Origin of the sequence: Rothia terrae, from assembly GCF_012396615.1 — a bacterium.
Lineage (GTDB): Bacteria > Actinomycetota > Actinomycetes > Actinomycetales > Micrococcaceae > Rothia > Rothia terrae.
In genome coordinates, this window is the sequence record NZ_JAAXPV010000009.1 from 1 (window position 1) to 108025 (window position 108025).

Genomic DNA, 108025 nt, shown 5'->3' on the forward strand with positions numbered 1-108025 from the left:
GGAGCAACGGTTCTTCCGGTATGGCTTGAGGTTATTTGTAGTGATTTAATCCTCTTATTTTTGCCGCTGGTGGGGCCGTTGTCTAGTTGGTGGGGTGTGGGTGTGTTCCTACTTTTGAATAAGCCTCTTTGTATCAACCAGTTTATTATATCTTCAAATTCTTCATCATTTTGAATATATTCCCGCAGCTCATTTTCAGTATTTGTAGAGGGGATGCTAATAAGGGACACAAACACTTCCTCTAAATCAAAATTTTGAGATACACTTTCAACGAGCAAAGCATCAATTGCAAAAGTAGAGTAATATTCTTTTTCCGCATACTCAATATCAGCCGCTGTAACCATTGAATGATTTCTGTTAATTGCAGTTGTCAACGCAGAATTACCAAGAAAAATAATATCTCTAGGACGCGGTAACGAACGCCACAAGAAATAATCTCTAGTTTTTAATCCATGGACTTCTTCCGTAAAAAGTTCCGTCCACATACTCGCCGCAGATACCTTACCCCCACGGTTCGCGACATATCGTTCTTCCAATACTCGAATTAAAAGGTGTTCATCTCTCCACTGGACCATTTGATAATTTATCTTATCTGGTTCACGAGCATACTCTTTCAAAACATTATAAATATCTGCTCTAACAAAAATTCCTAAGGTTACATTAACTGCAGGAAAATTAGTACGTTGTTTTTCGAATTCTTGTTCAATCTTATTTGAAGCACCAATTAAAGCTAAAATGAAATATGATAATTTAGAAAAATCAGCGCCGCTCTCCCAGGTTTTATCTAAGTTATCGACCAATACGGCTATTCGACCAAAATCTTTTGCAGACTTTCTAAGTCTCTCGTCATGGATGCCCCTCCACGCAGTATTTAACGCTATAGCTGCATCCTTTATCTTATCCTTTGACTGTACATCCAGAATAATGTCATCTATTCTGGTTGACATATCAGATTCAACATCTATCCTTAGCAGATCAAGTGATTTTTTCAATTCTTCGTATGCTGGATTACCACCACTCTTTGCTGGCAGGCTATCCAGATACTTAAATAGAGATATTGCAATCTCAGTTTTAAGCAAATACCCCCACAAAGCTTTCAGAAAAAATTCTCTTTCAGCCGTATCAGCAAAATTATTAAGCAGATTAACTAAAGCTGCCAGATCATAAGAGCTTGGTTTAACTGGAACTGTCAGTACTCTTTTATCTTTCTTAAGTTCGTTAAGAGTTTGGAACATAGTTGCAGTCTTCCCAGTTCCTTTACGTCCAACGAATATTTTAGCCCGCCCGGAATAAACAGCTTCAAATTCATTTGTCCTTACGAAATAATTTTCGAGGTTATTCGCTTCATTCTCAGCTACATAATCACCAAAAGATCTAAATGGAAGTTCTATTTTTAAATCAAGACTACCCAACCGACGATTCGTTCCAGGTTGAAGCGGAAGATCATTCAGCCATTGCTCAGTATAATCGACTAGCTCAGAGGCCTTAGTGTATTCGTAAAATAGTTCTCTATAATCCAGTGCGGAAACAACACCTTTTTCACCAACCATCAATGTTGGGATACCTAGCCCAACGGCAAACCCCGCCAGCAAACTTGCTTTAGCATTATAAATTTTTGCTCCAGTTCGGCTCTCTTTTAATATATGGAATATACATGCAGAAGACCGATAAATATTTCTAGTGTAATAACGGAGATCTCCCTCCAAACGATCAGTTAAAACTAGATGGTTTAGGTTAGTCTTAGTTTCTAGTAGAGACTGCAACCTTTCTGGACCTGAATAACTCATTGGAACGCTTGGTGCAAAGACAGCATTTTCTTCACGAGCTTTTGCACTCGCAATAAAAACATCATACAAAGAATTAGTCTCAGAATATAGAAATTCATTAACTAAAGAATGTAATTTTGAATTATTTCCCTGATACCTAGACTGGCCTATTGTATCGAGAAATTTAAATTCCTCGATATTTGATTTTACTTCATCATCAGAATCGTCAACAGCAATTAATACAGGTTTATTTTTAGTAATCGAGTACCCGACTTCAAACAATACATTAAAATTTAAATCACTGATTTCGGCAACCACATACTCAGATTTATCTATCTCTTCTTTTATTACATCGATGATAATTTTTCCGTCAACGGTCATATCTTCCCAGTGTCTTGCATCTATTTTTTGCTTATTTAAACTGGAGACTACCTCACGGCAAGTTTCAGCCCTGAGCTGGTGCTGACCTGCATACGCAAAAAATGTTCTTTTATTCATTATTTGGTTGTTTCCTTTTCATTCATATTAATATATCCATCAATCAATACTGTACGCCGCTGTAAGTTAGAGTTACAGGACTTTGGAACACCAAACGCCTTATCTACCAGACGGTCCAGCTTCTTGTGGGCGTCTATAAGTCCTTTATCCATCGCCAACGGGTTATACATATCCGCCAACGAACGCGTACCACCCGCACGCTCAGCAATAGCCTCACGAGCAGACAGCACACCCCTACCAGCCTCAATAATCTGCTGACGCAACTTAGGCTCCACAGCCGGTAAGGGAAGATTATTCCAAACAATAGTGTTAGAGAAACTTAAATCGGACTTCAACCTGCCGCCAATAGCTCGTTGCCAGGTCATAAACATAGAAGAGCTAATGACTGCAAAAAGGAAACCGTCAGGATCGATAGCTGTATAGACCTTATCGCCAGCAATTACATCAGGTGACAAAAGAGAAACCGTATAAAATAAACGATTTTCAGAAACTACACGCGGAATACCTATGTAGTTAGTCATAGGACGGTTCTTATTGGGGCGCATGAGGTGAGGTATATCCCGCAATTTATAGGCATCACCACCGGGAGTCTGTTGACTTCTCCAGCTTCGGTTTTGCTCAATACGCTTCTTAAGAAAAGAGCTATTTTCGATATCCGAAGGATCTACGTCTTCTAACCACAGACACCAGCGATCAAGACCTCGTACAAGCTCTCGTCCCATGCGAAAAGGACGAAGATACTTACTTGCCACTGGATCGGCAGAAACTTCATCGTATTCATCAGCTTCGACGATAAGATTGCCACCATCGGTCGGCTGACTACCTTTGTTGACTGGCGGCAACTCAGGACTCAGCGGCTTCGACCTCTTCGTAATCAGCACATTCGCGGCGTCCGATAGGTACGCATTGATGCCGGTCTTTACCTTGAGCTCGTTGGTCTCTCGAGTAGACCAATCGTATTCAAAGAGTCTCTGGCGTACAGTCTCATCGCGTGTATAACCAGTAATCACACAGTGCACCGCAGCCTTGCCGGGCGCGTCCGAACTCCACGGGAAAGTACGGTAAGCAAACTTGATGCGCCACCCATCACGGAACAAAGGACCAAAAAGCGCCGGGACAGCCTGACCCTGAGAAATTGAATTAGTAGACACAAACGCGAACTCGCCCTCACGGTCGTGCGAGCGGTCAGCCCCTGTCTTGAAGAAATCAGCCGCTTTCTTAAACCACGCCGTCACAAAGTCCAAGTAACCGTCGTAGTCCTTGCCCCAGACAGCCTTCATCGCAGCCGTCTGCTCTTTAGTCTTAGTGAACTGCCCAATGAAAGGCGGGTTACCAAAGATAAAAGTCTTACCGGAAGTTTCAGGAACCTCCTTACGCCAATCCAACGCGAGCGCATCCGCATGCACAATACGCGCCGTGGTTTTAATAGGCAGACGTACAGGGGCATCACCCAGCTGCTTTTCGAGATAACGATCAGCCTGGAACTCGGTTAAGAACATAGCAACCTCAGCGATACGCGACGGCCACCAGTTAATCTCAAACCCGTAGAACTGCTCAATAGACAAACGGGTGCCCAAAGTGCCGAGCAACTGAGTCTCGCCACCTTCTCGGCGGTTCATCTCAGCCAACACATCAGTCTCAATCTCCCGCAACTTGGCATAGGCAACCTGCAAGAAATTACCTGAACCGCAAGCAGGGTCAACAAAGCGCATCTCCGTCAAAGAGTCCAAGAACTCTGCGAAAGCCTTACGCGAGGTGGATTTAGAAGCAATTAGACGGTCAGCCTCAGAACGCAACTCGTCGAGAAAGAGAGGACCAATCGTACGCAGAATATCCGCTTCGGTGGTGTAATGCTCACCGGCGGCACGACGTGCTTCACGGGATTTCACCAGCTGGAACATAGACCCAAAAATCGCTGTTGAAATACGAGTCCAACGGAAACGACACGCATCCAACAAGGCTTCGCGCATTTCAGCGTCAAAATACTCAACGCGAGTGCGCTCAGCGAATAGCCCACCATTCACGTAAGGGAATTTCTGAATAAGCTCCGGCACATTGTCGCTCATACGCCGACGCTCAGAGTCAGGAGTATTCAAATAATCAAAGAGAGCTGAAATCTGCGTGCCCAAATCAGAACCATCAGGCTGTGTGCGTCCCTCAATAAAACGGTAGAAAAGATCGTTCTCCCAGAGTCCGGCATCATCACCGAAAAGCAGAAAGAGAACACGCGTCAGAAAGATAGATGCACGCTCAACAGCCGCTTCTTCTTCACCACGGTTATCTGCGGCGTCCTCCCCTACCGGGTTATCAGCGTCATCCCCCACCAAAGACTGATACAGGCGAGCCATAATCTTAGACGCCTGAATAGTCGCCTCTACCTCTTCACGCTTTTCAACCGTCTCCTGACCAGCAATGAACTTGAGCTGATCAACATAATCTGGCAATTCTTCGAGAGTAAATTCCCACGTTTCATTAGTTGCCGAATTAGTCAGAATAAAAGACCAAAAATTACAAGTAATAATAAATTTGGGCCACTCGTGTTCAGCAATAGTGCCACCGGCAAGGTAATCATCAGCCTGAGCAGCGGCTTTAGCCAAATCTTTATTGACAGACTTCTGTTCAACCAACAGCATGCCCGGCCAGAAAACATCTACCCACCCGCGATTATTGGTGGACGCACGTTTAGCTTCACGTTCAAAGAGCAACGTGCGTTCATCCGAAATACCAAAGCATTTAAGCAAGCCAATCCAGAACTGCTGAGTGAATTGCTTTTCAGTGGCTCCTCCCCCACTTGTTGCTACCTCATCGAGCCTCGCCACCCACGAATTTGCAAACTTCTGCAACTCGCTTTTCGCGTAGGAACGGTTAAACAAATGGGTAATCACAGGTGGAAGCCTCTCACAAGAATTGGAATAGCAAGCATAAGTTTAGTTATACGCGTCATACTTATTATGTTTATGACGAGAGTCTTTAAAACATTTCGTGTAATTTATGGGGCTTTCTCCCCATTGTTCTGTTGATGACTTCAAAGTTATACACTGTGCATAGAACCAAACACTTCCCAGCAGGTGGTAACTATGGACTCCGCAATCAACAACCAAACAGGCCAGCTAGAACTAGCGTCCACATACACTGAACAGTCTCGGCCAACATCGGGCATGCATACATGTCGAAACAATAGCTGTACGGCCGTGGCGCGCTGGGTAAAAGGCAGCGGTCGAGGAACCAACGAACCATTTTTTCGAGCTAAACATGATGAGGGTTGCGATGAAGCCACCAAGATTCACGAACAAGTTGGAGAACTCTCAGAAAATGGGCAACGATACACCGAACAGCCCGACGTCATTGAGCCAAATTTCTATGACTATCTTATGAGCGCCAGTCGGATATCTACCCTCATCTCAGCAGACGAAGAGAGGGTAGATAGTGCTTCAGCCACCGGCGGTAAAAAATATCAAGAGATTGAGGGCGCTAAAAAATACAGTTCTCGTCGTATGAGTGTTGTGCTCAAAAATCTAATCCGTGCCGAAGATATCTACGACAACCAGAAGTTTCAGATGACTCGCGCGAACGGCGACCCCATTACTCTGCCAGGACATACAGCCATCAAGTCGTTTGATGAATTAGACCCTGCTGATGTGCGGAAAACTTTCATCGTGTGGGGAGCATTGCAAAAGTGTTCTTTTAATAACGGGATACTTTACTTCAATAGTGGCGACAGGCAAGATCCTACAATCTGCCTCAAGGCGGGAGACGAAAAGCTTTCGAGACGAATACTAGAGCACTTCAAAATTAGTCGAGGTAAGACATTGTCTGACTTTTATGTCATTGGTATGGGCGTACTTCGTTACACCGCTGCGGGTGGGTTCACCGTTTGGGTGGATGACTACACGAAGCTATGGGTATCTCGCTCATAACTACCTGTCATCACGCCCTCGGTTAACACGCCCTTGTTCCCCCGCTTAAACTAAAACCATGGACTTCTCAACGCTCACTCCCACACCTGCCCCGCGCGCTGTTCCCAGTACCGCCGTGGTTGTGGGTGAGAATCTGCCCGCCGATGCGGATACCATGTACGACGCGTTCACCCGCGCCTTTGCCGCAGACACACTCGACGAGCCTGCCCTCGTGGTCACCACCTCCGGGTCTACCGGCAAACCCAAGCAGACCGTGCTCACCGCAGGCGCCCTGCAAGCGTCCGCGCAGGCAACCGCCGACACCACCAGTTCCCAGGGCGCGCAGTGGATGCTCGCGCTCCCCCTGCACTACGTAGCGGGCGCTCAGGTGGTAGCGCGCAGTGCTTTCGCCGGCGTCCGCCCTGTTATAACGCGCTCCATCACGCGCCACACACCGTTCACACCCGAAGACTTTCTAGCCACTGCCCAGCGCATGCACCCCGGCGCGCGGATGCTCTCGCTCGTGCCCGCGCAACTACATACGCTCCTTGACTCTCACAACGAACAGGTGCTGTCAGAACTCCAATCCTTCACCGCTCTTCTGCTCGGCGGGGCACCGGCGTCCGCGCGCCTGCTCAAACAGTGCAAAGACCTCAACGTCAACGTAGTCACCACATACGGCAGCGCCGAAACCGCTGGCGGATGCGTCTACAACTCCCGCCCGCTCACCGGCGTCCGTATCGAAATTCAAGAGCCTGATGAGCAGGGAGTAGGACGCGTGTGGTTAGGCGGCGATACCCTCGCCAGCGGCTACCTCAATGACGCCGAGAAAACCTCAGCCAGTTTCTTTCAAGATACCCACGGCAACCGCTGGTACCGCACCGATGACCGCGGCTCTCTCACCAACAGCGTACTGACCATTGAAGGACGCGCCGACGATGTGCTGATTACCGGCGGCATCAAGGTTTCTGCCCGAAAAATCACCGAGCGACTCGAAGAGCATGCTGCCATCCGTGAGGCAATCGTGACGGGTATCCCCCACCCTAAATGGGGTCAGATGGTGGCGGCGATGGTGACTCTAACTCCCGGCGCATCAGCCCCGCAGAGCCAAGAGTTCACCGATTTTGTGGCGTCCGCCCTCGGCAAGCCAGCGGCACCAAAGGTCATTGAGGTCTGCGAGCGCTTTCCGGTAGCGTCCACAGGCAAGCCTGATCGGCGCGCGATTCACCAGATGCTGGCGCAGGCTGCCGCAGCAAAAGATCAGCTCTAAGAGCACCGAAACTAGCGCGATATCACGCTCCTCGATACCCTGCACGCTATCCCGTTCAAAGTAGCAACGGTGTAAGCTAAAAGTTTGGTATACCCGTAAAGTTTTTACTCAGGAAGGACGCGCTTAGTGGCAACACCGGCTCAATGGATTGAGGGGGCGCGACTGCGCACTTTGCCCCTTGCAGTTGCCCCTATTATCGCGGGATCTGCTGCCGCGTACGAGATCGGCAGATTCGATTTTGCGCGTGCTTTTCTTGCTTTTTTGGTGGCATTCTTCTTGCAGGTGGGCGTCAATTACGCCAACGATTATTCGGACGGCATCAAGGGCACTGATGAGGTTCGTGTTGGCCCGTTGCGCCTGGTGGGTTCGGGAGTTGCCTCTCCTAAGTCCGTTAAGATGGCTGCTTTTCTCTGCTTTGGTTTGGCGATGCTGGCTGGCCTGTGGCTGGTAGTGCTCTCGAATCAGTGGTGGTTCTTAGCTATTGGTGCCTCCAGTGTTTTTGCGGCGTGGGGTTATACCGGCGGCAAGCGTCCTTACGGCTACATGGGCTTGGGCGATGTTTTTGTCTTTATCTACTTTGGTCTTGTGGCAACCCTAGGTACGCTGTACACGCAGGCTGCGCATCTGACGCTGAGCGGCATTATCTTTGCGATTTCGCTGGGTCTAATTTCTTGTGCCCTGCTGATGGCTAACAATGTGCGCGATATTCCCACCGACATTGATGCGAACAAGTTGACGCTAGCGGTACGCTTAGGAGATCGAAATTCCCGCCTCACCTACGCAGCCGAAGTTATTGTTGCGCTTGCTCTCGTGTTCTTCTTGGTGCCGCAGAATCCCTGGTACATGCTGGTGTTTATCTTGGTTGCGCCCATTGTGCACTCTTGCATCGTGGTGCTCTCAGGTTCCACCGGTCCGGCGCTGATTCCGGTTCTCAAACAGGCTGGTTTCATTGCTCTTATCTTCAGCCTCCTTGTAGCTGTTGCTGTCTATTTAGGAACCTTTGATCTTTTCGCTGATCCCGTCGTAGATCCCTACTCCATCGGCTAAGGCACCTCATATATATAAAAAGGTCGCTCCGGCAAGTGCTCCGGGAGCGACCTTTTTGTATCTGCGTCAGAACGCTACATCTTATTCCTGAGAGAACTTTGAATCCACGTAGGCGTCTTCAATCTCTCGGTTGGTTTCTTCTTCAGAGCGCTTGGTTGAGCTCTTCTTACGCTTGAACAAACGAGCCATGTCTTCGCCCGCCGCCACGTGCAGACGCGGGAACCCCAAGTAGCACGCCGCCAACGCGATAATGACAGCAAAAATAGCTGAGAAGACCAGACCGATTTTCAGGAACATGCACAGGATAAAGACCAGTAGCATGATTCCAAAACGTAGCAAAGTGTATTTGAGAAGATTCACGCTTATCAGTTTAGCGGTTTTGCAGTTTTCAGGGCGTGCCGTCTATGCCACACTTGAGACTATGGGTAGAGCTATTTTGATTATTGGTGCAGGCGCCGCGCTGATCGGCATTATTATTTACGCGCTCATTGACTGCGCTCGAACACCTGCACCGCACGCGCGTTCACTGCCAAAACCTGCCTGGCTTGCGATTATTCTGCTTTTTCCTGTTATTGGTGCTCTTCTTTGGCTCTTGATAGGACGCCCGCGCACCGCTGGCGGCGCAACCTTGGGTTCTCGCACCGCGTCTTCGCAGACCTTCAAAGCACCCGATGATGACGAAGAATACCTGCGCTTTTTAGACGCCAAAACTAAACGACAGCGCGCCTCGCAAGAGAATCAGCGTTCTGCACAGCAAAATCCCCAAGAACGCAAAAAACCGCGTCAAAAACCCACCGACGAGAACCCAACAGACACTACCGATACCGAGATTCCGGAATCCTAAATATGCAAAGAACCCGCTCAGGAGCGGGTTCTTTTTGTATTTAGCGTTTGGCCAAAAATACGCCCTGGCCGTGGCTCTGAGCTTCTTGGATTTCGCGTCGTTTTTCTTCAGTCTTCTCTCTTTGCATCAGCTTAATACGGCTCACCAGCAGACCTGATAACACGGTAATTAAAATGCCTATAACGATCGTTGGTGTCTGTGTTGAAGAAAAGAAAAGAGAAACCCAGACACCATAGCCAATGAGCAGCACATTTGCAATCGCGATAGAGAAGACTTGGCGTCCGATAGCTCGAGAAGTATTGTGGCTCAATGAACGAGCGTATGAGACAGGGTTCCCCCACATTCTCATGGGTGTCTCTTCTGAGACTTCAATGATATCTAGCGTCATATTCACGATTGCTTTGGTTTTCTTATCTGAAAACAAGGCCCGTTCATACAGCGTAGCGATAAACCGGTCTTCCCATTGTTCTACTGTCAGTTGCTTGCCCGTCGAAAAATTCCATAATTTATTTTCTTCATAGTGTCTATAAGCCCAGAAACAGACAACTCCGCACACAAAAATAGATATGGAATGAGCAACAGTGGGAATACCTATATCGAAGATTCCAGCATCATGGTCAATAGCTTTATCTAAGAGGTAGACAGCCAAAATCATAGGCAGAAAAACTATCAACGCAGGCTTGAATCCAAACCGTCGCAAAATGGCAATATAGGCGATATAGACGCTGGTAACCACGCTTCCGGCGTAAAGGGGAATAATTGCCCAGGTGATAACCGAGGCATCGTATTTTTCGATAATGTCCAATAACACGAAAAGAGCACTGAGCGCTGCTGTAGCTGCCGTTCCTATCGTCAGCGGCAGGTAGAGTCCGTCAGAGAGTTTATCGAAAGCGCGGCGCCCGTATATCTGAAGGTCGAGTACAGCATTACGCGTCCACACGTGCGGATCGCCGTGCAAATCCTCTAGGCTCTTGCCTGTTGTCTGAATTTCGTACAGTAAATTACGTAATTCATTTTCAATATAAATATTTTTGACTTGGCTACTGAACATATCGTAGGCAACGACTTGAATCCAGTGAACATCCGATTCAGGATGCGTACTGGCATCTTCCAGTTCATGTAAAAGAGTACTAAAAAATTTGGTATGCATTGGGGGCTTTGCAGGGTTAGATCCAGAGGTGGGGCTTCTCTAGATAGGGCTTGTTTTCTAAAAGAAGTATTCGATTCCATCGAGAGTATGAGCACGCGGGCTCTTTCTCGCTCTCCACCAGATAACCGCTCTATAAGCTGTCACAATGACGAGCGCGCTGAGGAGAAGAAACGCTATTGTCTCCGGCCCGGAGGCAACTTTCTCGAGCTGTCCTTTGTTGAAATCGTGAACAATCCAGGCGAATACTGCGCAGTGTAGGGTGAGGATGCCCAGCAAAATAACCTGACGGAGAATAGGTAAGGACGGGTTACGGTCAAGTGCGCGCGCATACGAAACTGGGTTGCCCCACAGGTCGATGGGACTCTCACCGGTGCGCTCAATTTTTTGATGCACCTGGTTAATTTGTTCTTTAGCGCCGCGGTCGCCGAGTGAGCCTCGTTCGTACAGAGTGGAAACAAATTCTTCTTCCCACTCTTCTGGGGAAATAACAAAGTCCAGGTCGGCTTCTTGCTCGCGTAATTCGTTGCGTCGCCAATACACCAGGGCAGCTAACGCGAAGTAGATGAAGATGGCGATAGCGTGCCAGCTGGTAGAGACCGAGGTGGCAAGAACACCGCTGGGGTTGATGCTCATCCACCAAGCAACATAGATCACCAGCATGGAGGGGATGATAGTCACACATGCTCTTGCGAAGCCTGCCCGTCGCAGCACGGCTATATACGCCATATAGGTTGTGGTTGCGACGGTTCCTAAGAAAAGAGGCGACAGCATCCACCAGAGGTAATCAGTAGCGTACTCGCGTATGGTGTCTCTCAGCGCAATGCACAGAGTAAACGTTGCCGTTATCAGAAGACCCCAAAAGATGGGGGTGTAGTGGTTATCCGGCTGACGGTCGAAGGCTCTGTTGCCGTTTTGTTTGAGACGGATGGCAGTGCTGTCTGCCCAGTCCTCGGGATCGCCGTAAAGATCGTACGGAGCCGTATTTTTGGTACGGATTTCATCGATAGTGCCGCGAAGCGTATGACCGATGTTGATGTTTTTGACGTTACGAGATACCAGGCGTAAATAGGCGTTGTGCAACCACTCCGTGGAGCGTTCGTCGTCGCGGACATCGTGCAAAGCAGCTTGCAAAGTATCATGAAAATAGATAGGCATAGCGCTAGCTCGCTGCTCCTTGGACGATAGTCAGAAGTATTTTCAGGGGAAAACTTCCGATGTGGTTACTACAAAGTAATATCCTATACCGGCACTATATATTATGAAGTATAAGCCTACTTATTGCCCACTTAAAAGTGGGCAAATTGACACATCGTTCCTCACAACGCCCCACAGGCTGGGCATCTACGCTATTTTCGCAGGTAGCTCACTGCCCGCCATGCACTCAGCACCACTAGCACGAGGTAAAGATAAAGTTCAGGCGTTGACCAGTCCCACGCTCTCCTCATGCCGCCATACACCAGTAAGGACGCCCACAGCGCACAAATCACGGTAAAGAAAATGCCGGTACGCTTACTCTTTAGCTGGGGATTAACATACAAGGAGCGCGCATACGCCACCGGATGCCCGAAAAGCTCGTACGGATGCCGGTGCGCTTCTTCGCTTTGCTCACACGTACGCGTTACTTCTTGCTGAACTCTGGTCTCCGAGAAATGCCCTGAACTGCGCAACTCCCCCGTAAATAGGGTTTCCTAGGCGCGGGCGTCGTTGGAATCAAAAGCAGAAGACTTTTCTACAGGTACCGCTGTCTTGGTGATGCCTTCAGCAGAGGTATTTATCAGCGCGAGCTCCCGTTGATGCTGCTGATCAGGCAGGACGCGGTCGAGCACCCATGCCAGGGCGACGCACGCTATCGCTACAGGCACTAGCCACCACACTGAGACAGTAGTTGCGGTGAGCTTTTGTAGTTGAAAGAGCATCAAAGCGGTCAGCACAGCGCCCACCACAATGATGCCCACTGCGGCTGCCACGCCTATTCCAAAGCCGCGGGTTGCGTTAAGACGCTGGAAGATTAATGAAAACCCAACGGTAATAAACCCCATCATCACCGGGGTTATCAAAAACGAAATATGGGTATTTGCGCTTCCATTCAGCCAGGTTCCCGGAATAAAAAGCAAGGCGATAATGCACGATGCCACCGCGCCGTAAATCAAGAAATGACGCAGGTTAGCATCTGCTGCCGGACTCACGAAAGCGTCCGCGCCGGTCTCTTGCCACTGTTGCACCTGCGTCTGCGCCCACGCTGTGGCATCACCGTGCAACTCTTGCGCACTACGCCCGGTTTCACCCACCTCATGCGCAACATGAGTCAGAGCATTCACCCCGGCACTAAACCGCACTCCGTCAGTCAAAAAGAACTGCGCCATGGCAGTATCTGCCCACGCGCGATCGCTACTGTCTGCTCCATGCCGATTAAATTCTCGGTGAACAATCTGTGCCGGTGCGACTGTGCGGCTTATGGTGACTCCTTTGTAACCTGCTGCCAGCTGAATCTTGTACGTTCAGCCAAGAAACAGCTCTGTGTTTTAAGTACAACAGGAATTTACCCAGGTCGCAAGCATAAAAGGTGGGAGCCGGCATCGCCGACTCCCACCAAGAGAATATATCAAAAGTAGCTATTTACAGACCCGAGTATGAGTGCAAACCCGAGAAAAATACGTTGACCACTGAGAAGTTGAAAATCACGCAGAGATAACCCACAATCGACAACCAAGCGGATCGAGTGCCCGTCCAGCCGCGAGTAGCGCGCGCGTGCAAATAGGCAGCGTACACAACCCAAATGATAAAGGTCCACACCTCTTTGGTGTCCCAGCCCCAGTAGCGTCCCCACGCCACCTCAGCCCAAATAGCGCCAGCGGCTAGGGTAAAAGTCCACATCACAAAGGCAACAGCGTTCAGACGGAAAGCGAAGTTCTCAAGAGTCTGAGCACTGGGTACCAGACGCATAAAAGCCCAACCGGTCTTACCCTCTTCAAGGATCATACGTTCACGGCGATCCTGAATGAGCTGCAGAACCGCCATCGAGAACGTAATGGTGAAAATAGCCGAAGCCAGCACCGCAATAGAAACGTGAATAACCAGCCAGTACGACTGCAAGGCGGGCACCAAGTGACCAACAGGCGTCGGGTACACGACGGAGGCTACCGTCATCATCAACGTTGCAAGACCAGAGACGATAGTTCCCACAAAACGAATGTCGCGGAAAACCAGAACCAGCAAGAAGATGATGGCCACCAAAAATGCGCCGGTAGTCAAGAACTCATACATGTTGCCCCAAGGCACACGGTGAGCTGCGAAACCGCGTGAGAACACACCACCTGCGTGAATAATAGCCGCAACAGCCATCAGGGCTACACCGATGCGAGCTGCCGGGCGACGCGGCCCGTCATAGCGCATATCGGCATCGGCTACGTGCTCGTTGATTTTAGCCATAGCCGACGCCTTATAGCCGGCACCGCGGGCACCGGTTCCCTGCTCTACACCGGCCATGCGAGCGGAGCTAGCGGTACGAGTGCGCGCACCGGCTCCCACGAGCTCACGATCCTGAACAGTGTTTTCTTCAGCCTGCACTGTAGCGCGAGAATTTACCGCCAGGTCCCAGGTGAACGCGATAAAAGCAAAGGTGTAGGCAAAGCCTGCAACCACCATGAGAATCTCGCTCCACTGGGCGAGAGTTTCATTAATTTCCACTGCTACTCATTTCAGATTGTTACTCGAATTATTGTTCTACGAATTCTAGATCCCACCGGCGAGCAAAGAGCTCGGTGAGCTTATCGGCCTCATCCATCAGGCGGGGGTCCTCACCGCGGGCAAGAAGAGCGTATTCGATTTTGAGACCGTCAGCGTCTTCGTGCGCACGCACCCACACGCGTCGGCGGGGTACGTACAGCGAGATGATCAGGCCGAGGAAAGCGAGAATAGCTGAGATCAGAACAATTGGTTTGCCCGGATCGTAGTGAATGTCCATACCAACATAACGCTTGAGGCCCTCAAATGTAATAGTGCCTTTGCCATCGGGCAATTTTGCCTGGGTGTTTTGGGTATCCAAAATAATACCGTTGCCCATTGCCATGGTGTTCAGCGGAGTCATTTTTTCGGTGTCTACCACGTACACGTTCTGCGGCACGCCGTTATCTAACCCAAGATCACCGGTGTAGCTTTGCAATACCAGCATGGGGTTAGCAGGTGCAGGGTCCGCTGAATACGGCGGCGCGCCTTCCTGCTCGACGCCGGTGGGCAAGAACATTCCCACAAACGCCAGCTGGTCGGGCTCAGAATCAGGCACTTTGAGAATGACCGAGGATGTGTAGTTTGGGTCGCCAGCAAAGAGAGAGACAACCGGACCTTCGTAGGCGATGTTTCCTTCGCCGTCTTCTACTTTGATAATCGGTGCGTAACCGTTACCGATTAAGTACAGGCTCGCTCCGTTTACGCGAATCGGCTTGTTGACCTTCAGCTCCTGAGTGTAGGGAGCCTCACCGTTTTGAGGGTCCACCTTCACCTGAGCTGCGTAGTCAATGTCTTTACCGTAGGTGGGGCTACTCTTTTGACGGTCGTAGGTGACGTCCATTTTTTCTAAAGTAGCTGAGTACGGCTTCAGCCAATCCTGATTGTAGTTAGTACCGGGTGAGAACATGTCATAGCTAATCAGCGAGTTCACAAAGGTATCGCCTTCAACCATGATTTTCTGGCCGGAGTAACCAAACAGCGAGCCGATAGCTACGCCAATCAGCACACCAATCATCGCGGTGTGAAAGAGAATATTGCCCACTTCGCGCAGGTAGCCGCGTTCGGCACCTACCGATGAGCTCTTGCCTTCATCTCGAATTTCTACGCGGTAGCCGCGTTTCTTCAGAATCTCCGCAGCGTCCTCAATGGCCTGTGACATCGGCAGTTTCTGAGTGCTCGCCGATAGCGTGATGCTACGGTATTGCGGCAAACGAGAAAGAGTTTTAGGGGTACGCGCTGGCGCTGCCTTCATCGCTTTAAAATGCTTTGTGGCGCGCGGCAACACGCATCCAATGAGCGAAATAAACAGCAACAGATAAATCGCAGAGAACCACACCGATGAAAACACATCGAAGAGCTGCAGCTTATCTGCGATAGGCCCCCAGGTAGGATGCGCATTAATATAGTCGGTGACTTTCGCGGTGTCTTGGATGCGCTGAGGGTAGATTGAACCCGGCACCGCAGCAATTGCAACCATAAGAAGCAAGAACATTGCGGTGTTCATTTTGGTGAGCTGAGTCCACGCCCAGCGAAGCATTCCCACAAAACCAAGTGCGGGAGCAGACTGCTTTTCAGATGACATGCTTTGCCTTACTAAAGGTTAGATGGGAAGTTCATAAACCGGCATGACTGCCTGGGTCCACGAGATGAATTGAGTCCAGATGCCGGTGGCGATGAGAAAACCAATCACCATGAGCATGACACCGCCGGCTCGTTGCAATGCCAACCGGTGACGCTTTGCCCAGCCCATAGTATTGACGCCTCGACTCAGACCCAATGCCACCAGCATAAAAGGAATGCCAAGCCCTAAGCAGTAGGCAAGAGTCAACGCCATCGCTTTGGTATTGCCAGCACCTGAGGTGTAAACGAGAGTCTGGACCGCCGCGAACGTGGGGCCAATACAGGGCGCCCAGCCCAAGCCAAATGTAATGCCCAGAAAAGGTGCACCCCACAGACCGGCAGGAGGTTTACGGTGAATTTTGCGTTCGGTCTGAAAGAACGAAAAACGCCCCATGAACACCAGGCCCATGAGAATCACCAAAATACCGAGCACCACGTTGATCCAGCTTTGACCGCGCAACCAAGCAGCGGTGCCAAGCTGAGCCAAGACCGCTGACATCAGCACAAAAATCAGCGAGAACCCCAGAATGAACAGACCGATACCGGTGAATACTCGCCAGGTGCGTCGTCGATCATCTATTCCACTCAGTCCCGCAACATAGCCCAGATAACCGGGCACAAGCGGCAGCACACAGGGGGATGCGAAAGATACCAGCCCGGCAAGAGCCGCAAGCGGTAGAGCAACCCACAAGGAGCCATCAAAAATGATGCTTCCGAAGCTATTCACCGAGCAAATCCTGCATCATCGTTTTCATGATGGACGAGTCAATCTCACCCAGTACGCGGGCAGCGACGCGTCCTTCTTTATCCAGCAACAAAGTGGTCGGCACCGCCTGCGCAGGAACCGTCTTACTCAATGCAAGTAGCACCTTGCCGCTAGCGTCCTTCATCGACTTGTAAGGAATCTTAAAATTGCGTTCAAAAGCCTCTGCCGTGCCCGCCTCATCGCGAACATTCACACCCCAAAAAGCGATGTCCTTACCGAACTTGTCGTGGAGTTCAATCAGGTGCGGTGCCTCGGCACGGCAGGGCGCGCATCCTGCATACCAGAAGTTCAACATTGCCGGTTTACCACGCAAATCAGAAGCACTTAACGTACCCCCGTCAAAAAGATCGCCGGTGAACTCCACAGGAGCTTCACGTTCTTCTTTTTTCCACTCGGTCACTGAGCCATCACCTGCGATATAGCCCTTATTGTCGCCAGCGTTCGCTTGATCAGCCAAAGCATCGTTTTCGCTTGAGCAACCAGCGAGCATCAGCCCTGCTGCAGCAATCGACAGTGAAAGACCTTGACGGCGGGTCACAGTTCTGCGCAATAGGTTCATATCGACTCTTTCGTGGAGATATGTGGTGGGTATCTGTGCGTGCGCATAAGTTTTAAGCGCAAATATTTTCTATTATGACCCCGGGAGCTGAATAACACCTGAGTACAGTGGAGCGGCGGGCTCGGTGTAGCTCAGAGTCGGTCGCTGGCTACCATCGAGCTCATCAAAGTGGAAGCTGGTAATAGATGCCAGGTTGCATTCACGAGCGCGAGGATCGTGCGGGTATGCCTTGCCTTCTGCGCTCAGACGAGTCAACCAAATGGGTAGCTGGTGAGAGACAATAATTGCCTCTGCTCCCTCTCCCCCGAGCTCATACGCTTTACGCGCTGTATCACGAACAGCACCCACCATGCGCTCAACCTGCTCCTGGTAGGGCTCACCCCACGAAGGACGCAGCGGGTTCAGAAGGTGCTTCCAATGGCGAGGGTTGGTTGCCAGTTCCTTGGCATCAACGTGCATACCCTCAAAGTAGTTGTCAGCCTCAATCACGCGCTCATCGTGATGAGCTTCAAGACCCAGCAACTCAGTAATGGGAGCAGCAGATTCCTGCGTACGAGTCAGCGGTGAACACGCCAAATACACAAAGCGAGAACCAGCATCGGCACGACGCTTGAATTCCTCCGCGCTCAGACGCACCATCTGCTGCCCCTTCTCAGACAGATGATAGTTCGGCAAGCGTCCGTACACAATGCGCTGCGGGTTATGAACCTCGCCGTGACGCATCAGATGAACAGTAATATTTGCACTCATAATTCTCGCTCCTTTGCGCAAACGTGCGTAAAACTAGGCGGATAACTTAGCCAAAGCCTTTGACAGGCGTTTGGGATTAATCTGCCAAAAATCGTGGACGCGGCCGTTAATCTTCAGAACCGGAATTTCAACGGAGTGCTGCTTTTCAAGCTCCGGGTGCTCTTCGATGTTGACCTCATCGAAACCCAGCCCGAATTCACCGGCAACCTTGCTCACGGTGGCACGCGCGTCCTCACACAGGTGACAACCGGGGCGAGTCAGAAGCTCCAGCGAAATATTTGATGCAACACTCATGAAAATAGTCCTTCTGTCAAAAATCTATAAAGCCTTCAGGGAAAAAAGGCAAGTGGTTCTTTCGCAAAACAGGCTCCACATCCTCGAAGATTTCAAGGATGTGGAGCCCGATGAAGCAAGTATTAACTACTTGTTGCGACGCTGGTGGCGAGTCTTGCGAAGAAGCTTACGGTGCTTCTTCTTTGACATACGCTTGCGGCGCTTCTTGATAACTGAACCCATTGGATTCACCTCACTTATTTGCTAGATACCCGGCCAAATCTTCTTGAGAGCCAAGAATCTCCGGTAGCTACCCGGGTGCGTTATACCGGTATAGACGCTCAAACAAACAACCGTTGATACGTACATTTTTCAACGTACAACTATCAACGGTCGTTAAACGTTCTCATAATAGAGTACAAGGTATAGGGGTGTTTTCTGTAATCTTGGGCAAACTTTGAGCGGTGTATTGCTCACATTTTGCTGTTATTCACCCTTTTTGCGCCCTGTTTCTAGCGGCGTTTACGCTTTTTTCTTCTTGGACTTTGATTTGACGACAACGTTGCCTGCGCCAGCCAGCGGATTTGCGGCGTCGCTTTCGGTTTCATCGGCTGTCAGCGCGTGAGCCTGTTCAGCATCTTCAAGAGCTATTTCAGTCTCGCGCTCCTGCACGAGATCGCCAGCGTCCTGATTGGACTGAACCGGCGCCTCTGCAGACTCGCTCAACGTAGCTGAATTTACCTCTGCCGTGGGCTCGTCACCGTCTGCTGAGCCTTCACCCTCAGCTACATACTGCGCCGATGCGACACCCGTATTTTTAAGCGCAACCCGCTCGGGTTCTTTATCTCGCTTTGAAGATGAAGCACCCCAGCCGAAGAACTGCTTGATGCGGCCGGCCCCATGAGAAGTCCTCTCTTCGGCAGAAGCGATGCCTTCATCTGACGTGGCAGTGCCATCGTTCAGTTGTTGTGCGTCTTTCTGGCTATCTTCGGCAGGAACCTGCACCTTGGTAACAGTGGCATGGTACGCCTCTGACTCAACGGGCTGCTCAATGTCAGCGGCAACCGCGTCTGAGTCTTCGACCTGTTGAGTGCCCTGTTCTACCTGCTCACTGCGGGACTTACGGCGCCAGCTCAACCGCGCTTTATCGCGAAGAGATGCCGCGATGCCATTGTGCTGGGTTTCAGTCTCTTCAACCCGCTCGGGTGCAGGCTGTGCTGCGTCCTCATTCTGCTGTGCAGGACGCGGGGTTGCTCGCACAGTGTCGTGATCCGCAGTATGCGCCCACGACGGCTTAGCAGAAGCGGGTGCGGCGGTGTCTTCAGCACGCGCGTCCTCGGTACGCGGACGCACCTGGCCAGAGATCACACCCGTGGGCGTTGAACGGTTAACCGGCTTAATGACGGTGGCGTGCACGGGAACAGAAACAGTGCCGCTACGACGGCGACGGCCTTCTACCTTCGCATATGCCTCTCGAGAATCGTTAGTTAAACGGGCACTGTGAACAACCGACTCGTGGTGCGGCACAGTGACCTTTTCGGGGGTGTTCTGAGAGCCTACCTGCTGCGCTGCTGCAGTCTGCGGACGGTAAGCACTACGTGCCGGTGCAGTCGGCGCAATGGAGTTCAAAGCGTTCAGCAAATCAGCTGACGGTTCAAAATCAGGGTTCTCAGGAATAAGATCCTGGTCTTCGTCCTCCACCGGAGTCATTTCAAGAGCAGGCTCATGTTCCGTATCTGGAATACGAGGGGCATCCAGGTCCAGCCCGGCTTCTTCATACTGCTCACGGATATGTGCTGTCACGAGCATAGATGCCAGCGCGTTGTCGCCCGAGGCAATCGCATCCACAATAGCCTTATGCTGCGCACGGGTACGCGCAGCGGTAGTGCTCCACAACCCGCCGCGTCCAACCAGCGACATCATGTACTCGAACAAGGGCTCGCGCAGGGCAGTCATCAGACCGGTCAGCAGCTCATTGCCACCAATTTTGACCAGTGCAATGTGGAAAGAAACCTCAAGATCATGAAATTCCTTGAGAGAAATATTCTCCCGGCTCATTTCTTTCTGAAGCCCGGCGAGCTCTTGCATAGCAGGATGCTGCGGGTCAGCATTTTGAAGAGCCCACCCCTCAACCACAAGGCGGGTCTGAACCATATCTCGAACGGGATACTTAGCGTTGGCCATATGCAACCGCAAAGCAGGCCCGGCAGAAGCTGCAGGTTCTTTCACTAACTGGGTAATAATGGTTTTCTTGCGACCCTCGTACAGGCGCACAACGCCCATATCTTCAAGGTGCTTCAAAGCCTCACGCGTGCTGGAATGAGTTGCCCCAACAGCCTCAGCAATTTCTTTATCATCGGGCAAGTCCTGCCCCAATTGCAGGCGCCCTTCGAACAGCTCTTTTTCAAGCCATTCAAGGATAGTGCTGTGTACAGCCATAACTAGATACTATTTTCCGTGATTCTTCAGATGCCGACAGAATGAAAGTTAACGACGACGACGTCCCCAACGACTAATGACCGCAAGCAATCCGCGCTGGTTCTCTTCGTCCTGCTCAGATTCAGTCGGAGCAGAAGGCAGGAGCGGTGCCGGGGCAAATTCAGCCCCGGTCTCAGAGCTTTCACCGGCGCTCTCGCCCTCGGCAAGAGTAGGAGCATCAGTTACCGCTGAATCAGAATCTGTCTCAGACGGCTGTGCAGACTCAACGACGCTGGTATGGGCATCTTCGGCAACTTCTTCAGAATCTTCAGCGGAAGCAGTTTCAGCGGTATCCGAGGTAATAGCAGACGGCGTAAAAGGAGTCAGCGGCGTGAAATGCACGGCGTGCTGTGCGGGGGCGGATTCACTCTGACCAGAGGTTTCTTCAATGAGCTCATCGAGTTCAGTTTCTGAAACAGCGGTCTCGGTGCCCTCTGCAATTTCATGGTTCTCAGGTTCTACCGCGTCAATAGAATCCACTGGATCAGCAGTCTCTACTGCCGGAGTTACCAACTCATCGACATCTGCGGTGGTGACAGCATCCTCAGTACCCTCTGCAGTTTCATGGTTCGCAGGCACGTCGGCAACCGCGTCCGTGGCCGGTTCAGAGGTTTCAGCCTCTACAACATGAGATTCAATCTGGTGCAGAGTATCGTCCGCCGAATCGTCCGCGGTGGGCTCATAGGTTTCAGCTGCTTCTTCAACATCAGAACCAGCGTGAGCATCCTGCTCGGTCTCATCCGAAAAATCAGTGAATTCTCTGCCCGCAAAATCACCGGATGACGCCAGTCGGGCCTCAACGCTAGCAATCAGGTTTTGCAAGGCGTCTTCGGTGCTTTCGTTGTACTCAGCACCGGGTTCTTCGACGGTGTCTTCAGTATCATCGGTTGATGTTTCAGCGGACTCTGGAATGTCTGAGGAATCATCAGATGCAGCACCAAACACCGGGGTGTTTGCAGGTAGATCTGTAGTTTCGGTGTGTTCAGCGGCCTCGGACTCAACTGCCTCGGACTCAGCGGGCTCGCTCACAGGATTTTCGTGAGCGTCTTCGACAACGGGGCTGGGCTTAATACCGCGATTTTGATCGATGACAGGCTGAGAAATTACAGACTGTTGGATGGCAGGCTCAGGCGCTTCTGCACTATCTGCAATGATAACTTCTTCGCTCGATGACGCTTCAGCCGTACTGTTATCTACTGCCCCTTCAGGAGCATCTGATGAGGTAAAATCAGCGATTTGCTCAGCAGTTTCCTCAGATACCGCGGTGTCAGCGATAATCTCGCCGTTAGCACCCTCCGCAGATTCCCCGGACGCCGGTGACACCGTAGCTACCGCAGGTTCAGGTGATGATGCGGGCTGTGCGTCCGCCTCAACACCGGCACGCGAGGTAAGGGTTTCTACCCATTCCGTCACTGCCACAAGAGGCTCAGGAATCAAAGAATAGAGGCGTCGCTGCCCTTGAGCTCGAGTGCTCACAAGACCAGCAGTACGCAAAACTTTCAAGTGCTTTGAAACTGTTGGCTGGCTGACTCCGAGTTCTGCAACAAGAGCACCTACGGGGGATTCGCCCTCTGCTAGAACACGCAAAATTTGTCGTCGGGTGGGGTCTGCGATAACAGCAAATACGTCATCAATCATGCCTCAATCTTACATATAATCTTTGACTCATATGTATTAACACTTCTCAGTTCGAAATTTTTCGGTCACGAAGTGTAGAGCGATCACTTTTGCCACTTGGTTTTATGCTCTCAAAAGCACGTTTTGCATGTATTCCGCGCAGAGTATTACATGGATGCTTTCGTTGATGACAGCACAAAGCTAGTCATACCAGGGGTCTAACCCCCAATGAGGAAAGACTTCTTTACGCGTTGCCATAATCGTGCGATCCACCTGATCAGCCGGGTCAAAACCCAGCTCCCATGATCGCCACCAAAAATCTACCTCATCCCCCATCAGCTGAGGTACCTTGGTGCCGTACTTACGCAACATGTACTGTTGCCACGATTCGGGAACAGCTGTATCAAGCTCTAGAGGGCTACCGGCAACAACGCTTATCAGATGCGTCCACGAGCGGGGTACCGCATCGTACAGGTTATACCCGCCACCGCCGGTCGCGACCCAGCGGTCCTCGCACAGCTCATGGGCAAGATTCGACACCATTGCAGCGACCTCACGCTGCGCATCAATTGAAATTTTCAAATGCGACATCTCATCACGAAAATGAGAGTCACAACCGTGCTGACTCACAATCACCTCGGGCTGAAATTCACGCAACAGCGGCGGCACCACAGCATCGAATGCACGAACCCAACCGGAATCAGCTGTTTCAGCCGGAAGCGCGATATTGACGCTGGTGCCAGACGCCAAACCTTCAGGACCCCACTCGTTCGCGTAACCGGTACCTGGAAACAGCGTCATACCTGACTCATGCAGAGAAATTGTCATGACGCGAGGATCTTCCCAGAAAATGCTCTGAGTACCGTCTCCATGGTGGGCATCAACATCAATGTACGCCACGCGTTTGACGCCCTGCTCTAACAAACGAGCGATAGCCACAGCGCAATCGTTATACACACAAAACCCGCTAGCCTTATTGCGGGCAGCATGGTGCATACCACCACCAAAATTCACCACGTGCGGCGCTCGCTCCCCCAAGATCGCCTCGGCTGCCTGATAGCTACCGCCGGCAAGACGAGCAGATGCCTCATGGATACCCGCATACCCCGGCGTATCCTCCGTACCCAACCCACTTTCAGGACGCTCAAGCTCAGGGTTTTCGCTGACAGCCCGCACCGCCGCAATATACTCTGGCGCATGAGCCAGCTCCAACTGTGCATCGGTGGCGATCTCCGGCATCTCAATATCAATCTGCGGCAGATTAAAAACACCTAAGTCTCGGGCAAGACGAGCCGTCGCGTCCAAGCGTGCAGGGTTCATGGGGTGATAGTCGCCAAAATAATAAGCTGTCATGTTCGCATCCCACACCACAGTGGTTGGAATGGGCTGAAGCTTTTCGACTGCCTTCATAAATACCCGCCTTTGAAAGTAATGACCGTCACAAGCTATTAGACCACGCCGATGAACATTAGGCGGATATATCGCACTAATATGTCTTGACGGCTAGGCTATTACAGTTAGAGCTTTTCTTCTCAAGGAGTTATAAGCGTGAGCCCACAGTTTTCTACGATTGAGGACGCCGACGCGATGCGGCTTGCTCGCCTTCGCGCGCTCGTCGATCGAACAGTTGGCTCATCGCCTTCGCGTATCGCAATCGCCGCCTTCGGGTTAGTTATTATTTTCTTCGCCCTGATGCTTTATATGCCGTTTTCTTCGCGGGACGGGCATTCGGTAGCTTTTCATCACGCGTTTTTTACCGCTACCAGTGCGGTGACCGTGACAGGATTAACCACTGTTTCAACAGCTGAGCAGTGGTCATTCTTTGGTCAGCTGATGATTCTTTTCGCCTTCCAGATCGGCGGTCTTGGCACGCTCACCATGACTTCACTTTTGGCAATTGCCGTGGGCCGAAAAATGGGTCTGCGCTCCAAAATGATCGCTCAGGAAGCCATGAACATTGGTCGTCTGGGCGAAGTCGGCTCAATTTTGCAAACCGTAGCGATTACCTCCATATCGTTAGAAGCAGCCATCGCACTCATCTTGACCCCTCGTTTTTGGATTCTGGGCGAAAGCTTTGGTGAAGGTCTATGGCACGGAATCTTCTATTCGATCTCAGCATTCAACAACGCAGGTTTCACCCCTCACTCCGATGGAATCGTACCCTACGGTCACGACCTCTGGATTCTGCTTCCTATCTGCCTCGGAGTCTACGTCGGTGCCCTGGGCTTCCCCGTCATCCTCACACTGCAGCGCAACCTCTGGCACTTTAGAGCCTGGAACCTCACCACCAAACTCACCATCATCGGCACCACGCTCGTGCTCTTCATCGGCATGTTCGCCTGGGCATTCTTTGAATGGAACAATCCCGGAACCATCGGCAACGAAGGCTTCTCAGAAAAAATCCTGCACTCCTTCTTCGCATCCATCATGACGCGCTCCGGCGGGTTCAACCTCGTCAACATGACAGACATGAACCCCATTACCTACCTGCTCACCGACGTTCTCATGTTCATCGGCGGCGGATCAGCGTCCACCGCAGGCGGCGTCAAAGTCACCACCATCTGCGTCGTCTTCCTCGCAATCCTGGCAGAAGCACGCGGCGACCAGCACGTCATCGCCTTCGGCCGTTCCATTCCCGATTCCATCCTGCGCATCGCAATTTCCGTGATCTCCATGGGCGCTTTCTTCGTGCTCTTCGGATGCGCCGTGCTGGTCTATATCACGCAAGAGCCTTTCGACCACATCCTCTTCGAAGTCATCTCCGCCTACGCCACCTGCGGACTGTCCGTAGGCCTCTCGCCCAAGCTTCCGCCGTCCGGCATCTACGTGCTTTCACTGCTCATGTTCGTCGGACGCATCGGCACCAACACCGTCGCAACCGGTCTAGCATTGCGCTCCCGCCGCAGACTCTACAAGTACCCCGAAGAAAGGCCGATCATTGGCTGATACACGCATCGATCACAACGCACCCGTTCTCGTTATCGGCCTCGGACGCTTTGGCACCGCAACCGCCGCACAGCTACGCGAACAAAACAAAGAGGTACTCGCCATCGAAAAAGACCCCGTGCTCGTGCAAAAATGGGCGGGTCTACTCACTCACGTCGTTGAGGCGGACGCAACCGACATCGACGCGCTGCGTCAGCTCGGTGCAAGCGACTTTACCTCCGCAGTCGTCGGCGTAGGCACCTCAGTTGAGGCGTCCGTGCTGATTACAGCCAACCTGGTAGACCTCGGCATCGAACGCATCTGGGCAAAAGCAATTACCCCGTCGCACGGTAAAATCCTCTCGCGCATCGGCGCACACCACGTGGTCTTTCCCGAAGCCGACGCAGGACGTCGCGCCGCCCACCTCGTCTCAGGACGCCTGCTGGACTACATCGAATTCGACGACGACTTTGCCATCGTCAAAATGTACCCGCCCAAAGAAACCCACGGCTTTACCCTGGCTGAATCCAATGTGCGTTCCAAGTACGGCGTCTCAGTTGTCGGTGTGAAATCCCCCGGCGAGGATTTCACCTACGCGACACCCGACACCAAGGTGTCATCACGAGACCTGCTGATTGTCTCCGGCCAGGTTGACCTCATTGAGCGTTTTGCGATGAGGCCATAATAAGTCAAATATTCAGCTTTGGTAGGGCTTACGCTTCGGTAGTCGGTGGCGGTCAACATCCCTAACGCCAGACCCGATCAGTTGACCGCCACCACCCTGCCGAAGCTGCTGTGCACGCGACGTCGCCAGCTGGCATCGGGGCTGGCGTGAATCGCGTCGTGAGCGTCAGCGAGCCATGCGAGAGGGACTGCTGGCGACTGCGTGTGCAGTAGCGAGCAGGCTAAACCTGCTTATCCTCAGATGAATGTTGACCGCCGGCATCCTATTGCTAACGTGCCACCCATATATACAAAAAATAACCCCGTGAAAACCAACATTTTCACGGGGCTATTTGCGTAAGAGGTTATTTGCTGAACTCTTCAGTCATCTCAGCTGAACGCTCAGCGCACGCGCGCATACCTTTTTCGGTCAGCTCAAACTGGCCACCATCAATAAAGGCCTGAACGCCGCGCTCTGTGGTTCCGTTGGGGCTCATCACTGCTTTACGCAAGGATTCAGCGTCCTGGTCTTCAAAGAGCATTGCGCCAGCACCAGCCACAGTGAGGGATGCGAGTTTCTTCGCGGTTGCCTCATCAAGGCCGAGCTTGACGCCTGCATCCGCCATCGATTCAGCCAGCAGGTAGGCGTAGGCGGGGCCTGAGCCTGAAACAGCTACAACGGCGTCCATCTGGTCTTCTTCGACCTCGATGACCTCACCGACGCTAGAGAGAATCTCGGTGACGTCCTTGCGCTGTTCATCGCTCACGTGCTCCCCCACCGAAATGGCGAGGACGCCCTTGCCCACCTTGGACGGGGTGTTGGGCATGCAACGCACCACGGGCTGCCCGCCGTTGAGCGCGCGGGTGAGAGCATCCAGGTTGATGCCGGCAGCAACTGAGATGACCACCGCGTCCTTTCTGACGTGCTCTGCGATCTCCTGGGCAAGCTCAACGATGCCGTAGGGCTTGACGCCCAGTAGCACAACGTCAGCATCGGCCACTGCCTGCGCGTTTGCGTCAGATTCGGTTTCAGAAGCGAGGATCTGCACTTTTTCGCCGTTGTCACCCAGCGACTTTTTTAGCTGATCGGCGCTGTCCTGGGAGTGCGTCGTTGCACGGACAGCAGAGGCGTCAAAACCGCTTGCTAGTAAACCGCTGAGAATCGCACCGTTCATTGAACCGGTGCCACAAAAAGCTACAACCTTGTTCGACATATTTTCCTTCTTTCCTTGTCAGAGCGTATTTTCACTGAAAATCTAAAATCGTTATCAAAACGCAACCGATTTGCCAGCTTGCACCCAGCCACCTTTGAGAAGCCTCAAAACAATCGTGCTTATGCTTGAAGTACCTCATGGGATTTACCTCCATAGGTGCGAGTGATTGATGATAAAGATAAGATGTGCAACTTATCTTCCAAGATGCCGGTGAGCGAACTGAAGTGTTTCAAGAAGCATTTCGTCTCGCTCGCCGGTTTTCTTGCCTTTGGTGTCAATTTCGGCGCAGACCACACCGTCCCACTGAGTTTCGGCAAGGTACTGCAGGCTTTCGGCTACCCGCTGACGTCCGTGCCCGGGGAGTAGGTGCTCGTCCATGACTTTCTCCCCCATGCCGTCGGTGAGGTGAACATGGCCCAGCCTAGAGCCAATTTTTTTGATGTACTCGTAGGAATCCACGTGCGCAGCCGCCGCATGCGAGAAGTCCCAGGTGATCCATTCGTAGTCAAAGCGCGTGGGATCCCAGTGCGGCAGGTACATCTCAACGCTCTTGCCCGCTGCCTCCCACGGGTACATATTTTCCACCGCGATTTTTACGCCTTCTTGGTGGCTGATTTCGCGCACACCGTCCACAAAGTTTTTGGCGTACTGACGCTGCCAGCGGAAAGGCGGATGCGCCACAATAACGTCAGCACCCACCGCTTTGGTCATTTTTGCTGCCATCTGCATCTTGTTCCACGCGCGTCCCCACACCTGCTGGGTCAGCAGAAGAGTTGGGGCGTGAATGGATGAGATTGGCATCTGATATTTCTGTACCAGTTGCAGCAGATCATGCGGTTCTTGGCTCAGCGCGTTGCCGGTAATCATCAGCTCAATGCTGTCGTACCCTAGGTTTACGGCGGTCGCAAAGGTGCTCTCCACATTGGGCGGAAAAATGCATGACGTTGATAGTCCCACAGGAATCTGATGTTTCTCGCTCATCCTCGCCTCACTTGTGTATCTACGCTTGACTGTTATTTCAACGCTATAGGGTTTACCTGAATGTTTGGCGGTAGGACGCGCGAACGCGCCAAAAACCCTGAATTTACAGGGTATTTGGCGCGTTGGGTGTCAGGTTTAGAAGAAGCGTGGGCTACCGAAAATGAGAACAAAAATTGGGTATAGCGCGGTTGCTACCAGTACAACGCTGAAGTACACCAGCCAGTAGTTCTTTGCCAGGCGGCTCGAGATGAGCGCACCGAGGCTGATAATGAGCAGAATGATGGTGGACGCCATGCTTTTGTACATGGAGGCATGCGTGTGAATAGCGAGCCCAATACCGATGGTGAGTAGCAGTAGCGCCGTCATGGAGGGGATCGGCAGCTCGTCGTGCATACGCCAGCTAAAGCGTGACTCACGTGCCGCTGGTTCTGAGTGAGTGACCGCGTCCGGATGCGCGTTTTCAGTAGCTACCGGGTGGCTTTCGTGTGCCGGGATATTCTGCGGTGTGGTTTTCATGGTGGCTCCCATCGTCTTTGATGTGTGTCTTTACCATAGCACTGGTGACGGGCGCAGGTGCACGAAACCCCTAGAGTTCCGCTCACCGCAAGGACTTAAAGTCCCAGCAGATGAGCAAAACGCTAGAGGTTAGTAGGCTACTTCTTGGCGGCCGGTTTCTTAGCCGTAGTCTTCTTAGCAGCAGGCTTTTTCGCCGCCGTCTTACGCTTAACCGGCCCCTTGGCGCGCTTTTCTGCCAGCAACTCCACCGCGCGTTCGTGCGTCAGCGACTCAATGGTCTCGCTACGCGGCACGGTGATATTGGTGGTGCCGTCCGTGATGTAGGGGCCAAAACGACCGTCCTTGACCACAATCTTCTTCTCGGACACCGGGTCAATACCGAATTCAGCCAGCGGTGGCTTAGCGGTACCGCGTCCACGTTGCTTAGGCTGCGCGTAAATCTCCAACGCCTGCTCCTGAGTAATCGAGAAGATCTGCTCCTCGGTCTCCAGCGAGCGCGAGTCGGTACCCTTCTTCAGGTAGGGGCCAAAGCGACCGTTCTGCGCGGTGATTTCGGTGCCTTCTTCGTCCTTGCCTACGACACGCGGCAGAGTCATCAGCTGCAGCGCCTGCTCCAGGGAGACGGTTGCCAGGTCCATGGACTTGAACAGGGACGAGGTACGAGGCTTCTCGGGCTTGGGCTTCTTCTTGGGCTTCGCGCGACCGTTCTTGTAGTACTCGGTGGGCTGCGCGTCCATCCACGCCTGGATTTCTTCCTCGGTCATCTCGGGGATGACTTCGGTGACGTAGGGGCCAAAACGGCCGTCACGCGCGACGATGGTGCGTCCGGTTTCGGGGTCTACGCCGAGTTCGCGTCCGTCGTTCTTGCCCTTTTCGATGAGCTCAGCGGCCATCTCTGCGGTGAGTTCATCGGGTGCCAAGTCAGCGGGGACGTTGGCGCGGATGGGGTCGGTGATTTCGCCGGTTTCGGTGTCAACACCGCCGCCGGTTTCAAGGTAGGGGCCGAACTTGCCGACGCGGAGGTTAACACCGGGAGCTACCTCGATGGAGTTGATGGCGCGCGCGTCAATATCGCCCAGGTTATCGACGATGGGCTTGAGACCGCGCTTTTCATTGCCACCGAAGTAGAAGTCAGAGAGCCAGGTGGTGCGTGCCTGTTCACCGCGTGCGATGCGGTCGAGGTCTTCTTCCATGGCTGCGGTGAACTCGTAGTCAACGTACTTTTCAAAGTGTTCTTCGAGCAGACGGACCACCGAGAAGGCCGTCCATGAGGGCACGAGAGCGCCACCGCGGACGTTCACGTAGCCGCGGTCCATGATGGTTGAGATGGTTGCCGCGTAGGTTGAGGGGCGGCCGATGCCCAGCTCATCGAGAACCTTGACCAGCGATGCTTCGGTGTAGCGCGGCGGAGGTGTGGTCTGGTGCGAGGCGGCCTCAATATCGGTGCCGGTGAGCTGATCCCCTTCAGCCATCTGAGGCAGACGCTTGTCGCCGTCCTTGGCTTCGCTCTTCTGTGCGTTTTCGTCCCAGCGTCCCGCATCGGTGCCTTCTTCGTAGGCAGCCAAGAAGCCGCGGAAGGTAATCACGGTACCGGATGCGCTGAATTCAGCGTCGCGTCCGTCGGTTGAAGTACCATCGAGTTTGATGGACGCGGTGGAGCCCTTAGCATCTGCCATCTGTGATGCCACGGTGCGCTTCCAGATCAGCTCGTAGAGGCGGAACTCATCGGCGCTGAGCGCGGACTTTACGGCAGAGGGCGTGCGGAAGGAGTCACCCGCGGGGCGGATTGCTTCGTGAGCTTCCTGAGCGTTCTTAGACTTGGATGCGTACACGCGGGGCTTATCGGGCACAAAGTCAGCGCCGTAGAGCTCGTTTGCCTGCTTGCGCGCTGCGTTGATTGCCTGGTTTGACAGTGCAACCGAATCGGTACGCATATAGGTGATGTAACCGTTTTCGTAGAGGCGCTGCGCTACCTGCATGGTGGAACGCGACGAGAAACGGAGTTTACGTGCCGCTTCCTGCTGCAGGGTCGAGGTGGTGAAAGGAGCAGCCGGGCGGCGGGTGTAAGGCTTGGTCTCAACGGAGCGGACGCTGAAGGTTGCGTTCTCTAGTCCGGATGCCAAAGAGGTAGCTGCAGCTTCATCCAGGTGCGCAACCTTAGCCGATGATTTGAGCTGACCGTTATCAGCAAAGTCTTTACCCGAAGCTACGCGAACACCATCGACAGCTGAGAGCTTAGCGGTGAAAGATTCGTTGGAGCCGGTGGTGAAAAGTCCAGAAAGATTCCAGTAGTTAGCGCTGGTGAAAGCCATACGCTCACGCTCACGCTCCACGACCAGGCGAGTAGCAACTGACTGCACGCGTCCTGCCGACAGACCGCGAGACACCTTACGCCAGAGTACCGGCGAAATCTCGTAACCGTACAGGCGATCCAGCACGCGGCGGGTCTCCTGCGCATTAACCATGTTGCTGTCGATTTCACGCAACTCGCCGAAAGCACGCTCAATAGCCTCACGCGTAATTTCGGGGAAGGTCAGACGATACACCGGCACCTTGGGTTTGAGCACCTCAAGCAGGTGCCACGCGATAGCTTCACCCTCGCGGTCACCATCGGTTGCCAGATAGAGAGCATCAGCCTCTTTGAGCTTGCGCTTGAGCTCAGTAACCTTCTTCTTTTTGTCAGTGTTGACAACGTAGTAAGGCTCAAAATCATTCTCAAGGTCAACCGCGAACTTACCCACGGGTGACTTCTTGAGTTCCTCAGGTAACTCCGACGGCTGAGGAAGATCTCGAATATGACCCATCGATGACTCAACCTCGTAGGCATCGCCGAGGTAGCCGCTGATAGTTTTCACCTTAGACGGTGACTCTACAATCAGCAGGGACTTGCCATGATTAGTCTTAGCCTTGGTGGGCACGTTGCTCCTTGTGCGGTCTGTGCTTAAATCTGGAGGGGTACTGCGATAGGTGAAATATACTATCGTGTCTCTACTACTTCACCACAATAGCCCAGAAAGAAGTAAGTTACGCTCACTGTTCTACCAAACTGAGCTGAGACACACAGAAAACTTGTACTCTCGGTGCAGTATCGAGGCATTGATAGTCCTCAGAAAGAATTCGCTATATTTCGGTGTCAGGTTCTCTAATGAGAGACAACGGCGAATTGGCTACCGCGCACTCGTTCGGGTGCGATTTCTACCCAGTTGGTGGCGGCGCCGGATGCGTCGGTAGCAAGCTGCGCGATATCAGCGCGTTCTGCGGCGTCCTCGGGACTAATCCAGCTGGCGGTGCCTTTGACAACAACGCAGCGGGCTACACCGTCAACCACCTCATCTACTTCAAAGGCAGCTTTGCGGCTGATAGTCACAGAGGCAAACTTTACTTGCTCCGAAGTTCTGAAGAAGATTTTGCCATCCGCAATTACGTAGCTCACGGGGTAGATATCGACCTCAGCCCCAATGCTGAGGGCTATGCGTCCGTAGTGCTGCTGGTTATGGTGCAAAAATTCCCAGCACTGCTCGGTAGTCATTTCGGTTAGGTGTGTACTCATGCGCTTAGTTTATTTCGTCCTCATCAAAGACCAAGAATCCGTCTCGCACCAGCTCACGAATATGCAGTAACAAAGCGAATTTTGGGTTCTGATCTGCCGGGAGTTCATCCCACTCCAAAATGGACGCGAGCGCATTGATAATTTGCCCGGCGGCGAGTTCACCGTCGCAGGCACTGACAAAGCCGCTGGTTTCACTGGTTTCGACGACAGTGCGTCGCAGTCCCGCTCCCTGGCGCAGAATAATGACGCTGGGGTGTTCAGCTCCGGGTTCCGCGTGGCGTTCTTCGGTGACGTCTTCAGCCGCGGTCAGGTACAAGGATGCCAGCTCTGAGTCGTCGAGCTGCGCCAGGGCGTCGTGACGCGCCACTGCCTGCGTCATAAAAGGCGCCAACGGCTGCTGAACGGGGTAGGTGATTTCTTCAAAGCGTTGCAACAGAACCTGTGCGTGCGGGTTCTGACGGTGAGCATCCAGCGCGGCGGCGGTCGGTTTGCGCAGCCAAATCATACCGAAGCCAATGGAGTCCACACCGCGTGCGCTGAAGTCCCTGAGGTAGTCCATGTAGGCGCTCTCAAAAAGCTGCGGATCGCGGTTCTCACTGGCGTCCTTGAGCCAGGTTTCAGCGTACTGCTCGGGGGTGAGTACTTCGCGCTGAATAAACCACGCTTCGGTGTTCTCCCCTACCCACTGACGCGGGCGGTCTGCCCAGCTCTCACCGTCCACCGGAATCTCCCAGTTACCCAGCATCTGCGCGCGTCCACCCTCGTTGAGCACGGTCGGAAGTTGCTGAACCAAGGTTGAGACTATACCGTCACCAGCCATACCGCCGTCGCGGTAGGTGTACTGGTCAGCCGGGGTTTCCTCGCTCTTGCGCGGGGTAATCACAAAAGGCGGGTTAGAGATCACAAGGTCAAACTTTTCACCCGCAACGGGCTCAAGCAGGCTTCCCAGACGCAAGCTGACGCGGGCGTCCAGATTCTGCGGATTGATGTCGAGAGTCGGTGCGTTCAGCACCAGGTTGAAGCGGGTGAATGCCAATGCACGCTCAGAAATATCCGTGGCAGTCACGTGTTGCGCGTGCGCCAGCAGGTGGAAGGTCTGAATACCGCAACCGGTACCGAGGTCCAGTGTCTTTTGTACGGCGGTGCGCTCGGTAATCTGAGCCAGGGTTAAGGACGCGTGACCGATGCCCAGCACATGGTCCTTGCGCAACACACCGGGACGCTGGTGCGCGCCGAGATCGGAAGCCACCCACAACTCGGTGCCATCATCAGCTGAATGTGGACGAAGGTCGACGGTGGCACGTACCAGCCCCTCGTGGCTCTCAGCCAGCCCCTCGTGGCTCTCAGCCAGCCCCAGGTCTTTGAGGCCTGCGAAAGTAACGGGGTGCAAAGCAGTATTAAGGTTTTTCTCGCTCACGCTATGCGCCAGCAAAAAGAATGCCACCACGGTTGCAAGGTTCTTCTGCTCAGCGGACGCGTCAGACTCTTGAATCTGACGCAAACGGTAGGTGCCGGGCACCACCATATCGCGAGCCATCGCCTCGAACGCACGTTCGCCGAGAAGTTGCTCAACACCGTCGTAGGTAAAGTTCACGGCGCGCAAGGCCTCGCGTAACCGGCTCAACGCATCAATATCGCAGCTTTTCGGGGCGTTAGGTACAGAAGAAAAATCAAACACAGCATCCATGGTACAAAACCGGGCTGAAAAGGTGCGGTTCACAGAGGGCGGCGCCCCGTGCCATTGGTCATGCTGACCCTCTACACTGAACCTATGAGAATTTGGTCTGTTCACCCCTCCCAGCTCGACGCCAAAGGCCTTGTTGCCTGCTGGCGCGAGACACTCCTTGCACAAAAGGTTCTACAGGGCCTGACGAAGGGGTACACCAATCACCCGCAGCTCAAACGTTTTCGCCTGTGCGCTGATCCCGTGCAAGCAGTAGCCACCTACCTGCATATCATTGCCGATGAGGCGGACTCCCGCGGCTACAACTTTGACCGCACCCGCATCGTAAGTTCCAGGTCTAAAACGGTTGAAGCTCTCATGCCTGTGACGCAGGGACAGCTCGACTACGAGTTCGACTTTCTACGCCAGAAGGTAGAAGCCCGCGACGAAAAATGGTTCGCTACGCACTTTGCCAAGGACGCGCGTCCTGAAGCTCACCCGCTGTTTTATGTTATTCCCGGCGACATTGAAGAGTGGGAACACGTCAAAAACATTACTAAGTAATCTTTGTGACTGGTTAGTACTTAGCACCCCAAATATGTGAAGATTTTAACCATGGCTAACGAACAAAAGAGCGCAGAGATTCCGCAATCCATCGACGAATGGCAGGGACGCCTGGACGCAGGCGCAGATCCCGCAATCGTCGAGGAAATCATCGGTAAGCTCAAGGCTGAGCTAGCTGAGATTTAAGGCTAAGCGTCTTCGCGCTCAGCGCCAGAAGAGCCCCGCAGGTATGGGAACCTGCGGGGCTCTTTTTACTTTGTGTACACTCTTTATCCCTGGGCACAACGATTGTCGCAGTACATAGGAAGAAAGAGTGTACGAAAGCTACCGGGTTAGGCTGCTACCGTCGCGCAACCGTCCGGGCAGACGCGCTTGGAATCGTCAGCCGCGCATTCCGGGCACAGCAGAATCAGCTCTCGGCAGTCCTCATTAGCGCAGTTCTCAAACTTATTTGAGGGAGCGCCGCACTGCTCGCACTTGCCGATAGTCACGGTGTCAGGGGTGAACTCCATGTGCATACGCTTATCAAAAACGTACAGTGAGCCTTCCCAGAGTTCCTTGTCGCCGTACTTTTCGCCGTAGCGCACAATGCCGCCGTCAATCTGGTAAATCTCTTTGAAGCCGCGGTTCTTCATGAGAGCTGAGAGAATCTCGCAGCGGATGCCGCCGGTGCAGTAAGTAACAACGGGCTTGTCTTTGAGGCCGTCGTACTTGCCCGACTCGATTTCTTTAATGAAGTCGTGGGTGGTGCGAACGTCCGGAACAATCGCGTTCTTGAACTTGCCGATCTTCGCCTCAAACGCGTTGCGTCCATCAAAGAAGACGACCTCCTCGCCGCGTTCTTCAACGAGCTTGTTCACTTCTTCGGGCTTGAGGTGGACGCCGCCGCCCACTACGCCGTTTTCGTCCACCTGCAGTTCGTCGGGAGCACCGAAGGCAACGATTTCGTCGCGAGCTTTAACAGACAGACGCGGGAAGTCTTCTGAACCGCCCTCGGACCACTTGAACTCCATACCCTTGAAGCCGGGGTACTGGCGGGTTTCTTTGGTGTACTGCTTGACGGCGTCAATCTCGCCACCGACGGTGCCGTTGATGCCGTGCTTAGAGACGATGATGCGTCCGCGCAGACCCAGCTTTTCGCACAGTGCACGCTGCCAAAGCATCACTGCGGTAGGGTCTGAAATCGGAGCAAACTGGTAATACAAAACAATTCGGTTAAGAGCCACGTAACTATTCTAAGCTCTCAGCCGGTTGCCGCCCTGAACTTTATTGGGGTCAAATCACCGTTTTGGGTGGGAAATTACACCCAAAACGGTGATTTCGTCCCACGTTTTAGATCGGCGATTCCACGCCATCTACGGCAGACCAGCAGTACATGCGGTAGTTGGATGCGGTGACGTCACCCGGGCCGTAGACCTCGAGGTTGACGCCGGTGGGGGTAACGCCCTTCTCCGGAATGAAGGTGGAGTGCAGGTACTCGAAGCCGGGTTTGATGGAGTCAGCTGCCGGGCCTTCCACCGGCACGGTTGCGTACATGGCAGCAGGTACAACGACACCTGTGAGGCCCAAAGCCGCCACGGCAGGGATGCCCTGCACAATAAAACCTGCGGTGTAGGTAAAGCCTTCATCGGCAGCGTCCGGCATGAGCACACCCACTTTTTGCAGTTTGGCGGTGGCTGTTTTTTGCTCGTCGCTTACACGCTCAAAAAGCTCGTCCCAAACTGCCGCGAAATCGGTGCTCTCGGTGGCGTTCACGGTCACGCCCGCGACCAAAAAATTGCCGTACTCGATCAGTGCTGTTTCCATAATGTGTCTCTGCCCTTCGTCCTTCTTCACCCAAACTACAAAACCGGGGCCTAAACCACCAAGTTTAAGCCCCGTTAGTCGATTCATCCTCACATAGGTTCACGAATGCTAACCCTCAAGCATCCGATATTTTCCACGGATTAATGAGCGAAACATCAATAGCGTGAAAGTCTTTTTCATTTCTCGTCACAAGTTTCATCCGGTGATTAACAGCAATTGCAGCGATAAAGCAGTCGCGTTCAGGACGCGGGTCTGGAACCTGGAAAGCCGCTGATACCTGAGCAGAACGAGAATCTAGCGGAAGAATCCTTCCGTCAAACATCGGGAGTAGCTGATGCCGGTACCACTTTTCCAGCTTTTGCCCCTGCTGTTGATCTTTGCGGAGCATTCTTCGGACGCCTATTTCGACCTCGAATACTGTAAGGGCCGTGATGTATAAATCGCTCAGATAGTGGTTTTCAATCCATGCTTTTACATTGGCGTCGATTTTCGAGGCAGGTTTGCGGATCTCACTGACCACGTTTGTATCTAAAACATACATCTTAAAATTCCGGGTCTTGCACGGTGATTTCCACCGGTGCAAAGTCAATGTCGATGTCCTCTTCCATTGAAAGTGCCTCAATGAGCTTGTGCCCGTCAGCGTGCGCAGGTTTTGTGAGCTTGTTGTACTGTTCGTATGACAGAAGGACGTAAGCGGGAGTACCTCGATCGGTCACGACAACGGGTCCTTCTTGCGCCGCACGTTTTGCCGCGCTAACGTCCTGGTTGAATTCTCGGGCCGACACTAAAGTGGTCATTCCAACCTCCTTTGTAGGATCTTACCTACAAGTATCAACCTGCCGGTACAAGATGGCAAGGTTTCATTTCTTCAGCTAACTGCGCCTGCTGACGCTGCACGTGAAAACCGGGGCTTAAACCACCAAGTTTAAGCCCCGGTCGCTGATACGTCGCGGACGCGGTTCACCGCTGAAAGCCGCGAGAAGCCAGCCACTAACGCTAGATTTTTACGACCATCTTTCCGGTGTTTTTGCCCGAGAACAAGCCGAAGAAAGCGTCCAGCGCGTTGTGAAGCCCTTCAACCACGGTTTCGTCGTAGGTAATCTCGCCGGAGATGACGTGCGGTGCGATTTCTTCGCGGAATTCCTGAGCAAACTGTAGGTAGTCCTGCAGAACAAAGCCCTTCATGCTCAGCGAGCGCGTCACAATATTGGTCATAAAACGCGGGCCGGGGATGCTGTTGGGGTCTTTTTCGTTGTAGACCGAAATCGCTCCGCAGAGGGCTGCGCGTCCGTAACGGTTAAAGCTGTTGAGGGCCGCTTCTAGGTGGTCGCCGCCGACGTTGTCGAAGTAGACATCGATGCCGTTGGGTGCTGCTTCTTCAAGCTGGGTGAGAATCGGCGCGGCTTTATAGTCAATGCCCTGGGTGAAGCCAAAACGCTGAGTGAGAAGAGCTGTCTTCTCAGATCCGCTCGCCGAACCAATAATTTCGCGAGCTCCTTTAAGTTTTGCGATTTGGCCGGCCATCGAGCCCACAGCACCCGCGGCACCCGAGATAAAGACGTTGTCGCCTTCTTTGAGCTCGGCTACCTTCATTAAGCCCATGTAGGCGGTCATGCCGGTTAATCCCAGTGCGCCGAGGTAAACGGAGGAGGCGACATCGCCCAGTTCCTGCGCCTGTGTGAAGGCCTGGGCATCTGCCTGCGCGATATCGCGCCAGCCCAAGAAATGGGTGACGAGGTCGCCTTCACTGAACTCCGGGGAGGTGCTTTCGATAACGCGTCCTACCGCCGAGCCTTGCATGGTTTCGCCCAGTTCAAAGGGCGGAATGTAGGACTTTGAGTCGTTCATGCGTCCGCGCATGTACGGGTCTACCGAGATGAACTCGTTGCGCACGCGCACCTGGTTTTCGCCAAGGTCGGGAAGCTCAACGGTCACGGTTCGAAAATCCTCGGCTACGGGCATACCGGCCGGACGGCGGACAAGCTGAATCTGTGTACTTTTGTTTTCACTCATAAAAGGTAAAACGCTACCTCCGCCGCGGATATTTCTTGAGTGACGCACCTGACATACAACAACCGCTGAAGGTGTATTTTCCAAAAGCTCCTGCAAACTAAATATAAAAATGCGTTCCCCGTGTATTTTTGTACGGTCAACCACAACCATTATGAGGGGAACTCATGTCTCTGCTTTCTAAAAATCAACCGGCGAAGTTTGTCATCAGCCTCTTTATCGCCCTGTTTATGGCGCTTGGCGCATCCAGCCTCGCCTCAGCTGCACCTGCCGTTTCTAACGTCTCATCGCTCAAAAAGATAAATTCGTACGAGTACAAGGTGCTGAAAAAGAACTTCACCGGCCAGCAGATTAACGCACTTGATTCTATGGCGACAGACCAAGAAATTAGCCAGCTCGTTGCCGTTATTCAGAACCCGAACGCGGCAGTTGAAACGGTCAACCAGCCTCGGCTCATGGTGGCAACCTATGCAAGTTCTGCGCCGAACGGATGCTCGTACTCACCCGACAGCTTTGGGTCAGCTAACTTTAAACCCACCTGCGATGCCCACGATTTGTGCTACTCAGATTTCAGCACCACCGACCGCATTGACTGCGATAAAACCTTCCTTCAAGGACTTCTTGCTGAGTGTATCCGCGTTTACACCGGTATCAAGCGTTCTACCTGCAACGTGGTAGCTAATACCTACTACACCGCGGTGCGTACCGTAGGCGGTAGCTTCTACGAGGGTCAAGGTTCGGCTGCCTAATGAAAATTAGCTCGGTCTTCGCTTTGCTGACGGGCCTTAGCGGTGTTATCGCGCTGGGACTATTCCTGTGGATCTATGTGGAAGGCACCGTTCTCGGCTCGTCAGATCCCAATATCGGCGGCGGAATTCTCTTGTTGCTATCGATTGCTCTGACGGTTATTTTTGCCGTGCTGTGGGCGGGCTTCGCACTCTACGAACGTGCTAAAAAGCGTCGGAATCGTCAGTAGCTTACCAACAAAAACTCCCCTGCCATGTGTGGCTCAAACGCGCACGTGACAGGGGATTTTTTAGTTCATCTCGCAACCTGCGAGAGACTAACTAGCCGTTGGTACCCAGTACAAACCGGCGCCCTACCAGCTCATCGGGTGTAATTTCTACGAATTCCAGTTTGACGGTATTGAGCCAGGGTCGAATACCGAGGGTGGATGCGCGTTCAATGTCAGCGGTATCTGTCAGCAGACGCGCTGTACCAAAGACGTTCACCGAGTATGCCTCGCCGCCGGTGATGTTATCGAACTGCAGGGTGGCTTTATCGTTGAGGATCAACTGGGTCAGCTTTGAACCCGGCGCGGTCTGAAAATAGAACTTACGGTCTGCTACCGCGATATTCAGCGGGGTAATGTGCACAACGCCTTCGTCGGCTGTGCCCAAGCGGGCAAAACGCTGGTGCTCGGCAAGTGCCCAGATCTCATCGTCAGTCAACACGGTGACAGGATTTTCGGGTACGCCGGTGCTGTGTTCATTAGCGTCTTTGCTGATGTTCATGGGAATACTCATACCTCTATTGTGCACCAGAACACATGGCAGATGCACGGGGTTATCGTTTCTCAGGCACAATATGAACATGGCTTCTTTTTCTTCAGACCCGCAGTTTCTTGAGCTCATGCGCCGCCTCGGATTTTCTTCGGTGCCGCCCGAGGTAACTCACGTGCGAACCATTGCGGCGCGGGATGCTGTGACCACGCCGTGGCCGCAGTGGGTTCATGAAGATGTTGCCGGTGTTTTTCGAGGTCTTGGCATTGATGAGCCCTATCTGCACCAGGTTCAGGCGGCTCAGGCGGCGCACGACTCGAGCGGCAAAGAGCACGTCATCGTGGCAACCGGTACGGCCTCGGGTAAATCGCTTGCCTACCAGATTCCTGCATTGGATGCAGTACATCGTGGAGAGCTAGACCCCGGTGCGGGATTCGACCGCAATGAAGCCACCGTTCTCTACTTCTCCCCCACCAAGGCGCTGGCTGCTGACCAGCTCGCGTCTCTGCGGTCGCTCGGACTTTCCACCGTTCGCGCTGAAACCTACGACGGCGACACGGACGTTGTCACCCGCCGGTGGATTCGTGATCACGCCAACATTATTGTGTGCAACCCTGACATGTTGCACTTTGGTATTCTGCCGAATCACGCGCGCTGGGGCTCGTTCTTACGCAAACTCAAATACGTGATTATTGATGAAGCCCACAGTTACCGCGGGGTATTCGGCTCTAACGTGGCTAACTTGATGCGCAGGTTGCGACGCGTGTGCCGCCAGTACGGGGCAAAGCCGGTCTTTATCGGGGCGTCTGCTACGTCGGCAACACCCGGCGCTTCTTTTGCCCGGCTTCTCGGCGTGGATGAGTCAGCCGTTACCGCCATTACACAAGATACTGCACCGCACGGCGAGTCCACGGTCGTTCTGTGGGAGCCGGAGCTCAAAGAGAAGGTCAACGATAAGTTAGCCGCCAAACCTGCCAGCGGCGGCGAAAACGGTGCTCCGGTGCGCAAGAGCGTGATCGAACAAGCCTCTGAAATGCTGACTGACCTGGTCGTTGATCGCACCCGCAGCATTGCTTTTGTGAAATCACGACGCGCGGCTGAGGCTATTGCCCAGCGTACCGGTCAATACTTGGACGAAGTTGAAGTGGGGCTTGCACACCGTGTACAGGCCTACCGCTCGGGTTATCTTCCCGAAGAACGACGCGCCTTAGAGCAGGGTATGCGTTCGGGCGAGTTACTGGCTGTGGCTAGTACCAACGCCCTTGAGCTGGGTATTGATATTGCGGGCTTGGACGCGGTGCTGGTCGGCGGCTGGCCGGGCACACGCGCGTCCTTCTTCCAGCAAATTGGTAGAGCGGGGCGAGCAGGCCAGGAATCCATGTCGGTGTTTATCGCCTCCGAAGATCCGCTTGATACCTATCTGGTGCACCACCCGGAAGACATTTTTGATAACGGTGTTGAAGCAACCGTTTTTGATCCCACCAACCCCTATATTCTTTCGCCTCACCTGTGCGCTGCGGCTGCCGAGGTTCCCCTGCGCACCGAAGAGCTAGCGCTATTTGGTGAGACTGCACGCGCCCTCGTTGACCGCCTGGTTGCCCAGGGTTACCTACGAGCGCGCGCTACGGGTTGGTTCTGGACGCACCCTGAAAGTGCTTCTGACCTGGTTGATTTGCGAGGCGGCGGTGGGTCTCCCCTGCAGATTATTGATGTTGAAAGCGGTGCGGTAGTGGGCACGATGGGTGCTGCGCAGTCGCATGCACAGGCTCATCCGGGAGCTATTTATACGCACCAGGGCACAACCTTTGTGGTTGAAGATTTGGATGAAGAAAACGGTGTGATTGCGGTGTCTCGCGCTTTTCCTGATTTTTATACGCAGGCTCGAGATATTACCGAGGTCAGCGTTTTGGCTGAGGAAGAATCCGAACAGTGGGGCCCGGTGACCGTGCATTACGGTAAGGTGCGGGTGCGTAACCAGGTGGTCTCGTATCAGCGGAAGTCTTTGATTGGGCAAGAAGTTCTGGGCGAAGAGCCGCTGGATTTATCACCGCAGAATCTGATGACGAGTGCTGTGTGGTTTACGATTCCGCCCACCGTCATGACCGGCGCCGGTGTTGAAGAGAAGGACTTTCCCGGTGCGCTTCATGCCGCCGAACATGCGTCCATCGGCCTATTGCCACTGATTGCTACCTGTGATCGCTGGGATATTGGTGGGCTGTCAACGGCACTGCACATTGATACCGAGATGCCCACCATTTTTGTCTATGACGGCTATCAGGGCGGCTCGGGATGCGCTGAACGCGGTTTTGTTGCCGCACGCAAGTGGTTGCAGGCAACCCTAGATACCATTGAGGCGTGTGAGTGCGAGAGCGGATGCCCATCCTGCGTGCAGTCCCCCAAGTGCGGTAACCGTAACGAGCCTTTGGATAAGGACGCTGCAGCCCGTGTGCTTCAGGCGCTGTTGATACACTCGGGAGCCTTGAACTCCACGATCTAGTGTTCAACAGAATCTTCAGCATCACTTACCGTTCGGTGGTCCCGCCCTTGATACTGATTCAGCCGGGCCTATAAAGACGAACGGCCCTGCCACAGTAACCTGAACGCGCACGTCCATGACTTCGCTATCTTCAGCCGGGGACGCGCATCCTACCAGCTGTGCTTTATTGGCAGTGGCCACCTGCTCGGCAACGTCGCAGGGGTCGCCGCTTCGTAAACCGCGTGCGGCGTCCGCCGCGGCGAGCGCGCTCAAATCGGCGGCGGTGGTTGCTCTGTGATTAGCCGATGACACTGAGATGAGTCCTGCGATCACGCCCAAAAAGATGAGCAGAACGGCGATAATTCCGAGCACTACGATGGTTCCGCTGCCGCGCTGGTTCTCGCTCATTCAGCACCGCCTCCTTGCTCTTTAGGTACGGATGCGCGTGCCTGTTGCTCGATGCTTCCGAGGGTTCCGATGACGCCCGGTGCGCGGGTGGTGGCGACAACCGTCATCATGGTGCCGTCATCCATCACGTGCACGGCAAAATCAGAGTCGATGTCACCGGCTATTCTGCTGACGGTTTCTGCTGTTTCGCCGCGTGCCGCCGCGCGGGCACCCAGCCGGGCTGATTCTTCAAGTTTGATTTGGGTGGCGCCCACGGCACAGGCGCCGAGCACCAGGGCGAGAATAAAAACAACAGCCGGTAGCATGAGCGCGAACTCTGCGGTGGTGGTACCGCTTTCGCGGTGGTCTTCTGACGATAGGCAGAAGTTGAGACGGGTATTTTCAGGGGTCATGGTGGTTCCTTGCTCGCGGGCTATCCGTATAAAAACCTAAAGCGCGCATCTACCTTTTCAAGAAATAACGCCGGTAGATGCACGCTTCAGGTTCACGGTGATTCTTCTTTACATACCGGTGCTCAAAGCGTTGCGCACAATGCCCATGAGTAGCTCGCGTACTTCGTCGGATTTCAAGATCACAACGAGCAGTCCGGCGAAGCCGACGGCAGCCAACATGACGATGCCGTACTCAGCGGTGGTCGCGCCTGCCTCCGGATCATGCACTAAGGCGTTGTGTTCCACGACGTCCCCTTCAAGAACGAGCTCTGAATCGTGCACTGAACGCTGGGCTGAGATTGGTTCGAGGTTCTGAAAATGTCCCACGGTGGTTCTCCTAAGATAAGACTGGTGTAAGTGAGGGGCCGCTGGGTGAAGCGGCTAATTCCAGAGTGCACCGGTGGCGCACGGCTGTACAGCAAAACCCAAAATCTGTGGATAAACCAGCCGTTTGTGAGGCCTGTGGATAACAATTTTCGCTATCCACAACCTCAATCTTCATCAAAAAGCCGGTTATCCACACTCGGTCACCGCCCGAGCATCGTGGGTATCAGCGACATCAGTACCGGCAAAACCCCCAGACAGATAAAGGCCGGCAAGGAACACACGCCCAACGGCACCACGAGTTTTACCGCTAGCTTGGCAGCGGATTGTTCTGCCCGTCGAAACTCGGTGCGACGCGCCCTAGCGGCTGCCGCACGGAGAATATCGGCGCTCGGCGCACCGGCAACAGTCACCACAGCCAGCGTGTCTTTAAACTGCACCATGGCAGGATCAAGCGCGGTCGCATCCGCCCACGCCCACGCGTCCTTCCAGGGCAGACCGGTAGAAAGACGCTGAGAAACCGCCCTCAATACTGCACTGTGCGCGGTGTCTACCTCAGCCAGATGCATCAACGATGCGCTCAGGGACAACCCGGTTTCTTGCAGAGTGGCGATCAGTTCTAGCAGTAGAGAAGCATCGAGCCCTAAGCCACTTTCGGCAGTCGACAGCCCCATAGCAGCGCCCTTAGGCTCAGAATCGGCGCGCTGTCGCAGACGCCGCAGCATCACCAGCGCACCGGCGGCACATAAACAGCAACTAAAGAAAATAATCAGTAGGGTATCCACCGGTTACAGCTCCATTTTCTCGGCGCAGGTCACAAGCCGGGTGGTCCATTTTCTGCCGTAGAGCGCCAGACCAATTCCGAGAATTCCCACGAGCGCACCGGGTATTGATCCGAAGAGCAGTCCCAGAGGGTTCGTTCCCATGAGAACGCCCAGGCCAAGCCCCAGTAAGGGTAACCACGAGAGGATGCTCCCGGTTGCTTTAGGTCCGGCAAGCGCAGAGGTTCGAGCTTCGAAAGCATCCATGTCGTTCTCGCAGTGCGCGGCGTAGTGTTCTAGAAGGGTTACGAGCGCAGCACCCGTAGAATCGCTGATCTGCCAGCAGGCCAACAACTGGTGCGCTCGATCAGCGGAGTGCTCGCGTGTGAAGGGGCAACTGCGCTCTATACCTGTCAAGGAGTGCCCTACCCGAAGCCGTGAGAGGCAGGCGCGAAGGAGCAACCGTTGGTCATTGCGTGCTCGTGCTACGGCTAAGGGATCTGAAAAATCGTGTCTCTCATCGATTTCTGAATCGTAGTCCGCCACAAGGTATTCAAAGGCGGTGCGGACGCTACATCCGGCACGAAGCAGGGCGGTGAGTTGCCAGATCAGGGCGGGCCAGAGTTCCATTTCGTCGCTGTGAGCGGTGCGTTCGAGGCGCAACTTAGCCCAGCGGTATCGAGTGGCGTCGCGAACAGTGTGCAACCACCTGATGAGCTGAGCCAGCAACCCCACACCGTTGCTAGTGGTTTGACGCGTCATAGTGCTTGCTCCATTGCTTCGCGCAGGTGGATTCCGCCGGTGTGCCATTTGAGCCGCCCGGTCGTAGGGTTCACGCTGCAACAGGGCACGGTTTGTAGTTCGTGGTTGTTCAGCTCAAACCGTGAAATCTGCGTAATGATGCGGTGACCACCGACTTTTTGGCAGTGAATGACGTAGTCCAGGGCGGTGGCGGCCTGCAGCGAAGTAGCTTGCGGTGTCAGTCCTGCCAACGCTCCCATCGCGATGATGCGGGCGGGCGTCGCATCCGCCGAGTTCGCGTGCACGGTGGAGCCAGAACCGCTGTGTCCGGTGTTCATTGCCATGAGCAGGTCATTAATTTCAGCGCCGCGGCTTTCACCCAGAATCAGCCGGTCCGGGCCCATGCGAAGCGCCTGCTGAATCAGCATTTGTAGGGTGATGGCGCCGCGTCCTTCTGCGTTTGCTGCGCGGCTGGTGAGAGCTACAGTGTGTGCGTGAGCCGGGGCTAGTTCCGGTGAATCTTCAAGGGTGACCAGTCGTTCTTCTTCAGCGCATAACCCTAACAGGGCGTTGAGGAGTGTTGTTTTGCCACTGCCAGTACCACCGCTAATCACAAAATTAGCGCGGGTTTTCATCATTGAGATGAGCACCGGCATCAGCTGGGGGTTGCTGTGTGCTAACCACTGTTCGAGCGTCAACCGCCTAGCGGGTTGAACGCGAATAGAGAGCACGGTATTCTCGCCCGCTACCGGCGGCAGCACAGCGTGGACGCGTTGGCCGCGTTCGGTCTGAACGTCATTAGCAGGAACCGATTCATCGAGCCGAGCACCGCACGAGGTCACTAGCCGGGTTGCCAGCGAGCGCACCGCGTCCTCATGATCGAATTGCAGGTCGGTTTTGTGCATGCCGAAGCTACCGTCCACCCATACGTCTGCCGGTGAGTTGACGTAGATGTCGGTAATCCCGTCAAGCTCCAGTAGGGGTTCTAGTGGCCCTAGCCCCTCAAGGTGCGCGGCGATTATTTTCTGTACGTCATGCTTCTGTTCAGGTGTGAGGTCTGTGTGTTCTTCTTCAAGAAGTCGAGCGCAACTTTCAGTGGAGAACTCCGCCGATGCCAGCAAAGAAGCGTCCATGATGGCGCGAGCAATGCCAGCAGTATCAACTTCGTTCGATGGTGCCCGGTAAGCGGCGGGAGGTTCAGCAACGTCAAAGACCTCCGCGGTGTGCAGCTGGTCCTCATCAGGTTGAGTATCAGAGGCCTCTGGTTGTTGAGGCGACCTCTGATACCTTGCGCTGTCTTTGAGTCCCGTTGAAAATTTCGGCGGGTACTTACCGGCTAGCTGAAAAAGAGTCGGTGGGGTCTGCGCACGCGTCGTGGCATCAGGTTCAACTGCTTCGTCATGGAACCGAGGTAAGGACGCGGGTGAGATAGTGGCGTTGGGATGGTTCATGCTTGCCATTGCACCAGATTTTCAGCGGCACACAACCGTGTGCTCTCAAACCTGTGGATAACTGCTCTCAAACAGCGAAGATGTCCACATTGAGCGGTTATATGGTTCTCACGGTGCGTCATAAACCGCCATAATGAGGGTATGTACATTGTGATTGCTCCCCGCCCTGCTCACGGCACGAAGGCGCCTGAGCAGTGGGATGCGATAACCTACGTACCCTGCGGTCAAGGTACTGAACGCAGTTTTACGCGTGAGCAACTGCCTGAGTTCATCAAGCTGGTCATGAGCAAGAACCGCTCTCAAATTATCCGGTGGACGTGGGATCATACTAAGAACGTTTATCCCATGCTGTTGGATGCGGGGGTGAGTGTTGCCAGCTGCCACGACCTCTTTTTGGTGCAGCGTATTTTGCGCACGGCTGCCACGAGAGCGCAGAATAAGCTGTCTTACACACCGCAAGTCGTCTTAGCAGCATCCGAAGAACCTGCCGGGCACCTTCTGCCCTCTGCTCCGGCACCGGGGCAGGATTCTCTGTTCGAGACCCCCGATGAGAATAACGACCAGTCCCCTACAGCCCGCGAACTCATGGACGAGCTTCACGCGCAACTCCAAGCTATCGCGTCCGCGCCTGCGCCCGGTCGGCTTTCACTTCTGGCAGCCGCTGAATCGCAAGGCGCTCTCATTGCCGCTGAGATGAAACACTGGGGAATGCCGTGGAACAAGAGCGTGCACGAGTCGATGCTGGCGCAAAAGCTTGGCCCTCGTCCGGCTGCCTATGAGCGTCCCTATGAATTACAAAAATTAGCGGCTGTTATCAGCCAACGCCTGGGCGCGCCCAACCTCAACCCTGATTCTCCTGCGCACCTGCTCAAAGCCATGCAGAACGCTGGCATGCGCGTGGACTCAACCCGCAAGTGGGAGCTACTCAGCTGGGTGGAACAAGCACCTCACCAAGAAGAACGGTATCGACGAGAAGAAATCGTCACCCCAATTCTCGAGTATAAGAAGCTCTACCGGCTCTTCACCGCCAACGGCTGGGCATGGCTCGATGCGTGGGTGCACGATGATCGTTTCTACCCCGCCTACGAGGTGGGCACAGCCGCAACCGGCAGGTGGGGTGCGCACGGCGGCGGTGCCATGCAGATTCCCAAGGACGTTCGCCACGCAGTGCAAGCTGAGGACGGTATGCGCCTGATTGTCGCCGACGCGGCGCAGGTTGAGCCGCGCATCCTTGCCGCGATGAGCGGGGATCGCGCTCTTGCTATCGCCGCCCGTGGAACCGACCTGTACGCGGGCATTGCTGAAATTGGTGAGCGCACTGGCTCGCCGCTGGCGAGTAGGTCTGCGGCAAAAATTGTGATGCTCGGTGCTATGTACGGCGCGACCACAGGTGATTCGGGCAAGCTGCTGCCCCACTTCCGCAAGCTCTTTCCGCAGGCTATGCAGTTCACCGAGGACGCGGCGGCTATCGGTGAGCGCGGCGGGCAGGTGATCACGCACTTGGGCAGAACCTCGCCTGCGCCGGATACCGCCTGGTTTGAGACGCAGCGCGATGTGTTCACTTCCGAAGCGGAGCGGCGGGCGAAGACATTGGCGCGCTCGCAGGGGCGGTTTACCCGCAATTTTGTGGTGCAGGGAACCGCCGCGGAGTGGGCACTGTGTTGGATGGGTCAGATTCGCAAGCGCCTAAGGAGCGAAAAACTTTTTGGGTTCCCGTTGAAAACTCACCTCGTCTACTTTTTACATGATGAGGTCATGCTTTACGGCCCGGAACGCGAGACCAAGCTGTGCGAGCGCATCGTCAAAGAATCAGCAGAAACCGCTGCACGCATGCTCTTCGGAGAGATTCCGGTGGACTTTCCCGTGAGCATCGTGGTGACCGATAACTATGCGAAAGCTAAGTAAAGTAGAACGCTAAATCGGCGCCGCCTCGCTTCGCGTCCTATCCCACTCCTGCGACCAACCCAGCGCGTCCAGCACGCGGTCGAGAATAACGCCGGTAAAACCCCAAATGCGGAAGGTTTCGCCGTCTTGCGAAACATCAAAAGCCGGGGACTTATGTTTCACTCCCCCGCGCTCAACCGTTACGTACAGGCGGTGAGCGGGATCGACGAGGTCAGCCACCGGAACACGCAACACCAGCGATGATTCATCGCGATCAACCACATCAACATCACTGGGTTTAGTCCACCAACCAATAACGGGGCTTACCTCAAAGTTAGAAACAGGCAGCGGCACATCCTTGATAGCACCCAAAACCTCCACTCCGGCAGGGTCCAGCCCGGTTTCTTCAACAGCCTCCCGCAAAGCCGCAATATGCGATACGGGCACGCCCTGCGTTTCTGCCTGCTCATAATCCTCAGGGTCAACCTTGCCGCCAGGGAAAGCCGGCTGCCCCGCATGCGAACGCAAGGACGCGGCACGCACCAAAATCAGCACATCCAAGAAAGCGCCGACGCTCTCAGGGCAGTCCGTGCTCTGCGCAGGCTGAGAATCCAGCGCGCCAAACAAAATCAGAACAGCCGCCCTCTTACTCAACGCGGGATCAACCTCGCCGACTTTCCAGCGCTCGCGATCCGAGAAATCAGTGACATCATTCTGAACAAGTTTCAGCAGGTCAGCACGTGCTTGATTTAAAATCTGCTGCTTAGTTTTAGGCGCCAAGAGGGTACCCTTCTGCTTGCAATTGACGGCGGCTAGCACCCTGCACGAATTTCAGGTGCAGGTCTTCGCGTCCCGGCGCCATCTCGTACTTCATAAGTTTTCGAGCCTTAGCCTCATCGGTTTCCCCCACACCGTATGAGGGGCACAAATCGGCAATAGGGCACACGCCGCAGGCAGGTTTGCGGGAGTGGCAGATGCGACGACCGTGGTAGATCAGGCGGTGAGAAAGCATCGTCCAGTCTTTGGGTTCAAAAAGCTGAGCGACGTCGCGCTCCACCTTCACGGGGTCTTCTTCGCGCGTCATTCCCAGACGGCGGGCTAGGCGGCCAAAATGAGTATCAACGGTGAGTCCCGGAACATCAAAGGCGTTACCCAGCACCACGTTGGCGGTCTTGCGCCCTACCCCCGCAAGCTTGATGAGCTCCTCAAAGGTTGAAGGCACCTCACCGTCAAACTCGTCAACAAGCTGCCCTGCAAGGTTCCTGATGGAGCGGGTTTTAGCGCGGTAAAACCCGAGGGGCTGAATCAAATCTTCAACGTCCTCCGCCCTCGCCTGCGCCAAATCTTCCGATGTGGGATAGCGGCGAAAGAGCGTGGGCGTTACCGAGTTGACGCGCACATCGGTAGTTTGTGCAGAGAGCACCGTGGCAACCAGTAGTTGGTAGGGGCTCTCAAAATCTAGTTCAGCAACGGCGTACGGGTAGGTCTCCCCCAAAATCGTATTGGCTTTACGCACGCGTCGTTTAAGACCGATCTCGGTTTCACCATTTTTCTCGCGTCGCGCTTTCGCCTGCGCCGCTTTGAAGGGCGGGATCACGCGAATTTCAAGCAGTTTTCTGTCGTCGCTTGTCAGTGCGGACGCGGGATGTGAGGGAGAGTTTGCCATGGTTCAACATTACCCGGGGACGATGCTGAGCGACGCACATTTGCAGGCTGACGTGAGTCAATGCGCTCCTGGCGTAAGAGGTTCGGTCGCCAGCTTGCACCTCACCTTTTTGTGCAACACGCCTCGTAACACTATGACACACGACACTATTTTCTCTAAGGTAGTCACAGAAGTTTATCGTGACGCACATCATAAAGACGCGTCCTCTCACCACGAAAGGGAGATCAATGGCTGATACCCCGCAGACTTTTGCACCCAGCGAAGAATTTTCAGCACAGGCGAATGCAACCGCAGCGCTCTACGACGAGGCAACCGAAAAAGGCACCGAGTTTTGGGCTGAGCAGGCTCGCGAGCTTTTGACCTGGTCAAAGCCCTTTACCGAAACTCTCGACTGGTCAAACCCGCCTTTTGCCAAGTGGTTTGCCGACGGCGAGCTCAACGCCTGCTACAACGCCGTAGACCGTCACGTTGAAGCCGGCAACGGCGACCGCATCGCTATCCACTTTGAGGGCGAGCCCGGTGACACCAAAACCTACACCTACGCACAGCTCAAGGACGAGGTTTCCCGCGCAGCCAACGCATTTGAGGCTTTGGGCGTGACCAAGGGCGACCGCGTTGCCGTCTACCTGCCCATGATTTCAGAGACTGTTATCACCATGCTGGCGTGCGCTCGCATCGGCGCTGTTCACTCCGTTATTTTCGGCGGTTTCTCAGCAGATGCTGTGCGCTCACGTGTTGAAGATGGCCAGGCTAAGTTGTTGGTCACCGCCGACGGTTCCTTCCGCCGCGGCAAGCCCTCTATGCTCAAGCCCGCTGTTGACAAGGCACTGTCCGGTGAGAACACCGTGCAGAACGTTGTTGTGGTCAAGCGCAACGGCGAAGACATTAACTGGGTTGAAGGACGCGATGTCTGGTGGCACGAGGTTCTCGAGGCTGCTTCAACCGAGCACACCCCGAGCGTTCAGAACGCTGAAGACCCGCTGTTCATTCTCTACACCTCGGGTACCACCGGTAAGCCCAAGGGCATTTTGCACACCACCGGCGGCTACCTGACTCAGGGCGCATACACCCACAAGAACGTCTTTGACCTCAAGCCCGAAACCGACGTGTACTGGTGCACCGCAGACGTCGGTTGGGTCACCGGCCACTCCTACGTTGCTTACGCACCGCTGGTTAATGGCGCTACCCAGGTCATTTACGAAGGCACCCCTGATTCCCCGCACCGCGGACGCTTCTGGGAGATTGTTCAGAAGTACGGCGTCACCATTCTCTACACCTCGCCGACTGCTATCCGCACCATGATGAAGTGGGGCGAAGACATTCCCGCCGAATACGATCTCTCATCACTTCGCGTGCTGGGCACCGTGGGCGAGGCCATCAACCCCGAGGCATGGACCTGGTTCCACCGCGTCATCGGTGGCGGCAAGTGCCCCATTGTTGACACCTGGTGGCAGACCGAAACCGGCGCCATCATGATTTCTCAGCTCCCCGGCGTCACCGTTGCTAAACCCGGTTCAGCGCAGCAGCCACTGCCCGGCATCAAGGTTGATGTGGTGGACGATTTGGGCGAGACCCTCGGCAATGAGCAGTCCGGCTTCCTAGTGGTACGTGAGCCGTGGCCGTCTATGGTTCGCACCATTTGGGGCGACGATGATCGCTTTGTTGACACCTACTGGTCACGTTTTGACTCCATGTACTTTGCAGGTGACGGCGCTAAGCGCGATGCAGACGGCGACGTGTGGGTTCTGGGACGCGTGGACGACGTCATGAACGTCTCTGGTCACCGCCTCTCAACCCCCGAAATTGAGTCCGCTTTGGTATCGCATCCGAAGGTTGCTGAGGCTGCAGTTGTTGGTGCGCCCGATGAGACCACCGGCCAGGCTGTTATTGCTTTCGTCATCCTGTCTGATGAGGCTGTCTCAGAAGGCTACGACGAAGCTACCCTGCCCGAAGACATCCGTGCTCACGTGGGCGTTGAAATCTCACCGATCGCAAAGCCCAAGAAGGTTCTCATTGTGCCCGAGCTGCCTAAGACCCGCTCCGGCAAGATCATGCGTCGTCTGCTCAAGGACGTTGCAGAGAACCGTCCCGTAGGTGACGTCACCACCCTGGCTGACTCATCAGTCATGGACGTCATCGTCGAAAAGTACAAGGCATAGACCCTGCGCTTTTCCCCAAGATTTCACCCTGCCTCTAGTGATTGAAAAGTTTGTGGTGAGCTTTCTAATCCACGCACGGTGAACCATGAAGATGCCCGGTAGCAACAAGGCTACCGGGCATCTTTGCTATTGATTGTTTTTTGGTGAAAACTTGAGGCTATGGCACGCACTATTTTTGTACTTAACGGCCCCAACCTTAATTTGCTGGGGCATCGCAAGCCCGAAATTTACGGCTCCACAACCTTGAGCGACATTGAGCAGCAGGTTCGTGAGCGTGCGTCCTCTCACGGTTTTGAGATTGAGTTTTTTCAGTCAAACCATGAAGGCGCGTTGGTCGATGAAATTCAACGAGCCCGTACGCAGGCTTGCGCCATGATCATCAACCCTGCTGCGTACACGCACACTTCTGTTGCTCTCCACGACGCTTTAGAAGCCGCTGAGCTACCCGTAGTTGAGGTGCACCTGTCGAACATTCACAAGCGTGAGGAGTTCCGCCACCACTCATTTGTATCGCCGCAGGCAACCGCGATTATCGCTGGTGCCGGAGCGTTTGGCTACACTATGGCGGTAGATTTCCTAGCGCAACACCTCGCCTAGCGAACAGCTACCTAGTGGGAGGTGCACTGGCCGGTATCGACAGGCTGGGTAAGACCTTGAGCAGCGGTCAGAGCATCACTGATAACCGATGCAGGAATTGCGTACCCGCTCTCGCCCTCGGTTGACTTCGCGAAGATTTGCGCCACGACTGCACCGTTTTCATCGAGTACTGGCCCACCAGAGTTTCCCTGCTCAACGTGGGCAGCTAGCTGGTAGACCAGTCGCGAGGGGTTCTCCCGGCCGGTTGTCGAGTCAACGGTACGGCTGTAGCCAAGACCCTGAACGGTGGCAGGACGCGCATCAAACGGACCGCCCGCCGGGTAACCCATGAACGAGACGTCCGTACCCGAGGCGACCTCCTGACCAAGGGGCAAAGGCGTCAGCGAGAAATCTTCATTGATGCGAATAAAGGCAATGTCCTGAGCCTGGTTCGCGTACACCACAGTGCCCTGGTACGTATTGCCCTCACGATCTTGCACCACGGGCTCAGTGACGCCAGCTACAACGTGTGCGTTGGTGGCGACAAGCGCATCATCAATCACAAAGCCGGAACCTTCAGAAGTGTAGCCGCACTGTTCGGCAGCACCCAGAATCTGCACCACCGACTGCGACGCTTGCTCAAGTGCCGCGTTCTCTAGCTGCTGTGTAGGTGCCTGGGCCTGCGGATACATCAAAGATGTAATTTCAGGAATACGGGCATCGGTCAACACATCGTTACGCACGCCGTTAATAGTGTTCTTCCAACTCTGCGGAACGTTGCGTTCAAGGGTGCTCACGATTTTTGAATCGCTCAACGCGTGGGACACCGCGGGCATCCCCAGCGGTTTGAGCGTCAGTGAAAGCACCACGATTAACAAAACCGCAATCACAAAATTGAGAAGTCCGCCCAGCAGTCGTTCCACTGTCTTCAAGGGCGTACGATCGCTGACCGAACGCATCCAGCGTCCCACTAAAAAGCCCAGCCACTGCCCCAGACTCAAACACACAATCACCGCGATAACAATGGCAAAGATATACCAGTTATCCGGCACCTGCGTAGCCGCCCAAGGCGCCACAATAACAGCCGCCGCTACACCAGCAATAAAGCCAGCAAGAGTTCCCAGAGAAATAAAGAACCCCTTGCTAATACCGGCAATAACGTACAGCAAAATCACGATGGCGAGCACAGCATCAAGCAGAGTAAATTGTTGTAGCATACAGCTCCCGGGTAAGGTATCTACAGCAACAGGCAGCTACACACTACATCGTTCCTAAGATACGTAGAGATGAAATTTCATACTAAGCCGAATCACTCCAAAAAGTGAGGGTAACGAAGAAAAATTCAGTGCGCTCTTAGGCAAATATCAGGTTACGAGTGATGTATCTAGCCTCAATTTGATGTAGGCTCGATAGTAGTTGAATATGTCACAAAGATTTTTAGTGGTAGGTGGCTACGAGGTTTAGCTGAACCACGCGTACCATTTACACAGTTTTTCAAACACACTGAAATTGATTTAAGGAGAACAATGGATATTGAAGTACTGCGTCGCGCACCGCTGTTCGCACAGCTCGATGACGAAGCATTTGCAGCTTTGACCGAAGACATTACCGAGGTTGATTTGACCCGCGGCGCAACCCTTTTCTACGAAGGCGATCCCGGCGATCAGCTCTACTTCGTTGTCTCAGGCAAGATCAAGCTCGGCCGCACCGCATCGGACGGACGCGAGAACCTCGTTGCTATTCTCGGCCCCGGCGAAATCTTCGGTGAAATGGCTCTGTTCGATCCTTCACCGCGTTCAACCAGCGCAACCGCTGTGTCAGAAACCCGTCTGGCTGGTGTAAAGCACGAGTCACTGCGCAAGGCAATGGAGAAGTCACCGAGCATCTCAGCTCAGGTTCTCCAGGCTCTTGCCCGCCGCCTGCGCCGCACCAACGAAAACCTCGCAGACCTGGTCTTCTCAGACGTTCCCGGTCGCGTTGCAAAGGCACTGCTCGACTTGGCTGACCGCTTCGGTCGCCCCGCAACCGACGGTGTTCTCGTTGCACACGAACTGACTCAGGAAGAGCTGGCTCAGCTGGTTGGCGCATCACGCGAAACCGTGAACAAGGCTCTTGCTGAATTCGTTTCACGCGGCTGGATTCGCTTGGAAGCACGCGCGGTCGTTATTCTCGACCTGCAGCGTCTGCGCAACCGCTCACGCTAAGCATAAGCTAGCGCATCAGCGCATAGTTTTAAATGCCGAGAGGGGGGCGGAGAAGACTTCAAGTCTTCTCCGCCCCCCTCGGTCTTTTCAGCTTGCAAGAATTCCCTTGAGAGTGAACCTGCTTTACTCGCTAGGAACAACCGCAGCCGTTGCAGGGAATGTTCGCGTGGACCGCGCGTCCTGCACACCTGGCTCGCTAAAAGACAGGTAGCACTTACCGTTGGCTGCCATCTTGGTCTCCGGTTTCTTGAGATCAATGACGCGTTTCTTAGACAGGAAGGCAATGGCGCTCGGAGCTTTAGCAATGGATTCCAAAACGCACAGGACGCCCGGGTTCACTAGCTCTTCCAAGGTCTTGCCAACGGTGTCGGGCTGACCGATTGCGTCACCCAGTTCTGTGGTTGCACGGTGATCCAAAAGTTCCTGCGCTGAAAGCCACTGCCCCCAAATGCCCTTGCCTTCAAGTAGCGTAGGCTTTTGTCCAACCGGTACAGCGGCAGCGAAGTAGTGAACATCGTAGCGCTTGTGGAAGTAATCCGGTGACTGCCAACGGGCAATAGGCTTGAGCAAATCGGCCCGCAACTTAAGATTACGCTTGCTCAAAAAGTCGTTGAAGTCCTTGCTTTGACTAGCAATAGCCACGCGAGAACTCATGTTCTCGTGAGTATTGAGAGTCTCGACAGTACTGGTGTCATCAACACCTGCCAGAAGCAAACCGGTTTCTTCAAAGACCTCACGGATAGCAGCGGTGACAGCTGCGCGCGCAGTCTTTGGATTATGCTCGCCGAATTTCTCAGCCCACTGAGTCTCACTCGGGCCAACCCAGGGCTGCATATTCGCATCGTCGTAAATAGCAAGACCACCGGGGAACGCAACGCGTCCCATCGGCGACTTATAGCGGTAGGTCATGTACGTCTCAACGCCGTTAGAGCCATCGCGCACAAAAATGACGATAGCCGCCGGCTTAGAGTTACACACCACCTCAGCGCCCTCTTCAATCCACGAACGAGCAGAATCCTGCTGCGACTCAGGAATAGAGTAGTGGCGTTCAGCCTGCTCACCGCGCGGGCTCAGCTTAGTCTCTTTACGCGGACGCACCGTCTTCAGCGCACCGGTGTAGAGGGCGGGGTTAGACATACTCAACGATGATTTCTACCTCAACCGGTGAATCCAGCGGTAGTACCGGAACACCAACAGCGCTGCGAGCATGACGACCAGCATCGCCAAAAACATCACCCAACAGCTCAGAAGCACCGTTAATAACGGCGGGCTGGGCGGTAAATGAAGGATCTGAAGACACAAAACCTACAACCTTAACCACCTTGGTCACGCGGTCAAGATCGCCAATAACAGACTTAACAGCAGCCAACGCATTCAGCGCAGAGATAGCGGCGTACTTTTTAGCGTCCTCAGGGCTCACAAAGCCCTCGCCCTCATTGACCTTACCGGTTTCAGGCAACGCGCCTTCAACGAAAGGCAACTGACCGGAGGTGTACACGTAGTTACCGCTAGTAACAGCAGGAACATACGACGCGACGGGGGCAGCAACCTCAGGAAGGGTAAACCCTAATTCTGCGAGGCGGTTTTCAACGCGATTTTCACTCATGATTGAGACTTCTTTACAAAGAGATACAAGTATGTGCAGGGGTAAATAACGACCGAACCCTCACTGATCGGTGAGGCTTCGGCCGTTATCGGTTATAAGATTATTTAGCTTTTCTTACGCTTAAAGTATGCAATCGGGTTGCCCTGAGTCGGTGCGACCATATTGCCGGCAGGCGCGCTACCAGCTGCAGCAGGCGCACCGGGAAGCACGGTTACGAGCTCCCAGCCGTCTTCACCCCAGCTATCGAGGATCTGCTTAGTCGCGTGAATCATCAAGGGCACAGTTGCGTATTCCCATTTATCCATGTGCACTAGCCTAGTGCATCAGACGGGTGTTTCTCACAGTCCATCTCAAGATTGTGGCTAAATGAACTTTAGTTTTTAAGGCGCAATCTCAACAGTGCGAGTTGAAACACCCCTATTTTGAGCTTTCGTGAAACTTTTTACGCTTTGATTTTCAGGTTGGGCTTGTAAACTAAAGCAATGGCCTCATCCAAGAATGCTCGTAAAAAGCGCAAGCCCAGTGATTTTCTGCAATTCCTTGCACTGTCAATTATTGCTGGCTTTGTAACTGCTGGACTGTTGGTGCCGCCAACAGCAGCCGCTGGTATTGCAGCAACTTCTTCTATTAACTGGTTTAAGGGACTGCCAGACAACATGTCAGACGGTCCTTTGTCTAAGCCCTCCACCTTGTACGCGAACGACGGTAAGACCAAACTGGCTACCTTCTACTCGCAGAACCGTACTGAAGTTCCGCTGAACAAGATTTCGCAGAACATGCAGGACGCGATTATTGCGGTGGAAGACCGTACCTTCTACGATCACGGCGCAGTCTCACCGATTGGTATTGCGCGTGCTCTCGTCAATAACTTTATGCGTCCCGGTAACCGTCAGGGCGCGTCCACCCTCACCCAGCAGTACGTCAACAACCTCTTGATCGACGCCGCTGAACAGTCAGGTGGCGACGCGAACGCAACCATCGGTGCAAACAAGGGCTACATCGACAAAATCATGGAAATGAAGCTTGCGATTTCTATGGAAGAAAACAAGTCGAAAGACGAGATTCTTGAGGGCTACCTCAACGTCGTTAACCTCGGTGGCACCAACTACGGTGTTGAAGCTGCATCGCAGTACTACTGGGGTATTCCCGCGTCTAAGCTCAACCCTGCTCAGGCGGCTACCCTCGCAGGCATGGTTCAGGCACCTAACCTGTACCGCCCCGATGTTAACCCCGAGTACTCCAAAGAACGTCGCAACGTTGTTCTTGGCACCATGCTTCGCGACGGCAAAATTACTCAGGCTGAATACGATGACGCCGTGAATTCAGAGCTCGATCTCGATATTCATGAGACCGACAGCGGCTGTTCAGCAGCGGGCGATAACGCATACTTCTGTAACTACGCGATGACCAAGCTGTACCAGGATGAGAGCTTCGGTGCTACTTACGAAGACCGCGTAGCTAACATCTACCGCGGTGGCTACAAGATTGTTTCCACCCTCGATATGAACGCGCAGAAGTCAGCTAAGAACGTTGTTGAAGCAACTCAGCCCTCCACCAACAACCCCGACGACGTTAACACCTCCTTGGTTTCAGTAGAACCCAAGAACGGTAGCGTTGTGGCAATGGCTCAGAACTCCAACTACGGTGATGCTCAGGACGACAACTCCACCTCGCTGTATAACTACAACGTCAACGCCGCTGATGGTGGTACCGCTGGCTTCCAGCCCGGTTCAACCTTCAAGCCCGTTGTTCTGGCTCAGTGGATTAACTCCGGCAAGTCCGTCAACCAGGTCATCGACGGCACCCGCTTGAACTACCCCGCTGATACCCGTTGGAGCGCTCGATGCCTCGACGGCGGTGCCTACTACTACAACGAGAAGCCTCAGGGCTGGACCTTCCAAAACGCTGAAGGCGGCTACCAGCAGTGGGGCACCGTAGCGTTCGGTCTGAAGAACTCAATTAACTCCTTCTTGTACAGCATGGTCAACCAGCTTGACCTCTGCGACATTCAAGACATGGCAGGCAAACTGCAAATCAAGGACTACCAGGGCAACGTGGCATACCGCCCCAACCAGCTGGCGTCCAACATCGGTTCTGTAGAAGTCGCGCCCCTGACTATGGCGTCCGCTTACGCTACCTTCGCTAACGAGGGTAAGTACTGCGAACCCCGTTCAACCACCAAGGTGCTTGACCGCAAGGGCGACGTGAAAAAGGAATACAAGCCCGATTGTTCGCAGGCTATTTCTAAGGACGTTGCGAACGGTGTGAGCTACGTGCTCAAGCAGGTTCTGGTCGATGGCTCCGGCTACCAGCGCGGCATTGGCTTGCCCGACGCATCCGCTGCGAAGACCGGTACTACCGATAACTCAACCCAGACCTGGACTGTTGGCTACACCAAGGGTCTAGCAACCGCCTCATGGGTTGGTAACCTGGCTCAGGGTTCACGTTCACTGAACAACCTGTCCATCAATGGCCAGTCTCGTGATTACGTTGACGGTGCTACCTACGCAGGTAAGCAGTGGCAGACCTTCATGCAAGAAACTGCTCGCCGTTACAATACCGATAAGTTCGCTCAGCCTCCGGCTAACGTGACTAACTAAAGGTTGAATAATTTTATGAAGACCTCTTCTTCATCGACTGTGGCAGCGTCTGCCGCAACTCTCGCAAAGGTAACCGGTTCGGTTGCCGCCGCGGGTGTTGTGGCGGGGGCTGCCACAGCCGCATATGCTCATTTTTACGAACTCAACAACTTCAAGGTTCGCCACGAGACCCTGCCCGTTCTCCCGGCGGGAACTCCGGACTTCACGATTTTGCATATCTCGGATATGCACATGATTCCCGGGCAAACTAAGAAGCACAATTTCATGCATTCGCTGGCTGCGATCCAACCCGATCTCGTGATTAATACCGGCGATAATCTCTCGCACATGGGTGCGCTCCCCTCACTGGTGGATGCGCTCGACCCGCTCTTTGATTTCCCCGGCGTATACGTACCCGGCTCAAACTGCTATTTCGCACCCGAGCTGAAGAATCCCTTGCGCTACTTCAAAGGCCCCTCAAAACGCGGTCCAGAAGAAGAACCGCAGGCACTGCCCACGCAGAGGATGCACGACGCCTTCAACGCGCGCGGCTGGATTGATTTGATTAACCGCTATGAGACCCTGTCCATCAACGGACTGCGCCTTGAGTTCTCGGGTGTCGACGATCCGCACATCGGGTACGACGAGCATCCGGGTTTCGCGCCTTCCGCTACGCAGATTACTGATGAGCCGTCCGTGCGTTTAGGTGTGGCTCACGCTCCCTACCTGCGTACACTCAATGCATTTGTAGACGACGGCGCACAGGCAATTTTTGCCGGTCACACGCACGGTGGTCAGGTCTGCCTACCCGGCGGACGCGCACTGGTATCTAACTGCGATATTGAGCCGTCACGCGCTAAGGGCGTTAGCCTGCAAAACGGTGTTCCCGTTCAGATTTCTGCGGGGCTGGGAACCTCACGTTACGCGGCGGTGCGCCTCTTCTGCCCGCCCGAAGCAATCGTGGTGGCACTGACGGCAAGCGATAAGTAGTCTCTAGATAATAGGTCTTGAATCAGAGTCGGACGCACTTTGCCAGCACCCTATAAACGCCAACCGACGTCAGCTGGCTGCAGTTGCGTCCGGCCCTGTCCCGACTAACTTTCGCTTTCCCATCTATCTGTTCTTCAAAGTGCAACAGGTTTATATGACCTGTTGCACTTTTTCGTTTCCGTCCGGGTATATTTTAGAAACATGAGCCTTATCCGAAGTCGCCGCGTGCCCGTTCCGCCTCCATTAGAGAACGACGCCACGGCTGACGTCGGGCTCTGGCAATATATGAGGCCTATTCGCGCCAAATGGCTACTAGGTGTTCTCGTGGCTATTTCTTCGACTTCGGTAGCGCTCTCCATTCCGCAGGTGCTGGCGTGGGTCATCGACCACCTCGTCGGCTCAGATTCCCCTAGCCGCAGGCAGGTTCTGCTGGGTGGCACCATCATGATTGCGCTAGGTCTTCTTCAATCCGGGCTCATGTTCCTGCGCCGCATGCTGATTATTGACACCTCCACGACTGTTGAGATGACCATGCGCATGCGTCTTTTCGATCAGCTGATGCGCCTGCCGCTTTCATTTCACGATGCCTGGGGCTCTGGCCAGCTGCTGACCCGTTCCACCTCTGACCTTGCCCTAATTCGCCGCTGGGTCTCCTTTGGATCAGTCCAAGCGATCACCTCTGGCGCTGCCCTCTGTGTAGGTATCTTCTACCTCTCCCACGGTTCGGGATTACTGGCGCTGATCTTTCTTGCTTCTGTGCCCGTTACTCTCGTTGTTCTGTGGCGTTTTCAGAAGAAGATGAAGGCTCTGACCCGAAAATCCCAGCAGCAGTCCGGCGACCTTGCCACCAAAGTTGAAGAATCAGTTCAGGGTATTCGCGTACTCAAGGCTCTGGGGCAGGGTTCTAACGCGCTCGACAGGTTCAAAACCGGGGCTGCTGAGCTCATGGATACCGAAATGGCACGTTCCCGTGCTCAGGGCTCAACCTTCGTGGCGACGTCCACCATTACCGCTATCACCCTCGCTATTTCTCTCTGGGTAGGACTTCGCCAGGTTGCATCAGGGTCTTTGAGCGTGGGTGAGCTGACCGCTTTCTTCGCCACCATTGCCCTGCTTTCGCCCCACGTTGAGCGTGCCAGCCAGCTCATGGGCATGTGGTTGGACGCCCGCGTTGCGGTAGACCGTCACCGCGAAGTCATGAGCACTCCTGCAGGTGAAAATATAGTGCTGGTAAACGGTGCTACCGTGCCCGCAGTATCTTCTGGTGAGGCAGCATCCCTTGCCTTTGAACACGCTACTTTTGCGTATGAGGACGCGGCAGCTCCGGTTCTTTCTGATATTTCGCTGGACGTGCGCCCTGGTGAGATTCTTGCACTGGTAGGCCCCACCGGTAGCGGTAAATCAACCCTTTTGCAGTTGCTCCCCCGGCTGTATGAGCTCGATTCTGGAAGCATTTTTCTGGACGAGCAAGACATCGCGCAGATGGATTTACCCGAGCTACGCTCAGCCATGAGCATTGCTTTTGAGGAGCCCGTGCTTTTCTCATCCTCTGTCAGAGATAACGTCTTGCTGGGAGTCAATCGCGAGCGCATGAGCGAGGCTGAACAGGAGCAGATTCTTCGTGATGCTCTGCGGGTTTCGTCTTCTGATTTTGCGGCTCAGTTGCCCGAGGGTGTAGATACTCTGATTGGTGAAGAGGGGCTTTCGCTATCTGGCGGTCAGCGGCAGCGTCTCTCGCTGGCTCGCGCCATCGCTGCGCACCCGCGCATCCTGCTTCTTGACGATCCGCTCTCAGCGCTGGATGTGCGCACCGAAGAAGCTGTAGTGAGCATGCTCAAAGAACATCTAAGGCACACCACGACTCTACTCACAGCCCACCGCCCGTCGACAGTGGCGTTGGCTGACCGCGTCGCCTTGCTCGAAAACGGAAAAATTACGGCTATTGGTACGCACCAGCAGATGATGCGCAATCCCAGCTATGCCCGGCTGATGATGCTGGATGAGCAGAAAGGCGAGGTGGCATAATGCCAAGGCACGCTCCCCCGCTAGCTGAAGACAAGGTAGACCTCAGCCCTGAAGAACAACGCGAAGTACGCGCACGGTCACTAAAGCTGTTGAAAGAAATACTGGCACCCGTACGGTGGAGGATTCTGGCAACAGTGGTTCTCGTGGTTGTGGCAACGGCTATCAGCACATTCATGCCGCTTTTGCTCTCCTACGCTATTGACCACGCAGTGGCGCCATTAGTCAACGGCGACGCGTCACTGCTTGCACAGATGGCGCTACTGTACGTTGGGTTAGCTGTATGCGCCTCGATAACTACCTACGCTAACGTCGTTCTCACCACCTCAATTTCGCAAAAAGCGCTCTACGGCTTGAGAGCTCGCATGTTTGAGCATGCCCAAAAACTGCCCGTTGGTTTTCACGAAACCTACACGTCGGGAAGAGTAGTTTCACGTCTTACCTCAGACCTTGAAACGCTCAAATCCTTTCTTGATTCCGGTCTTTCGCAGCTGGCGTCAACCATTTTGAGCATGGTGTTTACGGCGGTTGCCCTTGTTCTGTTGGACTGGAAGTCTGGCCTTGCCCTGCTAGTGATGCTCATTCCTATCTGGTTCTTGACCGCGTGGTTTCGTCGACGCTCCGCCGTAGCTTTTCGCGCGCAACGCGTTGTCAACGCCCAGCTCATCGGCCGCTTCGTCGAAACGTTCACCGGCATCCGAGCGGTCAAGGCCTTCCGCTACGAATCAGTCTCGCGTGAACGTTACGGTGACATCGCCGAGGACTACCGTGTGAAGGTCATGGACGCCATCAAGGTTCTGGGCATCTATATGCCAACGCTCGGGGCTATCGGCAACGTATATCTTGGCGTGGTGCTGACCATCGGCGGTTTCGCGGTTCTCAATGGCCACATGGAAGTTGGTGTTTTGCTGGCGCTTACCATCTACGCCACGCGCGTTTTTGAGCCAATTTTCTCGCTTTCAGATTTCTATAACCAGTTCCAGTCAGCGGTCTCCGCCCTGGAAAAGGTCTCTGGTTTCCTTGCCCAGGAACCCGACGTTGCTGAACCCGCGCATCCGGTTGTACGCACCGCTGAGGCAGATGGCTCTGTGGTGTTCAAAGACGTCGAGTTCAGCTACATTTCAGGGCGCCCGGCCCTGCACCGCACTAACCTAGAGGTTCCCGCCGGGCAGCAGTTAGCGCTGGTGGGTAAGACAGGTGCGGGCAAATCTACTCTGGCTAAGCTGGTGGCGCGTTTCTACGACGTTTCCTCCGGCAAACTATTGTTGGACGGCGTGGACATCCGCGATCTCTCCGAAGAGCAGTTGCGCCGTGAGGTCGTGATGGTAACACAGGAGGCCTTCCTCTTTTCAGGCACGGTTGCCGATAATATCCGCCTGGCTAGGCCTTCTGCCAGTGACAATGAAGTTCTTGAGGCAGCTAAAACCGTTGGAGTACACGATTTCATCGCGCAGCTACCCGAGGGGTACGGCACCGACCTCGCAACCCGCGGCGGACGCCTGTCATCCGGGCAGAGACAGCTGATTTCCTTTGCGCGTGCCTTCCTCGTAGACCCCGCCGTACTCATCCTTGACGAGGCAACCGCGTCCCTCGATATTCCCTCAGAGAAGCTGGTGCAGCGAGGTCTAGCTCAGCTGTCGCAGGGACGTACCACCATCATCATCGCCCACCGACTCTCAACAGTGTTGGATTCCGACCGGGTGTTGGTGGTTGATGAGGGCAGAATTATTGAGGATGGCTCCCCGACGGCTCTGGTGCAGAGCGGCGGGGTCTTTGCCGAGATGGTGAAGGCGTGGGATCAGGCGATGGGTAACTAAGCCCGAGAGATGCCAAGACAGCAGACACATTCTTGCCCGACGTTGCCACTCTATTTGTGATCTCCTTATCATTAATAACAAAGCGCGAAAGCCGAACAGAGAACAGGAAAGAATATGCCTTCCTCACAGCCCGTGACAGAATCTCAGCAAAAGGCCCTTGATGAGTTTAAAGCCATCATGGGAGCCGATAAGGTGCTCCACGCGGAGCATGCTACCCGCCCTTTCAGTAAAGGGTACCGTTTTGGTGGCGGTGCGCTGTTTGCGGTGCTCCGCCCCACGTCCTTAGTAGAGGTGTGGAAGGCTCTACAGGTCTGTCTTGAGCATGATTTCATGGTGATTCCGCAGGCATCAAACACCGGTCTCACCGGTGGTTCTGGCCCCGGCTTCCAAGATTATGATCGCCCCATCGTTCTGATTTCAACCCACCTGATTAATCGGGTGCACCTGATTAATAATGCGCAGGAAGCTATTTCTCTAGCCGGTACAACGCTGATTCAGCTCACCGATGCGCTGAAGCCGCACGAGCGTGAACCGCACTCGGTGATTGGTTCTACTTCTATTGGCGCATCCGTGATTGGCGGTATTGCCAATAATTCTGGTGGTAGTCAGATTCGCAAGGGCCCGGCGTTCACCCGGGAGGCAATCTACGCCAGGGTTACTGAACAGGGTTCTCTAGAACTGGTGAACCACCTGGGTATTTCTCTGGGCGATGATCCTGAGATTGCTCTTGATCGTCTACAACGCGGCAACTGGTCACCCGCTGATGTCACTGCGGCTCCGGAAGATAGTAGTGAGACAGAGTACGCCGAGCATCTGCGTCAGATTGAGCCCAGCCCGGCTCGCTATAATTCCAACCCTAAGTACCTTTTTGAAGCCTCGGGTTCGGCGGGTAAAGTCATGGTCTTTGCGGTGCGCACCCGCACTTTCCCTCTGGAGAAGAGCCCCACCACTTTCTACATTGGTACTCATACTCCTCGCGCTTTGGAGGAGATTCGCCGTCGTTTCTTGAGCGCTGATATGCCGCTACCCATTGCGGCGGAGTATATGGGACGTAGCGCATTCGACCTGGCTGAGAAATATGGTAAAGATACCTTCGTTTTTCTCAAGTACTTGAGCCCCGCCGTTCAGACCCGCATGTTTGCATTCAAGATCTGGGCTAACGGGGTATTCAGCAAGCTTCCGGGGGTCGGTCCCACCTTTGCGGATACTGTGTCACAGTTTATTTTTGACCGCTTCCCAGCTCAGCTACCGAAACGCCTGATGGACTACCGCAACCGATTTGAACACCACCTGATTCTGACGGTGAGTGCCGCTCAGCAGGTTGAGAGCGAGGCTCTGCTCAAAGAATTCTTTGAGACCGAGAAGAACCTGGGTGACTTCTTTATCTGCACCGCTGACGAAGAGAAAAGCGCTAATCTTAACCGTTTTGGCGCGGCAAGTGCTGCCACCCGCTATGCCGGGGTTAAGCGTAAGGAGCTGGGCGAGCTGATTCCCATTGATGTTGCCCTGCGCCGGGACGATTGGGATTGGCATGAGACCCTGCCACCTGAAATTGCAAACCAGCTGGACGTAACTGCCTACTACGGTCATTTCTTCTGTCACGTCATGCACCAGGATTATGTGGCGAAGAAGGGTGTCGATCCGCATAAGTTGCATGACGAGATCCAGGAGCTACTTGAAGCTCGCGGCGCCAAACTACCGGCAGAACACAACTACGGCAGGCTGTATCGTATGCCCGACGCGATGGTAGAGCACTTCAAACGCTTGGATCCCACTAACACCTTCAACGCGGGCATTGGCGGTACTTCACCGAAAAAGAATTGGGCTTAACCAGTCAGGTAAGTACATCGCAGGACGCCGACCAGCGCGAATTATCCGCCTGCGCCCTCTCAAAACACGCGCTGTTATCAGCCTCATTTTGCGTTTTCTGTGCCTCTAGCGTTACACTGGATGAGTTGCTTGCAGGGTTCTACCTGAGAAGTTAACACCGGGATGTGGCGCAGCTTGGTAGCGCGCGTCGTTCGGGACGACGAGGTCGCAGGTTCAAATCCTGTCATCCCGACCAGTCAAAAGCCCCGCTCACTGTTGTTAGTGAGCGGGGCTTTTGTGTGTTCTGACTTTGTGCAACGTACCCTCATTTTCTTTGTGTACGAAAGCGGTAGGAGCTTAGAACTGCTGTACCAAGTTCTGCACGCGAGCATGGATGTCGTCGCGGATCAGGTTCATGCGTTCTTCACCTTCGATGCCGCGCTCTGAAGGTTCGTCAGTTTCCCAACGTTCCACCTCAACGCCGTCAACCTCCGGCAACTGAGCACCACCTACCACAATGACACGTGTAGCAGCGCGCATAGCATCCTCGTTGAGTTGTGTAGGAGTGCCTGTACTCATATCTGCACCTATCTCAGCCAAGGACGCGGCGGCCTGCTGGTTCACAGGCTCGCCGACGCTAGCTTTCACGCCGGCAGATTCAACGGTAAACTTGCCCGGTGCTTCGTGCTCCAGCAGGGCGGCGGCCATTTGAGACTTGCCCTTGTTGGAATTGCAGACGAACAAGACAGTGGGTTTTGTTTCAGTCATGATTTTCTTCTTTCCAGAGAGTGGTGATGAAAGGTTGTGCAGTGGGTTCAATAGAGTAGTGCGCCCAGGTGCCTCGTTGTTCACGGTGTAAGACGCCTGCGTCCACCAGAATTTTCAGGTGGTGTGAGACAGTAGATTGTTTGAGACCGAGGGGCTCCACCAGGTCGCAAACGCAGACACTTTTTTCTGCGGATGAGTCGATGAAGTAGACAAGAGTGAGGCGCCGTTCATCGCCGAGTGCCTTGAGGAACTGCGCTGTTTTTCTAATAAGTTTCTGCGGAGGCTGGTTGGTCTGCGCCGGAGTACAGCAGTTTGAATCGGTCATAAACAACACTACTTTCCCTAATATTCCCTAAGGATTCCACGTATATCGACAAACTTCAATATACAATATAGACGGTATGTATCGAAGTTTATCGATGAAAGAAGGTGCGCTGTGAGAACAGCTCCCACACACACCCGTCCGCACGGCACAGAGAAAGTCATGGCTAAGCTCTCCGTACTCGACCGCTTTTTGCCCGTATGGATCATCGCCGCCATGGTAGTAGGTCTATTTTTGGGACGTTTTGTCCCTGAGCTTTCCCAGGTTCTGGAATCCATCCAAATCGCCGGGGTCTCTCTGCCCATCGCTATTGGCTTGCTGATCATGATGTATCCAGTTCTCTCGAAAATTCGCTACTCACAAACCGGCGACGTCCTGACTGATAAAAAGCTCATGGTTACCTCATTAGTGATCAATTGGATTGTCGCCCCCGCCTTCATGTTTGCACTGGCATGGATTTTCTTACCGGATCTCCCCGAATACCGAACCGGGCTGATTATCGTGGGCCTAGCACGATGCATCGCGATGGTCCTCATCTGGAACGACCTAGCATGCGGTGACCGCGAGGCAGCAGCAGTACTCGTTGCCATCAACTCAATCTTTCAGGTTCTCGCCTACGGTGCATTGGGTTGGTTCTATCTTCAGATTCTGCCTCACTGGTTGGGTCTGCCCACTGCCAGCGCGGAATTCTCAATCACCTCCATCGTCCTTTCCGTACTGGTCTTCCTAGGCGTACCGTTGCTTCTGGGCTTCCTTTCCCGTCTGATTGGTGAAAAGACCAAGGGACTTGACTGGTACGAAACCAAATTCATCCCCACCGTTAGCCCCTGGGCACTATACGGTCTGCTGTTCACAATTGTGATTCTCTTTGCTCTTCAGGGTGAGGCAGTAACGTCTAACCCCATGGACGTTGTACGAGTAGCTATTCCACTCGTCCTTTACTTCTTAGTGACGTTTGTGGCGAGCATGATCCTCGGTGGAGCACTCAAACTGGGTTACGAGAAGACTACTACCCTGTCATTCACCGCATCCGGCAATAACTTCGAATTGGCAATTGCTGTTGCCATCGCAACCTTTGGTGCCAACAGTCCTCAAGCTCTTGCAGGCACTATCGGCCCTCTGGTTGAAGTCCCTGTGCTTGTGGCACTTGTCTATGTGGCACTGTGGGCTCGCAAGTTCTTCGCCCGTCAGAAAAATACTACTCGCGTCGAGGCATAAGCGCGCAACAACATCCACACAGCTTTGCTCTCTGCCTGTACATCTCAACAATCGGTGTTCGAAGCGAACCGCGTATGTAACAACTGAAGATACCGCACGCCAAAAGGCCCCGCCTACCTCAACGGTAGACGAGGCCTTTTGCGTGGCAGTCCTCTAACGCGCACCCGTCATCTACTCACACATGGAGATTTGATGCACGAAGTAGAACTCCGGTGTACGTTAGCTAAACGTCCCTTTTCGCCAGCTTGGACGGCCACCAGATCTTCTTGCCAATGTCCTCGACCAGAGCGGGGATCAGTAGCGCACGCACAATCGTCGCATCTAACAAAACACCGAAAGCCACGATGAAAGCCAGCTGAACCATGAAGACCAGCGGAATGACAGCCAGTGCCGCAAAGGTTGCCGCCAGCACGATGCCTGCTGAGGTGATGACGCCGCCGGTGACGACAAGAGCCTTGCGCATGCCTTCGCGGGTGCCGACTTTCTTGGTTTCCTCGCGCACACGCGTCATCAGGAAGATTGTGTAATCGATACCGAGCGCCACGAGGAACACGAAGCCATAGAGCGGTACGGAGGGGTCTGCGCCGGGAAAGTGCAGCACGTGGTTGAACACTAGCGCTGAGACACCGATGGCGGCCAGGAATGATAGAACGGTCGCGCACACCAGCATGAGCGGAGCAGCAAGAGAACGCAGCAGAAGCATGAGAATCAGCGTAATCACAAGTAGCACCGATGGGATGATGACTTTCAAATCGCGCAGTGCACTGGTGTTCGTGTCAATGTCTGTTGCGGTTTCTCCGCCCACCAGAGCAGCGGGGTCGGCATCATCGAGCGCCTGGCGAATGTTCTGCACGGTGTCTTCAGCCGCGGGTGAGTCTGCCGGGTCGCTCAGGGTTGCTTGCAGTAGGACGCGTCCGTTTGAGACGGTAGGCTTAGCGTCAGCGAACATGGGCGGTAGTCCTTGGGCGGATGCGCCTACGGGGACGGTGCCTGATGGTGAGTCAGCAGAAATTGCGGCGATGGAATCAACACCATCGACCGATTCGATAGCCTGAACTGCTCGGTCTAAAGCCGCCTCAGAAACAATGATGTTTGCCGGTGAGCCGGAGCCGCCGGGAAAGTGCTCAGCTAGAACGTTTTGTCCGTCGCGGGCGTCCGACTGTCCGACGATGAGGTCTGACTGGCGAATACCGTCAGCACTGAGGGTTGGCGCGAAGGCTGCGCAGATTGCCAAGCCTACAGCGGTGAAGATCCATACCTTGCGCGGTTTAGCCGCCACGAAATCCGCGATTTTGGACCATAGGCCGGGTTTTGTTGGCTTGGTGTTTTCACGGTACTTGGGGCGTGCAGGCCAGAAGACCGCGCGTCCGCCCAGAGCAAGAGCTGCGGGCAGGAAAGTTAGAGCCGCAAGCATGGACAGCACGATGCCGGTGGCGGCTACGGGGCCGAGCGCTTTGTTCGAGGACAGTTCGGAAAGTAGTAAACACAGCAGGCCGGCGATGACAGTACCGCCGGATGCGACGATGGGCTCCCAGCTTCCGCGCAGGGCATTGGCGGTTGCGTCAAAGCGTGAGCGGTGATGCGTGAGGGCTTCGCGGTAACGGGCCACGTAGAGCAGCGAGTAGTCGGTGGCGGCGCCCACCACGAGAATCAGTAAGATGCCCTGTACCTGCCCGTTGATCTGTACCCAGCCGGCATTAGCCATGTGCCAGATGATGAAGATTGAACCTGACAAAGCCACAATCGAAGTCAGCAAAACGACAAAGGGGAGAATCGGTGAACGGTAAACAACCAGCAGAATAACGAAGACAACAGCCAGTGCTACCAGCAGCAGAACTCCGTCGATTCCGCTAAATGCCTCGCCGAGTGCCGCTGCAAAACCTGCAGGACCGGTGACGTAGGCGTTCAGCCCGTCGGGTGTGTTCTGAAGGTGCGAGGAAATAGTTTCAACAGCGTCCGAGGGAGTATCATCGCCGGGCAAAGGAACCACGATTTCAGCGGCTTGACCGTCTTCGGAATAGATAACGGGAGAGGTCTGACCTTCTACTACACCGGTGTCTTTCAGCTGCCCGGGCAGGGCATCGAGGTAGGCGCGTTGCTCGCCGGTGAGCTCGCCCTCGGCTTCGAACACAGCGATGGCGGGAATGGTGTTGCCGTCGTAGAAGTCGCCCTGTTGCTGGACTACCTGAGTAGATTCAGCACTCTGCGGCAAAAAGTCGGTAGATGAGTTCGTGGAAACCTCTGAAATTTTGCCGAAGTATGGGCCACCGACGCCTGCAACGGCTACCCAGAGCAACACTAAAAGTGCTGGGAGAAACACGCGGAGCCAGGATTTTTTACGCGGTTGAGAGCTGTCTTTAACCGATGCCATGATGATTCTTTCGTGCGTATGTCTGTAGGTGTACTTCGACACTAGCAGAAAGTATACGAATGGTTAGGTTAGTCAACTAATTTGGTGGTTAGCCGCGTCCCGTCAAGGCAGCAAGGATGCTTTCAAAAGGTCCGCGGTGCAGAGGGGTTGCACCTAGCAAGCGCTTCCACAGAACCGCAAAGAGAATTGCTACAACGATGAGAAGGCTCATCACCCACCAGGAGTCATCGCTCAGCGGCAGACCGTACCTTGGCGCGTACTTCATGTAGGCAGCGAGAATACCGATTTGCAGCACGTACAGTGACAGCGTCATCGACCCGGTATCGGTCAAGGGCTGCAGCACCTGCGGTTTAGCTCTGAAAGCACGAGCAACCAGAGCGCACCATCCCATAGCTGCTGCTGCGGCAAGAATGTTGAAGAAAACCTCGAGTCGGGCACCCGAGTACACCATCAGTGAACTGGTAGGACGCGTGTATAGGTAAATTGCGATGGCGCCCGCACTTGCCACCAGTGCAAGACCGAGGTCGCCCCAAACTCCCCAGCGCTGCATCCCGCGGGCAATGATGATCCCCACGGCTGCCCAGCACACCATGGTAAAGACGCGGTAATGAGAGCCTGCGACTGTCCAGTTCGCTAGGTATTGCAGCCACGATCCTTCAAGAACGAGTTCGCGGTTGAGGTTACTCCCCCACGTCAGCACGTAGGGGTTTACCAGCGTAATTACAGCGGCAATAACAGCTAGAACCCAGGAGGGAGCAAGCACCAGCGGCACCACCACAATGCTGAGCACACCAAAGTATTGCAAAATAATGTCAACGGAAGCACCCCAGGTGTCCAGCCACATACCCAGCGCGATCAGCACAATTCCTCGTACTACAGAGGACGCGAACAAAAAGGTCATGTTCATGTGCTGTAACGACAGGTATGCCGAGGCACCCAGCAAAGCCGCGAACAGCGGCATCGTCAAAAACTCGCTCAGAGTTAGTACACCGCCCGGCCCGGCACTCGGCGCTGTATGCGCCACAAACATAGACACAAGCGCCACAAAACGCGCAAGGTCAATACCGATAATACGGCCGGTAGCGTACTTCATAGACTGGCTTCTTTCTTGTCTCAAGAAGAGGAGCTATTAGGAGCTTTAAGCGTATACAGCCCGCTGCTCGAAATGTAGATAATGCGCCTGTGAATCTTTTCAAACCGGGTTGTACTGCTCGCGTTTTTAAGAAAAAACCCGCCCCTGATCTGCAACAACAGACAAGGGACGGGTTTTACATGCTCAAGAATTACTTGAGGATAATGACGTCCAAAGTACGCGGACCGTGCACGCCCTCAACACGAATCAGCTCAATATCGGAGGTCGCTGACGGGCCGGAAATCATGGTCACCGGCTTGTTGAAATCCACGCGTCGCATCGACTCAGGAATCAGCTCAACCACGGTATCCAGCGGCACCACGCAGATATGGTGATCGGGCACCAGGGTAATAGCGCGGCGTCCTTCATCTTCCTGAGATGTCAAGAAAATCGTGCCGGTTTCAGCGCAGGAGACGGTGGATGAGGTAACAACCGCATCAACAGCGTCCAGCTCGCGAAGGCTCAACGCACCTGACTTTTGGTCGTTGCCAGAATCCACCATGCGGGTGCGAGCCGCGGTATCTTCAGGCAGCCACTCATTCTTCAGTCCGGTAGGAACAACGTAGCGAGAAGACTTACCCAGCTGCTCAGCAATGCGCTGCGCAATGGTTTCCTCAGTCTCTTCAAAAACGTTCGCCTTGTAATCAACCAAACGGTCAATCAGCATCTCAAGAACCTCAGCTTGGCTCTTATCTGAAACCTTACGATAATTGCGAATAGGCTCAGCAGGCTGCGGATGATCAGACAGCGAAGAACGAATACGGCCTAGGATTTCTGCCTTTGCATCAGACATTACTTGGTCTCCTCAGTCTTCGGTGCGGGCTTATCGGTAGCAGCAACTTCAGCTGCAGCATGTGCTTCTGCAACCTTGTTCTTGTTCTGCGCGATCAACGCATCAATATCAACGCGTTCACCGGCAACGCGCTTGGTCTCTGAAGGACGCTCCTTCTTGTACCAGTTACGGAAGGACTGTGCCGGGGGCTCCGGAATATCACGGTAGTCCGTCCAGCCGCCTACCAAGCCGGGAAGCTTAGAAATCTTGTGATCCTTACCGGTGACCAGCTTGGACATCGGCAGACCCTTTTCTGCCAGTGCCATGAGCTTGCCCGATGAGAACAGCTTCTTAGCGCCGAACATCAGGCCGTCCATCTGGGTAGGAATCTGCTTCTTCTTTGCTTTCTTCGCGTCAATATCCTTACCGCGCAGGTGCACGAGCACCTCGGGGATGTTGATTTTGACGGGGCAAGCGTCGTAGCAGGCGCCGCACAGTGATGATGCGTAGGGCAGAGTTGAGTTGAACTCGTTCTCGATGCCGCCCAGCTGCGGTGAGAGAATCGCACCGATGGGGCCGGGGTAGGTTGAGCCGTACGCGTGACCGCCCGCGCGCTCGTAGACGGGGCAGACGTTCATACATGCCGAGCAACGGATGCAGTGCAGTGCCTGGCGTCCGACCTCATCAGCCAAAGCCGCGGTACGGCCGTTGTCCATAAGAATCACGTGCAGGTTCTGGGGACCGTCGCCGGGGGTAACGCCAGTCCAGGTAGAAGTGTAGGGGTTCATGCGCTCACCGGTTGATGAACGGGGCAGAAGCTGCAAGAACACTTCGTAGTCTTCTACGGTCGGCAGAATCTTCTCGATACCCATGAAAGTAATCAGGGTTTCGGGAAGGGTCAGGCACATGCGGCCATTACCTTCCGATTCGACGATGGTCATGGTGCCGGTTTCAGCAATACCGAAGTTAACACCTGAGACAGCGACCTTGGTGGAGAGGAATTTCTCGCGCAGACGGAAGCGTGATGCCTCTGCCAGCTCTGCGGGGTCGTCCGACAGGTTGGGGTCTACACCCTCAATCTTCTTGCGGAAGATATCGCGGATTTCAGTGCGGTTGCGGTGAATTGCGGGCACCAGAATGTGCGAAGGACGGTCGTTATCGCCCAGCTGCACGATCTCTTCAGCGAGGTCGGTTTCGATCGCGTTGATACCGTTTTCTTCGAGGTACTCGTTCAAACCTGATTCAGCGGTTGCCATCGACTTGATCTTGATGATTTCGTCAACGCCTTCAGCCTGAATGAGCTTGAGTGCAATCTCGTTAGCTTCGTGCGCATCGCGTGCCCAGTGCACGTGGCCACCGCGAGCGGTGAAGTTACGCTCAAATTCTTCGAGGTAGGTGTCAAGGTTAGCCATGACCTTTTGCTTGATCATTGAACCCGCGGTGCGCAGATCCTGCCAGTCAGGAAGCTCACCGGTGACAGCCGCGCGCTTGTCGCGAATCTTGTGGGTAGCAAAGCCCAGGTTCGCGCGAAGCTGCTCATTCTTGAGCTCGCGTTCTGCGTACTTGGGGAAGGGTTCGGTTTCGAAGATGTTGCCGACGCCGTGGCGCACCTGGGGCATACCGAGCTGAGTTACAGACATTATTTGCTACCTCCGGTCAGTGATACGGGACCGTTGACTTTCAGGGGGTTTTCTTTGGTGGACGCGAGAATTTCAGCGAAGTGAATGGTCTGCACGTCTGAGTTCTTGCGAGAGAGCGCGCCGCCAATGTTCATCAGGCATGAGACGTCGCCGCCGGTGCATACGGATGCGCCGGTCTTCTCAATGTTCGCGACCTTGTCTTCGACCATCGCGCCTGATGTATCAGCGTTCTTGAATGAGAAGGTGCCGCCAAAGCCGCAGCACTGGTCAAGGCCTTCAACCTGGGTGTACTGAATGCCTTCAACGGTGCGCACGAGGTCAGACTGACGAGTACCCAGACCCAGCAGACGCATACCGTGGCATGAGCTGTGGTAGGTTACGTGCTCTGGGAAGTACGAGTCAAGCTGCTCGGCTGCATTGGTAATGCCCAGAACGTCAATGAGAAGTTCTGAGAGCTCAAAGGTGCGTGATGCCAGCTGGTTTGCGCGTCGTGCTAGGTCGTCATCGCCCTTGCGCTCTGCAATCATCGGCTGTTGGTGTCCCAAGGATGCGACGCATGAGCCCGAGGGTGCAACAGCTACATCGAAATCCCATTCCTCGAAGGATTCCACGTGGTTTTTAACAATCGGGTAGGCATCGTCGAAGTATCCCGAGTTAACGTGCATCTGCGAGCAGCAGGTCTGGCCCTGCGGGTAAACAACCTCATGCCCCAAACGCTCAAGAATATCTACGGTTGCTTTGGCAACCTTCGGATACATGCCATCAACAATGCACGTTGAAAATAGTGCAATACGCATGTTCGCCTCTTCCGTTCATCTGGTGTTGCGCGTCCTGTATCTTTTGATTGCTTCTTCACTACCGATGCTCAGCAGGCTTCAGGTTCACAAAATCTACTGACACCCGTGAAAAAGATCTATGGAAAGAACACACAATACATGCAAAACATATAATTTCTAATTTTTATTTAACACTAAAGAGGAGCATTTAAGGCCATCGGATTAGCGCATATTTTTATGCCTGAATCCACGCTCACGCCACGAGTTACCACCGTAGGAAGATTTTCTTTGAAAAATATCCAGCATCTCTTCAAAAGCCGCCGGAAGCTAGGTTGCATAGGCAATCCCACTCCCTCTGCACCCGCAGAGCAGGTGTCACAAATCGGTAAAAGTTTTCTTTACCCTAACTTTCACATCGTGAGCTGCATCATGTATTGTTTGGTTAGTTGTTATTGGTCTGACCACAGTTGTGAAGACCAACCCGTGTGCACCTCACAAACTTCAGCGCGACGAAGCACTGCAGTAACGCTCAGAAGCTAAGAGAGTGCAACGTTCCACTTCAGGAGTACCTACGATGAATACTTTCACCGCGCATACCGATGCGGTGGGCGGAAGCCTCGCATTGAGCGCACTGGTGGCAGTTTTGCCACTGCTCGCGTTCTTTATCATGCTGCTCGGCGTTAAAGCACGCGCCCACACCTCAGCAATCGTTTCGCTCGCTGTCGCTATCTTGGTTGCTGTCATCGGCTTCAAGATGCCGCTGGATCTTTCTTTAATGTCCGCAGTCCGCGGCGGTATCTACGGCCTGTTCCCCATTGTCTGGGTTATTCTCATGGCAATCTGGTTCTACCAGGTCACCGTTGTATCGGGTCGTTTTGAAGACCTGCGACGCACCTTTGACCGCATCGGCGGCGGCGATCTTCGCATCCAGGCAATTCTGATTGCTTTCTGCTTTGGTGGTCTGCTCGAAGCACTGGCAGGTTTTGGTGCACCCGTTGCGATTACCGCAACCATGATTCTGGCACTGGGTGTTAAGCCGCTTAAGGCAGCTACCACTGTTCTTATTGCTAACACCGCGCCCGTTGCTTTCGGCGCTGTGGCTATTCCGATCACCACCGCTGGTGAGGTCGGCGGCAAGGATGCTGCGCACATCGCTGCGGTTGTTGGACACCAAGCTCCCTTCCTCGCGTTCTTTGTCCCCTTCATCCTGCTCTGGATTCTTGATGGCGTTCGCGGCCTCAAGGACGCCTGGGTTCCCGCAGCTGTTATTGGCGGCTCATTTGCGATTGCTCAGTGGTGGGCAGCGGTTCACTTTGCATACCAGCTCACCGACGTCATTGCCTGCATCGTTTCGCTCGGTGTAGCTGTTGCCTTCTTGCGCTTCTGGAAGCCCCGCGGTGTTGAGGGCGTTCGCGAGCGCTACGGCCTGGGTGCGGCTACTCCTGCGTCCGTTGGTGAACTCACCGGTATGCGTATTTGGATGGCGCTGATGCCTTATGCAATCGTTGTGGCGATCTTCGGCTTGGCTAATCTGGGCAAGGCAATTCCTGCGGCTCTCAAGTCAACTAACGTGAAGATTCAGATGCCCCTGTTGAAAGAGCGCCTGATCAACGGCGCAGGTAAGCCTGTTGATTCTTCATATTCTTTCGCGTGGCTCAACAACCCCGGCACCCTGCTTCTGATTGCCGGTCTGATTGTGACTGTCTTGTACCTGATCTTCAATGAAAAGGGTCGCTACGCTTTCACCTTCGGCGATGCTATTAAAGAAATCTTTACCACCGCATACCGTATGCGTTGGACTGCTCTGACCATTGCATGCGTGCTGGCTCTGGCGTACGTCATGAACTACTCCGGTCAGACCGTTGCTATCGGTGAGTACGTTGCATCGTTGGGCACCATTTACGCCCTGCTCGCGCCCGTTCTGGGTTGGGTTGGCACCGCTGTTACCGGTTCTGACACTTCAGCGAACGCACTGTTCTCCAAGCTTCAGGTCACCGCAGCAGAGCACCTGCAGTCCAATGGTGTTTCAGGTGCAACTCCCGAGCTACTTCTGGCTGCTAACACCACCGGTGGTGTTGTTGGCAAGATGATCTCACCGCAGTCACTGGCTATCGCCGCTACCTCCGTTGAGATGGAAGGCAAAGAGTCAGAGATTTTCAAGTCAGTTCTACCGTGGTCATTGGTACTGCTTGCAGCTATCTGTGTTCTCGTCTTCTTGCAGAGCAACATTCTTCACTGGATGGTTACTCTCTAAGACCTCACCGCTAGGTAAAATTTGAGTTGATCGGCGCTTTCTGGAATATTTCAGGAGGCGCCGATTTTTTGATGGCGATAATAAAAGCGAGTGTGACGATTTGAAGGAAAAGTCCTTTACCCTGTTACTGGAGTCCGTGGAATGCCGGTTGCGCAGCGGCGATCTCAGTGTTGGCGACAGATTGCCGGGCGAACGCGTCCTAGCTGAGCAGTACGGTATTTCGCGCGCGTCCGTGCGTGAGGCCTTACGAGTGCTGGATGCGGTAGGGCTGATTCGCAGCGGTGTGGGATCCGGGCCGAAGTCCGGTGCTGTGGTTATTTCAGAGCCTTCTGCCGCTTTGGGATGGGCTATTCGTATGCATATTGCCACTCAGTCGCTACCGGTTATAGACGTCATCAACACGCGTCTGCACCTTGAAGGCCCTGCCATTATTGAGGCCGCCCAGGCACCTGACTCGCCAGAACGCGACGCGGCTTTAGATCGGGCACGCGACTACCTGAACGAGATGGCTTCGCCAACCATCAGCGATGACCGTTTTCACTGTTGCGACACCCGTTTTCATTTTGAGATTGCTGCGCTGGGCAGCAATCTCGTGATGAAAACCGTGATTGATTCTTTGCGTCTTGCCACAATTAGCTATGTGCAAGAAGCCGTACCTCGTCTTGATGATTGGGTGTCTGTCAAAGAAGAGCTGCAAAAGCAGCATCACGGAATTTTGGATGCGGTAGTAAAGCGTCGCGGGAATGACGCCCGCCAGTTGCTCGAAGAGCACATCATGTGGTTCTACAAAAAATCACTCAAATTTTAAGACCGCGAGGGGTGAGTTATCGTTCAAAAATCAGGGTTTTTGAACGATAACTGACCCCTCGCGGGTATGAGAAAAGAGTTATGCGCTGAACTTTTCTCCGGTCAGACGCTCGTATGCTTCAACGTAGCGCTGACGGGTCTTTTCAACAATATCCTCGGGCGCTTGAGGCAGTGCTGAGTGGCCGTCCCAGCCCGATGCGTCTGACTTTAGCCAGTCACGGATGAACTGCTTGTCAAAGCTTGCCTGCGACTTACCGGGTTCCCACGCTTCTGCATCCCAGAAGCGAGATGAATCAGGGGTAAGAACTTCATCGCCTAAGGTGATTTCACCGCGGTAGGAATCCAAGCCGAACTCAACCTTAGTATCAGCCAGAATGATACCGCGTTCGCGAGCGATTTTTTCAGCGGTTGAGTAAACGTGCAGGGTGAGTTCGGTGAGGCGCTCACCGATGGGCTGTCCCACCTGCGCGTACATTTCTTCGTAGGTGATGGGCTCGTCGTGTTCACCCACTTCTGCCTTACCTGTGGGGGTAAACAGCGGGGTCTCTAGGCGTGAACCGTCAACCAGTCCATCAGGAAGCGGGTGGCCGTAGACTTCACCGGTCTTCTTGTACTCGGCCAGACCAGAACCGGTCAGGTAACCGCGCGCAATGCACTCAATCGGGAACATGTTCAACGACTTGCAGATCATCGCGCGGCCTGCGACTTCTTCGGGCACGTCGGTTGAAAGCACGTGGTTGGGAACGTCTTTCAGCTGATCGAACCACCACAGCGACATCTGGGTAAGGATCTTGCCCTTGTCGGGGATAGCGGTGGGCAGAACCTTATCGAACGCGCTAATGCGGTCGGATGCGACAACCATAACAGAGCCGGCGCGCAACTCGGCGTCGTCGTCAATGACGGTGCCGGTTGCTTCAAGGCGGTCTTCGTTGGGTACGTAGAGATCGCGTACTTTGCCGGAATAGATGTGCTTCCAGCCTGCGATCTCGATGGACTGATTGTGGGGCATGGGGTTTCTCCTGAAAATGATGTTTTGGTGCGGGGAATCAAAAGGTGGCTTCAAGCATGAGCCTGAAGCCACCGGGTGCAAAGTTTTATGAGTCTGCTGACGGTACAGTGATGCGGTTTTCAGCCGCTGCCAGTGCTATGTCCTTACGGTACTGAGCGCCGTCCCATGAGATAGCGTCAATACCCTTGTAGGCGAGCTCGCGCGCGGATGCGAGGTCATCACCGAGCGCTACAACTGCCAGGACGCGTCCGCCTGCGGTGATGATTTCGCCGTCTTTTTCTGCGGTGCCAGCGTGAGCAACGTGAACACCATCCAACGCGTTAGCGGCATCAAGGCCCGAGATAACATCGCCCTTGCGGGGAGTATCGGGGTAGTTTTCCGCTGCCATGACAACATCAACAGCGGTGCGCAGGTCCCAGTCGAGGGCGATATCTTCTGCCAGCTCGTTCTTAGCAGCAGCCATGAGCAACTGGCCCAGTCCGGTGCGCAGGCGAGCCAGAACAGCCTGAGTTTCGGGGTCGCCAAAACGAGCGTTGAACTCGATGACGCGAACGCCGCGCTTGGTCACAGCAAGACCGCAGAACAGTACACCGACAAAGGGGGTGCCGCGTCGAGCCATTTCAGTGATGGTGGGTCGAGCTACGCGTTCAACAACTTCTTCGACAAAGCCTTCGGGTAGCCACGGGAGCGGGGTGTATGCACCCATGCCACCGGTGTTAGGGCCTTCGTCGTTATCAAAGATGCGCTTGAAGTCCTGCGCCGGTGACAGCGGAAGGACGTTAGTGCCATCACAGAGCACAAAGAGAGAAACCTCGGGGCCGTCTAGGTATTCTTCGATGACAACAGAGCCACCAGCTGCAAAGCAAGCGTTGGCATGAGCGGTTGCGGCATCGCGATCTTCAGTCACCACAACGCCCTTGCCGGCTGCCAGACCGTCGTCCTTCACCACATAGGGCGCGCCAAAAGCATCCAGCGCAGCGATTGCTTCTTCTTCGGTGGTTGCAACGTGTGCGAGCGCAGTGGGAACCTCAGCCGCCGCCATGATTTCTTTGGCAAATGCCTTAGAACCTTCAAGAGTTGCTGCTGCTTTGGATGGGCCGAAGACAGCAAAGCCGGCGTCTCGCAGTGCGTCTGATACGCCAGCTACAAGCGGAGCCTCGGGGCCAACAACCACAAGATCTACCGCGAGTTCTTGAGCAATTTTGGTTGCCTCTTGGGGGTTGTTAGCGTCGATTGCGTGGGTGGTTACGTCCTGAGCAATACCTGCGTTGCCGGGTGCCGCATGCACCTCGGTGACCGCTGAATCTGCTTTAAGTGCTCGGATAATTGCGTGTTCTCGCCCGCCGGGGCCAAGTACCAAAACCTTCATTTTTCTAGGCTACCGGGTGGGGTCACGATTTAGTAACTTTTGCACGCCGCGAGTGTGGATTTATCCCCTTAAAATCGGGCTGGATGCGCTCGGTGTGACGCCGGGAGCACCCGGCATGAAGCCATTGGGATTTAGGGGCTGGGCTGATAAGTTCTGCTCTTTGGTTTTGTCAGTGACAAAGCGCACCCACAAACTGTTTGCAGTTTCTGCATAATTGCAGTTACTGTAAATACATGCTTAAACCACCGTCCCACACCCTCGACAAACGCAGAGCGCGCACTCTTGCTACGCGCACAGCAATCTTGGATGCGGCAGAAGCTCTCGTCACCGAAGACGGTATCGGGGCACTCACCACCAAGGCGCTGGTTGAAAAAGCAGGCGTCTCAGAACGCACCATCTTCAACCACTTCAGCCATATCGATCACATCCTCATTGCTCGAATTACCGAGTATATAACCCCACTCTTCAACTCGGACTGCTTTTCACACGAAGAACAACTCCACGTTGAAAAGGTAGAAGATCTGCCCGATGCAATCGAAGCAAAGTTCTTAGCGAGCATCCTTGAACCCGAGGTGCAAAGCGCGCTCAATAAGTACTTCACGCTGGCCTCGGCAATGGCTCAGCAGAACCATCGGCTCTTAGCAGAGAACATTTTCCAGTTGCTGATGCGTGCATCGGTCGTCGGAATGGAACGCCTTGAAAAAGAGTTCCCCCAACTCACAGTGGATCAGCGCTACAAAATCGGCATTTACCTGCACAACCTCACCTTCGCGCTGGGAGCTGGTTTTGGCCGCGGAGGTGAAACCCTCTGCGATACCGACAACCCCCTTTCAATGCCGGATATCGAAGAGTTCATCCCGCATTTCAAGTGGGCGATCCAGCAGGTCAACCAGGGTAAACCCACCCTGTAAACCCAAGTTTTTAACTACAAGTACACGAAGAAACTAGATACTCAATGGCTAAATTCTTATACAAGATCGGCGACTTCGCAGCTCGCCGTGCCTGGGCAGTGGTACTTATCTGGGCTCTCATCCTCGCCGGTATCGGCGGCGCTTTCGCGGCGTTCAAGGGTGAGACCACCGATGAAATCACAATTCCGGGCACCGAAGCTGCACTCGTCCAGGAGCAGCTCAAAGACGTCTTTGATATGGACGCCAACTCCGCCAATGGTAAGGTCATCGTTCAGACTGAAGACGGCTCCGCCTTCACCGATGAGCAGAAGAAAGCTGTAGCAGACGCCGCCACACAGACAGGCAACATCGATGGCGTCACCAGCGTCAGCGATCCTTTTGCAACCCAGCAGCAGATGGTTGACGGTCAAAAGCAGCTGGATGAAGCCCAGGCAAAGATTGACCAGGGCCGCACCGAGACCGCTAACGGCGAAAAGCAGCTGGATGAAGCCCAGGCGAAAATTGATGAAACCCGCGCAAAGTTTGAAGCTGGCGAAGCTCCTCAAGAAGCGTGGGATGAGTTCAATAAGAACCAGGACGAGCTGAATAAAAACCGTGATGAGCTGAATCAAAAGCAGAACGAGCTCGACGCTAAAAAGCAGGAGCTTGAGGACGGTAAGACTCAGCTAGAGGACGCTCAGCGTCAGGCTGATGAAGGCCGCAAGCAGCTTGAAGAAGCTAACGCACCCCAAGAGGCGTACGCAGAGGTAGACGCTACACAGCAGGAAATCGATGCTAAGCGCGCTGAACTTGAAGCCGGTCAGCAGCAGATTGACGACGGCCAGAAGCAGCTCGATGAGGGCAAGCAGAAGCTGGACGATGGTCAGAAGCAGCTGGATCAGGCTCGCGAGCAGCTAGAGAACTTTGTTCCCACTGAGGAACAGTGGGCTGAGCTGGATGCTGGTCAGACTGAGATTGACCAGAACCGCGAGAAGCTTGAGGCCGGTAAGACTGAGCTGGATAACGGCCAGAAAGAGATTGACCGCAACAAGGCTCTGATGGATATGTCATCTGACGCCGTCATGGTCAATGATGATTCTTCTACCGGTGTTGTAGGCGTAACCTTTGACGCCAAGGTAGGATCTGTTCCCGCCGAGACTCTCAGCGATGCACGTTCCTCATTCGACACTCTGTCTGATGCTGGTCTCAAGGTTAGCTACGACCAGAACATGGAAGAGCAGATGCCGAATATGAAGCCCACGGGCGAAATCATCGGTATTCTGATTGCACTGATTATTCTTGTGATTATGCTCGGCTCTATGGTCGCAGCTGGTCTGCCGATTCTGATGGCTATCGTTGGTGTTGGCGCTGCAACCCTGGGCACTTTGGCTCTCTCAGGCGCCGTTGAGATGACCTCAACCACCCCGACCTTGGGCACCATGCTGGGTCTGGCTGTTGGCATCGACTACACCCTGTTCATTCTCAACCGCCACCGCAACAACCTTGCCAAGGGCATGCCCATGCGCAAGTCCATCGCAATGGCAGTGGGAACCTCAGGTAGCGCAGTTGTCTTCGCCGGCATCACCGTCATTATCGCTCTGCTTGCGCTGAACGTTGTGGGCATTCCTTTCCTCTCGGTTATGGGTAACGCCGCAGCATTCGCAGTCTTCATGGCGGTAGCCGTTGCTATCACGCTGGGCCCCGCCGTCCTGTCGCTGGCAGGACGCCGCATCGTCAGCAAGAAGCGCTGGGCAGAAATTCAGCGTCACAATGCAGACCGCGAAAACTACACCGCGGCCGAGCTCGAAGAAGCTCATGTAGCTGCGCAGGCTCGCGAAGAAAAGCCGACCGGCTGGCTGAAGTTCATCCTGAAGTCACCGATTGCCACTATTCTCGCGTCCATCGCGTTACTCGGCTTGGTAGCGGTACCGGTTGCGTCCATGCGGCTCGGTCTACCCGATGCAACCAGCGAATCGCAGGACTCCACCGCCTACACCTCATACGTCACCCTTGCAGACGAATTTGGTGAAGGCGTCAACGGCCCGATTGTTGCAGCAGCAGATTTGCCCGACGGCACCACCGCTGAACAGGCTAAGGACCTGCAGGTTTCAGTAGCCCAAGAATTGGCACAGCAGCCCAACGTTGATGCAGTTATTCCCGCAAAGATTGCTGATGACAACTCCATGCTGCTCTACCAGATCACGCCCACAGAAGGCCCCAACGCGGAGTCGACCACCGAGCTCGTGCACAACCTGCGCGATCTCAAGGTCTCATCAGACAACGGTGACATCACCTTCGGCGTAACCGGCCAGACCGCAATGGCAGTCGATATCTCTGAGAACCTCTTCAAGGTTCTGCCGATTTACGTTGGCATTGTGATGGGTCTGTCACTCATCGTGCTGATTCTGGTCTTCCGCTCCATTCTGGTGCCGCTCACTGCAACCATCGGCTTCCTCTTCTCACTGCTGGCATCGCTCGGCGCAGCCACCGCGATCTTCCAGTGGGGTTGGATGGGCTTACTCTTCGGCGTGCACACCCCCGGACCGATCCTCGCGTTCCTGCCGATTCTGGCAGTGGGCATCCTCTTCGGCCTCGCTATGGACTACCAGGTCTTCTTGGTCTCAGGCATGCGCGAAGCCTACGCCCACGGACGCGACGCTAAGAAGTCAGTTATCATCGGCTTCAACCACAATTCCAAGGTTGTGGTGGCAGCTGCACTGATTATGACCGGCGTCTTCCTCGGCTTCGTCTTCTCAGGTGAAGCGATGATCGCGTCCATCGGTTTCGCGCTGGCGGCAGGCGTCCTCTTCGATGCTTTTATCGTCCGCATGACGCTGATTCCCGCGCTCATGTATCTGCTCGGCAAAAAGGCATGGTGGTTCCCGAAGTGGCTCGATAAGATCATTCCCGATCTCGATGTCGAGGGCACCAAGCTCGAAGAAGAAGCTGAACGCGAAAACGCAGCGGATGCTACTTACCCCGCAGGTGGTAAGCACCTCACCGGTGAGTCTGCAACCGATGAGCCTAACGGTTCAGTACGCGCCTAAGCATCAGCTCCTCAGCTAGAAAGCTCTAGCTGAAACCGAATTGAAAGCGTCCGTCCACCTTATACAAAGGTGGACGGACGCTTTTCTATCTCCCTCAATTCTCTAGACCTCGCAAGAACACGCCGCGTGCCGGCATCCTGTGAGTTGCGCTGTTACCGAATCTGCAAATCATCAAATGCGCTTTTGAACACCGCTCGTGGAATACTGGTTTTATGCAGACTTTTACCCCCGAATCAGCCGTAGAACTTGCCACCGTAGAACGTAGCGGTTTCGTTGAGTCCCGCCATGTGGGGTCAGCCATTGTTATGGCACCGGATGGTTCGGTGGCACTTGCTGTGGGAGATATTGAGACGCCGATTTTTCCGCGTTCCACGCTCAAACCCTTTCAGACTATTGCCTCAATGAACGCCGGAGCCGAGCTTCAGGGCGCGCAAATCGCACTCGCATCCGGCTCTCACACCGGCTCTTTTGAGCACATGAAAATTGCTCAGGCGATTTTAGAAGAAGCCTCCCTCACCGCCGGTGCCCTTCAGTGCCCGCCTGCGTGGCCAGCCGATGAGCCGAGCTTCCACGCCCTATTGCGCGCCGGTCATGACAAGCAGCGTTTGGCTTTTAACTGCTCCGGTAAGCATGCAGCATTTCTCTGGGGATGCGTAAAAAGCGGGTGGGACACCGCGTCCTACCTTTCGCCAGAGCACCCCTTGCAGAAACTAGTTCTAGAAACCATTGCGGAGTTCGCCGGCGAGCCAGTTGCACACGTTGGCGTTGATGGATGCGGCGCTCCTCTGGCAGCAGTTTCGCTGACGGGACTGGCGAGGGCTTATTCAACTCTTGGCGCAGGTATTGAGAATATTCGCGCTGATGCTCGCGTGGCAACCGTTGCCACCGCAATGGTGGACTACCCCGAGTATGTGCAGGGCCCTGGCAAGACTAATACTGTGATGAGCGAGCAGCTGGACGGCATCGTCAAGGGCGGCGCTGAAGGCGTGCTGTGCATCGGGTTGCGTTCTGGCGCATCAGTGGCTGTAAAGATGCTGGATGGTTCATCGCGTCCCACTGCACTGGTTGCCCTAGAGCTACTGGCGCGCGCGGGCTTTGTGGAACGGTCTGAGGCGGATCGTATTGCTTGCATCGTCATGCGCCCGGTACTCGGTGGCTCGCAGGCAGTCGGTGAGATTCGCCTGGGCTCAGCGTTCGATGAGCTGGAGGTGGGCTAGTGGCAATTAAGCGCAAGGTACCTATGGACGATGGTGTTGCCGCTGTCCACGCTGTTCGTGCAGCACTGAAAAGCGAGGACGCGGCGACCTCTTTTGCTGAGCTATCGCGTCCTGTGCGTGCTACTGCCGTCAGGTTTTTGCTGGAGGAGCTTGCCACTTTAGCGCCGGGCAACTCGGTGGAAGTGCGTGTGCCGCCCTTTGGCGTCACGCAGTGTGTGGAGGGCCCGCGTCATACGCGCGGCACTCCCCCGAATGTTGTGGAGACTGACGCTTTGACGTGGTGCTCACTGGCTTTAGGCACTATAAGCTGGCAGGACGCGAGCGCGAAAGTCTCGGCATCGGGCTTGCGAAGTGACCTGAGCGATTTTTTGCCGGTGATTTAGCTACTCAGGTAAAAAGTTACCCGGTTTCGTGCTTTGTACCTGATTTTCTCGGGTAACTTGCACAAAACCGGGTAAATTTTAGCCAGGCTCGTCTTTTGTTGCCTCCGGCGGCTTGTCTCTCACAGCTCATCTGAGTACTTCTGCGCTGATTTCTGCAGAGCGCGCACACCGATGAACATGAGAATCATCGATCCCAGGCTAAACACCGAAAACAGCACCTTACCTATCGGCTGCCCGGTTCCGCTCAGAAGCCAGAAGACCAACATCATGAGCGTCACGCCGAGGGCAAAAAGAATATAGAAAATGCGGAACTTGTTGTACATTTTCTGCCAGCCTCGTTTACCTAAGTCGCCGGCTGCCACCTGAATTTGGGTGGTGTTCTTGACGATCGGTGCGGTAGACATCAGCAACGGGATGAGAGGAAACAAGCTGGCAAAAAGGCTGTCGGTATGAAGATCTCCCGGTGTTGTGAGGAAGGCCCGCGCAACTGCGCTCAACACAACGACGGCCGCAACGAGCAGTCGTAGCCTGCGAATATGCGCCGGTGCTGGTTCAGCGTCGGGACGCGCATAAGTACCTTTTGGGTCGTTCGCTTCCCACGGGTTGAGGTCCAGTGGCCCATCGCGTTCGAAGGGCTCTTGAGGTGATTCAGGTTCATGTGATGCGTGGCTCATATGTTCAATGTACCGCTAACTTTTCCCTTTTAACTCGCGAGAGGGGATTTGTGTTGCACTTTTTACCTGAAAAGTGCAACACAAATCCCCTCTCGCGCATCGTCAAAGCTAAGAGCAAGATCCACCCGCATCCCAGATGCCTGGCGCTACGCTCACCTGTTATCCTTGTATGCATGAGCACTTCGCCCACTAATTCCTCTGCGCCAGCATCCGTTTCTGCGGAGAACTCTGCGCAGGCGTCCTCATCATCCCGCCCCGCAACACAGGGCGCATCTGAGCGCACCGTCAGCTACCGTGTGGCACCGTCCATCGCGGCATTCATTATCACCGGTGTGCTTCTCGGTCTCATCGCAGCATTTTTGCTTACCTGGTTTGATCCAGGGTCAGAAAAATACACGTTCTCCGCAATTTTCGGAGTCATGGCTTTCGTGTGTTGCACTATCGGCGCAACTCTTGGCGCACTCTTGGCGCTCGTGCTCGACAAAATTTCTCTCAAGCGCGCACGAACCTACCGCGCCGTACCCGAAGACTAAGCATCAGCCTCGTCGTACCCCTACGCCGAGGCTTTTTGTTTTAATAGATTCTTCCGCGTAGTCACGTAAGCTCATGACGCTACGTGTCACGGCTCAAGTGGCTACACGGCAACACCGGCAACAGCCGGTACACTCAATCATGAGCTGTAGAACACTTCACCTTCTTACTGAGGAGGAAAGAAAGTTCTCACGTCTAGTTCAAAATCTGCACCCCAACAGCGAAAAGATGGCAACAATTGGCTCGTCCTGATGGAAAACTCTCCCTCGACCTTGACCCTATTGACCACGGCCCCAAAGATGAATGCGGCGTCTTTGGCGTGTGGGCACCCGGTGAAGACGTTGCGAAACTGACCTACTACGGTCTGTACGCTCTTCAGCATCGAGGCCAGGAATCTGCGGGTATTGCAACCAGCAACGGTGGCAACATCAGCATCTACAAAGACATGGGTCTTGTGTCTCAGGTTTTTGATGAATCAACACTCAATGTATTGACCGGTCACATGGCTATCGGTCACTGCCGTTACTCCACGACCGGCGCTTCGCACTGGGCTAATGCACAGCCGACGCTTGGCGCTACCCCGCACGGCACCCTGGCACTTGCGCACAACGGTAACATCACCAACTCTGCTGAGCTTTACGAGCGCGTTCTTGAAAAGAATGGTGGCGAGGCTCCTACTCGTGGTGAGATTGCGCAGGGTAACACCACCGATACCGCGCTGGTAACCTCGCTTCTGGCTGAGCACGATTTTGACTCTCTTGAAGAAGCAATGCTCGACTTGTTGCCCATTCTCAAAGGCGCTTTCTGCTTGACCTTCATGGACGAAAACACCCTGTACGCAGCCCGTGACCCGCAGGGTATTCGCCCTTTGGTTCTGGGACGTTTGGAGCGCGGCTGGGTTGTCGCATCCGAAACCGCGGCACTCGATATTGTGGGCGCGTCCTACGTTCGTGAAGTTGAGCCCGGTGAGTTTATTACCATCGATGAGGACGGTCTGCGCACCCAGCGTTTTGCTGAGGCTAAGCCTGCCGGATGCGTGTTCGAGTACGTGTACTTGGCTCGTCCTGATACCACCATTAGCGGACGCAGCGTTTATGAGTCCCGCGTTGAGATGGGACGCCAGTTGGCGCGTGAGCACCATGTAGAAGCTGATTTGGTCATGCCCACTCCCGAATCAGGTACCCCGGCAGCTATTGGTTACGCCGAAGAATCAGGTATTCCTTTCGGTAACGGCGTTGTGAAGAACGCGTATGTTGGCCGTACCTTTATCCAACCGTCACAGACTATCCGTCAGCTGGGCATCCGTCTCAAGCTCAACCCGCTCAAGTCTGTGATTGCGGGCAAGCGTCTGGTTGTTATTGATGACTCCATTGTTCGCGGCAACACCCAGCGCGCGATGGTGCGCATGTTGCGCGAAGCCGGCGCTAAAGAGGTACACGTTCGTATCTCTTCACCGCCTGTTAAGTGGCCCTGCTTCTACGGCATTGACTTTGCATCCCGTTCAGAGCTGATCGCTAACGGCCTGGCAATCGATGAAATTCGTGAGTCGCTGGGCGCAGATTCGCTGGGTTACATCTCAGAAGACGGCATGATTGCCGCTACCGAGCAGCCCCGCGAGAACCTGTGCACCGCGTGCTTCACCGGCAAATACCCGGTAGAAATTCCGACGCACGAGCGTGGCAAGAACGTTTTTGATGGCGATAAGGCAGGTGGTCCTCTCTCAGGCACCGCCGCTGAGGTCACTGTCGAGCGTCCGCTACCGCACAAGCCCGAGCACGCTCACGCGGTTTCAATCGATACCCGCCCCGGAACCGAGGCTCTTGAAGACAAGGTGCACGAGGCAGGGGTAGAAGAACAAGAAGAGCACGGTTCCTGCGATCCGGGCCCTGATTCAGACCTTGAGTCACTGGTTCTTCCCGAAGACAAACGCTAACTACCACCCACCACATTTCAAAGGAACTATTAGTAATGACTGAAAACTCAAACGCTGTAACCTACGCGGGTGCAGGTGTTGATGTTGAAGCCGGCGACCGCGCAGTAGAGCTGATGAAAGACGCTATCAAGGCGACCCACGGTACCGGTGTTGTTGGTGGCGTAGGCGGCTTTGCGGGCCTCTTTGATCTCACCGCGCTGAAGGAATACAAGAAGCCTTACCTGGCTACTTCAACCGACGGTGTGGGCACTAAGGTTGCTATCGCGCAGAAGCTCGATATCCACCACACTATCGGCCAGGATTTGGTGGGCATGGTGGTTGATGACATCGTTGTCACCGGTGCTAAGCCCCTGTTCATGACCGACTACATTGCAACCGGCAAGGTTGTGCCCGAGCGCATCGCTGATATCGTTCGCGGCGTTGCAGAAGGTTGCTCTTTGGCAGGTACCGCGCTGGTCGGTGGAGAGACCGCTGAGCATCCCGGTCTTTTGGCTGAGGACGAGTACGACGTAGCTGGTGCTGCTACCGGCATCGTTGAGGCTGACGAGTTGCTTGGCCCCGAGCGCGTGCACGAAGGCGATGTTCTGATCGCTATGGCATCCTCCGGCATCCACTCCAACGGCTACTCGCTGGTTCGCAAGGTACTTTCTGTTGCTGGCTGGGATTACGAGCGCCATGTTGAAGACTTTGACCGTTCCATCGGCGAAGAGCTGCTCGTTCCCACCCGCATCTACACCGCTGACTGCCTCGATCTTATTGAAGCTTTCCCAGTCAACGGTGAAGACGGTCAGACCGGTTCAGGTATCCGCGGCTTCTCGCACGTCACCGGTGGTGGCCTGGCAGCTAACCTGGCTCGCGTCCTGCCCCAGGGCACTGTTGGTCTTGTTGACCGCTCGACCTGGGAAATCCCGGCAATCTTCAAGCTGATTGGTGATCTCGGTTCAGTACCTCAGGCTGACCTTGAGCGCACCCTGAACTTGGGGGTTGGCATGATCGCTGTTGTTGATCCTTCAGTTGCAGATGCTGCTGTTGAGCGCCTCAACAAGCGTGGTTTGCCCTCATGGATTTTGGGCACTGTTGAGGCTGATAACGGTGAGCACAAGAATAACTCTGACTACGTTCAGGGTGCTAAGGGCGTAGACGGCGGCGCTGCAGTGCTGCTCAACCAGTACAAGTAACCCCTTTCGCCGCTCAAAAGTATGAAAGCCCCGCTGACACCATTGTCAGCGGGGCTTTCACGTTTTTAGAGGGGATAAACGCTCACCTTGATACGTTGGTGCTCAGGCTGCTGCGCAAGCTTCTTTGGCTTTGCCTGCACCGAGGATGCGGCGCTGAAGACCCAGCGTTTTTGTACGGCGAAGCTGACCGGGATGAGGGTAAGTTCTACCAGGATTTTTGCAACGAGCAGGTGAATACCAGCCCAGGTAAGAGCCTCGAGCAGGCCAGCGTTCAGGGCAAGTAGCATTAGCGCTAGAACGCTGTACCGCACCACCGATGAGCGTGTGTTGGGACGCTTGCCGCCGTCGTGCATCGCCCAACGATTGATGGCGAAGTTGATGCTGGCAGAGAAGATACGCGCACCCACAACAGCCGCAATAATGTTCAGACCGCACGAAACCAAAAAGAGTAGCGCCAGGGTATCGGTAATAAAACCGGCAAAGGACGCGGCGAGGAAGATAATCAGCGGAGCATAGATTCGCAGCGAGTCTCGTACGGGGCGAAAATGGCTGGTGGGATTGCCCGGCTCGTAGACCTTCACGATGGGTACTTGATCGAGCACAATATCGGTACGGGTGACTCGCAGCAGGGTGCTGAACTCGTACTCGTAGCGGTTACCGGGAACGCTAATCACCCAGTCGAGCACGTCGGGAGTAAAACCGCGCAGGCCTGTCTGCGTATCGGCTATTTTGTGTCCTGTTGCAAGGGCGAAAAAACCAATGGTTGCGGTGTTTCCGATGCGCGAGCGCAAGGGTACCTTTTGTCCCTTTGTTTTCTGGTCGTCGAGGGTGCGTACGCCCAGCACGATGGCGCTGGTTCCTATGAGTTTGTAGCTTTCCGTTGCCGCCCCCACCGTCAGGATGTCGGCAGGAAGGTGCTGGCCGTCAGCATCCGCGGTGACGACGCTTTGACCGGGATGATGTAGCTGTACCCACTCGAACCCAGCCCGCAGTGCCCCGCCTTTGCCCCGATTTTCAGGTAGTTCAAGCACCGTCACGGGGGTTCTTGCGGTGTTTCGAACGCGGTCAAAGATCGGCGCGAATTCAGCGCCTGATCCATCGTCAATGACCAAAAGTTCGATGCAGGCGCCTCTGCTCTGCGCTTCATCGGCAAGTTCGGTGCACAGCGCTACCAATGAATGGTCTGGTTTGTAGGCTGGGATCATAATAATCATGGGTTTTCCCTCCGGCTTCTTTAGGCTACTGAGCCAGCGATATAGAGGATGTCTGAGGTGCCGCGTTCTTCGCCCTTGCCCAGGGGGTTGTTGACGAGCGAGCCGTTGAACACCATGACGGATGAGCCGCCGCCATCGATGTTGTACCCGGTGGTGCATCCGAGGTCTTTGAGCATCTGTGCCAGTTCGGGCATGGTTGCGCCGCGCGAATAGCCTTCTGAGCGGCCGTCCACCACTAAGAAGATGAGGTGGTTTTTGTCTTTGACGCCGATAGCTGTGCGGGGCTGCTCGCCCTGGATTGAGTGGTTACCAAAGTTGGTGTCGACCTCTACTGAATCGATACCGTCGATAATTTCACCGTTGTTCAGCAGCGACGGACCGAAGGAGAGGGTGTTCCATACGCCTTCATCGACCAGAGTCTGAGCTGAGGTGGTGGTTTCGTCGTAGACCTTTACGGTGCCATCCTTATAGAAGGCGAGGCCTTCACGCGCCGGTGAGTCACGGTAGACCACGCCGTTGCGCACCACGATGCCGGTCTCTCTGAATCCGTAGTAGTCACCGTTGACAGCCCAGATTCCGTTGTGCTCAGAGGCGATGCTTGAGGGTACGTCGATGATGTTGAGACCAAACTGGTTATTGGCAAAAGCGGAGCGCAGCAGTGTTTGGTCATCGAGAATGATTTCTGCGGAATACGCTGTGATTTGATCGCTACCGCTACCCGTCACGATGGTGTTGAGGGTAATTGATCCCTGATCAGCGGTGAGACCGTTTTCAGTGAGTGCTACGCCGGTAAGCTCGGTGCTGGACGCGGTTGCTGAGGTAGTAACCGATGCCTGCTGCGCTTCGTAGGCTGCAACGTCTGAGATTTCGGTGTGCTCGGCGAGGTATCGGTTATAAGCCCAGCCGCCACCCACACCGGCGACGCCCAGTACACCGAGTCCGCCAAATAAAGCGGTGCGACGAGTGGTCTTTTTCTGCCACAAACCTTTCTTGGCGCCTGCGGCCTGTGATCCGGATGAGGGCTGTTCGGCTGCTGGATGCGCGTTTGAGGGGGTCTGTGAAGGGTCTGAGAAGTTGTTCTGCGAAGTCATATCTATAGATTCGCGGGGCAACCCATGTCTGACACTAGATAAACCTATGTTTCAACTGTGTAAGCGCGTCCTGAACCAGAACTGTGCATTGGCTACCCTATTTTCTGCAGAATCCCGTGATACCCCACTTTTACTGACTGTGAACGGAGTAGCGTTCGAGAAGACAAATGCCCTCATACTGAAAGGTTTTATCGTGGCTGAGAACATTATTCGTCAAGCAGATGTCATTATTGCCGGTGCTGGAATCGGCGGTTTAACTGCAGCTCTCGCTCTTCACGAGCACGGTATCAACGCGTTGGTGCTTGAAAGCACTCGTGAGCCCAAACCTTTGGGCGTGGGCATCAATCTTCAGCTGCAAGCCGCGGATGCTCTCACCGAGATGAACCTGCGTGAGCAACTAGAAAACATTGCAATCCCACCGCAGAATCTTTGTATATGACCACATCAGAAACGACCTTGGCGCATCGTCATTTTTCAGAAAATGAGCAGCAGTTCTCCGTTCATCGCGGCAAGTTACAGATGATGCTTTTCGACGCCGTGCAACAGCGTCTGCCCCAAGACAGCGTCCTGACAGGTCAGCAGGTTGAAAGCCTTACTGAAGATGCCGAACGCGTACTCGTTGAGGTCACCGACCGCCACCACGATGACCGCACGGTCACCTACGCCGCCAAGGTACTCATCGGTGCCGACGGAGTCCACTCCAAAGTGCGCAAGAATTTCCACCCGGACGCGAACACCAATAACTGGGAAGGTACCACCATGTTCCGCGGAACTTACCGCGCTCAAAAACCCTTCCTAACCGGACGTTCCATGGTTCTCGTTTACGGTGAAGATGCCAAACGATTTTTGACCTATCCTATCTCTCGCGAGGCAGAACAAGAAGGTCAGTCGCTCATCAACTGGGTTGCTATGGTCCCGCAGTCAAAAGGTAAGACGGTCAGCGAGAGAGAAACGCAGAACGTTCCTACCGACCCCAGCGATGTGCTCCCCTACTTCGATGATTGGGGCTTTGACTGGCTCGATATCAAGACCATGATTTCAGGAGCAGAAGATGTGCTGTCATATCCCATGGTTGACCGCGAACCGCTCGCCTCGTGGGGACAAGGACGCGTGACCCTCCTCGGTGACACCGCGCATCCGATGTACCCCATTGGCGCTAACGGTGGCTCGCAGGCTATTCGCGATGCCGTCACCTTAGCCACCTACATGGGCGACACGGCAGTAGACGGCGATTTGGTACAGGCACTTTGCAACTACGAGACAGAACGTATTCCCGCAACCACCACCGTCGTCGAGGCCAACCGCAAACTCAACCAGACCGAACGTAAACTCGCCAACCTCTCACAAGAAAAACTAGAAGAAATGGCGCACAACGGCCGCATGGACGAAATTCAAGAAGCCTACGCCCACGGCGACTTCGACAAGATTTAGAAGAGGGGTGAGGGGCTATTATCTCACCAGAAACAGCTGCAGCGAGCAGTCCCTCTCGCTTGGTTCGCTTCGCTCACAAAGCGATTCACGCCAGCCCCGATCCCAGCTCGCTGCTCACTGTCTCTGGCATGGAGGATAAGATTCCACCCGCATTTTAAGAAACTTTAACCCCGCACCGTGCACGGTGCGGGGTTATAAGTGAGGGTACGAGAAATAAACCCTATAAGGGGTTAGCTCTCATCTGAGTAATCGTCGGCGTACTTGTCAACGTACTCTGAATAATCATCGTCGTCATCATAGTAAGAAGATGACGGCTTACTGGAGTAACTACTCTTGGCATTACTCAGCTCGCGCTCAAGCGCGGAGTAATCGGTCTCGGGGCTGAAGTACTTCATCTCCCGAGCCTGCCGTGTTGCTTTAGCCTTCTGACGGCCGCGCCCCATGGCGTGACCCCCTCTTTATCCATCGCGTCCAGCTAAATGTGCGACGCACACACCTCTAGCCAGAATCCAGTTTATGTCTTTCGTCTGTTAAGGGTACATGGTTTTTTTCTTATATGCTCGCCCAGTTACGCTAAATTGCTATAAACCACAGTGAATTGGTGGGTTTCGTTGGGTTTTTAACTGTTTATTGCACTCTGAGCATACTTAAAAGACATCACCGTGCAGGCATTTGCTCTTTTTAAAGAGGCGAAGACCGCAGCTTCTCGCGGCGGTCTTCTTGTGCCTTCCCCTCACATATGAGCTACTGGCCTTTGTTTTGAAAGAGGCAGCTGCCTCCCTTACTGAGCGGTGTACTCGCCCAAAGTCTCGCCGTCCTTCACAATCTTGTAGGTATCGCCAGAAACCATGGACGCGGTGGAGAACAGGATCAGCTGCGCGCCCTTATCGCTGACGGTGTAGGTGGCTACCGTCTTTCCTGATGAGTCCTGCAGTTCCAGAACGTCACCGGTGCTCACCGTCGAGGCAAGATCGGTGGTTGAAACGTATGCCTGGCCGGTGGGAGCCACGAACATGTCTGCAGTACCGCCGGTCAGTAGGGTTCCGCCGCTGAGTACAAAGTCACCGGCTACGTCGGTTGAGCCGTTACCGCCCTGTGAAGGTCCGTTGACAGTCACAGTGCCGCCGGAAAGCTCGGCCGTACCGTTCGAGTCAAAGCCGTCGCCCTCAGCGGTAATGGTCAAAGCGCCGCCGGTTACGTGAATGTAGGCGTCCACGACCTCATCCATGCCGCCGCCGGGCATACCGCCGCCCATTTGACCGCCGGGTGCCTGACCCATGTCAGCGGGCATCTGGCCCATGTCTGCAGGTGCGCCGCCGCCTGCCTGCTGATCAGTTGTATTTGCTGCCTGGGTATCGGTAGCGGTGGAATCCGTAGAGGCGGTGTTTTCGTCCTCAGTGTCAGAGGTGGTATCAGCGACGGTTGCGTTGATGCCGTCGTCCGACGAGGTAATGGAGGTTTCGCCGCCGCTGACGGTGATGTACTGGCCTTCAATACCCTCTACCGAAGACTCAACGGTGAGCTTACCGCCAGCAATTTCAAGTTCCTTCTCGCTCTTGAAACCGTCGTCACCGGCGGTAATGGTCACGGTGCCGTTGGTCAGGCGAGTCCAGCCGCGCTCCTCGTCGGTGGCGTTCGTTGACTTGATGCCGTCCTGCTTGGCATCAACGGTGATAGTACCGTCTAGGATGTCCACGTAATCTTTACCGCGAATACCGTCATCGGCTGCGGTGACGTCATAGGTTCCGCTTGCGATCACCAGACCGTCGCTACTTGCGATGCCGTCACTGTAGTTACCGGTAACCTTCAGGGAGCCTTCACCTGCCAGCGTCAGGTCTGTCTTAGAGAACAGGGCAGCGCTGGGATCCTCTTCGCCGGTGGCTGCGTATTCTGAACCGTCGGTCACGGTGTTAGTGGTACCGGATTCTGTGTAGACGATGAGTTCATCGGCGCTCTGACCCACAATCGCGGCGCCGCCTTTGTTGGTGATTGACGCATTATCCAAAATCAGGCGTACCTGGTCTTGGTCCCCTGTGTTGACGACAACCTGACCGTCTTCAAGGGTTCCGGTGAGTCGGTAGTTGCCCGCGGCAGTGATGGTAATGACGCCGTTCTCAACGGTGACGCCGTCGGTTGCAGTGGGGTTTGAAAGATCAATAGTTTTCTCGGTGGATGAGTCCCAGCTGAGATCGTCTTCGCTGTAGTGGGTGTCGTAAGAAATTGCGCTGGCGGTAGTTGCGGTCTGTGACTCTGAGGCGCTTGCGCTAGCCGTTGCCGATGCACTGGTTGAGCTGCTGACGGTGCTGGTGCTTGACGCGTTCGTAGTGTTTGCGGAGCAGCCTGCGAGCGCGAGGGACGCCATGAGGGCTACTGAGGTTGCTGCTTTGCTGATTTTAGTGGAGAACTTCATGATGTTTTCTTTCGGTTGAGGCGGGGTTTTGAAATTTTGGGTCGTGCTGTAAGGACGCGGGTGTTTAGGCGGCTTTCGCTACGACGGCTTGTTCGCGGGGTACCAGTTGCATGGAACGCGCGATGGTGCGGTGCCATTTGTTGGAGGGAAGGTAAGGGTTGAGTGCTGCCATTCCGGTGGCGAATTTAGAGATTTTGGTGGGTCGCACTCCCCCGCGCCAGAGCATTTTATCGGCGATCGAGGGGGCTGTTCCCGATTTGGTTTCGATGATGACCATGCCCGGTGCCGTGTATTCGGTACCTTCCCTGTAGGGCAGGTGTGAGCTCAGTGCGAACTCGCTCATGGGCGTCCACGTGAGTGAAGTGTCGATGGTCATGCGGGCGTCGATGGGGTTGTTCGCTGATTCAGGGAGGAAAACAGTGGTGCGGCGGTATCCGGTGGTCAGCACGGGTGAGAAGCGTGAGGGGTCTTCATCGAGCAGTCCGGTCAGCGATTCGCCCACGTAGGCGAGGCCTTCAGCGTTGAGCCGGGCTCGATCTCGCGTCGGGTATTCGATGCGTTCTTTGACCGTGACCGCGCGGGCGCCTTCGGTTTTTACCTCCAGGTAGGTGGCACCTGTATCAAGGTAGCTACGCGTGCGCACCTTATAACGGTTGCGCCTGCCCAAGGCCGCCAGCATGTAACTTGAGAGCTTGGGGGTGTCGAAGTAAACCGAGTCGTAGGCGAACTCTCGTACACCATTGATTTCAAGTACCTGCGCGTTAGCTGGCAGTTCTTGCAGGATGCGTGAGGCGGTCAGCGCATCCACAATGTACTTGCGGTCGATGCGGGTTTGCATAGCTGCCTTGGCGTTGAGTTCTTCGAGCGAAATGCCCGTGCGGGTCTCAGGTAGAAGACTTTGCGGGTTTTGCGCTGATACGGGTGACAGGCTGTTCACGTGTTTTCTCGTTTCTGATAGCTGGCGTTGGGGCGGGTGTAAGGAGCTGAGAGATCAGTGGGAGGAGTGCACGGGGATGCGGCTGGTCAGCTCGGCAGCGGTATCGGGGACCAGTCCCTGCATTGAGCGGTTGGGGATTACCGCGTCCTTGGTGCTGTAGCGAATATCGACCAGAGTTTTGTCGTTGACGAGGTCGAGATCCAAGATGGTGACGGTTTCGATTGAGTAACCGAGTTTTTTGCCCAGGTAAGCTTTGAGGTCTTCGTCGTTGCTGATAGCGCGATCGACGGTGACGGTTTGCTGGCGCAGGGTTTTCATGACGGAGCGAGAATCGCTGATGCCCATAACTGCTAGGATGAGAACCATGAGGCCAAGCATGAGGCCGACAGGTTCTAGGCCGATTCCGGCGAGCAGGCCGATGGCGAGTGCGCAGAAGTAGTAGGCGACTTCGCGCTGATCAAGTTCGGTTGAGCGCAGTCGGATGATTGAAAGAACACCGAACAGTCCCATGCCCATGCCGGCGCTGGTGGCATCAGCGTTAGCGAGAGCCACAGTGACTGCGAAGACACCGACGTTGATGACGAGGTATGACACCACGAGGTCACGGCGCTTGTGGCGGGAGAGGTACATGGCGCACAAAAGTGCAATGGCGATGATATCGGCAAAAGCGACGAAGAGAATGTCGGTGGGGTTCATGCTTGGGTTCTTTCACGGTTGTTTGCGATTGATTGCATTAACTACTGTGAAAGTTCAAGCTGTGTTTACCCTATGTTTAACTTAGCCCTAACTTATGAGCCTTTAAGTCCCGCTTAAAAGGCAGCTTAAGAGAACCGGCGAGAAGGATTCTTTGCCGTCTGTGACCGTATTGCGAGAGCCTACCTAGCATTCGGTGAAGGATGCGAGTACCTACAAGAGCTCGTCGATGAGGTTTTCGAGGGCGCTACGGGCGTCGGTGCGCCACACATAGGTTGCTTTGTGGTCAGCGCGCGTGGGACCAGCATTGATAATGCCTACAGGCTTACCGGAACGCAGGGCATCCAGCACCAGCTTGTAACCGCTCATCACCGCGACCGAAGATCCCACAATCAGTAGCGAACGCGCATCCGCCAGCATCTGACGCATGTTTTCTTTACGCTCGACGGGTACGTTCTCGCCAAAATACACCACATTGGGTTTGAGTTTTTCTGAACCGCAGCTCAAGCATCCAACCATCTGAAAGTCAGCGATGAAAGAGTCGCTGAGATCGACATCGCCATCGGGGTTGACCTGAAGTTCCTGGTCGTTGAGGCGCTCAAGGTAGCCGGGGTTTGCGGCCTCTAACCGGTCATCGAGCGAGGTACGGTTTTCAATAAAACCGCAATCTAAACACTCAATTTTAGAAAGGTCGCCGTGCAGGGTTACCACGTTCTGGCTACCGGCAGCATTATGCAGACCGTCAACGTTTTGGGTAATGACGCCGCTCATCGCACCAGCTTCCTCAAGTTCAGCGAGCGCAAAATGCACGACGTTGGGCGCAGCCAGCTTCATCTGCCGCCAGCCCACGTACGAGCGCGCCCAGTAGCGGTGCCGGGCACCGGCGTCGTACTTAAACTCTTGGTAGGTCATGGGCCGATGACAGCGCAAAGACCCGTTAGGCCCGCGATAATCGGGAATGCCTGAATCAGTAGAAACACCCGCGCCTGTTAGCACCAGAACATTGCCGGTACGCAACATATCGGTAATTCCCGCGGACGCCTCAGCAGCATCCTGCACGAATCCGGCATCTTCAACGACGCGGGCAATCGAGCGCAGCGCCGCCGCGTGGGTAGCAGCGATGTCAGCGCGTTGAAGAGACTGTTCGTCAGCGTAGCGAATAGCAGAATGAGCGGAACCAGAGTTTGCGAAAGTTTCAGATGTACTGTGCACGTTTTCATTATGGCGCGTTTGCAGTGGCCTCGCACGGGTGTTTGCGCTGAGGGAAAGTTCCTTAAAGGTAGTAGCTCCCCCGTGCGCTGCACGAGGGAGCTACTGTTGAGATACCGGTTTAGCGGCTAGCGGTGACGGTCAGTCCGTCCATGGACACGTCGGGGTTGACGTCCACGGTCACGGTGTCACCGTCGCGTACTTCGCCAGCGAGAATTCCCTTAGCCAGGCGGTCGCCGATTTCGCGCTGAACCAAGCGGCGTAGCGGACGCGCACCGTAGCTCGGATCGTAACCGGCAAGTCCCAGCCATTCGATAGCGGCATCGGTGACATCCAGGTTCAAGCGGCGGTCAACCAGACGCTGAGCCATGGAGTCAATCTGCAGTCCGACAATCTTGCCAAGGTCCTCCGCACTGAGCGGTTCGAACATGATGATGTCGTCCAGGCGATTGAGGAACTCCGGCTTGAAGGACGCATTCACCACGCCCATCACAGCTGACTGGCGCGCATCCTCAGCAAGATTCTGATCAATCAAGAACTGTGAGCCCATGTTCGAGGTCAGAATCAGAATGACGTTGCGGAAGTCCACGGTGCGACCCTGTCCATCGGTCAGGCGACCATCATCGAGCACCTGCAAAAGGATGTCGAAGACCTCAGGATGAGCCTTTTCAACCTCGTCCAGCAAAACCACCGAGTAGGGACGACGGCGTACAGCTTCGGTCAGCTGACCACCTTCTTCGTAACCCACGTATCCCGGAGGAGCACCGACCAAACGCGCTACCGAATGCTTCTCGGCGTACTCGCTCATATCAATGCGAACCAGTGCACGCTCATCATCGAACTGGAACTCAGCCAAAGCCTTCGCAAGCTCAGTCTTGCCGACGCCGGTGGGACCCAGGAACATGAAGGAACCAATGGGACGGTCGGGGTCTGAGATGCCCGCGCGGGAACGGCGCACCGCATCCGCAACAGCTGTGACAGCCTTACGCTGACCGATCAGACGTTTGCCAAGTTCTTCTTCCATGTGCAGCAACTTCTCGGACTCGCCCTGCAACATGCGTCCGGCAGGAATACCTGTCCAGGCTGAGATAACCTCGGCGATGTCATCGGCAGTAACTTCTTCAGAAACCATAGTTTCGGTCTCTGCCACGGCGGCTTCTGCGCGCTGAGCTTCAGCCAGCTGAGCCTCCAGCGAAGGAATTTCGCCGTAGAGGATGCGGGAGGCATCCGCCAGGTTGCCCTCGCGCTGAGCGACCTCAGCCTTAGAGCGCAACTCATCAATCTCAGACTTAAGATCACCGACGCGGTTGAGCCCAGCCTTCTCAGCCTCCCAACGCGCATTGAGGGCATCCAGCTGTTCTTTCTTATCAGCCATGTCAGCGCGAAGAGCCTCAAGGCGTTCGACGGACGCGGGGTCGGTCTCATTCGACAGCGCCAGCTCTTCCATGGTCAGGCGGTCAACCGCGCGACGTAGCTGGTCGATTTCCTCGGGCGCCGAGTCGATTTCCATGCGCAGGCGGCTAGCTGCCTCATCAATCAGGTCAATCGCCTTATCGGGCAGCTGACGCGAGGGAATGTAGCGGTTCGACAGGTTAGCCGCTGCCACTAGTGCGGAGTCAGCAATCGAGACCTTGTGGTGTGCCTCGTAGCGTTCCTTGAGTCCGCGCAAAATACCGATGGTGTCATCCACGCTCGGCTCGCCCACATAGACCTGCTGGAAGCGGCGCTCCAGTGCGGCGTCCTTCTCAATGTTTTCGCGGTACTCGTCGAGGGTGGTAGCACCAATCAGGCGCAGCTCGCCGCGAGCCAGCATAGGCTTGAGCATGTTGCCCGCGTCCATAGAACCTTCGGTAGCGCCAGCGCCCACCACGGTGTGAATCTCGTCGATGAAGGTAACAATCTGCCCCTCAGACTTCTTGATTTCCTCAAGCACAGCCTTCAGGCGTTCCTCGAACTCGCCGCGGTACTTAGCGCCCGCAACCATTGAGCCGAGGTCCAGCGAGATGAGTGTCTTACCGCGCAGAGACTCGGGAACGTCGCCCGAAACCATGCGCTGTGCCAGGCCTTCAACCACAGCGGTCTTACCGACGCCGGGCTCACCGATGAGCACCGGGTTGTTCTTGGTGCGGCGTGAGAGCACCTGAATGACGCGGCGAATCTCGCCATCACGACCGATCACGGGGTCAAGCTTGCCTTCGCGCGCAACGGCGGTGAGGTCGGTGCCGTACTTTTCAAGGGCCTGGAAAGTACCCTCGGGGTCAGGGGTATTCACGGTGCGGTCTCCTCTCACACTCGGAATAGTAGCTTCAATAGTTTCGGCGGTTGCGCCGTTGTCGTGGAGCGCGCGGGCGGCATCGTCGGTGCCGGATGCGATGCCCAGCAATAGCATTTCGGTGGAGACGTACTCGTCACCAAACTGTTCTGCTTTTTGCTGCGCGGTTTGGATGGCGGTCAGTGCTGTGCGTGAGAACTGCGCTTGGCCAGCTGATGCGCCCTGCACACTGGGCAGTTTCTTGATAGCGGCGGATGCTGCGGTTGAGACCGCGTCGATGTTTACGGCTGCCGCTTTGAGCACTGCGACGGCGACGCCTTCGCGCTGGTCCATGAGCGCTTTGAGCATGTGCGCCGGTTCAATGTTGGGGTTGCCTGCCGTTTGCGCGTTCATGTTCGCGCCGGATAAGGCTTCTTGAGTTTTAGTGGTGAATTTCGGGTTCATGTTTCCTCCTTGTCTTAGCTCGTAGGATGCTGGCGTCCGCGAGTATCTTGATTTACCCGCAACCTTGCTTCCAGCTCTTTTAGCTAACTTGAGTCTACTACACTCAACTTTGGTTTGTAAAGCATCTTTTACCCCAACATTTTCTGCACGCCCGCACCAAAGCCCCATCCCGCGTCCGCGCTCACCCCATACCCAAAGTGACCACCCGAACGTCAAAGTGACCACGTAAACGTCAAATTCTTATACTTTTCGGGAGTAATTTGACGTTTACGTGGTCACAATGAAGGTTACGTGGTCACCTTGGCGCGATGAGGGGTTTGCGGGGCGAGATAAGGGTCAGGACGCGACACTACTCCAGGAACTCATACGTGTAGTTTTCGCGTGCCCGCGCTTCTTCGGCGTCCTCATCAACACCAGCCAAGGCGCGCTCAGTCTTGCGCTTCTCTATCAGAGCCAGAATTAAGGATGCGACAGCCAGGCACATGGTCAGGATGCCGAAGGTGTTACCAAAGCCGGCGGACAGCCCCACAAACGAGTCACCAAAAACCCGCGATGCCGCCGAAACGATCTGCCCATCCTTCCTGTCGGGCACTAAGAAACCGAAAATCAGAGCCAGCACGAACGCCCCGCAGTACACCAGAACAATCAGCGGTGTCGTCGCGCCCCCGTGCATCTTGGCGTCCTTGCGCATCAGCCACACGGCGCACGCCATCACGATAAACAGCATCGGCCCAAAACTAACCGCAAAGATAGGCATCAGCGTTCCGCCCGCGCCAAAGAGCGCGCGTCCGGCAACTATCCACAGTGCCGCCACCAGCGCCAGCACATAACCCACCGCGGGCACACCGCGGGTAAAGACGTTCGATGATCTGTTTGAGGCAGTAATTTTTTGCACGTCACCATTTTACGAAAGTCATTTTGCGTCATGCACTTCTCTCAACTTCAACGCGGGCAAAACTGACCGGTAGGCTTAAAACATGAGCGATTACGTATATCCCGAAGCTATTTTGTTCGACCACGACGGCACTCTTGTTGACACTGAACCGGTGTGGGCTGAGGCTAAAGAGGCAATTTCTCACAAGTACGGTAAGGAGTGGAGCGAGCAGGATACCTTGGATGCGTTGGGCCAGCCGATGCAGGTTACCTACGATATTCTGCGTCGCAACGGTGTGCCGCTGAGCGATGAAGAGATTTACGACGCGCTGGTGAACCACGCGATTGAGCACGCTAAAAATGAGAGCGTTGAGCTTCTTCCCGGCGTCGCCGGCTTGCTCCAGGAGGTAGCAGACGCCGGTATTCCCTGTGCGATTGTCACTAACGCTACCCGCCACATTGCCGAGGTAACTGCATCCCTGGCTCCCGGGGGACTTTTCAAAACTATTGTCACCAACGATGATGTCAAAAATGCTAAGCCTGATCCCGAGCCCTACCTTCTGGCGGCTCAGCGCCTGGGTGTAGATCCTACCAAGTGCGTAGCTGTTGAAGATTCCCCGAGCGGTGTTGCAAGTGCGACAGCTGCCGGGTTGAAAGTTGTTGTCGTGCCGGGTATGCAGCCGGTTCCCGAAGGTAAGGGAGATCTTCGTATCAAGCATGAGGATCTCATCTTTGACCAAATCCTTAAATTGAATAATTCAAAATAACACTAGATTTAATGAGCGTTCCAGAGTACAGTGTTAAGTAAGCTTCCAAATCAACGCAGGGTTTTATATCCGAGCCCCGCGCGTCGCGAAAGGAAAAATCAACAATGTCGAACAAGAATGCATCATTTACTGTCCCCGGTCTCACCGAAGAAACCGGCCACCACGTAGGCGAGACCTTGCAGTTGCGCTTGCACGCAATGAACGACCTACACCTCACTCTCAAGCACGCTCACTGGAACGTTGTTGGCCCCAACTTCATTGCAGTACACGAAATGCTTGACCCCCAGGTTGACCTCGTTCGCGGCTTCGCAGATGAGATTGCCGAACGCATGGCAGCTATGGGCGTTTCACCCAGCGGCGTTCCCGGCGCATTGGTAGAAGCACGCACTTGGAGCGACTACTCCGTTGACCGCGCTGGCGCAATTGACCACATCCGCGCACTCAACGACGTCTACACCGGCGTTATCGAGGATCACCGCGCAGCAATCGCCAAGGTTGGCGACGTCGACCCCATCACCGAGGACCTCCTCATCGGCCAGACCGCTGAACTCGAGAAGTTCCAGTGGTTTTTGCGTGCTCACCTCGAAAACGGTTCGGGCGAGCTGAGCTAATCACTCGCACTTTTACAAAAGGACGATGCGCCCGCCGCGCGTCGTCCTTTTTAGTGCCCAAAATCGAAAAATTCAGCAAGACGAACTTTTAGAATTCGGTGGTTACACTCACCCGATTATTTCTTATAAACACGCTATGCACCGCACTACACTGAAATGCATACGAAGGGGAGTAGTTCCCACCGGCTAGGTTTGAACAACACTAGCCAAAGCGGTTTATCGACATACTGGTTGCGCGATGCACCCGGTAAACCACCTCGTTTTTACAGGATTCGAGGCGAGCGAGACCTTCGGCCCATTAGACACAGTTCTTGGCCGAAGTCTCTTTTCTTAGAACTCGGCCATATGCAACACACGGAAGTGAGTTATGGACCGAAACGCACCATCATCGGTGATTGCAACCGATACAAGCATGCATAAAACCGTTGCACATCCTTCTAAAGCTCAAATTCGCCGCTGGCGCCGCTATCTCGCAGAAGAAATTTCAGAAGCTCACATCTACTCTGTTCTCGCGCGACGTTCATCGGGTAAAGAGGCTGAGATCCTTCAAGAAGTAGCCAACGCCGAATTGCGCCACCAGAACCATTGGCGCGCTCTTTTGGGTGAGCACGCGCATCCTGAACCTCGTCCGTCAGCATCAGCTCGCATGTTGCAGTTGCTTGCTAAAAACTTTGGCACCGTTTTTGTGCTGGCTCTTGCCCAGCGCGCTGAAGGACGCTCCCCCTACGCGGAGGACCCTGATGCGACCGAGGCTATGGCGGCAGATGAAGCAATCCATGAGGAAATCATTCGTGCCCTTTCAACGTCAGGACGCGAGAAGCTTTCGGGCAACTTTCGTGCGGCGGTGTTTGGTGCTAACGATGGTCTGGTTTCAAACGTCGCGCTGATTATGGGTATCGGCGCATCGGGTGCCTCAAGCAGCATGGTACTTCTGAGCGGTATTGCCGGCCTCCTTGCAGGCGCGCTTTCAATGGCCGCCGGCGAATTTGTATCCGTTCGTTCACAGCGCGAGATGTTGGACGCATCCCGCCCCACACAGGTGACACTCAGCGTCGCGCAGGATCTCGATATCAACGAGAACGAACTTGTACTGATTTATAAGGCACGCGGCATGAGCGATGAGGCCGCCCATCACCGCGCCATGGAACGCTTTGGACGCCTGGACTGCGACTGCGATCCTTCGCTCTCTTACAACCCCGCTATGGAAGAAGAGGATGCACCGCAGGAGCACGGTGCGCTCGGTAGCGATATTGGCGCGGCAGCCTCCAGCTTCTGCTTCTTCGCATCCGGCGCACTCATTCCGATCCTGCCCTATATCTTTGGTTTGGGCGGCACCTTCGCGATGATTCTTTCACTGGTACTGGTTGGCATTGCCCTCATGGGAACAGGTGCGATTGTTGGCTTACTCTCTGGTGCATCGCCTTTCAAACGTGGCGTGCGACAGCTTGCTATTGGCTACGGCGCGGCACTGGCAACCTATCTTCTGGGTCTACTCTTTGGAGCGACAGTCGGCTAATCTGCGGTAACTCATCAATACATAAAAATGCCGGCACCGGTGCACGCCCCAATAATGCGCACCGGTGCCGGTCTTTTTTGTACTCAATGAGGCTTATTCAAAAGTAGGAACACACCCCACACCCACCCACTAGACAACGGCCCCACCAGCGGCAAAAAATTGAGAATAAATCATCACAAATACTCTCAAAGCCATACCGGAGAGACCGTTGCCCCACAAGCCTATAACAGGCCCTAGCCACCAGCAATTCACCACGCTACTGACAGCCCTCAACAACCACCTCACCTGGTCAAAACCAGGCGGAAGGCCACCGACACAACCTCACCGAAGAACTCCTCGCAGAAATCTTCAACACCTCCCAGCCCACCATCTCACGGACCCTCAACACCGTTGAAAAAGCACTTGAGAAAGCCCTCAGGCCGCTAGAACAGTCTATAGAAAACAGCCTGAAAATCCCTGGTTCACTGGTGATCGACGGCACCCTAATTCCCACCTGGAACTGGCGTTCACTAGGAAAAACAAACTTTTCTGGTAAGCATAAACGAGCCGGTTTCAACCATCAAGTGATTTGCACCCTGGGCGGGAAACTACTGGCCATCACTGACCCGGTCCCTGGCGCTAGGCATGATGCCTATGCCTTCAAGCATCATGGCTTGGAAAGATATCTTGATGAGAGCACTTTGGCTGATAAGGGTTACATCGGGTTGGGGCTGGCCACCCCAGTAAGACGCAGCAAAGCCCGCAGGATGCCTGCAGATGTGAAGGTGGTGAACAGGTTCATTAATTCACGCCGATCGGTGGTGGAGCCGGTGATTGCCTAGATCAAGACGTGGCGTGTTTTGCATACAGGTTTCCGGCGGCCGCTGAGCGTGTATGGGCGGGTGTTTGCGGTGGTGCGGGGGTTGGTGTTTTATGCTGCTGGGAGGACTTTTGAATAAGTCTCATTATAACGCTCTTTGCCGAGGACGATTCGCAATGAAAATAAGATGTGCTTTAGGCTGGTTGCTAGGAAATATAGCTTCCAGTTTATTACTCATTATTCCATCTTTTATACTAGTGCAATATTATATAGAATATATAGGCCCTATGAGTGGTTACTATGTATCTGAGAGGTTGGAGAATCCTGTTTTATATATCTTCGTATTTTTCTTACCTACCCTTTTACTATCGGTGAGCATTTTTTATATCACCAACAGAAAAATTTATAAAATATATCGTAAACTATTTTTAAAATTACTAGCTTATATAATATTTCTAACTCCCTCAATTTTCCTTATTTTCAAAGGTGTTGTAAGTGTTTATTAAGTATTTAGATCGTAGACAATTTATTACGGGTTCATTGGCTATTACAATATGCCCAGTTGTTTCTTCTCAGCCAACTCCTCTAGCAAGCGAGTTAAACCAAGAAGTTTACGGGTATTCACTCAATGGGTGGCCGATACAAAATCCAGCTGATGATGTTTCTACAATTGAAAAATGTGATATTTCCGGGATTAGTTCCAGTTGTGAGATGAGAATCGGGGATGTGAATATCGTTCTTTCGGATTTGGCTCGTGAAATGCATTATCGTGTGAAAGATATTAGACCTGGGGAAATTTTGGGATGGAAAGATATGACCGAGGCTGCAATTCAAACCCCTGATTCTAATTTATCATCTGGTACTTCACTTCAAATTAGCCCCTCTATGCCTCTCGATTCTTACTTTGCATATAAAATTCAGATAATTGAGGAAGTGCTCAAAGACTATGAAGGGGTAGTTTCCTGGGGCGGTGTCATGGATAAGAAAGACGAATCTCTCTTTTATATAAATACATCCCCAAACAATCCTTTGTTCATAAAGGTTGCTGAAAAGGTGAGAGTGCGAAACTTTGCCGACGTGAGAATTAATTAATTCTCAAATTATCTCAATGTAGACCTTTTGCTCTTGAAGCTTATTCAAAATCGTATGAGACGAACTTCGTGGGGTGTGGAACCTAGCGTAACTTTACTTTATTCACCGCGAAAAGACTGATGAAATAGATGACTCCGAAAGTAATTACGCTACAAAGACTCAAACTTAACGCATCTGTAATATTTAGCCCACCAGAGCCCGTCAAAGCGGTTGATCCCAAACTCATCGTCCGGGTAATCAACCCCTGAGGCAAAACATAACTCAAAGGACGCAGAGTCACCGAAGTTACCGACGCAATACCCGCAACACATCCCAAAATACAAACAGCTACCGGGGCAGCGAAAGACCGCAAAAATACCGACAGGAGAGTCTGCAGAGCAATAAGAGGCAATGCTCCAACTACTGCGAACAAACTGACCAATGCCAGGTTTACAGGACTTCCTTCTGGAACATTCACAATCAAAAAACCAGAGATTAATGAGGCAATAATCAGCACTATCTGCATCGCTGCTGTCAAAATGAAAGCAACAAATACCTTAGTCAGTAATAACGAACTCACCCGAGAAGTGTTTGACAGTAAGGGATTCCAATTGTTTCCACGATGTTCCATCCTCCACGAGGAAGAAACAATGAGGGAGACTCCAACTGAGTAGAAGATAAACCCATAAAATGAGGCTTATTCAAAAGTATGAGGCTTATTCAAAAGTAGGAACACACCCACACCCCACCAACTAGACAACGGCCCCACCAGCGGCAAAAATAAGAGGATTAAATCACTACAAATAACCTCAAACCATACCGGAAGAACCGTTGCTCC

At 54.2% G+C, this 108025-nt stretch carries 97 protein-coding genes, 1 tRNA gene and 1 pseudogene; 39 read left to right on the forward strand and 60 right to left on the reverse strand.

Translation table 11 applies throughout. The features are described 5' to 3' along the window. Nucleotides 1-2264: P-loop ATPase, Sll1717 family (locus tag HF984_RS06115; protein WP_168614801.1), on the reverse strand; the 2264-nt coding region annotated here is incomplete at its 3' end. Continuing rightward, the gene (locus tag HF984_RS06120) at nt 2264-5149 is read right to left on the reverse strand and encodes a class I SAM-dependent DNA methyltransferase (RefSeq protein WP_343947384.1); all 2886 of its coding nucleotides are present in this window, start codon (nt 5147-5149) and stop codon (nt 2264-2266) included. The genes HF984_RS06120 and HF984_RS06115, both read right to left, overlap by 1 nt. Nucleotides 5150-5455: 306 nt before the next feature. On the opposite strand from HF984_RS06120, the gene HF984_RS06125 reads away from it, so the two are divergent. The 3 genes from HF984_RS06125 (at nt 5456) to HF984_RS06135 (ending at nt 8477) form a co-directional block, all read left to right on the forward strand. Next, a complete protein-coding gene (locus tag HF984_RS06125; protein WP_168614802.1) occupies nt 5456-6181 on the forward strand; it encodes a hypothetical protein in 726 nt (241 codons plus the stop codon). A 58-nt stretch (nt 6182-6239) separates the two neighbouring features. Then, nucleotides 6240-7430, forward strand: a complete 1191-nt coding sequence (locus HF984_RS06130; protein ID WP_168614803.1) for an AMP-binding protein — start codon at nt 6240-6242, stop codon at nt 7428-7430. Nucleotides 7431-7556: 126 nt separating this feature from the next. Further along, nucleotides 7557-8477 carry a 1,4-dihydroxy-2-naphthoate polyprenyltransferase gene (locus HF984_RS06135; protein ID WP_168614804.1) on the forward strand — a complete coding sequence of 307 codons (921 nt, stop codon included), beginning with the start codon at nt 7557-7559 and terminating at the stop codon, nt 8475-8477. 81 nt (nt 8478-8558) lie between these two features. Here the strand turns inward: HF984_RS06135 and HF984_RS06140 are convergent, their stop codons facing one another. After that, nucleotides 8559-8837, reverse strand: a complete 279-nt coding sequence (locus HF984_RS06140; protein WP_168614805.1) for a DUF4229 domain-containing protein — start codon at nt 8835-8837, stop codon at nt 8559-8561. Between the two features lie 61 nt (nt 8838-8898). Here HF984_RS06140 and HF984_RS06145 point away from each other — a divergent pair, with 61 nt between their 5' ends. Next, nucleotides 8899-9321 (forward strand): PLD nuclease N-terminal domain-containing protein, encoded by a 423-nt coding sequence (locus HF984_RS06145; protein WP_210729606.1) that lies wholly within the window; start codon nt 8899-8901, stop codon nt 9319-9321. Nucleotides 9322-9361: 40 nt separating this feature from the next. Here HF984_RS06145 and HF984_RS06150 read toward each other — a convergent pair whose 3' ends face one another. From HF984_RS06150 to HF984_RS06210, 13 genes are all read right to left on the reverse strand, one after another. Next, nucleotides 9362-10471, reverse strand: coding sequence for a hypothetical protein (locus HF984_RS06150; RefSeq protein ID WP_168614806.1), 1110 nt, complete (start codon nt 10469-10471; stop codon nt 9362-9364). Nucleotides 10472-10528: 57 nt separating this feature from the next. Continuing rightward, nucleotides 10529-11626, reverse strand: a complete 1098-nt coding sequence (locus tag HF984_RS06155) for a hypothetical protein (protein ID WP_168614807.1) — start codon at nt 11624-11626, stop codon at nt 10529-10531. Between the two features lie 533 nt (nt 11627-12159). Then, complete coding sequence (locus tag HF984_RS06160; protein ID WP_168614808.1) at nt 12160-12834, reverse strand: hypothetical protein; 675 nt, start codon at nt 12832-12834, stop codon at nt 12160-12162. 253 nt (nt 12835-13087) lie between these two features. Continuing rightward, complete coding sequence (gene ccsB, locus HF984_RS06165) at nt 13088-14116, reverse strand: c-type cytochrome biogenesis protein CcsB (protein ID WP_168614885.1); 1029 nt, start codon at nt 14114-14116, stop codon at nt 13088-13090. Nucleotides 14117-14186: 70 nt separating this feature from the next. Further along, nucleotides 14187-15779 carry a cytochrome c biogenesis protein ResB gene (resB, locus tag HF984_RS06170; RefSeq protein WP_168614809.1) on the reverse strand — a complete coding sequence of 531 codons (1593 nt, stop codon included), beginning with the start codon at nt 15777-15779 and terminating at the stop codon, nt 14187-14189. Nucleotides 15780-15797: 18 nt separating this feature from the next. Next, on the reverse strand, nt 15798-16553 hold the full coding sequence (locus HF984_RS06175) for a cytochrome c biogenesis CcdA family protein (protein WP_425563894.1): 756 nt from the start codon (nt 16551-16553) through the stop codon (nt 15798-15800). Further along, nucleotides 16537-17142, reverse strand: a complete 606-nt coding sequence (locus HF984_RS06180; protein WP_168614811.1) for a TlpA family protein disulfide reductase — start codon at nt 17140-17142, stop codon at nt 16537-16539. Before HF984_RS06180 ends, HF984_RS06175 begins: the two co-directional genes overlap by 17 nt. A 72-nt stretch (nt 17143-17214) precedes the next feature. Continuing rightward, a complete protein-coding gene (locus tag HF984_RS06185) occupies nt 17215-17892 on the reverse strand; it encodes a histidine phosphatase family protein (RefSeq protein ID WP_168614812.1) in 678 nt (225 codons plus the stop codon). A 33-nt stretch (nt 17893-17925) separates the two neighbouring features. Then, nucleotides 17926-18186, reverse strand: a complete 261-nt coding sequence (locus HF984_RS06190; RefSeq protein ID WP_168614813.1) for a glutaredoxin family protein — start codon at nt 18184-18186, stop codon at nt 17926-17928. A 126-nt stretch (nt 18187-18312) separates the two neighbouring features. Continuing rightward, complete coding sequence (locus HF984_RS06195; RefSeq protein ID WP_104307205.1) at nt 18313-18408, reverse strand: 30S ribosomal protein bS22; 96 nt, start codon at nt 18406-18408, stop codon at nt 18313-18315. 279 nt (nt 18409-18687) lie between these two features. Further along, on the reverse strand, nt 18688-20604 hold the full coding sequence (locus HF984_RS06200; protein ID WP_168614814.1) for an FCD domain-containing protein: 1917 nt from the start codon (nt 20602-20604) through the stop codon (nt 18688-18690). A gap of 48 nt (nt 20605-20652) precedes the next feature. Beyond that, nucleotides 20653-22281 (reverse strand): metalloregulator ArsR/SmtB family transcription factor, encoded by a 1629-nt coding sequence (locus HF984_RS06205; RefSeq protein ID WP_168614815.1) that lies wholly within the window; start codon nt 22279-22281, stop codon nt 20653-20655. 180 nt (nt 22282-22461) lie between these two features. Further along, nucleotides 22462-23670, reverse strand: coding sequence for an acetoin utilization protein AcuC (locus tag HF984_RS06210; RefSeq protein WP_247596495.1), 1209 nt, complete (start codon nt 23668-23670; stop codon nt 22462-22464). Nucleotides 23671-23847: 177 nt separating this feature from the next. On the opposite strand from HF984_RS06210, the gene HF984_RS06215 reads away from it, so the two are divergent. Continuing rightward, the gene (locus HF984_RS06215; protein WP_168614887.1) at nt 23848-25206 is read left to right on the forward strand and encodes a TrkH family potassium uptake protein; all 1359 of its coding nucleotides are present in this window, start codon (nt 23848-23850) and stop codon (nt 25204-25206) included. Next, on the forward strand, nt 25199-25870 hold the full coding sequence (locus tag HF984_RS06220) for a potassium channel family protein (protein ID WP_168614816.1): 672 nt from the start codon (nt 25199-25201) through the stop codon (nt 25868-25870). The genes HF984_RS06215 and HF984_RS06220 overlap by 8 nt, the downstream gene beginning before the upstream one ends. Before the next feature lie 343 nt (nt 25871-26213). Here the strand turns inward: HF984_RS06220 and proC are convergent, their stop codons facing one another. The 6 genes from proC to HF984_RS06250 form a co-directional block, all read right to left on the reverse strand. Beyond that, nucleotides 26214-27062, reverse strand: coding sequence for a pyrroline-5-carboxylate reductase (gene proC / locus HF984_RS06225; RefSeq protein WP_168614817.1), 849 nt, complete (start codon nt 27060-27062; stop codon nt 26214-26216). Between the two features lie 192 nt (nt 27063-27254). Continuing rightward, on the reverse strand, nt 27255-28043 hold the full coding sequence (locus tag HF984_RS06230) for a sugar phosphate isomerase/epimerase family protein (protein ID WP_168614818.1): 789 nt from the start codon (nt 28041-28043) through the stop codon (nt 27255-27257). A gap of 135 nt (nt 28044-28178) precedes the next feature. Continuing rightward, entirely contained in the window at nt 28179-28559 is a 381-nt protein-coding gene (locus HF984_RS06235) for a hypothetical protein (RefSeq protein WP_168614819.1), read from the reverse strand. A 137-nt stretch (nt 28560-28696) separates the two neighbouring features. Continuing rightward, nucleotides 28697-31477: a type I DNA topoisomerase gene (gene topA / locus HF984_RS06240; RefSeq protein ID WP_168614820.1), complete on the reverse strand. Its 2781-nt coding sequence runs from the start codon at nt 31475-31477 to the stop codon at nt 28697-28699. Between the two features lie 224 nt (nt 31478-31701). After that, a complete protein-coding gene (locus HF984_RS06245) occupies nt 31702-32109 on the reverse strand; it encodes a pyridoxamine 5'-phosphate oxidase family protein (protein WP_168614821.1) in 408 nt (135 codons plus the stop codon). Between the two features lie 4 nt (nt 32110-32113). Further along, nucleotides 32114-33796, reverse strand: coding sequence for a DUF7059 domain-containing protein (locus tag HF984_RS06250; protein ID WP_168614888.1), 1683 nt, complete (start codon nt 33794-33796; stop codon nt 32114-32116). A gap of 48 nt (nt 33797-33844) precedes the next feature. Here HF984_RS06250 and HF984_RS06255 point away from each other — a divergent pair, with 48 nt between their 5' ends. Together HF984_RS06255 and HF984_RS11715 are read left to right on the forward strand one after the other, a co-directional pair. Further along, entirely contained in the window at nt 33845-34336 is a 492-nt protein-coding gene (locus HF984_RS06255; protein WP_343947387.1) for a pyrimidine dimer DNA glycosylase/endonuclease V, read from the forward strand. A gap of 51 nt (nt 34337-34387) precedes the next feature. Further along, a complete protein-coding gene (locus tag HF984_RS11715) occupies nt 34388-34522 on the forward strand; it encodes a hypothetical protein (RefSeq protein WP_281727790.1) in 135 nt (44 codons plus the stop codon). Between the two features lie 146 nt (nt 34523-34668). Here HF984_RS11715 and trhO read toward each other — a convergent pair whose 3' ends face one another. From trhO to HF984_RS06280, 5 genes are all read right to left on the reverse strand, one after another. Continuing rightward, nucleotides 34669-35562 carry an oxygen-dependent tRNA uridine(34) hydroxylase TrhO gene (gene trhO / locus HF984_RS06260; protein WP_168614822.1) on the reverse strand — a complete coding sequence of 298 codons (894 nt, stop codon included), beginning with the start codon at nt 35560-35562 and terminating at the stop codon, nt 34669-34671. A 106-nt stretch (nt 35563-35668) separates the two neighbouring features. Continuing rightward, on the reverse strand, nt 35669-36142 hold the full coding sequence (locus HF984_RS06265; protein ID WP_168614823.1) for a GyrI-like domain-containing protein: 474 nt from the start codon (nt 36140-36142) through the stop codon (nt 35669-35671). Nucleotides 36143-36257: 115 nt separating this feature from the next. Then, nucleotides 36258-36683, reverse strand: a complete 426-nt coding sequence (locus HF984_RS06270) for a type II toxin-antitoxin system VapC family toxin (RefSeq protein ID WP_168614824.1) — start codon at nt 36681-36683, stop codon at nt 36258-36260. Between the two features lies 1 nt (nt 36684). Then, the gene (locus HF984_RS06275) at nt 36685-36939 is read right to left on the reverse strand and encodes a type II toxin-antitoxin system Phd/YefM family antitoxin (RefSeq protein WP_168614825.1); all 255 of its coding nucleotides are present in this window, start codon (nt 36937-36939) and stop codon (nt 36685-36687) included. Between the two features lie 199 nt (nt 36940-37138). Continuing rightward, nucleotides 37139-38155 carry an NADP-dependent oxidoreductase gene (locus tag HF984_RS06280; protein WP_168614826.1) on the reverse strand — a complete coding sequence of 339 codons (1017 nt, stop codon included), beginning with the start codon at nt 38153-38155 and terminating at the stop codon, nt 37139-37141. 164 nt (nt 38156-38319) lie between these two features. Between HF984_RS06280 and HF984_RS06285 the strand changes: the two genes are divergently transcribed. Together HF984_RS06285 and HF984_RS06290 are read left to right on the forward strand one after the other, a co-directional pair. After that, complete coding sequence (locus HF984_RS06285) at nt 38320-38901, forward strand: phospholipase A2 (RefSeq protein WP_168614827.1); 582 nt, start codon at nt 38320-38322, stop codon at nt 38899-38901. After that, the gene (locus tag HF984_RS06290) at nt 38901-39128 is read left to right on the forward strand and encodes a hypothetical protein (RefSeq protein WP_168614828.1); all 228 of its coding nucleotides are present in this window, start codon (nt 38901-38903) and stop codon (nt 39126-39128) included. Before HF984_RS06285 ends, HF984_RS06290 begins: the two co-directional genes overlap by 1 nt. A 91-nt stretch (nt 39129-39219) precedes the next feature. Here HF984_RS06290 and HF984_RS06295 read toward each other — a convergent pair whose 3' ends face one another. Then, entirely contained in the window at nt 39220-39678 is a 459-nt protein-coding gene (locus HF984_RS06295; RefSeq protein WP_168614829.1) for a pyridoxamine 5'-phosphate oxidase family protein, read from the reverse strand. Nucleotides 39679-39745: 67 nt separating this feature from the next. On the opposite strand from HF984_RS06295, the gene HF984_RS06300 reads away from it, so the two are divergent. Further along, nucleotides 39746-42151: a DEAD/DEAH box helicase gene (locus HF984_RS06300; RefSeq protein ID WP_168614830.1), complete on the forward strand. Its 2406-nt coding sequence runs from the start codon at nt 39746-39748 to the stop codon at nt 42149-42151. Nucleotides 42152-42172: 21 nt separating this feature from the next. Here the strand turns inward: HF984_RS06300 and HF984_RS06305 are convergent, their stop codons facing one another. From HF984_RS06305 to HF984_RS06330, 6 genes are all read right to left on the reverse strand, one after another. Further along, nucleotides 42173-42538: an Rv3654c family TadE-like protein gene (locus HF984_RS06305; protein ID WP_168614831.1), complete on the reverse strand. Its 366-nt coding sequence runs from the start codon at nt 42536-42538 to the stop codon at nt 42173-42175. Next, nucleotides 42535-42930 carry a TadE family type IV pilus minor pilin gene (locus tag HF984_RS06310; protein WP_168614832.1) on the reverse strand — a complete coding sequence of 132 codons (396 nt, stop codon included), beginning with the start codon at nt 42928-42930 and terminating at the stop codon, nt 42535-42537. The genes HF984_RS06305 and HF984_RS06310 overlap by 4 nt, the downstream gene beginning before the upstream one ends. 108 nt (nt 42931-43038) lie before the next feature. Next, nucleotides 43039-43296, reverse strand: a complete 258-nt coding sequence (locus HF984_RS11850; RefSeq protein ID WP_168614833.1) for a DUF4244 domain-containing protein — start codon at nt 43294-43296, stop codon at nt 43039-43041. 200 nt (nt 43297-43496) lie between these two features. Continuing rightward, nucleotides 43497-44078 carry a type II secretion system F family protein gene (locus HF984_RS11505; RefSeq protein ID WP_168614834.1) on the reverse strand — a complete coding sequence of 194 codons (582 nt, stop codon included), beginning with the start codon at nt 44076-44078 and terminating at the stop codon, nt 43497-43499. 3 nt (nt 44079-44081) lie between these two features. Beyond that, nucleotides 44082-44816 carry a hypothetical protein gene (locus HF984_RS06325; RefSeq protein ID WP_168614835.1) on the reverse strand — a complete coding sequence of 245 codons (735 nt, stop codon included), beginning with the start codon at nt 44814-44816 and terminating at the stop codon, nt 44082-44084. After that, nucleotides 44813-46246, reverse strand: a complete 1434-nt coding sequence (locus HF984_RS06330; protein ID WP_168614836.1) for a TadA family conjugal transfer-associated ATPase — start codon at nt 46244-46246, stop codon at nt 44813-44815. The genes HF984_RS06325 and HF984_RS06330 overlap by 4 nt, the downstream gene beginning before the upstream one ends. A 141-nt stretch (nt 46247-46387) precedes the next feature. Here HF984_RS06330 and HF984_RS06335 point away from each other — a divergent pair, with 141 nt between their 5' ends. Then, complete coding sequence (locus tag HF984_RS06335) at nt 46388-48151, forward strand: bifunctional 3'-5' exonuclease/DNA polymerase (RefSeq protein ID WP_168614837.1); 1764 nt, start codon at nt 46388-46390, stop codon at nt 48149-48151. 9 nt (nt 48152-48160) lie between these two features. Here HF984_RS06335 and HF984_RS06340 read toward each other — a convergent pair whose 3' ends face one another. Together HF984_RS06340 and nth are read right to left on the reverse strand one after the other, a co-directional pair. Further along, entirely contained in the window at nt 48161-48910 is a 750-nt protein-coding gene (locus tag HF984_RS06340) for an NUDIX hydrolase (protein ID WP_247596496.1), read from the reverse strand. Continuing rightward, complete coding sequence (gene nth / locus HF984_RS06345) at nt 48900-49796, reverse strand: endonuclease III (protein WP_168614838.1); 897 nt, start codon at nt 49794-49796, stop codon at nt 48900-48902. Before nth ends, HF984_RS06340 begins: the two co-directional genes overlap by 11 nt. A gap of 227 nt (nt 49797-50023) precedes the next feature. Between nth and acs the strand changes: the two genes are divergently transcribed. Both acs and aroQ read left to right on the forward strand, forming a co-directional pair. Next, nucleotides 50024-51955, forward strand: a complete 1932-nt coding sequence (gene acs, locus HF984_RS06350) for an acetate--CoA ligase (protein ID WP_168614839.1) — start codon at nt 50024-50026, stop codon at nt 51953-51955. 159 nt (nt 51956-52114) lie between these two features. Continuing rightward, nucleotides 52115-52552, forward strand: a complete 438-nt coding sequence (gene aroQ, locus HF984_RS06355) for a type II 3-dehydroquinate dehydratase (protein ID WP_168614840.1) — start codon at nt 52115-52117, stop codon at nt 52550-52552. 11 nt (nt 52553-52563) lie between these two features. On the opposite strand, the gene HF984_RS06360 is transcribed toward aroQ, so the two are convergent. Further along, nucleotides 52564-53748, reverse strand: a complete 1185-nt coding sequence (locus HF984_RS06360) for a MarP family serine protease (protein WP_168614841.1) — start codon at nt 53746-53748, stop codon at nt 52564-52566. A gap of 309 nt (nt 53749-54057) precedes the next feature. Between HF984_RS06360 and HF984_RS06365 the strand changes: the two genes are divergently transcribed. Beyond that, entirely contained in the window at nt 54058-54735 is a 678-nt protein-coding gene (locus tag HF984_RS06365) for a Crp/Fnr family transcriptional regulator (protein WP_168614842.1), read from the forward strand. Nucleotides 54736-54858: 123 nt separating this feature from the next. Here the strand turns inward: HF984_RS06365 and HF984_RS06370 are convergent, their stop codons facing one another. The 3 genes from HF984_RS06370 to HF984_RS06380 form a co-directional block, all read right to left on the reverse strand. Continuing rightward, on the reverse strand, nt 54859-55872 hold the full coding sequence (locus HF984_RS06370) for an NUDIX hydrolase (protein WP_210729608.1): 1014 nt from the start codon (nt 55870-55872) through the stop codon (nt 54859-54861). Beyond that, on the reverse strand, nt 55865-56341 hold the full coding sequence (locus HF984_RS06375) for a RidA family protein (RefSeq protein ID WP_168614843.1): 477 nt from the start codon (nt 56339-56341) through the stop codon (nt 55865-55867). Before HF984_RS06375 ends, HF984_RS06370 begins: the two co-directional genes overlap by 8 nt. Nucleotides 56342-56445: 104 nt before the next feature. Further along, a complete protein-coding gene (locus HF984_RS06380) occupies nt 56446-56646 on the reverse strand; it encodes a hypothetical protein (protein WP_168614844.1) in 201 nt (66 codons plus the stop codon). Between the two features lie 177 nt (nt 56647-56823). Between HF984_RS06380 and HF984_RS06385 the strand changes: the two genes are divergently transcribed. From HF984_RS06385 to HF984_RS06410, 6 genes are all read left to right on the forward strand, one after another. Beyond that, the gene (locus HF984_RS06385; protein WP_168614845.1) at nt 56824-58941 is read left to right on the forward strand and encodes a transglycosylase domain-containing protein; all 2118 of its coding nucleotides are present in this window, start codon (nt 56824-56826) and stop codon (nt 58939-58941) included. A gap of 15 nt (nt 58942-58956) precedes the next feature. After that, nucleotides 58957-59910: a metallophosphoesterase gene (locus HF984_RS06390; protein WP_168614846.1), complete on the forward strand. Its 954-nt coding sequence runs from the start codon at nt 58957-58959 to the stop codon at nt 59908-59910. Between the two features lie 285 nt (nt 59911-60195). Then, entirely contained in the window at nt 60196-61935 is a 1740-nt protein-coding gene (locus HF984_RS06395; protein ID WP_247596500.1) for an ABC transporter ATP-binding protein, read from the forward strand. After that, the gene (locus HF984_RS06400; protein WP_168614848.1) at nt 61935-63749 is read left to right on the forward strand and encodes an ABC transporter ATP-binding protein; all 1815 of its coding nucleotides are present in this window, start codon (nt 61935-61937) and stop codon (nt 63747-63749) included. Before HF984_RS06395 ends, HF984_RS06400 begins: the two co-directional genes overlap by 1 nt. A 114-nt stretch (nt 63750-63863) precedes the next feature. Further along, the gene (dld, locus tag HF984_RS06405; protein ID WP_168614849.1) at nt 63864-65579 is read left to right on the forward strand and encodes a D-lactate dehydrogenase; all 1716 of its coding nucleotides are present in this window, start codon (nt 63864-63866) and stop codon (nt 65577-65579) included. A 158-nt stretch (nt 65580-65737) separates the two neighbouring features. Continuing rightward, a tRNA-Pro gene (locus tag HF984_RS06410) sits at nt 65738-65814 on the forward strand. Nucleotides 65815-65915: 101 nt separating this feature from the next. Here the strand turns inward: HF984_RS06410 and HF984_RS06415 are convergent. Continuing rightward, entirely contained in the window at nt 65916-66326 is a 411-nt protein-coding gene (locus HF984_RS06415; protein WP_168614850.1) for an arsenate-mycothiol transferase ArsC, read from the reverse strand. Next, the gene (locus tag HF984_RS06420; protein ID WP_168614851.1) at nt 66319-66651 is read right to left on the reverse strand and encodes an ArsR/SmtB family transcription factor; all 333 of its coding nucleotides are present in this window, start codon (nt 66649-66651) and stop codon (nt 66319-66321) included. Before HF984_RS06420 ends, HF984_RS06415 begins: the two co-directional genes overlap by 8 nt. 159 nt (nt 66652-66810) lie before the next feature. Here HF984_RS06420 and arsB point away from each other — a divergent pair, with 159 nt between their 5' ends. Then, nucleotides 66811-67866: an ACR3 family arsenite efflux transporter gene (gene arsB, locus HF984_RS06425; protein ID WP_168614852.1), complete on the forward strand. Its 1056-nt coding sequence runs from the start codon at nt 66811-66813 to the stop codon at nt 67864-67866. 223 nt (nt 67867-68089) lie between these two features. On the opposite strand, the gene HF984_RS06430 is transcribed toward arsB, so the two are convergent. The 5 genes from HF984_RS06430 to HF984_RS06450 form a co-directional block, all read right to left on the reverse strand. Further along, nucleotides 68090-70237, reverse strand: a complete 2148-nt coding sequence (locus tag HF984_RS06430; RefSeq protein ID WP_168614853.1) for an MMPL family transporter — start codon at nt 70235-70237, stop codon at nt 68090-68092. A gap of 88 nt (nt 70238-70325) precedes the next feature. Continuing rightward, nucleotides 70326-71330: a hypothetical protein gene (locus HF984_RS06435; RefSeq protein WP_168614854.1), complete on the reverse strand. Its 1005-nt coding sequence runs from the start codon at nt 71328-71330 to the stop codon at nt 70326-70328. Nucleotides 71331-71520: 190 nt separating this feature from the next. Next, nucleotides 71521-72162 carry a LutC/YkgG family protein gene (locus HF984_RS06440; protein ID WP_168614855.1) on the reverse strand — a complete coding sequence of 214 codons (642 nt, stop codon included), beginning with the start codon at nt 72160-72162 and terminating at the stop codon, nt 71521-71523. Next, entirely contained in the window at nt 72162-73781 is a 1620-nt protein-coding gene (locus HF984_RS06445) for a LutB/LldF family L-lactate oxidation iron-sulfur protein (protein WP_168614856.1), read from the reverse strand. The genes HF984_RS06440 and HF984_RS06445 overlap by 1 nt, the downstream gene beginning before the upstream one ends. Next, nucleotides 73781-74578, reverse strand: a complete 798-nt coding sequence (locus HF984_RS06450) for a (Fe-S)-binding protein (RefSeq protein WP_168614857.1) — start codon at nt 74576-74578, stop codon at nt 73781-73783. The genes HF984_RS06445 and HF984_RS06450 overlap by 1 nt, the downstream gene beginning before the upstream one ends. A 553-nt stretch (nt 74579-75131) precedes the next feature. On the opposite strand from HF984_RS06450, the gene HF984_RS06455 reads away from it, so the two are divergent. After that, nucleotides 75132-76811, forward strand: coding sequence for an L-lactate permease (locus tag HF984_RS06455; RefSeq protein WP_168614858.1), 1680 nt, complete (start codon nt 75132-75134; stop codon nt 76809-76811). A 100-nt stretch (nt 76812-76911) separates the two neighbouring features. Beyond that, entirely contained in the window at nt 76912-77619 is a 708-nt protein-coding gene (locus tag HF984_RS06460; RefSeq protein ID WP_168614859.1) for a FadR/GntR family transcriptional regulator, read from the forward strand. Between the two features lie 78 nt (nt 77620-77697). Here the strand turns inward: HF984_RS06460 and HF984_RS06465 are convergent, their stop codons facing one another. Both HF984_RS06465 and purD read right to left on the reverse strand, forming a co-directional pair. Continuing rightward, complete coding sequence (locus tag HF984_RS06465; RefSeq protein ID WP_168614860.1) at nt 77698-78627, reverse strand: phosphoribosylaminoimidazolesuccinocarboxamide synthase; 930 nt, start codon at nt 78625-78627, stop codon at nt 77698-77700. Nucleotides 78628-78712: 85 nt separating this feature from the next. Continuing rightward, nucleotides 78713-79996 carry a phosphoribosylamine--glycine ligase gene (gene purD, locus HF984_RS06470; protein WP_168614861.1) on the reverse strand — a complete coding sequence of 428 codons (1284 nt, stop codon included), beginning with the start codon at nt 79994-79996 and terminating at the stop codon, nt 78713-78715. Between the two features lie 233 nt (nt 79997-80229). Between purD and HF984_RS06475 the strand changes: the two genes are divergently transcribed. The 4 genes from HF984_RS06475 to HF984_RS06490 all read left to right on the forward strand — a co-directional run bounded on the left by HF984_RS06475 (nt 80230) and on the right by HF984_RS06490 (nt 85533). After that, a complete protein-coding gene (locus tag HF984_RS06475; RefSeq protein ID WP_168614862.1) occupies nt 80230-80907 on the forward strand; it encodes a TetR/AcrR family transcriptional regulator in 678 nt (225 codons plus the stop codon). Nucleotides 80908-80951: 44 nt separating this feature from the next. Next, nucleotides 80952-83933, forward strand: a complete 2982-nt coding sequence (locus tag HF984_RS06480; protein ID WP_247596497.1) for an MMPL family transporter — start codon at nt 80952-80954, stop codon at nt 83931-83933. Between the two features lie 212 nt (nt 83934-84145). After that, nucleotides 84146-85150 carry an asparaginase gene (locus tag HF984_RS06485; protein ID WP_168614863.1) on the forward strand — a complete coding sequence of 335 codons (1005 nt, stop codon included), beginning with the start codon at nt 84146-84148 and terminating at the stop codon, nt 85148-85150. Beyond that, nucleotides 85150-85533, forward strand: coding sequence for a sterol carrier family protein (locus tag HF984_RS06490; protein WP_228008157.1), 384 nt, complete (start codon nt 85150-85152; stop codon nt 85531-85533). Before HF984_RS06485 ends, HF984_RS06490 begins: the two co-directional genes overlap by 1 nt. A gap of 119 nt (nt 85534-85652) precedes the next feature. Here the strand turns inward: HF984_RS06490 and HF984_RS06495 are convergent, their stop codons facing one another. Further along, entirely contained in the window at nt 85653-86207 is a 555-nt protein-coding gene (locus HF984_RS06495; RefSeq protein WP_168614864.1) for a hypothetical protein, read from the reverse strand. A 173-nt stretch (nt 86208-86380) separates the two neighbouring features. On the opposite strand from HF984_RS06495, the gene HF984_RS06500 reads away from it, so the two are divergent. The 3 genes from HF984_RS06500 to purM all read left to right on the forward strand — a co-directional run bounded on the left by HF984_RS06500 (nt 86381) and on the right by purM (nt 89849). Next, nucleotides 86381-86740 carry a hypothetical protein gene (locus tag HF984_RS06500; protein WP_168614865.1) on the forward strand — a complete coding sequence of 120 codons (360 nt, stop codon included), beginning with the start codon at nt 86381-86383 and terminating at the stop codon, nt 86738-86740. A gap of 236 nt (nt 86741-86976) precedes the next feature. Further along, nucleotides 86977-88671, forward strand: coding sequence for an amidophosphoribosyltransferase (gene purF / locus HF984_RS06505; protein WP_168614866.1), 1695 nt, complete (start codon nt 86977-86979; stop codon nt 88669-88671). Between the two features lie 35 nt (nt 88672-88706). Further along, complete coding sequence (gene purM, locus HF984_RS06510) at nt 88707-89849, forward strand: phosphoribosylformylglycinamidine cyclo-ligase (RefSeq protein WP_168614867.1); 1143 nt, start codon at nt 88707-88709, stop codon at nt 89847-89849. Nucleotides 89850-89914: 65 nt separating this feature from the next. On the opposite strand, the gene HF984_RS06515 is transcribed toward purM, so the two are convergent. Together HF984_RS06515 and HF984_RS06520 are read right to left on the reverse strand one after the other, a co-directional pair. Next, complete coding sequence (locus tag HF984_RS06515) at nt 89915-91063, reverse strand: GtrA family protein (protein ID WP_168614868.1); 1149 nt, start codon at nt 91061-91063, stop codon at nt 89915-89917. A gap of 20 nt (nt 91064-91083) precedes the next feature. Further along, nucleotides 91084-92154 carry a phosphodiester glycosidase family protein gene (locus tag HF984_RS06520; RefSeq protein ID WP_168614869.1) on the reverse strand — a complete coding sequence of 357 codons (1071 nt, stop codon included), beginning with the start codon at nt 92152-92154 and terminating at the stop codon, nt 91084-91086. 193 nt (nt 92155-92347) lie between these two features. Here HF984_RS06520 and HF984_RS11855 point away from each other — a divergent pair, with 193 nt between their 5' ends. Next, nucleotides 92348-92593: an FAD-binding protein gene (locus tag HF984_RS11855; protein WP_168614870.1), complete on the forward strand. Its 246-nt coding sequence runs from the start codon at nt 92348-92350 to the stop codon at nt 92591-92593. Continuing rightward, nucleotides 92590-93585, forward strand: a complete 996-nt coding sequence (locus HF984_RS11725; RefSeq protein ID WP_168614871.1) for an FAD-dependent monooxygenase — start codon at nt 92590-92592, stop codon at nt 93583-93585. The genes HF984_RS11855 and HF984_RS11725 overlap by 4 nt, the downstream gene beginning before the upstream one ends. 230 nt (nt 93586-93815) lie before the next feature. Here HF984_RS11725 and HF984_RS06535 read toward each other — a convergent pair whose 3' ends face one another. The 7 genes from HF984_RS06535 to HF984_RS06565 form a co-directional block, all read right to left on the reverse strand. Further along, nucleotides 93816-94028 (reverse strand): DUF3073 domain-containing protein, encoded by a 213-nt coding sequence (locus HF984_RS06535; protein ID WP_168614872.1) that lies wholly within the window; start codon nt 94026-94028, stop codon nt 93816-93818. Nucleotides 94029-94366: 338 nt separating this feature from the next. After that, a complete protein-coding gene (locus HF984_RS06540; RefSeq protein WP_168614873.1) occupies nt 94367-95995 on the reverse strand; it encodes a carbohydrate-binding domain-containing protein in 1629 nt (542 codons plus the stop codon). A 64-nt stretch (nt 95996-96059) separates the two neighbouring features. Beyond that, entirely contained in the window at nt 96060-96932 is an 873-nt protein-coding gene (locus HF984_RS06545; RefSeq protein WP_343947389.1) for a polyphosphate polymerase domain-containing protein, read from the reverse strand. A gap of 54 nt (nt 96933-96986) precedes the next feature. Further along, on the reverse strand, nt 96987-97628 hold the full coding sequence (locus HF984_RS06550) for a DUF4956 domain-containing protein (protein ID WP_168614874.1): 642 nt from the start codon (nt 97626-97628) through the stop codon (nt 96987-96989). 210 nt (nt 97629-97838) lie between these two features. Next, on the reverse strand, nt 97839-98786 hold the full coding sequence (locus tag HF984_RS06555; RefSeq protein ID WP_343947390.1) for a Sir2 family NAD-dependent protein deacetylase: 948 nt from the start codon (nt 98784-98786) through the stop codon (nt 97839-97841). A gap of 169 nt (nt 98787-98955) precedes the next feature. Beyond that, nucleotides 98956-101550 (reverse strand): ATP-dependent chaperone ClpB, encoded by a 2595-nt coding sequence (clpB, locus tag HF984_RS06560; RefSeq protein ID WP_168614875.1) that lies wholly within the window; start codon nt 101548-101550, stop codon nt 98956-98958. Nucleotides 101551-101899: 349 nt separating this feature from the next. Next, on the reverse strand, nt 101900-102445 hold the full coding sequence (locus HF984_RS06565; protein ID WP_168614876.1) for a hypothetical protein: 546 nt from the start codon (nt 102443-102445) through the stop codon (nt 101900-101902). An 82-nt stretch (nt 102446-102527) separates the two neighbouring features. Between HF984_RS06565 and HF984_RS06570 the strand changes: the two genes are divergently transcribed. From HF984_RS06570 to HF984_RS06595, 6 genes and pseudogenes are all read left to right on the forward strand, one after another. Beyond that, nucleotides 102528-103190 carry an HAD family hydrolase gene (locus tag HF984_RS06570; RefSeq protein WP_168614877.1) on the forward strand — a complete coding sequence of 221 codons (663 nt, stop codon included), beginning with the start codon at nt 102528-102530 and terminating at the stop codon, nt 103188-103190. 104 nt (nt 103191-103294) lie between these two features. Further along, nucleotides 103295-103801 (forward strand): Dps family protein, encoded by a 507-nt coding sequence (locus HF984_RS06575; RefSeq protein ID WP_168614878.1) that lies wholly within the window; start codon nt 103295-103297, stop codon nt 103799-103801. Between the two features lie 367 nt (nt 103802-104168). Then, complete coding sequence (locus tag HF984_RS06580; protein WP_168614879.1) at nt 104169-105317, forward strand: VIT1/CCC1 transporter family protein; 1149 nt, start codon at nt 104169-104171, stop codon at nt 105315-105317. Between the two features lie 323 nt (nt 105318-105640). After that, nucleotides 105641-105727: pseudogene (locus HF984_RS11925) on the forward strand (hypothetical protein); the annotation flags it as partial. Nucleotides 105728-105784: 57 nt separating this feature from the next. Continuing rightward, on the forward strand, nt 105785-106138 hold the full coding sequence (locus HF984_RS06590) for a transposase family protein (protein ID WP_168614880.1): 354 nt from the start codon (nt 105785-105787) through the stop codon (nt 106136-106138). Between the two features lie 473 nt (nt 106139-106611). After that, a complete protein-coding gene (locus HF984_RS06595) occupies nt 106612-107208 on the forward strand; it encodes a hypothetical protein (protein WP_168614881.1) in 597 nt (198 codons plus the stop codon). Nucleotides 107209-107290: 82 nt separating this feature from the next. Here the strand turns inward: HF984_RS06595 and HF984_RS06600 are convergent, their stop codons facing one another. Then, a complete protein-coding gene (locus tag HF984_RS06600; RefSeq protein WP_168614882.1) occupies nt 107291-107767 on the reverse strand; it encodes an ABC-2 family transporter permease in 477 nt (158 codons plus the stop codon). Nucleotides 107768-108025 lie beyond the last annotated feature (258 nt).

Bases quoted from the DNA above. Each gene is read 5' to 3' on its own strand.
- HF984_RS06130 (WP_168614803.1), top strand. From the start codon at position 6,240: ATGGACTTCTCAACGCTCACTCCCACACCTGCCCCGCGCGCTGTTCCC.
- HF984_RS06145 (WP_210729606.1), top strand. From the start codon at position 8,899: ATGGGTAGAGCTATTTTGATTATTGGTGCAGGCGCCGCGCTGATCGGC.
- HF984_RS06150 (WP_168614806.1), bottom strand. From the start codon at position 10,471: ATGCATACCAAATTTTTTAGTACTCTTTTACATGAACTGGAAGATGCC.
- HF984_RS06155 (WP_168614807.1), bottom strand. From the start codon at position 11,626: ATGCCTATCTATTTTCATGATACTTTGCAAGCTGCTTTGCACGATGTC.
- HF984_RS06160 (WP_168614808.1), bottom strand. From the start codon at position 12,834: ATGGCGCAGTTCTTTTTGACTGACGGAGTGCGGTTTAGTGCCGGGGTG.
- ccsB (WP_168614885.1), bottom strand. From the start codon at position 14,116: ATGGTGGTTGCAGGCTTTGCCTACACCTTTGCTTTTATCGCGTTCACC.
- resB (WP_168614809.1), bottom strand. From the start codon at position 15,779: ATGTCATCTGAAAAGCAGTCTGCTCCCGCACTTGGTTTTGTGGGAATG.
- HF984_RS06180 (WP_168614811.1), bottom strand. From the start codon at position 17,142: ATGAACCTATTGCGCAGAACTGTGACCCGCCGTCAAGGTCTTTCACTG.
- HF984_RS06185 (WP_168614812.1), bottom strand. From the start codon at position 17,892: ATGAGTGCAAATATTACTGTTCATCTGATGCGTCACGGCGAGGTTCAT.
- HF984_RS06190 (WP_168614813.1), bottom strand. From the start codon at position 18,186: ATGAGTGTTGCATCAAATATTTCGCTGGAGCTTCTGACTCGCCCCGGT.
- HF984_RS06195 (WP_104307205.1), bottom strand. From the start codon at position 18,408: ATGGGTTCAGTTATCAAGAAGCGCCGCAAGCGTATGTCAAAGAAGAAG.
- HF984_RS06200 (WP_168614814.1), bottom strand. From the start codon at position 20,604: ATGGCTGTACACAGCACTATCCTTGAATGGCTTGAAAAAGAGCTGTTC.
- HF984_RS06205 (WP_168614815.1), bottom strand. From the start codon at position 22,281: ATGATTGATGACGTATTTGCTGTTATCGCAGACCCCACCCGACGACAA.
- HF984_RS06210 (WP_247596495.1), bottom strand. From the start codon at position 23,670: ATGAAGGCAGTCGAAAAGCTTCAGCCCATTCCAACCACTGTGGTGTGG.
- HF984_RS06215 (WP_168614887.1), top strand. From the start codon at position 23,848: ATGCGGCTTGCTCGCCTTCGCGCGCTCGTCGATCGAACAGTTGGCTCA.
- proC (WP_168614817.1), bottom strand. From the start codon at position 27,062: ATGTCGAACAAGGTTGTAGCTTTTTGTGGCACCGGTTCAATGAACGGT.
- HF984_RS06230 (WP_168614818.1), bottom strand. From the start codon at position 28,043: ATGAGCGAGAAACATCAGATTCCTGTGGGACTATCAACGTCATGCATT.
- HF984_RS06235 (WP_168614819.1), bottom strand. From the start codon at position 28,559: ATGAAAACCACACCGCAGAATATCCCGGCACACGAAAGCCACCCGGTA.
- HF984_RS06245 (WP_168614821.1), bottom strand. From the start codon at position 32,109: ATGAGTACACACCTAACCGAAATGACTACCGAGCAGTGCTGGGAATTT.
- HF984_RS06250 (WP_168614888.1), bottom strand. From the start codon at position 33,796: ATGGATGCTGTGTTTGATTTTTCTTCTGTACCTAACGCCCCGAAAAGC.
- HF984_RS11715 (WP_281727790.1), top strand. From the start codon at position 34,388: ATGGCTAACGAACAAAAGAGCGCAGAGATTCCGCAATCCATCGACGAA.
- HF984_RS06265 (WP_168614823.1), bottom strand. From the start codon at position 36,142: ATGGAAACAGCACTGATCGAGTACGGCAATTTTTTGGTCGCGGGCGTG.
- HF984_RS06270 (WP_168614824.1), bottom strand. From the start codon at position 36,683: ATGTATGTTTTAGATACAAACGTGGTCAGTGAGATCCGCAAACCTGCC.
- HF984_RS06275 (WP_168614825.1), bottom strand. From the start codon at position 36,939: ATGACCACTTTAGTGTCGGCCCGAGAATTCAACCAGGACGTTAGCGCG.
- HF984_RS06280 (WP_168614826.1), bottom strand. From the start codon at position 38,155: ATGAGTGAAAACAAAAGTACACAGATTCAGCTTGTCCGCCGTCCGGCC.
- HF984_RS06285 (WP_168614827.1), top strand. From the start codon at position 38,320: ATGTCTCTGCTTTCTAAAAATCAACCGGCGAAGTTTGTCATCAGCCTC.
- HF984_RS06290 (WP_168614828.1), top strand. From the start codon at position 38,901: ATGAAAATTAGCTCGGTCTTCGCTTTGCTGACGGGCCTTAGCGGTGTT.
- HF984_RS06295 (WP_168614829.1), bottom strand. From the start codon at position 39,678: ATGAGTATTCCCATGAACATCAGCAAAGACGCTAATGAACACAGCACC.
- HF984_RS06300 (WP_168614830.1), top strand. From the start codon at position 39,746: ATGGCTTCTTTTTCTTCAGACCCGCAGTTTCTTGAGCTCATGCGCCGC.
- HF984_RS06305 (WP_168614831.1), bottom strand. From the start codon at position 42,538: ATGAGCGAGAACCAGCGCGGCAGCGGAACCATCGTAGTGCTCGGAATT.
- HF984_RS06310 (WP_168614832.1), bottom strand. From the start codon at position 42,930: ATGACCCCTGAAAATACCCGTCTCAACTTCTGCCTATCGTCAGAAGAC.
- HF984_RS06325 (WP_168614835.1), bottom strand. From the start codon at position 44,816: ATGACGCGTCAAACCACTAGCAACGGTGTGGGGTTGCTGGCTCAGCTC.
- HF984_RS06330 (WP_168614836.1), bottom strand. From the start codon at position 46,246: ATGAACCATCCCAACGCCACTATCTCACCCGCGTCCTTACCTCGGTTC.
- HF984_RS06335 (WP_168614837.1), top strand. From the start codon at position 46,388: ATGTACATTGTGATTGCTCCCCGCCCTGCTCACGGCACGAAGGCGCCT.
- nth (WP_168614838.1), bottom strand. From the start codon at position 49,796: ATGGCAAACTCTCCCTCACATCCCGCGTCCGCACTGACAAGCGACGAC.
- acs (WP_168614839.1), top strand. From the start codon at position 50,024: ATGGCTGATACCCCGCAGACTTTTGCACCCAGCGAAGAATTTTCAGCA.
- aroQ (WP_168614840.1), top strand. From the start codon at position 52,115: ATGGCACGCACTATTTTTGTACTTAACGGCCCCAACCTTAATTTGCTG.
- HF984_RS06360 (WP_168614841.1), bottom strand. From the start codon at position 53,748: ATGCTACAACAATTTACTCTGCTTGATGCTGTGCTCGCCATCGTGATT.
- HF984_RS06365 (WP_168614842.1), top strand. From the start codon at position 54,058: ATGGATATTGAAGTACTGCGTCGCGCACCGCTGTTCGCACAGCTCGAT.
- HF984_RS06370 (WP_210729608.1), bottom strand. From the start codon at position 55,872: ATGTCTAACCCCGCCCTCTACACCGGTGCGCTGAAGACGGTGCGTCCG.
- HF984_RS06375 (WP_168614843.1), bottom strand. From the start codon at position 56,341: ATGAGTGAAAATCGCGTTGAAAACCGCCTCGCAGAATTAGGGTTTACC.
- HF984_RS06380 (WP_168614844.1), bottom strand. From the start codon at position 56,646: ATGGATAAATGGGAATACGCAACTGTGCCCTTGATGATTCACGCGACT.
- HF984_RS06385 (WP_168614845.1), top strand. From the start codon at position 56,824: ATGGCCTCATCCAAGAATGCTCGTAAAAAGCGCAAGCCCAGTGATTTT.
- HF984_RS06390 (WP_168614846.1), top strand. From the start codon at position 58,957: ATGAAGACCTCTTCTTCATCGACTGTGGCAGCGTCTGCCGCAACTCTC.
- HF984_RS06395 (WP_247596500.1), top strand. From the start codon at position 60,196: ATGAGGCCTATTCGCGCCAAATGGCTACTAGGTGTTCTCGTGGCTATT.
- HF984_RS06400 (WP_168614848.1), top strand. From the start codon at position 61,935: ATGCCAAGGCACGCTCCCCCGCTAGCTGAAGACAAGGTAGACCTCAGC.
- dld (WP_168614849.1), top strand. From the start codon at position 63,864: ATGCCTTCCTCACAGCCCGTGACAGAATCTCAGCAAAAGGCCCTTGAT.
- HF984_RS06415 (WP_168614850.1), bottom strand. From the start codon at position 66,326: ATGACTGAAACAAAACCCACTGTCTTGTTCGTCTGCAATTCCAACAAG.
- HF984_RS06420 (WP_168614851.1), bottom strand. From the start codon at position 66,651: ATGACCGATTCAAACTGCTGTACTCCGGCGCAGACCAACCAGCCTCCG.
- arsB (WP_168614852.1), top strand. From the start codon at position 66,811: ATGGCTAAGCTCTCCGTACTCGACCGCTTTTTGCCCGTATGGATCATC.
- HF984_RS06430 (WP_168614853.1), bottom strand. From the start codon at position 70,237: ATGGCATCGGTTAAAGACAGCTCTCAACCGCGTAAAAAATCCTGGCTC.
- HF984_RS06435 (WP_168614854.1), bottom strand. From the start codon at position 71,330: ATGAAGTACGCTACCGGCCGTATTATCGGTATTGACCTTGCGCGTTTT.
- HF984_RS06440 (WP_168614855.1), bottom strand. From the start codon at position 72,162: ATGTCTGATGCAAAGGCAGAAATCCTAGGCCGTATTCGTTCTTCGCTG.
- HF984_RS06445 (WP_168614856.1), bottom strand. From the start codon at position 73,781: ATGTCTGTAACTCAGCTCGGTATGCCCCAGGTGCGCCACGGCGTCGGC.
- HF984_RS06450 (WP_168614857.1), bottom strand. From the start codon at position 74,578: ATGCGTATTGCACTATTTTCAACGTGCATTGTTGATGGCATGTATCCG.
- HF984_RS06455 (WP_168614858.1), top strand. From the start codon at position 75,132: ATGAATACTTTCACCGCGCATACCGATGCGGTGGGCGGAAGCCTCGCA.
- HF984_RS06465 (WP_168614860.1), bottom strand. From the start codon at position 78,627: ATGCCCCACAATCAGTCCATCGAGATCGCAGGCTGGAAGCACATCTAT.
- purD (WP_168614861.1), bottom strand. From the start codon at position 79,996: ATGAAGGTTTTGGTACTTGGCCCCGGCGGGCGAGAACACGCAATTATC.
- HF984_RS06475 (WP_168614862.1), top strand. From the start codon at position 80,230: ATGCTTAAACCACCGTCCCACACCCTCGACAAACGCAGAGCGCGCACT.
- HF984_RS06480 (WP_247596497.1), top strand. From the start codon at position 80,952: ATGGCTAAATTCTTATACAAGATCGGCGACTTCGCAGCTCGCCGTGCC.
- HF984_RS06485 (WP_168614863.1), top strand. From the start codon at position 84,146: ATGCAGACTTTTACCCCCGAATCAGCCGTAGAACTTGCCACCGTAGAA.
- HF984_RS06495 (WP_168614864.1), bottom strand. From the start codon at position 86,207: ATGAGCCACGCATCACATGAACCTGAATCACCTCAAGAGCCCTTCGAA.
- HF984_RS06500 (WP_168614865.1), top strand. From the start codon at position 86,381: ATGAGCACTTCGCCCACTAATTCCTCTGCGCCAGCATCCGTTTCTGCG.
- purM (WP_168614867.1), top strand. From the start codon at position 88,707: ATGACTGAAAACTCAAACGCTGTAACCTACGCGGGTGCAGGTGTTGAT.
- HF984_RS06515 (WP_168614868.1), bottom strand. From the start codon at position 91,063: ATGATTATTATGATCCCAGCCTACAAACCAGACCATTCATTGGTAGCG.
- HF984_RS06520 (WP_168614869.1), bottom strand. From the start codon at position 92,154: ATGACTTCGCAGAACAACTTCTCAGACCCTTCACAGACCCCCTCAAAC.
- HF984_RS11725 (WP_168614871.1), top strand. From the start codon at position 92,590: ATGACCACATCAGAAACGACCTTGGCGCATCGTCATTTTTCAGAAAAT.
- HF984_RS06535 (WP_168614872.1), bottom strand. From the start codon at position 94,028: ATGGGGCGCGGCCGTCAGAAGGCTAAAGCAACACGGCAGGCTCGGGAG.
- HF984_RS06540 (WP_168614873.1), bottom strand. From the start codon at position 95,995: ATGAAGTTCTCCACTAAAATCAGCAAAGCAGCAACCTCAGTAGCCCTC.
- HF984_RS06550 (WP_168614874.1), bottom strand. From the start codon at position 97,628: ATGAACCCCACCGACATTCTCTTCGTCGCTTTTGCCGATATCATCGCC.
- clpB (WP_168614875.1), bottom strand. From the start codon at position 101,550: ATGAACCCGAAATTCACCACTAAAACTCAAGAAGCCTTATCCGGCGCG.
- HF984_RS06570 (WP_168614877.1), top strand. From the start codon at position 102,528: ATGAGCGATTACGTATATCCCGAAGCTATTTTGTTCGACCACGACGGC.
- HF984_RS06575 (WP_168614878.1), top strand. From the start codon at position 103,295: ATGTCGAACAAGAATGCATCATTTACTGTCCCCGGTCTCACCGAAGAA.
- HF984_RS06580 (WP_168614879.1), top strand. From the start codon at position 104,169: ATGGACCGAAACGCACCATCATCGGTGATTGCAACCGATACAAGCATG.